At 66.3% G+C, this 111939-nt stretch carries 110 protein-coding genes, 1 tRNA gene and 1 pseudogene (2 of these 112 cut by a window edge); 54 read left to right on the top strand and 58 right to left on the bottom strand.

Features of this window, described 5'->3' with window-relative positions; translation table 11 throughout:
• Positions 1–1028: the 5' portion of a glycosyltransferase gene (locus tag E8M01_RS12545; protein WP_136960429.1), read on the bottom strand. Its footprint begins 196 nt before the window's first position; 1028 of the gene's 1224 nt are visible here — the first part of the coding sequence; its start codon is at positions 1026–1028; its stop codon lies beyond the left edge, outside the window.
• A 62-nt stretch (positions 1029–1090) separates the two neighbouring features.
• Here E8M01_RS12545 and E8M01_RS12540 point away from each other — a divergent pair, with 62 nt between their 5' ends.
• The 5 genes and pseudogenes from E8M01_RS12540 to E8M01_RS12520 all read left to right on the top strand — a co-directional run bounded on the left by E8M01_RS12540 (position 1091) and on the right by E8M01_RS12520 (position 4591).
• Entirely contained in the window at positions 1091–1855 is a 765-nt protein-coding gene (locus tag E8M01_RS12540) for an alpha/beta hydrolase (RefSeq protein ID WP_136960428.1), read from the top strand.
• Positions 1856–1898: 43 nt separating this feature from the next.
• Complete coding sequence (locus tag E8M01_RS12535; protein ID WP_136960427.1) at positions 1899–2474, top strand: helix-turn-helix domain-containing protein; 576 nt, start codon at positions 1899–1901, stop codon at positions 2472–2474.
• Positions 2471–2899 (top strand): annotated as a pseudogene (locus E8M01_RS12530) (N-acetyltransferase family protein); the annotation flags it as partial. The gene E8M01_RS12535 and the pseudogene E8M01_RS12530, both read left to right, overlap by 4 nt.
• A gap of 114 nt (positions 2900–3013) precedes the next feature.
• Positions 3014–3502 (top strand): GNAT family N-acetyltransferase, encoded by a 489-nt coding sequence (locus E8M01_RS12525; protein ID WP_136964593.1) that lies wholly within the window; start codon positions 3014–3016, stop codon positions 3500–3502.
• Positions 3503–3625: 123 nt separating this feature from the next.
• Positions 3626–4591, top strand: coding sequence for an IS481 family transposase (locus E8M01_RS12520; RefSeq protein WP_136959355.1), 966 nt, complete (start codon positions 3626–3628; stop codon positions 4589–4591).
• On the opposite strand, the gene E8M01_RS12515 is transcribed toward E8M01_RS12520, so the two are convergent.
• From E8M01_RS12515 to E8M01_RS12495, 5 genes are all read right to left on the bottom strand, one after another.
• Positions 4588–5325: a M48 family metallopeptidase gene (locus E8M01_RS12515; RefSeq protein WP_136960426.1), complete on the bottom strand. Its 738-nt coding sequence runs from the start codon at positions 5323–5325 to the stop codon at positions 4588–4590. The two genes, E8M01_RS12520 and E8M01_RS12515, sit on opposite strands and share 4 nt — an antisense overlap.
• 149 nt (positions 5326–5474) lie before the next feature.
• Positions 5475–6830: a polyhydroxyalkanoate depolymerase gene (locus E8M01_RS12510; protein WP_136960425.1), complete on the bottom strand. Its 1356-nt coding sequence runs from the start codon at positions 6828–6830 to the stop codon at positions 5475–5477.
• 242 nt (positions 6831–7072) lie between these two features.
• Positions 7073–7870: an ABC transporter permease gene (locus tag E8M01_RS12505; protein ID WP_136960424.1), complete on the bottom strand. Its 798-nt coding sequence runs from the start codon at positions 7868–7870 to the stop codon at positions 7073–7075.
• A complete protein-coding gene (locus E8M01_RS12500; protein WP_136960423.1) occupies positions 7867–8544 on the bottom strand; it encodes a phosphoribosylanthranilate isomerase in 678 nt (225 codons plus the stop codon). Before E8M01_RS12500 ends, E8M01_RS12505 begins: the two co-directional genes overlap by 4 nt.
• Positions 8541–9284, bottom strand: coding sequence for an ABC transporter ATP-binding protein (locus E8M01_RS12495; protein WP_246088703.1), 744 nt, complete (start codon positions 9282–9284; stop codon positions 8541–8543). Before E8M01_RS12495 ends, E8M01_RS12500 begins: the two co-directional genes overlap by 4 nt.
• Before the next feature lie 82 nt (positions 9285–9366).
• Between E8M01_RS12495 and E8M01_RS12490 the strand changes: the two genes are divergently transcribed.
• Both E8M01_RS12490 and E8M01_RS12485 read left to right on the top strand, forming a co-directional pair.
• On the top strand, positions 9367–10395 hold the full coding sequence (locus tag E8M01_RS12490) for a ribokinase (RefSeq protein WP_246088702.1): 1029 nt from the start codon (positions 9367–9369) through the stop codon (positions 10393–10395).
• Positions 10396–11178, top strand: a complete 783-nt coding sequence (locus tag E8M01_RS12485; protein ID WP_136960421.1) for an HpcH/HpaI aldolase family protein — start codon at positions 10396–10398, stop codon at positions 11176–11178.
• On the opposite strand, the gene E8M01_RS12480 is transcribed toward E8M01_RS12485, so the two are convergent.
• Complete coding sequence (locus E8M01_RS12480) at positions 11179–11754, bottom strand: gluconokinase (protein ID WP_342778705.1); 576 nt, start codon at positions 11752–11754, stop codon at positions 11179–11181. It lies immediately after the preceding gene.
• A complete protein-coding gene (gene gnd / locus E8M01_RS12475; protein WP_136960420.1) occupies positions 11751–12734 on the bottom strand; it encodes a phosphogluconate dehydrogenase (NAD(+)-dependent, decarboxylating) in 984 nt (327 codons plus the stop codon). The genes E8M01_RS12480 and gnd overlap by 4 nt, the downstream gene beginning before the upstream one ends.
• A gap of 166 nt (positions 12735–12900) precedes the next feature.
• Between gnd and E8M01_RS12470 the strand changes: the two genes are divergently transcribed.
• Complete coding sequence (locus E8M01_RS12470; protein ID WP_136960419.1) at positions 12901–13902, top strand: adenosine kinase; 1002 nt, start codon at positions 12901–12903, stop codon at positions 13900–13902.
• Positions 13903–13919: 17 nt separating this feature from the next.
• On the opposite strand, the gene E8M01_RS12465 is transcribed toward E8M01_RS12470, so the two are convergent.
• The 6 genes from E8M01_RS12465 to hisB are packed head-to-tail and all read right to left on the bottom strand — an operon-like array spanning position 13920 to position 17836.
• Positions 13920–14543: a LysE family translocator gene (locus E8M01_RS12465; RefSeq protein ID WP_136960418.1), complete on the bottom strand. Its 624-nt coding sequence runs from the start codon at positions 14541–14543 to the stop codon at positions 13920–13922.
• Between the two features lie 27 nt (positions 14544–14570).
• A complete protein-coding gene (gene hisF, locus E8M01_RS12460; RefSeq protein WP_136960417.1) occupies positions 14571–15359 on the bottom strand; it encodes an imidazole glycerol phosphate synthase subunit HisF in 789 nt (262 codons plus the stop codon).
• Entirely contained in the window at positions 15356–16102 is a 747-nt protein-coding gene (hisA, locus tag E8M01_RS12455; RefSeq protein WP_211596716.1) for a 1-(5-phosphoribosyl)-5-[(5-phosphoribosylamino)methylideneamino]imidazole-4-carboxamide isomerase, read from the bottom strand. The genes hisF and hisA overlap by 4 nt, the downstream gene beginning before the upstream one ends.
• Complete coding sequence (gene hisH / locus E8M01_RS12450) at positions 16090–16740, bottom strand: imidazole glycerol phosphate synthase subunit HisH (RefSeq protein ID WP_136960415.1); 651 nt, start codon at positions 16738–16740, stop codon at positions 16090–16092. The genes hisA and hisH overlap by 13 nt, the downstream gene beginning before the upstream one ends.
• Positions 16737–17249: a DUF2628 domain-containing protein gene (locus E8M01_RS12445; RefSeq protein WP_136960414.1), complete on the bottom strand. Its 513-nt coding sequence runs from the start codon at positions 17247–17249 to the stop codon at positions 16737–16739. The genes hisH and E8M01_RS12445 overlap by 4 nt, the downstream gene beginning before the upstream one ends.
• Positions 17249–17836 carry an imidazoleglycerol-phosphate dehydratase HisB gene (gene hisB / locus E8M01_RS12440; RefSeq protein WP_136960413.1) on the bottom strand — a complete coding sequence of 196 codons (588 nt, stop codon included), beginning with the start codon at positions 17834–17836 and terminating at the stop codon, positions 17249–17251. The genes E8M01_RS12445 and hisB overlap by 1 nt, the downstream gene beginning before the upstream one ends.
• Positions 17837–18114: 278 nt before the next feature.
• Between hisB and E8M01_RS12435 the strand changes: the two genes are divergently transcribed.
• From E8M01_RS12435 to hslU, 3 genes are read left to right on the top strand one after another with little or no spacing between them, the layout of a single operon-like run.
• Complete coding sequence (locus tag E8M01_RS12435) at positions 18115–18459, top strand: MmcQ/YjbR family DNA-binding protein (RefSeq protein ID WP_136960412.1); 345 nt, start codon at positions 18115–18117, stop codon at positions 18457–18459.
• A gap of 59 nt (positions 18460–18518) precedes the next feature.
• Positions 18519–19073, top strand: coding sequence for an ATP-dependent protease subunit HslV (gene hslV, locus E8M01_RS12430; protein ID WP_136960411.1), 555 nt, complete (start codon positions 18519–18521; stop codon positions 19071–19073).
• Positions 19070–20380, top strand: coding sequence for an ATP-dependent protease ATPase subunit HslU (gene hslU, locus E8M01_RS12425; protein WP_136960410.1), 1311 nt, complete (start codon positions 19070–19072; stop codon positions 20378–20380). Before hslV ends, hslU begins: the two co-directional genes overlap by 4 nt.
• Positions 20381–20485: 105 nt before the next feature.
• Here hslU and E8M01_RS12420 read toward each other — a convergent pair whose 3' ends face one another.
• The 3 genes from E8M01_RS12420 to E8M01_RS12410 form a co-directional block, all read right to left on the bottom strand.
• On the bottom strand, positions 20486–21265 hold the full coding sequence (locus E8M01_RS12420; RefSeq protein ID WP_246088701.1) for a M15 family metallopeptidase: 780 nt from the start codon (positions 21263–21265) through the stop codon (positions 20486–20488).
• 7 nt (positions 21266–21272) lie between these two features.
• Complete coding sequence (locus tag E8M01_RS12415) at positions 21273–21563, bottom strand: YARHG domain-containing protein (protein ID WP_136960409.1); 291 nt, start codon at positions 21561–21563, stop codon at positions 21273–21275.
• A 129-nt stretch (positions 21564–21692) separates the two neighbouring features.
• Positions 21693–22355 carry a response regulator transcription factor gene (locus tag E8M01_RS12410; RefSeq protein ID WP_136960408.1) on the bottom strand — a complete coding sequence of 221 codons (663 nt, stop codon included), beginning with the start codon at positions 22353–22355 and terminating at the stop codon, positions 21693–21695.
• Between the two features lie 184 nt (positions 22356–22539).
• Between E8M01_RS12410 and E8M01_RS12405 the strand changes: the two genes are divergently transcribed.
• Positions 22540–23967, top strand: a complete 1428-nt coding sequence (locus E8M01_RS12405) for a helix-turn-helix domain-containing protein (protein WP_136960407.1) — start codon at positions 22540–22542, stop codon at positions 23965–23967.
• 32 nt (positions 23968–23999) lie between these two features.
• Here E8M01_RS12405 and glpK read toward each other — a convergent pair whose 3' ends face one another.
• Entirely contained in the window at positions 24000–25496 is a 1497-nt protein-coding gene (gene glpK / locus E8M01_RS12400) for a glycerol kinase GlpK (RefSeq protein WP_136960406.1), read from the bottom strand.
• A 148-nt stretch (positions 25497–25644) separates the two neighbouring features.
• Between glpK and E8M01_RS12395 the strand changes: the two genes are divergently transcribed.
• Positions 25645–26889, top strand: a complete 1245-nt coding sequence (locus E8M01_RS12395) for a BaiN/RdsA family NAD(P)/FAD-dependent oxidoreductase (RefSeq protein ID WP_136960405.1) — start codon at positions 25645–25647, stop codon at positions 26887–26889.
• Here the strand turns inward: E8M01_RS12395 and E8M01_RS12390 are convergent, their stop codons facing one another.
• From E8M01_RS12390 to E8M01_RS12380, 3 genes are all read right to left on the bottom strand, one after another.
• The gene (locus tag E8M01_RS12390; protein WP_170181880.1) at positions 26890–27534 is read right to left on the bottom strand and encodes a TadE/TadG family type IV pilus assembly protein; all 645 of its coding nucleotides are present in this window, start codon (positions 27532–27534) and stop codon (positions 26890–26892) included. It abuts the gene before it with no gap.
• Positions 27535–27601: 67 nt separating this feature from the next.
• Positions 27602–28162, bottom strand: a complete 561-nt coding sequence (locus E8M01_RS12385) for a TadE/TadG family type IV pilus assembly protein (RefSeq protein WP_170181879.1) — start codon at positions 28160–28162, stop codon at positions 27602–27604.
• A gap of 144 nt (positions 28163–28306) precedes the next feature.
• Positions 28307–28870, bottom strand: coding sequence for a pilus assembly protein N-terminal domain-containing protein (locus E8M01_RS12380; protein ID WP_136960402.1), 564 nt, complete (start codon positions 28868–28870; stop codon positions 28307–28309).
• A gap of 392 nt (positions 28871–29262) precedes the next feature.
• On the opposite strand from E8M01_RS12380, the gene E8M01_RS12375 reads away from it, so the two are divergent.
• The 11 genes from E8M01_RS12375 to E8M01_RS12330 all read left to right on the top strand — a co-directional run bounded on the left by E8M01_RS12375 (position 29263) and on the right by E8M01_RS12330 (position 38219).
• Positions 29263–29430, top strand: coding sequence for a Flp family type IVb pilin (locus E8M01_RS12375; protein WP_136960401.1), 168 nt, complete (start codon positions 29263–29265; stop codon positions 29428–29430).
• A gap of 76 nt (positions 29431–29506) precedes the next feature.
• Positions 29507–29674 carry a Flp family type IVb pilin gene (locus E8M01_RS12370; protein ID WP_136960400.1) on the top strand — a complete coding sequence of 56 codons (168 nt, stop codon included), beginning with the start codon at positions 29507–29509 and terminating at the stop codon, positions 29672–29674.
• Between the two features lie 60 nt (positions 29675–29734).
• Positions 29735–29911 (top strand): hypothetical protein, encoded by a 177-nt coding sequence (locus tag E8M01_RS35045; protein ID WP_170181878.1) that lies wholly within the window; start codon positions 29735–29737, stop codon positions 29909–29911.
• 46 nt (positions 29912–29957) lie between these two features.
• On the top strand, positions 29958–30467 hold the full coding sequence (locus E8M01_RS12365) for an A24 family peptidase (protein ID WP_342778704.1): 510 nt from the start codon (positions 29958–29960) through the stop codon (positions 30465–30467).
• Positions 30468–30609: 142 nt separating this feature from the next.
• Positions 30610–31467, top strand: coding sequence for a Flp pilus assembly protein CpaB (gene cpaB / locus E8M01_RS12360; RefSeq protein ID WP_246088700.1), 858 nt, complete (start codon positions 30610–30612; stop codon positions 31465–31467).
• A 44-nt stretch (positions 31468–31511) separates the two neighbouring features.
• Complete coding sequence (locus E8M01_RS12355; protein WP_170181877.1) at positions 31512–32975, top strand: type II and III secretion system protein family protein; 1464 nt, start codon at positions 31512–31514, stop codon at positions 32973–32975.
• Positions 32976–32994: 19 nt separating this feature from the next.
• On the top strand, positions 32995–33459 hold the full coding sequence (locus E8M01_RS12350; protein ID WP_170181876.1) for a CpaD family pilus assembly lipoprotein: 465 nt from the start codon (positions 32995–32997) through the stop codon (positions 33457–33459).
• A complete protein-coding gene (locus E8M01_RS12345) occupies positions 33456–34730 on the top strand; it encodes a CpaE/TadZ family protein (RefSeq protein WP_136960397.1) in 1275 nt (424 codons plus the stop codon). The genes E8M01_RS12350 and E8M01_RS12345 overlap by 4 nt, the downstream gene beginning before the upstream one ends.
• A 21-nt stretch (positions 34731–34751) precedes the next feature.
• Positions 34752–36248, top strand: coding sequence for a TadA family conjugal transfer-associated ATPase (locus tag E8M01_RS12340; RefSeq protein ID WP_136960396.1), 1497 nt, complete (start codon positions 34752–34754; stop codon positions 36246–36248).
• Positions 36249–36251: 3 nt separating this feature from the next.
• On the top strand, positions 36252–37229 hold the full coding sequence (locus E8M01_RS12335) for a type II secretion system F family protein (RefSeq protein WP_136960395.1): 978 nt from the start codon (positions 36252–36254) through the stop codon (positions 37227–37229).
• 15 nt (positions 37230–37244) lie between these two features.
• Positions 37245–38219: a type II secretion system F family protein gene (locus E8M01_RS12330; RefSeq protein ID WP_136960394.1), complete on the top strand. Its 975-nt coding sequence runs from the start codon at positions 37245–37247 to the stop codon at positions 38217–38219.
• On the opposite strand, the gene E8M01_RS12325 is transcribed toward E8M01_RS12330, so the two are convergent.
• From E8M01_RS12325 to E8M01_RS12315, 3 genes are all read right to left on the bottom strand, one after another.
• Entirely contained in the window at positions 38179–38775 is a 597-nt protein-coding gene (locus E8M01_RS12325) for a hypothetical protein (protein WP_136960393.1), read from the bottom strand. The genes E8M01_RS12330 and E8M01_RS12325 overlap by 41 nt on opposite strands.
• 93 nt (positions 38776–38868) lie before the next feature.
• Entirely contained in the window at positions 38869–40047 is a 1179-nt protein-coding gene (locus E8M01_RS12320) for an MFS transporter (protein ID WP_136964587.1), read from the bottom strand.
• A 203-nt stretch (positions 40048–40250) separates the two neighbouring features.
• Positions 40251–41336, bottom strand: a complete 1086-nt coding sequence (locus tag E8M01_RS12315; RefSeq protein ID WP_136960392.1) for a citrate synthase/methylcitrate synthase — start codon at positions 41334–41336, stop codon at positions 40251–40253.
• A 100-nt stretch (positions 41337–41436) separates the two neighbouring features.
• Between E8M01_RS12315 and E8M01_RS12310 the strand changes: the two genes are divergently transcribed.
• Complete coding sequence (locus E8M01_RS12310) at positions 41437–42609, top strand: citrate synthase (protein WP_136960391.1); 1173 nt, start codon at positions 41437–41439, stop codon at positions 42607–42609.
• 16 nt (positions 42610–42625) lie between these two features.
• Here the strand turns inward: E8M01_RS12310 and E8M01_RS12305 are convergent, their stop codons facing one another.
• On the bottom strand, positions 42626–43000 hold the full coding sequence (locus E8M01_RS12305; protein WP_136960390.1) for a DUF423 domain-containing protein: 375 nt from the start codon (positions 42998–43000) through the stop codon (positions 42626–42628).
• Between the two features lie 145 nt (positions 43001–43145).
• Here E8M01_RS12305 and E8M01_RS12300 point away from each other — a divergent pair, with 145 nt between their 5' ends.
• Together E8M01_RS12300 and pdeM are read left to right on the top strand one after the other, a co-directional pair.
• Complete coding sequence (locus E8M01_RS12300) at positions 43146–45674, top strand: ligase-associated DNA damage response DEXH box helicase (RefSeq protein ID WP_136960389.1); 2529 nt, start codon at positions 43146–43148, stop codon at positions 45672–45674.
• A 4-nt stretch (positions 45675–45678) separates the two neighbouring features.
• Positions 45679–46383, top strand: coding sequence for a ligase-associated DNA damage response endonuclease PdeM (gene pdeM, locus E8M01_RS12295; protein WP_136960388.1), 705 nt, complete (start codon positions 45679–45681; stop codon positions 46381–46383).
• A 114-nt stretch (positions 46384–46497) separates the two neighbouring features.
• On the opposite strand, the gene E8M01_RS12290 is transcribed toward pdeM, so the two are convergent.
• The 6 genes from E8M01_RS12290 to E8M01_RS12265 form a co-directional block, all read right to left on the bottom strand.
• Positions 46498–47115, bottom strand: coding sequence for a class I SAM-dependent methyltransferase (locus E8M01_RS12290; RefSeq protein WP_136960387.1), 618 nt, complete (start codon positions 47113–47115; stop codon positions 46498–46500).
• 101 nt (positions 47116–47216) lie between these two features.
• Complete coding sequence (dnaQ, locus tag E8M01_RS12285; RefSeq protein ID WP_136960386.1) at positions 47217–47924, bottom strand: DNA polymerase III subunit epsilon; 708 nt, start codon at positions 47922–47924, stop codon at positions 47217–47219.
• A complete protein-coding gene (gene coaE, locus E8M01_RS12280) occupies positions 47924–48520 on the bottom strand; it encodes a dephospho-CoA kinase (RefSeq protein ID WP_136960385.1) in 597 nt (198 codons plus the stop codon). The genes dnaQ and coaE overlap by 1 nt, the downstream gene beginning before the upstream one ends.
• Before the next feature lies 1 nt (position 48521).
• On the bottom strand, positions 48522–49352 hold the full coding sequence (locus tag E8M01_RS12275; protein WP_136960384.1) for a shikimate dehydrogenase: 831 nt from the start codon (positions 49350–49352) through the stop codon (positions 48522–48524).
• The gene (locus E8M01_RS12270; RefSeq protein ID WP_136964586.1) at positions 49349–49939 is read right to left on the bottom strand and encodes a Maf family protein; all 591 of its coding nucleotides are present in this window, start codon (positions 49937–49939) and stop codon (positions 49349–49351) included. The genes E8M01_RS12275 and E8M01_RS12270 overlap by 4 nt, the downstream gene beginning before the upstream one ends.
• 2 nt (positions 49940–49941) lie before the next feature.
• Positions 49942–50793: a pyruvate, water dikinase regulatory protein gene (locus tag E8M01_RS12265; protein WP_136960383.1), complete on the bottom strand. Its 852-nt coding sequence runs from the start codon at positions 50791–50793 to the stop codon at positions 49942–49944.
• A 388-nt stretch (positions 50794–51181) separates the two neighbouring features.
• On the opposite strand from E8M01_RS12265, the gene hemE reads away from it, so the two are divergent.
• The 8 genes from hemE to E8M01_RS12225 all read left to right on the top strand — a co-directional run bounded on the left by hemE (position 51182) and on the right by E8M01_RS12225 (position 60245).
• Positions 51182–52213 carry a uroporphyrinogen decarboxylase gene (gene hemE, locus E8M01_RS12260; RefSeq protein ID WP_136960382.1) on the top strand — a complete coding sequence of 344 codons (1032 nt, stop codon included), beginning with the start codon at positions 51182–51184 and terminating at the stop codon, positions 52211–52213.
• Positions 52213–52743 (top strand): protoporphyrinogen oxidase HemJ, encoded by a 531-nt coding sequence (gene hemJ, locus E8M01_RS12255; protein WP_136960381.1) that lies wholly within the window; start codon positions 52213–52215, stop codon positions 52741–52743. Before hemE ends, hemJ begins: the two co-directional genes overlap by 1 nt.
• A gap of 270 nt (positions 52744–53013) precedes the next feature.
• Positions 53014–54279: a transcription termination factor Rho gene (rho, locus tag E8M01_RS12250; protein WP_136960380.1), complete on the top strand. Its 1266-nt coding sequence runs from the start codon at positions 53014–53016 to the stop codon at positions 54277–54279.
• Between the two features lie 117 nt (positions 54280–54396).
• Positions 54397–55737 carry a tRNA uridine-5-carboxymethylaminomethyl(34) synthesis GTPase MnmE gene (mnmE, locus tag E8M01_RS12245; protein WP_136960379.1) on the top strand — a complete coding sequence of 447 codons (1341 nt, stop codon included), beginning with the start codon at positions 54397–54399 and terminating at the stop codon, positions 55735–55737.
• 176 nt (positions 55738–55913) lie between these two features.
• The gene (gene mnmG / locus E8M01_RS12240; protein WP_136960378.1) at positions 55914–57788 is read left to right on the top strand and encodes a tRNA uridine-5-carboxymethylaminomethyl(34) synthesis enzyme MnmG; all 1875 of its coding nucleotides are present in this window, start codon (positions 55914–55916) and stop codon (positions 57786–57788) included.
• A 9-nt stretch (positions 57789–57797) separates the two neighbouring features.
• Entirely contained in the window at positions 57798–58454 is a 657-nt protein-coding gene (gene rsmG, locus E8M01_RS12235; RefSeq protein ID WP_136960377.1) for a 16S rRNA (guanine(527)-N(7))-methyltransferase RsmG, read from the top strand.
• Between the two features lie 32 nt (positions 58455–58486).
• On the top strand, positions 58487–59293 hold the full coding sequence (locus E8M01_RS12230) for a ParA family protein (RefSeq protein ID WP_170182215.1): 807 nt from the start codon (positions 58487–58489) through the stop codon (positions 59291–59293).
• Between the two features lie 76 nt (positions 59294–59369).
• A complete protein-coding gene (locus tag E8M01_RS12225) occupies positions 59370–60245 on the top strand; it encodes a ParB/RepB/Spo0J family partition protein (RefSeq protein WP_136960375.1) in 876 nt (291 codons plus the stop codon).
• Between the two features lie 16 nt (positions 60246–60261).
• On the opposite strand, the gene holA is transcribed toward E8M01_RS12225, so the two are convergent.
• The 3 genes from holA to leuS are packed head-to-tail and all read right to left on the bottom strand — an operon-like array spanning position 60262 to position 64481.
• Entirely contained in the window at positions 60262–61293 is a 1032-nt protein-coding gene (gene holA, locus E8M01_RS12220; RefSeq protein WP_170181875.1) for a DNA polymerase III subunit delta, read from the bottom strand.
• A 4-nt stretch (positions 61294–61297) separates the two neighbouring features.
• Positions 61298–61840, bottom strand: coding sequence for a hypothetical protein (locus E8M01_RS12215; protein ID WP_136960373.1), 543 nt, complete (start codon positions 61838–61840; stop codon positions 61298–61300).
• A complete protein-coding gene (leuS, locus tag E8M01_RS12210; protein WP_136960372.1) occupies positions 61827–64481 on the bottom strand; it encodes a leucine--tRNA ligase in 2655 nt (884 codons plus the stop codon). The genes E8M01_RS12215 and leuS overlap by 14 nt, the downstream gene beginning before the upstream one ends.
• A 119-nt stretch (positions 64482–64600) precedes the next feature.
• Here leuS and E8M01_RS12205 point away from each other — a divergent pair, with 119 nt between their 5' ends.
• Positions 64601–65272, top strand: a complete 672-nt coding sequence (locus tag E8M01_RS12205; RefSeq protein WP_136960371.1) for a YggS family pyridoxal phosphate-dependent enzyme — start codon at positions 64601–64603, stop codon at positions 65270–65272.
• 79 nt (positions 65273–65351) lie between these two features.
• On the opposite strand, the gene E8M01_RS12200 is transcribed toward E8M01_RS12205, so the two are convergent.
• From E8M01_RS12200 to hemC, 5 genes are all read right to left on the bottom strand, one after another.
• A tRNA-Arg gene (locus E8M01_RS12200) sits at positions 65352–65428 on the bottom strand.
• Between the two features lie 82 nt (positions 65429–65510).
• Positions 65511–67160 (bottom strand): heme biosynthesis protein HemY, encoded by a 1650-nt coding sequence (locus E8M01_RS12195; RefSeq protein WP_136960370.1) that lies wholly within the window; start codon positions 67158–67160, stop codon positions 65511–65513.
• 10 nt (positions 67161–67170) lie between these two features.
• Positions 67171–68721 carry a COG4223 family protein gene (locus E8M01_RS12190; RefSeq protein WP_136960369.1) on the bottom strand — a complete coding sequence of 517 codons (1551 nt, stop codon included), beginning with the start codon at positions 68719–68721 and terminating at the stop codon, positions 67171–67173.
• 66 nt (positions 68722–68787) lie between these two features.
• Positions 68788–69507 (bottom strand): uroporphyrinogen-III synthase, encoded by a 720-nt coding sequence (locus E8M01_RS12185; RefSeq protein WP_136960368.1) that lies wholly within the window; start codon positions 69505–69507, stop codon positions 68788–68790.
• Positions 69507–70433, bottom strand: coding sequence for a hydroxymethylbilane synthase (gene hemC / locus E8M01_RS12180; protein ID WP_136964585.1), 927 nt, complete (start codon positions 70431–70433; stop codon positions 69507–69509). The genes E8M01_RS12185 and hemC overlap by 1 nt, the downstream gene beginning before the upstream one ends.
• 98 nt (positions 70434–70531) lie before the next feature.
• On the opposite strand from hemC, the gene tsaD reads away from it, so the two are divergent.
• From tsaD to E8M01_RS12160, 4 genes are read left to right on the top strand one after another with little or no spacing between them, the layout of a single operon-like run.
• Complete coding sequence (gene tsaD, locus E8M01_RS12175; protein WP_136960367.1) at positions 70532–71632, top strand: tRNA (adenosine(37)-N6)-threonylcarbamoyltransferase complex transferase subunit TsaD; 1101 nt, start codon at positions 70532–70534, stop codon at positions 71630–71632.
• Positions 71629–72627, top strand: coding sequence for an NAD(P)H-dependent glycerol-3-phosphate dehydrogenase (locus E8M01_RS12170; protein ID WP_136960366.1), 999 nt, complete (start codon positions 71629–71631; stop codon positions 72625–72627). Before tsaD ends, E8M01_RS12170 begins: the two co-directional genes overlap by 4 nt.
• A gap of 3 nt (positions 72628–72630) precedes the next feature.
• A complete protein-coding gene (locus tag E8M01_RS12165; protein WP_136960365.1) occupies positions 72631–72918 on the top strand; it encodes a hypothetical protein in 288 nt (95 codons plus the stop codon).
• A gap of 1 nt (position 72919) precedes the next feature.
• On the top strand, positions 72920–73363 hold the full coding sequence (locus E8M01_RS12160; protein WP_136960364.1) for an EVE domain-containing protein: 444 nt from the start codon (positions 72920–72922) through the stop codon (positions 73361–73363).
• A gap of 16 nt (positions 73364–73379) precedes the next feature.
• On the opposite strand, the gene E8M01_RS12155 is transcribed toward E8M01_RS12160, so the two are convergent.
• Positions 73380–74546 (bottom strand): serine hydrolase domain-containing protein, encoded by a 1167-nt coding sequence (locus tag E8M01_RS12155; protein ID WP_136960363.1) that lies wholly within the window; start codon positions 74544–74546, stop codon positions 73380–73382.
• Positions 74547–74676: 130 nt separating this feature from the next.
• A complete protein-coding gene (locus E8M01_RS12150) occupies positions 74677–75843 on the bottom strand; it encodes a serine hydrolase domain-containing protein (protein WP_136960362.1) in 1167 nt (388 codons plus the stop codon).
• A 288-nt stretch (positions 75844–76131) separates the two neighbouring features.
• On the opposite strand from E8M01_RS12150, the gene acs reads away from it, so the two are divergent.
• From acs to E8M01_RS12130, 4 genes are all read left to right on the top strand, one after another.
• The gene (gene acs / locus E8M01_RS12145) at positions 76132–78084 is read left to right on the top strand and encodes an acetate--CoA ligase (RefSeq protein WP_136960361.1); all 1953 of its coding nucleotides are present in this window, start codon (positions 76132–76134) and stop codon (positions 78082–78084) included.
• Between the two features lie 5 nt (positions 78085–78089).
• Entirely contained in the window at positions 78090–78824 is a 735-nt protein-coding gene (locus tag E8M01_RS12140; protein ID WP_136960360.1) for a hypothetical protein, read from the top strand.
• A 69-nt stretch (positions 78825–78893) separates the two neighbouring features.
• Positions 78894–80297, top strand: coding sequence for a M48 family metalloprotease (locus tag E8M01_RS12135; RefSeq protein WP_246088697.1), 1404 nt, complete (start codon positions 78894–78896; stop codon positions 80295–80297).
• Between the two features lie 101 nt (positions 80298–80398).
• Complete coding sequence (locus tag E8M01_RS12130; protein WP_136960358.1) at positions 80399–81166, top strand: glucose 1-dehydrogenase; 768 nt, start codon at positions 80399–80401, stop codon at positions 81164–81166.
• Between the two features lie 6 nt (positions 81167–81172).
• Here the strand turns inward: E8M01_RS12130 and E8M01_RS12125 are convergent, their stop codons facing one another.
• Positions 81173–81703: a L,D-transpeptidase family protein gene (locus E8M01_RS12125; RefSeq protein WP_136960357.1), complete on the bottom strand. Its 531-nt coding sequence runs from the start codon at positions 81701–81703 to the stop codon at positions 81173–81175.
• Between the two features lie 134 nt (positions 81704–81837).
• Here E8M01_RS12125 and E8M01_RS12120 point away from each other — a divergent pair, with 134 nt between their 5' ends.
• The 3 genes from E8M01_RS12120 (at position 81838) to E8M01_RS12110 (ending at position 85460) form a co-directional block, all read left to right on the top strand.
• Positions 81838–82524 (top strand): response regulator transcription factor, encoded by a 687-nt coding sequence (locus tag E8M01_RS12120; RefSeq protein ID WP_136960356.1) that lies wholly within the window; start codon positions 81838–81840, stop codon positions 82522–82524.
• A gap of 18 nt (positions 82525–82542) precedes the next feature.
• Positions 82543–83001, top strand: coding sequence for a cyclic nucleotide-binding domain-containing protein (locus E8M01_RS12115; protein WP_136960355.1), 459 nt, complete (start codon positions 82543–82545; stop codon positions 82999–83001).
• Between the two features lie 158 nt (positions 83002–83159).
• On the top strand, positions 83160–85460 hold the full coding sequence (locus E8M01_RS12110; RefSeq protein WP_136960354.1) for a hybrid sensor histidine kinase/response regulator: 2301 nt from the start codon (positions 83160–83162) through the stop codon (positions 85458–85460).
• Between the two features lie 3 nt (positions 85461–85463).
• Here E8M01_RS12110 and E8M01_RS12105 read toward each other — a convergent pair whose 3' ends face one another.
• On the bottom strand, positions 85464–85895 hold the full coding sequence (locus E8M01_RS12105; RefSeq protein ID WP_136960353.1) for a globin domain-containing protein: 432 nt from the start codon (positions 85893–85895) through the stop codon (positions 85464–85466).
• A gap of 276 nt (positions 85896–86171) precedes the next feature.
• On the bottom strand, positions 86172–86894 hold the full coding sequence (locus E8M01_RS12100; RefSeq protein WP_136960352.1) for a response regulator transcription factor: 723 nt from the start codon (positions 86892–86894) through the stop codon (positions 86172–86174).
• 110 nt (positions 86895–87004) lie between these two features.
• Between E8M01_RS12100 and E8M01_RS12095 the strand changes: the two genes are divergently transcribed.
• The 7 genes from E8M01_RS12095 (at position 87005) to E8M01_RS12065 (ending at position 96387) form a co-directional block, all read left to right on the top strand.
• The gene (locus tag E8M01_RS12095) at positions 87005–87730 is read left to right on the top strand and encodes a response regulator (RefSeq protein ID WP_136960351.1); all 726 of its coding nucleotides are present in this window, start codon (positions 87005–87007) and stop codon (positions 87728–87730) included.
• 2 nt (positions 87731–87732) lie between these two features.
• The gene (locus E8M01_RS12090; RefSeq protein WP_136960350.1) at positions 87733–89715 is read left to right on the top strand and encodes a hybrid sensor histidine kinase/response regulator; all 1983 of its coding nucleotides are present in this window, start codon (positions 87733–87735) and stop codon (positions 89713–89715) included.
• Positions 89716–90116: 401 nt separating this feature from the next.
• Positions 90117–93566 carry a helicase-related protein gene (locus tag E8M01_RS12085; protein WP_136960349.1) on the top strand — a complete coding sequence of 1150 codons (3450 nt, stop codon included), beginning with the start codon at positions 90117–90119 and terminating at the stop codon, positions 93564–93566.
• Between the two features lie 15 nt (positions 93567–93581).
• On the top strand, positions 93582–93965 hold the full coding sequence (locus tag E8M01_RS12080; protein WP_136960348.1) for an RNA-binding S4 domain-containing protein: 384 nt from the start codon (positions 93582–93584) through the stop codon (positions 93963–93965).
• Between the two features lie 132 nt (positions 93966–94097).
• On the top strand, positions 94098–95255 hold the full coding sequence (gene metX, locus E8M01_RS12075) for a homoserine O-acetyltransferase MetX (protein ID WP_246088696.1): 1158 nt from the start codon (positions 94098–94100) through the stop codon (positions 95253–95255).
• Between the two features lie 17 nt (positions 95256–95272).
• On the top strand, positions 95273–95896 hold the full coding sequence (metW, locus tag E8M01_RS12070; RefSeq protein WP_246088695.1) for a methionine biosynthesis protein MetW: 624 nt from the start codon (positions 95273–95275) through the stop codon (positions 95894–95896).
• Positions 95897–96021: 125 nt separating this feature from the next.
• Positions 96022–96387 (top strand): DUF1304 domain-containing protein, encoded by a 366-nt coding sequence (locus E8M01_RS12065; protein ID WP_215908925.1) that lies wholly within the window; start codon positions 96022–96024, stop codon positions 96385–96387.
• 4 nt (positions 96388–96391) lie between these two features.
• Here E8M01_RS12065 and E8M01_RS12060 read toward each other — a convergent pair whose 3' ends face one another.
• The 14 genes from E8M01_RS12060 to hutH form a co-directional block, all read right to left on the bottom strand.
• A complete protein-coding gene (locus E8M01_RS12060) occupies positions 96392–97567 on the bottom strand; it encodes an aminotransferase class V-fold PLP-dependent enzyme (protein WP_136964584.1) in 1176 nt (391 codons plus the stop codon).
• Positions 97568–97592: 25 nt separating this feature from the next.
• Positions 97593–98372, bottom strand: a complete 780-nt coding sequence (locus tag E8M01_RS12055) for an SDR family oxidoreductase (RefSeq protein ID WP_136960344.1) — start codon at positions 98370–98372, stop codon at positions 97593–97595.
• A gap of 52 nt (positions 98373–98424) precedes the next feature.
• Entirely contained in the window at positions 98425–101115 is a 2691-nt protein-coding gene (locus tag E8M01_RS12050; protein ID WP_136960343.1) for a nitrate reductase, read from the bottom strand.
• A 1-nt stretch (position 101116) separates the two neighbouring features.
• Positions 101117–102325, bottom strand: a complete 1209-nt coding sequence (locus tag E8M01_RS12045) for an NAD(P)/FAD-dependent oxidoreductase (protein ID WP_136960342.1) — start codon at positions 102323–102325, stop codon at positions 101117–101119.
• Between the two features lie 10 nt (positions 102326–102335).
• Positions 102336–103139, bottom strand: coding sequence for an ABC transporter ATP-binding protein (locus E8M01_RS12040; protein WP_136960341.1), 804 nt, complete (start codon positions 103137–103139; stop codon positions 102336–102338).
• Between the two features lie 11 nt (positions 103140–103150).
• Positions 103151–104059: a nitrate ABC transporter permease gene (ntrB, locus tag E8M01_RS12035; protein WP_246088694.1), complete on the bottom strand. Its 909-nt coding sequence runs from the start codon at positions 104057–104059 to the stop codon at positions 103151–103153.
• Positions 104060–104172: 113 nt separating this feature from the next.
• Positions 104173–105495 carry a CmpA/NrtA family ABC transporter substrate-binding protein gene (locus E8M01_RS12030; protein WP_136960340.1) on the bottom strand — a complete coding sequence of 441 codons (1323 nt, stop codon included), beginning with the start codon at positions 105493–105495 and terminating at the stop codon, positions 104173–104175.
• Positions 105496–105890: 395 nt separating this feature from the next.
• Positions 105891–107048 carry a CmpA/NrtA family ABC transporter substrate-binding protein gene (locus E8M01_RS12025; protein ID WP_136960339.1) on the bottom strand — a complete coding sequence of 386 codons (1158 nt, stop codon included), beginning with the start codon at positions 107046–107048 and terminating at the stop codon, positions 105891–105893.
• Entirely contained in the window at positions 107045–107650 is a 606-nt protein-coding gene (locus E8M01_RS12020) for an ANTAR domain-containing response regulator (protein ID WP_136960338.1), read from the bottom strand. Before E8M01_RS12020 ends, E8M01_RS12025 begins: the two co-directional genes overlap by 4 nt.
• A gap of 78 nt (positions 107651–107728) precedes the next feature.
• The gene (locus E8M01_RS12015; protein ID WP_136960337.1) at positions 107729–108496 is read right to left on the bottom strand and encodes an SDR family NAD(P)-dependent oxidoreductase; all 768 of its coding nucleotides are present in this window, start codon (positions 108494–108496) and stop codon (positions 107729–107731) included.
• Between the two features lie 67 nt (positions 108497–108563).
• The gene (gene tam / locus E8M01_RS12010; protein WP_136960336.1) at positions 108564–109337 is read right to left on the bottom strand and encodes a trans-aconitate 2-methyltransferase; all 774 of its coding nucleotides are present in this window, start codon (positions 109335–109337) and stop codon (positions 108564–108566) included.
• A 100-nt stretch (positions 109338–109437) separates the two neighbouring features.
• Positions 109438–111111 (bottom strand): urocanate hydratase, encoded by a 1674-nt coding sequence (gene hutU / locus E8M01_RS12005; protein WP_136960335.1) that lies wholly within the window; start codon positions 111109–111111, stop codon positions 109438–109440.
• 2 nt (positions 111112–111113) lie between these two features.
• Entirely contained in the window at positions 111114–111914 is an 801-nt protein-coding gene (gene hutG / locus E8M01_RS12000; protein ID WP_136960334.1) for an N-formylglutamate deformylase, read from the bottom strand.
• A protein-coding gene (gene hutH, locus E8M01_RS11995; protein ID WP_136960333.1) for a histidine ammonia-lyase crosses the window boundary here: on the bottom strand, positions 111911–111939 show its 3' end. It continues 1510 nt past the right edge of the window; 29 of the gene's 1539 nt are visible here — the last part of the coding sequence; its start codon lies off the right edge, out of view — the gene reads right to left on this strand; it ends in the stop codon at positions 111911–111913. The genes hutG and hutH overlap by 4 nt, the downstream gene beginning before the upstream one ends.

Below are 111939 nucleotides of genomic sequence, written 5' to 3'. Positions count from 1 at the left end.
GACGAAACCCGGAAACCGACACGTTCGCTTTCGCTCGCCGCCGGCGGCGCCGGCACCACCTCGGGCAGCGCGCCATCGTCCGAGACGATCGCCGGCAGCCCCATGGCAATGGCCTCGATGGCATTGCGGCCGATCGATTCCGGTTGGATCGAAGCGACCACGGCAAGATGCGCCGAGACCAACGCACCTGGGCCGCAATCCTCCGGCCCGACCAGGCGGACGATGTCGTCGAGACCCTGGGCCTGGATGCGCCGCGCCAGCTGGGCCCGGTAGCCGGCCCGCTCCGGTCCTTCGCAGGCGATCACGAAGACCGTGTCGGTGAGCCCGCCATTGACCAGGAGACGCACCGCATCGACCAGCACCATCTGGCCCTTGGCCGGATCGAGCCGCGCCTGATGCAGCACCATGCGGCCGGCGCCGGTCAGCCCCGCGGCCAGCCGGAAACTGACATTCGCCTCGCGCGGCACCCGCGCCGGATCGAAACCGGCGAGGTCGAGGCCCGGCGAGACGACGGCCAGGCGAGCCCGCTCGACGCCGTGGATCGCGCCGACCCTGGCGGCCAGATAGGCGGAGGGCACCAGCACGGCATCGCCGCGGCCAAGGGCCCAGCGGGCAAGCGTCGGCAGGCGTGGCGAGGCGTCGGGCGAGGCGTGGAAACTGGTGATCAAGGGCCGGCGCGCCAGGCGCGCGGCGGAATGGGCGCTCCAGGCCGGACCGCTGGCATGGACATGGATGAGGTCGACTGCCTCGCGCCCGATCAACCCGGACAGCGTCGCGGCATTGCGCATCAGACCGACCGGATTGCGGGTCCTGGCGTCGAGCGGGATCCATTCACCGCCGGCCGCCTGCAACTCGCCGATCAGCGGGCCCTTTTCCGCGGCGACCAGGGCCCGCGCGCCGGCCCGCGTCAGCGCCGCGGCGATCGCCAGCACCAGCCGCGGTTCGCGGCCACCGTCGAGCGCCGGCAGGACCTGCAGGACGGTTCGGCCTTCGAGGCCCGGCTCTCGCGGCAGACTGGCGTCGCGCATCGCTCTTTCCCAGCACGGCCCGGACAGGTAGGACCAAAAGCGAATCGTAGAGGACGAGTGTGATGCCGAGCTTACCTGATCCGCAATTCCTGACTGTCGGCCAGGGCTCGTCGACCCGCGAGATCGCCTATCGGCGGATCGACGGCAGCCGGCCGACCATCGTCTGGCTCGGCGGCTTCAAGTCCGACATGAAGGGCACCAAGGCCCAGGCCCTGGCCGATCACGCCGCGGCGACCGGCCGCGCCTATCTGCGCTTCGACTATTCCGGCCATGGCGAATCGCCGGGCCGGTTCGAACAGGGCACGATCACGCGCTGGGCCGAGGAAGCCACCGCGGTGATCGCGCTGGCCGGCCCGGCGCCGATCCTGGTCGGCTCGTCCATGGGCGGCTGGATCGCGCTCCTGGTGGCCCGGCGCCTGGCCCGGCCGGCCGGCGGCATGGTGCTGATCGCGCCGGCCGCGGATTTCACCGAGGCGCTGATGTGGAAGGCCTTTCCGGATGCGGTGAAGCGGCAGATCGAGGTGGAGGGGCGCTGGGTCAGGCCGTCGGCCTATGAAACGGACGGCTATCCGATCACCCGCGAACTGATCGAGGACGGCCGCAACAATCTGGTGCTCGGCGGCCTGATCGAGACCGGCTGCCCGGTGCATGTGCTGCAGGGCATGCAGGACCCCGACGTGCCGTGGCAACATGCCATGGACATGGTGGCGCGAATCGCCCGGGATGATGTGGTGGTGACGCTGATCAAGGACGGTGACCATCGCCTGTCGCGGCCGGAAGACCTGACCCGGCTGACCGATGCGGTGACCGCCATGGCAGGTGGTTGAGCTACCCCTTGATTCCATGATCTGAGAATCGTATTCTCTTATCATGGAGCAAGTCAGCGACCTTGACCAAGTCGTCGCCCAGCGCGTTCGCGAGCTGCGCGCCGCCAAGGGCTTTACTCTGGACCAGCTCGCCACCATATCCGGTGTGTCGCGCGCCATGATCTCCAGGATCGAGCGCGCCGAGGCCAGCGCCACGGCGGTGCTGCTGGTCAAGTTGGGCGCAGCGCTCGGTGTGACGCTGGCCGCTTTGTTCGAACAGGACGAGCCTCGACGGGAGACGGTGCGCCGCGCCGCCGACAGTCCGGTGCGCGTCGACCCGGAAACGGGCTATACCCGGCGCAACGTCGCGCCGCGAGGCGCGTCCGGCACCGATGTCGTCGAGGTGATGCTGCCGGCCGGCGCTCGTGTTGCATATGACAATCTGGTCACCGTCCCGGCCGAGCAATTCGTCTGGGTGTTCGACGGCGTGCTGACGCTCACGACCGATGGATTGACCACCGAACTTGCGTCGGGTGACTGCCGCGTCATGCGGCTCGACCATCCGCTCGTCTTTGAAAACCGCGGCGACCGGCCCGTGCGTTACGCCGTGGTGCTGGTTCCCGATGGAGGCCGCCGATGATCCGTATCGAAGTTCTCGACGCCGACGCCGCCCGCAGGCATGTCCCGGGCCTGGCCGCGGTTCTGGTCGATTGCGTCGCCCATGGCGCATCGATCAGCTTCATGAAGCCTTATGGCCAGGCTGAAGCCGAGGGCTTTTTCAACGGCATCGCCGACAAGGTTGCGACGGGCGAGACGATCCTGGTCGCCGCTTTCCTCGACGAGCGCATTGTCGGCACGGCGCAGCTCGGCCTCGACATGCCGCCGAACCAGCCGCATCGCGCGGAGGTGAGGAAAATGATCGTCCATAGCGCGGGGCGCCGCCAGGGCATTGCCGGCACCATGCTGAAGCGCCTGGAGGACGAGGCCTTGGCGCGTGGGCGGACCTTGCTGCTGCTCGATTCGGCCAATGGCGAGGCGATCCGCGTCTATGAGCGCGCCGGCTGGCAGCGCTGCGGCTTCGTCGCCGACTATGCGCTGTTCCCGGACGGCGGCTATTGCGACACGACGTTCCTGGCCAAGGTGCTGACCCCGGACCGGCCGCCGCGGCCATCGAACGTCGTGGTCCGCGACGCGCGCGAAGAGGATCTGCCGGCCATTCTGGCCATTCTCAACGACGCCATCGTCAATACCACGGCGGTCTGGAGCGATGCTCCGGTCGACCTTGAAAGCCGGCATGTCTGGTGGCGCGAACGGGTCGGCAACGGCTATCCGGTGCTGGTCGCGGTCGATAACGGCAAGGTCGTCGGCTTCGGCTCCTATGTCCAGTTCCGCGCCTGGGACGGCTATCGCGATGCCGTCGAGCACTCCGTCTATGTCAGCCCGGACCGGCGTGGCGGCGGCGTCGGGGTCGCCGTCGTCGATGCGCTGATCGCGCGCGCCAAGGCCCAGGGCAAACATGTCATCATTGGCGGCATCGAAGGCTCGAACAGCGCCTCGCTGAAGCTGCACCGGCGGGCCGGCTTCACCGAGGTTGGCCGCATGTATGAAGTCGGCACCAAATTCGGCCGCCGCCTCGACCTGGTTTTTGTGCAGAAGCGGCTGTCGTGAGCCCAAGACCGGCATGAACGAAAGACCGGCATGAACAAAAAGCCGCCGTGCACGCGAGGATGCTAGCTGTTTGATCCCGGGCTTTGATGGTGCAATCTCGATGCAGGAATCGAGGGACGCGCTATGGGCCAGGTTCTCCACGGGAGCGCCACGACGACTGAGGCGGTCCGTCGAGCGATACAACATAGTCAAGAGAGCCTGAGGGCTCTGTCTAAGCGCTACGGGATTAACCAGAAGACGGTCGCGAAGTGGAAGAAGCGGACCTCGGTGACCGATGTGCCGACCGGGCCGAAGAACCCGACTTCGACAGTGCTGACGATTGAGGAAGAGGCCGTGATCGTCGCCTTCCGGAAGCATACTTTGCTGCCGCTCGACGACTGCCTCTATGCGCTACAGCCGACGATCCCGACGCTGACGCGGTCATCCCTGCACCGCTGCCTGCAGCGTCACGGGATCAGCCGCCTGCCCGAGGTCGAAGGCGAGAAGCCGGCGAAGACGAAGTTCAAATCCTATCCGATCGGCTTCTTCCACATCGATATCGCCGAGGTGCAGACCGCTGAGGGCAAGCTGTACCTCTATGTCGCCATCGATCGCACGAGCAAATTCGCCGTCGTACAGATCGTCAGGAAGACGGGGCGGACCTCCGCGTCAGCCTTCCTCTCGGCCTTGATCGAGGCCGTCCCCTACAAGATCCATACCGTTCTCACCGACAACGGCATCCAGTTCACCTTCCCGCCACGGTATGCCGATGGTCCGACGGCGCGCTACGTGACGCACATGTTCGGCATGCGCTGCCAGGAGAACGGCATCGAGCACCGCCTCACCAAGGTGAAGCACCCTTGGACGAACGGCCAGGTCGAGCGCATGAACCGCACCATCAAAGAAGCCACCGTCAAGCGTTACCACTACGACAGCCACCGGCAGTTCGAAGCGCATCTCGCCGACTTCGTCAGCGCCTACAATTTCGGGCGGAGGCTGAAGACCCTCAAGGGCCTCACACCCTACGAATTCATCTGCAAACTCTGGACAACAGAGCCTCAACGATTCAGGCTCGATCCACTCCATCAAATGCCGGGACTAAACAGCTAGCCGGTGCCGTAGCGGTGCAGATGGGCGCCATTGGCGCGCAGCCAGGCCTTGGCCGCCTCCAGCCCCGGGCAGAGATTCCTGACGATGCGCCAGAACCGCGCCGAATGGTTCATCTCGCGCAAATGCGCGACCTCGTGGGCCGCCAGGTAGTCCAGCACGAAGGGCGGCGCCAGGATCAGCCGCCAGGAATAATTGATGGCGCCGTTCGACGAACATGAACCCCAGCGGCTCGACTGGTCGCGCATGGTGATGCGCGTCACCTTGACCCCGAGCGCTTCGGCATAGCGGCGGGTTGCCGCCTCCAGGTCCTTTTTCGCCTCGCGCTTGAGATAATCCTGGACGCGACGCGCGACAAAGGCCTGGTCGCCGGCGACATGGATCTCGCCATTCTCGATCCAGACCGTGCCGCGCCGGTCGGCGCGATGGACCACGTCATGGGCAACGCCCCTGAGCGGCACGACGGCTCCAGGGGCAAAATCGAGCGCGTCGGGAATGCGGTTGAGGCGGGCGGCGATCCAGCCGCCATGGCGCTCGGCGAAGGCTGTGGCATCGGAAAACCGCGCGCGCGGCGGCATGGTCAGCACCGCGTCGCGGCTCGCCGCGCGCACCCGGAGCGTGAAGCGGCGCGCCTGCGCCATGCGCCTGACCGCGACCGCATAGGCGACACCCTCGTGATGGACGGTGATCGTCTCTGGATCGGGCTCGCGCTGGAACAGGCGACGAATGATCGACATGGGCGCGAGATTAACTGAGTCGGTGGGGCGAACGCCACATGGTGAAGCGGCAGCGCAGCGCCCTGACGTGCCGCCCGACGCCGCCGATGCCTCGGATTAGCCTCAGGACCAGGCGTCCGCCGGATCCGGCAATTCCGACCGATCCTCGATCAATCTTTCTTGGCCGCATGCAGCGCGCCGGCGGCCGCCCGGCCACCACGGATCATCTTGAGCGCCGCGGGTTTTGCCACCACCGGCTTGGCACTCGGCTGGGTTTGCCCGGCCTTGGCCTTGCGCCAGGCATGGGTCCGCATGAAATCCATCACCCGCGGCGCGATCTCGGCGCGGAAGCGCGAACCGTTGAACACGCCATAGTGGCCGACCGCCGGCTGGAGATAGTGCACACGCATGTCTTCGGACAGCGAGGTGGCGAGCCCGTGGGCCGCGAGCGTCTGGCCGCCGCCGGTAATATCGTCGTTCTCGCCCTCGACGGTCATCAGCGCGACCCGCTTGATCGCCTTCGGGTCGACCGGCTGGCCGCGGTGTTTCATGATGCCGAGCGGCAGGTGATGCTCGACGAACACCCGCTCGATCGTCTGCATGTAGAACTCGGCGGTCAGGTCCATGACCGAGAGATATTCGTCATAGAACTCGCGGTGCTTCTGCGCGCCGTCGCCGTCGCCCTTGACCAGGTTGCGGAACAGGTCGCGATGAGCATCGACATGGCGGTCGAGATTCATTGTCATGAAGCCGGTGAGCTGCAGGAAGCCCGGATAGACCGGCCGCATCATGCCGACATGCGGGAACGGCACGGTGGTGATGACGTTGCGCCGGAACCAGTCGGTGCCGCGCTCATGGGCGAGCTTGTTGACGGCGGTTGGACTGGCGCGCGTGTCGATCGGCCCGCCCATCAGGGTGAGCGTGGTCGGCACATAAGGATCCTCTTCGGCCTCCATGCGCGCAACCGCCATGAACACCGGTACCGCCGGCTGGCAGACCCCCATGACATGGGTGTCGGGGCCCAGCACATGCAGCATCGAGATGATGTAGTCGACATAGTCGTCGAGATCGAACGGGCCATCGCTCATCGGCACCATGCGGGCGTCGACCCAGTCGGTGATGAACACCTCATGGCTCGGCAGGAACGCCTCGACCGTGCCGCGCAGCAGCGTGGCGTAATGGCCCGACATCGGCGCGACGATCAGCACTTTCGGATCGGGCCGGTGGTTGTGCGGGATCGCCCGCTGGAAATGGATGAGGTTGCAGAACGGCCTGGACCAGACGACCTTCTCGGTCACCGCCACGCGTTCGCCGCCGACCAGCGCGGTCGGCAGGTTGAAGGCCGGCTTGCCATAACGGCGGGTGGTGCGCTCGAACACCTCGCAGGCCGCCGCCATCTGCTTGCCGAACGGCGTGTGCGACCACGGGTTGACGGGATTTGACAAGGCCAGTTTGGTTGCATCGGCCATGGCGCGATAAGGCGACAACATGGCATGCGTTGCTTCATACCAATGATAAAGCGGCACTCGGGCGGCCTCCGAAAAGACGGGGCTGGGTCGCGGCCGGGCTCAGGATTGAACCGGCCGGCGCGGTGCCACGGGTCGCGGCCTGACGCGGAATCACCCAGCCTGCGTTTGCTGCGCTGCGGTAATTTGTAATCTCTTTGACACAATCCAGGCAATCAGAGCGCGGCTAACAAACTGTGAACTTTCGTCGGTCGGGGTTTCTACGGATGATCCGTGCTGCCGATGCCGACGCCGGAGAAATCTCATTCTCCGCTGGACAGAAGCGCGCCTGCGGCACGGGCCTTGTTCAACAGGAAGACGAAGCCCCAGGACGCGACGGCAAACCAGATCATGTTGAGGATCGCGGCGGCGGCCAGATAATCGAGCCTGAGGACGCCTTCGGCGAGCACCGTGCGCATGCCCTCGAAGACATAGGTCGGCGGCAGGGCGAGCGCGATCGGCTTCAGCCACCAGGGCAGCACGGCGAGCGGATAATAGACGCAGCAGAGCGGCCAGAACACGAACAGGATGGTCCAGGCGAGGCTTTCGGCGCCCAGGCCGTGGCGCAGGATGAGGCCGGCGACCAGCAGCGCCACCGCCCAGCCGGTGATGATCAGAAGCGCGAAGAAGGCGACAAGGCCAATGCCGAGGCGCGCCAGATCAAAACCAAAAAAGGCGATCGCCAGGACCACCGTCGGCAACAGCCCGACCATCAGCCGGAGCAGGCTCATGACCATCAGGGCCGCGACGAACTCGATCGGCCTGAGCGGGCTCATCAAGAGGTTGCCGAGATTGCGCGACCAGATCTCCTCCAGGAACGAGATCGAAAAGCCGAGCTGGCCGCGAAACAGCACCTCCCAGAGCAGCAGCCCCGAGACCAGCGCCCCGGCGGCGAACAGCGCGCTGTTGGAGGTGTTCATCGCATAGGTCTGAAGGAAGCCCCAGGTCATCAGGTTGAGGATCGGCCAATAGACCAGCTCGAGCAGCCGCGGCCAGGACGAGGAGAGGAGATAGAGGTAGCGCAGGCAGAGCGCGCCGACCCGGGCGAAGGAAAAGGTCATGCCGTGCTCCTGACGGCCTGCATGAAGGCGGTGAGCTTGGCCTGGTCGAGATGACCATTGGTGCGCACGCCCGAGCACAGGTCCAGCCCGAACGGCTTGACGCGGGCGATCGCCTCGATGGCATTGCCGGCGTTCAGGCCGCCGGCGAGGAACACCGGCCGGGAGGTTCTGGCGACGAATTCGCGGCTGACCGCCCAGTCATGGGTTCGTCCGGTGCCGCCCAGTTCACGCATGGTACCGCCCGGCTTGCCGGAATCGAGCAGGAAGGCATGGACATAGGGTTCATAGGTCGGGATCAGGTCGAGCGCCTGCGGTCCTTCGACATGAATGACCTGGACGCGCCGCACCATGGGCAACGCGACGGCGATGACGGCCAATTCGGCGGGATCGATGTGGTCGACGATCTGCACGGTATTGGTGCCGCAGGCGCGGATATGATCGGCAATGTCCAGCCCGCGGACCCGCGCGGTCAAAAGGAAGCTGGCGATCGGCGGCGGCAGTTCGGTGGTCACCGAGCGGATCGTCGCGTCATCGACGATGCCCGGCCCCGACGGCATGGCCGCCACGAAACCCAACGCATCGGCACCGGCGGCAATTGCCATCCGGGCCTCGGCGACCGATGAGATGCAGCAGATCTTGACGCGCGTGCGGATGGTCGTGGTAGCGCCGGTCATTCAGCCGCCTCCTTGCGTCCGCGGGCGACATCGAGGAACACCTCTTCGAGATTGGAGCGCCCGTAGCGCGCGATCAGCTCGGCCGGCGAGCCGTCGTCCTCGATGCGTCCCTTTTTCAGCATGATGACGCGATCGCAGAGCCGCTCGACCTCGCCCATATTGTGCGACGCCAGCAGAATGGTGGCGCCGCGCCGCAGCCGGTATTGCTCCAGGTGGCTGCGGATCCAGTCGGCGGTGTCAGGGTCGAGCGAGGCGGTCGGTTCGTCGAGCAGCATGACCTCGGGGTCGTTGATCAGCGCCTTGGCCAGCGCCACACGCGTCTTCTGGCCAGCCGAGAGCTTGCCGGTCGCGCGATCCAGGAAGTCGCCGAGATCGAGATCGGCGGCGAGCGCCGCGATCCGCTCCTTCAACGCCTTGACGCCATAGAGCTTGCCGAAAACCGTCAGGTTCTGGCGCACCGTCAGCCGGTGCGGCATGTCGACATAGGGGCTCTCGAAATTCATCCGGTGCAGCACGTCGTGCCGGCGCCGTGCCATGTCGGTGCCGAGCACCCGGACCTCGCCCGATGTCGGCAGCGTCAGCCCCATGATCATGGCGATGGTGGTGGTCTTGCCGGCACCATTACCGCCGAGCAAGGCGGTGGTCGAACCGGGCTGAAGCGCAAAGGACAGGCCGTCGACGGCACGCACCGTGCCGTAATCCTTGACCAGAGCCTCGGCCTCAATCGCTGGCTGTCCCATGTCCCAGTGCATCGCGCGTCGCGATCCCCAGGGCAAATCAAAATCCGTAATCGGCCGAATTCGAGCGCGACGAGGCCCAGGATTGCATTGCCGCCCTGTCGCCACCGCCTTGACCGCGAGCTACCGGGCAAGCCAGCTTGCAGGCTCCATGATCGTCGTCTTCGGCTCCCTCAATGTCGACCTCGTCGCGCGCGTGCCGGTGCTGCCGTCGGCGGGCGAAACCGTGCTCGGACCGGATTATGTCACGGTGCCCGGTGGCAAGGGCGCCAATCAGGCGCTCGCCGCCCGCCGCGCCGGCGCCGAGGTCGTGATGGTCGGCGCGGTCGGCCGCGATGGTTTCGCCGAAGCCGCGCTCGCTGCGCTCGCCGCGGCCGGCGTCGATATTTCCAGGGTGGCACGGGTCGAGGCGCCAACCGGGGCCGCCTTCATCGCGGTCGATCCGGCCGGCCGCAACCAGATCGTCGTCGCGGCCGGCGCCAATGCCCGGGCCTCGGCCGCCGCGCTCGACGACCTTGAGGCCGGCAAGGGCGACATCCTGATGCTGCAATGGGAAGTGCCGGGGGCGGAAATCCTCGCTGCCGCCCAGTGGGCCAAGGCACGCGAACTCACCGTCGTGCTCAATCGCGCCCCGGCCGGTCCGGTGCCGGCGGAACTGATGGCGCTGGTCGACGTGGTCATCGTCAACGAGCACGAAATCCTGGCTTTGGCCGAAGGCCTCGGCATGGCGGCCGTGGATGCCGAGGCAATCGCCTGCGAGATCGATCGGCGCCTCGGGGTGACCGCCATCGTGACGCTTGGCGCCGCCGGTGCGCTGGCCTGGGGCGGCGGCGTGCGCTGCCCGGTGCCGGCGCTGAAAGTCGATGTCGTCGACACCACGGCGGCGGGCGATGCCTTCTGCGGCGCCTTCGCCGCCGCCCTGGCGCAAGGACGTGGCCTGACCAGCGCGGTCGAACATGGTTCGGCGGCCGGATCGCTCGCCTGCACCGGTTTCGGGGCTCAGCCGAGCCTGCCGGCGCGCGGCGCCATCGAACAGGGCGCCGCGCAGCTCGCCACCCGCGATATTCCGCTGATTCCCAAAGTAGCGCCCGAACCGGGCCCCAAGGAGACTTGAATGATCCGCAACCGCCTGAAGCGCCGCGCTGTCGCCGGCGAGAAGCTCATTGGCGCCTGGGTGTTTTCCGGTGCTCCGGCCGTGTGCGAGCTCTATGCGCTGGCCGGATATGACATCGTGCTGATCGACACCGAACACACGCCGATCGACATCGCCGACGTCTTGACCTGCGTGCGCGCGGTCGAGGCCGGCGGCGGCGAGGCCATGGTGCGGGTGCCGGGGCAGGATTCCAGCCATTTCAAGCGCATGCTCGATGCCGGCATCCATTCCCTGATGGTGCCGATGGTCGATACGGTCGATCAGGCAAAGGCGGTGATCGACGCCTGCCTCTATCCGCCGCGCGGCCGGCGCGGTTATGCCGCTTCGGTTTCCCGCTCCGGCCTCTATGGCTTCGACGAGACCTATGCCGACACGGCACATGAAGAGACTTTCCTGGCGCTGCAGGTGGAAAGTGCGGCCTGTGCCGCGATCGCCGGCGACATCGCCGCGCTCGCCGGCGCCGATTGCCTGTTCATCGGCGCCAACGACCTGGCCGGCTCGCTCGGCAAGCTTGGCCAGCTGACCGCGCCGGATGTGCTCGCGAGCATCGACCAGGCGGCCAATGCGACCAAGACGGCCGGCAAGGTGCTCGGCACCATTCCGATCCCCGGCCGCGACGCATCCCATCTGGCGGCGCAAGGTTATGGCATCGTCATTGGCGAATGCGACATGTGGGCGGTGAGGACCGGCGCGCTCGCCGACCTCGCCCAGCACCGCAAGGCGTTTCCCGGCCGCAAGCGCTGATCAGCTGAGCTGATCGCGGATCGCCCGGACGATCGCGTCGGGCGCCATGTCGATCGGCACGGTGATCGCCCGCTCGTCGGGACCAGGCGGTTCCAGGGTCGCGAACTGGCTCTCGAGCAGGCTCGGCGGCATGAAATGATCGACGCGCGCCGCCATGCGGGCGTCGATCAGCGCGAAACTGCCGGCAAGATAGACGAAGCGCAGCCGCGAGCCCGGCGCCCGCAGCCGGTCGCGATAGGCCCGCTTCAGGGCCGAACAGGCGATGACCACGTGACCGCCGGATCCTTCGAGCGTTGCGACGTGGCCAGCGATGGCGTCGAGCCAGGGCCAGCGATCGGCATCGGTCAGCGGCGCGCCGGAACGCATCTTCTCGACATTGGCCGGCGGATGGAACGCATCGCCATCCCTGAAATCCCAGCCGAGCATGCGGGCGAGTTGGGCGCCGACCGTCGATTTGCCACTGCCGGAAACGCCCATGACAATGATCGCCGTTGGCGGGCCGGCCTGTTGCCTGGCGCCACCGGTCGCGCCCGCCTCGGCGCCCTGCCTGGTCTCTCGGCCGGTTCTTGGGCTCATGCCGGCTTCTTCGGTTCCTGGTGGCCGCCGAACCCCTTGCGCATGGCGGACAGGACCTTTTCCGCGAATGTGTGGTCCTGGCGCGAGCGGAAGCGGGTATAGAGCGCCGAGGTCAGCACCTCGGCCGGCGTCGCCTGCTCGATGGCCGCTTCGACCGTCCAGCGGCCTTCGCCGGAATCATCGACATGGCCGGAGAAGCCCGACAAGGCACCGTCCTCGGCCAGGGCTTCCGCGGTGAGATCCAGCAGCCACGACGTCACCACGCTGCCGCGACGCCAGACCTCGGCAATCTCGGCAAGGTCGAGATCGAAGCGCTGCTCGGCCGGCAATCGCGCCGAACCGGCATTGTTCAGGATGTCGAAGCCTTCGGCGAAGGCCTGCATCATGCCGTATTCGATGCCGTTATGGATCATCTTGACATAGTGCCCGGCGCCGCTCGGCCCGCAATGGAGATAGCCTTGCTCGGCCGTGCCGGCGCGATCGTCGCGGTGCCGGGTCGCCGGGATGTCGCCGCGGCCGGGCGCCAGCGCCGAAAAGATCGGATCGAGCCGGGTCACTGCCGCCCGGTCGCCGCCGATCATCAGGCAATAGCCGCGCTCCAGGCCCCAGACGCCGCCTGACGTGCCGACATCGAGATAGCTGAGACCTCTTTCGGCCAGGACCCCGGCCCGGCGGATATCGTCCTTCCAGAAGCTGTTGCCGCCGTCGATGATGATATCGCCGGGCGACAGCAGGTCCGCCAGTTCGGCGATCATCGCTTCTGTCACGGCGCCGGCCGGCAGCATTACCCAGACGGCGCGCGGCGCGGCCAGCGCCTCGACCAGCCCGGCGAGGCTTTCGGCATTCCGGGCGCCTTCGGCGGCCAGAGCCTTGCCCGGCGCTGCATTGGCGTCGTGGACGACACAAGAATGTCCTGCCCGGATCAGCCGGCGGACGATATTCGCCCCCATCCGGCCGAGCCCCACCATGCCGAGCTGCATCGCCTCGTCCTCCCGCCTGCCGAACCTTGTCGGGGCCAAGCAACCAGACTGGCCGATGATGTCAACCACGCCGAGCCGGCGACATTGCCGGAACCGCCGTCAAAGTGTAGAGGGCGCGCAACCGTTCCAAGAGACGTTCCAAGAGATTTCGCGGAGAAGCCGTTTCATGTCCCAGGCCCGCTACGACGTTGCCGGTATCGGCAACGCCATTGTCGATGTGCTCGCCCGCATCCAGGATGACCTGCTCGCCAGGCTCGAGGTGCCGAAGGGCGCGATGATGCTGATCGACGAGCCGCGCGCCGAGGCGATCTATGCATCAATGGCGCAGACGGTGGAGATCTCCGGCGGTTCGGCCGCCAATACCATTGTCGGCTGCGGCATGCTGGGCCTGAAGCCGGGTTTCATCGGCAAGGTGAAGAACGATCCGCTCGGCCGCACCTTCAGCCACGGCATCCGCGCCGCCGGCGTGCATTTCCCGACCAAGCTCGCCGAAGACGGGCCGGCAACCGCGCGCTGCTTCATCCTGGTGACGCCGGACGGCGAGCGCACCATGAACACCTATCTCGGCGCCGCCCAGCTGCTGTCGCCCGACGATGTCGACGAAGACACCATCGCCAATGCCGGCGTGACCTATCTCGAAGGTTATCTGTGGGATCCGCCGGCGGCCAAGCAGGCCTTTCTGAAGGCTGCCAAGATCGCCCATGGCGCCAATCGCCAGGTGGCGCTGACGCTGTCGGATTCATTCTGCGTCGACCGCTATCGCGACGAGTTCCTGCAGCTCCTGCGCGACAAGGTGGTGGATATCGTCTTCGCCAATGAGAGCGAGCTGAAATCGCTCTACCAGACCTCCGATTTCGCCACGGCGCTCGATGCGCTACGCGCCGACGCCAGGCTCGCCGTGGTCACCCGCGGCGACGAGGGCGCGTTGGCCGCGGAAGGTGCGAACCTCGTTTCCGTGCCGGCCTATCCGGTCGCCCGGGTGGTCGACACGACCGGCGCCGGCGACCTGTTCGCCGCAGGCTTCCTGGCAGGCTTCGCCCGCGGCATCGGCCACGAAGCCTCGCTCGGGCTCGGCGCGCTCTGTGCCGCCGAGATCATCAGCCATATGGGCGCCCGGCCGGAGGCCGACCTGAAGTCGCTGGCCGCCGAGAACGGCTTCATTTTCTGAAGCTGACGGGGAGCGCTTCAGCGCTCCCAGATCATCTTGCCGCCATAAGCGATCATGACAAAGCCCGCGCCGGCACCAACGGCGCGGCCCATGCGGCTCGGGCCGCGCGCCATCGGCAATTTGCGCAGGACCAGGGCGAACAGGAGATAATAGGTCGCCGACATCGAGACCATGATGGCGACGCCGAGAAGCCCAATGGCGAGCGGCTGCTCGGCGAGATGGGTCACCGCGAACAGCGACGAGACGAAGACCAGCGATTTCGGATTGCCGAGCGCCGTGACCAGACCGGTGACGAAGGCTTTGCGGGTATCGAGCGTGGGCGCTCGCATGCGCCCGGCCTCGGGCGGCGGCGCCAGGTTGCGCCAGATCAGCCGCAGGCCCATCCAGGCGAGATAGGCGCCGCCGAGCAGCTTCACGGCAAGGGCGGCAGCGGGAAACAGTTCGAACAGCCAGAACAGGCCGAAAAGGCCGGCCAGACCCCAGCAGAATGTGCCGAGGATAACTGCCGCCACGACCGCCAGCACGGAGCGGGTCGGCGAGGACAAGCCGACGGCGACAAAAAGCAAGGTGTTCGGGCCGGGCGTGATGACCGCGATCAGCCAGAGGCCGGCCAGAACCAAGAGCGTGTCGACCGGAATCATGTCCCCATCCCTGTTTGTGTCCGGACCCTAGTCCTTGATGCCATCCATCCGCACGGGCAGGCCGGCGGCCTTCATGTGCCGCTTGACCTGCGGCACCGTGAAGGTGCCGAAGTGGAACACCGATGCGGCCAGCACACCGGTGGCGCCCCCCTTCGATACGCCTTCGACAAAATGGTCGAGCGCGCCGACGCCGCCCGAGGCGATCACCGGCACCGGCACCGCGTCCGACACCGCCCGGGTCAGCGCAAGGTCGAAGCCGGCCTTGGTGCCGTCGCGATCCATCGAGGTCAGCAGAATCTCGCCGGCGCCGAGCGCCACCACCTCGCGGGCATAGTCGATCGCATCGATGCCGGTGGGCTTGCGTCCGCCATGGGTGAAGATTTCCCAGCGGTCGGCCTCGCCGGCGCCCGACACTTTCTTGGCATCGATCGCCACGACAATGCACTGATTGCCGAACTTGTCGGCGGCCCGGCCGACAAAGGCGCGGTCAGTGACAGCGGCAGTGTTGATCGACACCTTGTCGGCGCCGGAGACCAGGAGCGCGCGGATGTCCTCGACCGCTCGAACACCACCGCCAACGGTGAGCGGCATGAAACAGGCCTCGGCCGTGCGCCGGACCACGTCGAACATGGTGGCGCGGTTGTCGGAACTGGCGGTGATGTCGAGAAAGGTCAATTCGTCGGCGCCTGCCGCGTCATAAGCCTTGGCCGCCTCGACCGGATCGCCGGCATCGATCAGATCGACGAATTGAACGCCCTTGACGACGCGGCCATCCTTGACGTCGAGGCAGGGAATGATGCGCACCTTGAAGCTCATGGACGCCTCGCAGCCTTGATCGCGGCCAGCGCTTGCCGCGGGTCGAGCCGGCCGTCGTAGAGCGCCTTGCCGGTAATCGCGCCTTCGAGCTTTTCGGCGCGGGGCGAGATCAGTTCGCGCACATCGTCCATCGAGGCAAGGCCGCCGGAGGCGACCACCGGAATGGCGACCTGGTCGGCCAGCGCGATGGTGCCGTCCCAATCGATGCCGGAGAGCATGCCGTCGCGCGCGATATTGGTATAGACGATGGCGGCGACGCCGGCGTCCTCGAAGCGCTTGGCAAGCTCATGGGCATGCAGGGTCGAGGTCTCGGCCCAGCCCTCGACAGCCACCCAACCGTCGCGGGCGTCGATGCCGACGGCGACCCGGCCGGGAAAGGCTTTCGCCGCCGTCTTGACGAATTCGGGATCGCGCACCGCCGCCGTGCCGATGATGACGCGGGTGACACCCTTCAAAAGCCAGCCTTCGACCGTCTTCATGTCGCGAATGCCGCCGCCGAGCTGAACCGGAAAACGGGTCGCGGCGCGGATCGCTTCGACGGCCGCGGCATTGACCGGCTTGCCGGCAAAGGCGCCGTCGAGATCGACGACATGCAAATAATCGAAACCGAGGGCCTCGAAGTCGCGCGCCTGGGCAGCGGGATCGTCGGAATAGACGGTCGCCTGCGCCATATCACCCTGCTTCAGGCGAACGCAGCGGCCATCTTTGAGGTCAATCGCGGGAAACAGTCTCACGGCCGCCACTCGAGGAAATTGCCGATCAGAGTCAGGCCGAGCTGCTGACTCTTTTCCGGATGGAACTGGGTGCCGACCATGGTGTCGCGCGCGATCATGGCGGTCACCGGCCCGCCATAATCGGCCTCCGCCAGCACCACGTCGGCGGCGGTTGCGGTCAGGTGGTAGGAATGGACGAAATAGGCGTGCAATCCGTCGGGGCCGGTCGGGATGCCCGAGAGCACCGGGTGGTCACGTTTCACGTCGAGAGTATTCCAGCCCATGTGCGGGATCTTCAGATTGGCGCCGGTCGGGCGGATCAGGTCGATGTCGCCGGGCACCCAGCCGAGGCCGGCGGTGACGTCCTTTTCCAGGCCCCGGCCGGCCATCAGCTGCATGCCGACGCAAATACCGAGAAATGGCCGGCCACGGCCGCGCACCACCTCGGTCAAGGCCTCGACCATGCCGGGGACCCCGACAAGGCCCTTGCGGCAATCGGCAAAGGCGCCGACGCCGGGCAGCACGACGCGATCGGCCTTGCGGACCAGATCCGGGTCGGCAGTGACCAGCACCGGCGCGTTCAGGCCGCGCTCGCGCGCCATTCGCTCGAAAGCCTTCTGCGCCGAGTGCAGATTGCCCGAGCCGTAATCGACAATGGCAACGCTCATCTGGTGCCTCGCGGGCGGCTCTCGGCCTCCGGGAACAGCCCGATCACATGGTCTCCGGCCGGGGCGCTCGGCGCCGCGAAGACCGAAGGCGGACCGCCGAGCGTGGCTGGCGGCGGGGCGAGCGCCGAGGCGCGCTCGGAAAAATAGCGGCGCTCGGCCTCGTCGCGCGTCGACGCAACCACGACGCCTTCGTCGCGAAAGCCGCGACGGCCAAGCGTCCAGCGCCGGAGATTGGTTGCTTCGAGCCCGATCAGCAGGTTGAAGACGAAGGCGATGCCGACCCGCACCGGCATGGCAAAGCCGGCGAACAACAGCGCCGCGATCAGGATGGCGACCGCCACGACATAAGCCAGCGTGACCAGCCACATGCGGTGCCACAGGAAATAGGCCCAGGGCGCGACGAAGGCGACGACCGAAAAGCTGTCCGGCACGAAGCGCAGCGCCCCGTCGGGGTCGCGCCCGGCCTGTTCGGGCGCCGAATGGATGGTGAAGCTCTTCAGGGCGGCCATCACAACACGCCCTTGGTCGAGGGGACCTCGTGGGCGCGGCGTGGATCGATGGCGAAAGCGGTGCGCAGCGCGCGGGCCAGCCCCTTGAAGCAGCTTTCGGCAATATGATGGGCATTGTCGCCATAAAGCGTCTCGACATGCAGCGTGATGCCGGAATTCATGGCGAAGGCCTGGAAGAACTCGCGGACCAGTTCGGTGTCGAAGGTGCCGATCTTGTCGCGTGGAAAGGCCGTGCGGAACACCAGGAAGGGACGGCCCGACACGTCGAGGGCGACGCGCGTCAAGGTCTCGTCCATCGCCAGGTGGACATCGGCATAACGGGTGATGCCTTTCATGTCGCCGAGCGCCTTGCGGACGGCCTGGCCGAGCGCGATGCCGACATCTTCCACCGTGTGATGGTCATCGATATGCAGGTCGCCCTTGGCCTCGACGGTGAGGTCGATCATGCCGTGGCGGGCAATCTGGTCCAGCATGTGATCGAAAAAGCCGACGCCGGTCGCGACGGCGGCGGTTCCGGCGCCGTCCAGATCGACCGAGACGGAAATATCCGTCTCCTTGGTGGTGCGGGTCACCGAGGCCTTGCGCATAGCGATCTCCAAGCGGATTGCCGGGTCTTCTACCAGCGGGCGGCCCGTGTGAAAACCCAAACGCTCCCGGATGGTTGTCGGACGCGCCAGTCCGCGTTTCCGACCCGGCCATGGCTGTTGCGCGATGACCGGCGCGAGGAGACTGGCGAAAGGCGCGGTGTCTGGACGGTCGAGCCAAGTCGACGCCGTGGATGGCCGCGGCAATGCAACCTTGTCAGGCCGTAGCGCACCGCGAAATTCGGGCTAGGGTGGGTGTCCCCGTGTCGGAGCAGCGTGCCATGACCCGTGACGAAGTGCTCGTTGTCGCCCTGAGCCTGCCGGAGACCGAATCCGCGCCGCATTTCGAGCGCACCGCCGTGAAGGTCGCCAAGGGCAAGATCTTCGCGACGCTGGCGCCCGATGGTTCGAGTTTCAACGTCAAGCTGACGCCCGACCAGCAACCTGTTTATGTCGAGAGCGCGCCGGAGATCTTTTCACCGATCCCCAATGCCTGGGGCCGGCAGGGCTGGACCACGGTCAGCCTGGTCGCCGCCGATCGTGACGCCGTCCTGGCCGCGCTGACCGCCGCCTGGCGCAATGCCGCGCCAAAAAAACTCTTGGCTTTGCATACCAAGCCCGACTAGCGGCCGCGCTTGCGTCGCGGCACATTCGGCCTAAATGACGGGCTTGCCTCGGAGTTCCCATGACGACCAATGACAATGCTTTTCCCGGCTGGCACGCCACCACCATCTGTTCGGTCCGCAAGGGCGGCCGGGTGGTGATCGGTGGCGATGGCCAGGTGAGCCTCGGCCAGACCGTGATCAAGGCCAATGCGAAGAAGGTGCGCCGGCTCGCCAAGGGCGACGTCATCGCCGGTTTTGCCGGCGCGACGGCGGATGCCTTCACGCTGTTCGAGCGTCTGGAGGCCAAGCTCGAGCAATATCCGGGACAGCTGACGCGGGCCGCCGTGGAGCTCGCCAAGGACTGGCGCACCGACCGGTATCTGCGCCGCCTGGAAGCGATGATGATCGTTGCCGACAAGGACGTGTCGCTGATCCTCACCGGTACCGGCGACGTGCTGGAACCGGAAGGCGGCATCATGGCCATCGGCTCCGGCGGCAATTATGCCTTGTCGGCGGCGCGCGCGCTCGCCGATACCGACCTGGACGCGGAAGCGATCGTGCGCAAAGCGATGAAGATCGCCGCCGAGATCTGCGTCTATACCAACGACAATGTGGTGATCGAGACCATTGGATGACCGATTTTTCCCCCCGCGAGATTGTTTCCGAGCTCGATCGCCACATCATCGGCCAGAATGACGCCAAGCGCGCGGTGGCGATCGCCGTGCGCAATCGCTGGCGCCGGCTGCAGCTCGACGAGACGCTGCGCGAAGAGGTTCTGCCGAAAAACATCCTGATGATCGGACCGACCGGCGTCGGCAAGACCGAGATCTCGCGCCGGCTCGCCAGGCTCGCCAACGCGCCTTTCCTCAAGGTGGAAGCGACCAAGTTCACCGAGGTCGGTTATGTCGGCCGCGACGTCGAGCAGATCATCCGCGACCTGCTCGAAGTCGGCATCTCCATCGTCCGGGAAACCAAGCGGCGGGACGTCCAGGCCAAGGCGCATGTCGCGGCCGAAGAGCGGGTGCTCGACGCGCTGGTCGGCGCGACCGCCTCGCCGGCCACCCGCGACAGCTTCCGCAAGAAGCTGCGCAACGGCGAGATGGACGACAAGGAGATCGACATCGAGGTGGCGGCGACGCCGTCGAACCTGCCGATGATGGATATTCCCGGCATGCCCGGCGGCCAGATCGGCATTGCCAATCTTTCGGACATGCTGGGCAAGATGATGGGCGGGCGCACCAAACAGCGCCGCGCCACCGTCAAGGAGGCCTATCAGCCGCTGGTGCAGGAAGAGGCCGACAAGCTGGTCGACCAGGACACGCTGGTGCAGGAAGCCATCAAGGTGGTCGAGAACAACGGCATCGTGTTCATCGACGAGATCGACAAGATCTGCGCCCGCGACGGCGCAAGGGTCGGCGGCGACGTGTCGCGCGAGGGCGTGCAGCGCGACCTCTTGCCGCTGATCGAGGGCACGACAGTGTCGACCAAGCACGGGCCGGTCAAATCCGACCACATCCTGTTCATCGCCTCCGGTGCCTTCCATATCGCCAAGCCGTCCGACCTACTGCCGGAATTGCAGGGCCGCCTGCCGATCCGCGTCGAACTCAACGCGCTCACACGCGAGGATTTACGCAGGATCCTGACCGAGACCGAGGCGAGCCTGGTCAAGCAGTCGATCGCCATGATGGCCACGGAAGGCATCGCCCTGGTGCTGACCGACGATGCGATCGACGCCATTGCCGATCTGGCGGTGGCGGTGAATGCCTCGGTCGAGAATATCGGCGCCCGCCGGCTGCAGACGATCATGGAGCGCGTGCTGGACGATATCTCCTTCACCGCCCCCGATCGTGCCGGCGAGACGGTGACCATCGATGGCGCCTATGTGATGAAGACGGTGGGCGATCTCGCGAAAAACGCCGACCTCAGCCGGTTCATCCTGTAGCCAGGGCTGCCGGAGCCGCCAGGCCGGCGCCGCCGCAACGATCGCGGCGGCGGCCTCATCGATGCGCCATGGTTTCGGAGGGATCACCGCCCTCCGAACCGCCCTTCAGCCGAACATTTCCGGGCGGTATTCGAAGTGCATGGTATCGAAATGATACCACTTGCCGCCCCAGATGAAGCCTTCCGCCTCGAAGATCGCGACGATCTCGAAGGGGATCCGGTTGCGGTAGGCGATTTCCCCGCGCCGGCTTGCCCAGGCCCAATAGTCGGATTGGCCGACATGAATGTCGATGGCCGCGCCATAGGCGTGCATGCTGGGCACGCCGGTATCGGCCACCACCCGGCAGTTATAGGTGCCGGCCGAGGGCACAAGGAAGGCCTTCAGCCGGTCCGGCAGCCGGTCGAGCAGATCGATGACCCGTTCCATGCGCGCCGCGACATCGTTGACATTGGTCAGCTGGATCGTCTGCGACGCGGTTTTCGGCATCCAGGCGACCGGCCGCATCAGCCGGGTCACGCCGCCCTTGGCGCAATCTCCGTACATCTTCACGAAAAAGGCGGTGTTGCGCAGGCGGCCGGGGCTTTCATCGCGCGCTGGCCGGTCCTGAGGCGGTCCGGGCTGATAGGTCTGACGCAATTGGTCGGCAATCGTCGCCGAGCGCACCATGTCTTCGAAGGCGCGCGCCGGCCGGTCGGATCCGATGGTCATCCTGGTGCCGTCGCGCCAGACCAGGATGTCGTCGACCACGGCGGCGAGATGATCGGGATAGCTGGCGACCAGCTTCGCCAGCCGGTCGGCCGAGACGGTGGCGGCCGCCGGCGCCGCGCCGGCGAGCGGCATCGCCGCCAGCCCGGTCAGCAGCAGCCTGCGGTCGATCAGCGGCATCGCCGCTTTAGTCCACGCACCCCATATAGCGCTCCGCCCTGGTGACGTCGGCGATGATCCGGCGCTGGGTCTGCGACAGCGGCACATCGGCCTGGCGGTCATAGCTGCACCCGCCATTGCCAAAATAGGAGATCGCCCGCGGCGTCCTGAAGCAATAACCCGCGTCCTTGTAGATCTGATTGCGCTCGACCCACAGATCGCGACACGACCATCCGCGATAGTCCTGCGCCACGACTGGCGCGGCTGAACAGATCAATACCGCCGCTGCGACGATCGCCCGCCTGACCTTCCGCTTCATCCACGCCTCCTTCTGTCGAACCACCGGCGGCCCACGCGCGCCCGGCAGTTCAGCACGTCGCGCCGCATGCCGTCACCGGTTTTAGCGGGACGGCCGCGGCGCTTCGATGACAAAGGCGCCGAAAGCGGCTTAGCGCGCCGCGTGTGTCGCCCGCGACAAATGGGCCGCCACCGGCCCGATGGTGGTGCGGACCATGCCACGGCTCATATCGCCTGTCGTGATGAAGGTTGCGATCGCCTGGGTGCGCCGCTCGACGCCGAGCTTGCGCAGGATCGAGGAGACATGGGATTTCACCGTGCCTTCGGAAATCCCGAGATCATAAGCGATCTGTTTGTTGAGCCGGCCACGGCTCATCAGGTCCAGCACCTTGAACTGCTGGCCGGACAGGGCGTCGAGCCGGCGCGACGCCGGCGCCTGGCCTTCCGGGTCGACATTGGCGACCACCGGCCACCAGTTGCGGCCGGCGAGCACCGCGCCGAGCGCTGCGCGCAGATGATCGGCGGGCAGATCGAGCGGCAAGGCGGCGATCGCGCCGCGGCCGCGCGCATCCTGGACCGGACGACGGTCGGCATGATCGACCAGTACCGCGACGCGCGTGCCGGGGGTCAGCTCCAGGCCGTTGAGCGTTTCCAGCGTCGCGATCACCAGGTCGGCCTTGGCATAATCGACCGCGGTCGCGCCCGGCTGATTGGCGCGCACCAGCGCGTCGAGCGTCTCGGCGACGATCGGAAAGGGATGATGCACAGCGAAGGTGAGCGTGTCGCGAGGCGCGGACTGAGCGAGGTTCGTCATGTGAAATCCCTCGTGTCGGATTGGCGGTGAGCACGTGAGACAAAAGCTAGCACCGCCCCCCACGGCATCAAAATGCGAAAGATCATGCTGCAACATTGCGAAATTTTTGCATTTCTATCCTTCGGCCGATGTGCTTCGATCTAGGCCGAACGGTCAGGCGGTATCACGGTCCAGGAGGCGCGCCATGTCCCGCAAGATTTTTGTTGGTCCCGCGCTCCGCCGTTTGCGCGAGGGCACCCGTCTGACCCAGACCGCCTTCGCCCAGCGCCTCGGTCTTTCCGTGAGCTATCTCAATCAGATCGAGAACAATCAGCGGCCGGTGACCGCCAGCGTTCTGGTCGCGCTCGGGCAGACCTTCGGCGTCGATCTCGCGACATTCGCGGTCGACGACACCGACCGCCTGGTCACCGACCTGCGCGAGGCGGCGGCCGACCCGATGCTCGCGGAAAGCGCGCCGGGTTTGCAGGACCTGAAGCGGGTCGCCTCCGACAGTCCGGCCTTTGCCAGGGCTTTCCTGCGCATGCATCAGACCGCGCGGCGGCTGCGCGAGAGGCTGCAGGCCGCCGGCGATGCGCCGCTCTTGCCGCCAACGGGCGAAGAGGGCGAGGCGGCGCTGCTGCCTTATGAAGAGGTTCGCGACTATTTCCACTATGTCGACAATTATGTCGACGATCTCGACCGGGCTGCCGAAGACCTTGCCGAGCGCCTCGGACTGGCGGCGGCGAGCGATCGGCTGCAGGTGCTGACGGGTTATCTGGCGAGCCGCCATGGCGTCACGGTCGATGCCACCGCCAATCTCGGCGACGACCTGATGGAGCGCTATGAGGCCGGCCCCAAACTGGTGGTGCTCGACGGCGCGCTCGATCCGGCGACCCGCATCTTCCTGCTGGCCAATCGCATCGCCCGACTGGAGCAGGCCGACACGCTGGCGGCCCTTGCCGAAGGCGGCCGGTTCCGGTCGCGCGCCGCCAGCGATATTGCGCGCGTGGCGCTGGCCAATTATTTCGCCGGCGCCCTGATGCTGCCCTATCGGCGTTTCCTGGCGGCAGCCAAGGAGACCCGCCATGATATCGATCTGCTCGGCCGCATTTTCGGGGCGAGCCTGGAACAGGTCTGCCACCGGCTTTCCACCCTGCAGCGGCCGGGCCAGAAGGGCATTCCGTTCTATTTCCTGAAGGTCGACCGGGCCGGCAATGTCATCAAGCGCCATTCGGCGACACGCTTCCAGTTCGCCCGTTTCGGCGGCGCCTGCCCCTTGTGGAACGTCCACGAGGCCTTCGAACAGACCGGCCGGACCTTTGTGCAGGTTGCCGAAATGCCCGATGGCGTGCGTTATCTGTCGCTCGCCCGCGCGGTGACCAAGGGCGCGGCGCATTGGCGCGCGCCGGTCCGGCGTTACGCCTTCGGGCTCGGCTGCGAGCTCTCTTATGCCGGCGACATCATCTATTCCGAAGGCATCGACCTGAAGGCGGAAGCCAATGTCGCCAAGATCGGCGTGTCCTGCCGCATCTGCGAGCGCGGTTCCTGCCACCAGCGCGCCGTGCCGCCGGTGGACCGGGAAATCCGCGTGCCGTCGGACAGCCGCAAGGTCGTGCCCTTCGACCTGAGCTGAAACGGCGCTGGCCCGATTCCTGACCGTTTGGTCTACCCACGCGACAGCGTGCGCGACACCGCATCCCGCCAGCGCACCAGTTTCGCGCCGCGGGTCGTTTCGTCCATGGCCGGCATGAAACGCTGCTCCAGCCGCCAGCCGCGGGCAAATTCCTCAGGCTCCGGATAGACGCCACGGGCAAGGCCGGCGAGATAGGCAGCCCCCAGCGCGGTCGTCTCCAGCACCTTCGGCCGGTCGACCGGCGCATCGAGCAGATCGGCAAGGCGCTGCATGGTCCAGTCGGAGGCGACCATGCCACCGTCGACACGCAGCACCGTGCCGGCGCTGCCGGCGCCGGGCCAATCGGCGCGCATGGCCGACAAGAGATCGGCGGTTTGAAAACACACGCTTTCGAGCGCGGCGCGCGCCATTTCGCGCGGGCCGGTCGCGCGCGTCAGGCCGAAGATCGCGCCGCGGCATTCGGCGTCCCAATAGGGCGCTCCGAGCCCGACAAAGGCGGGCACCAGCACCACGTCCTGCTGCGGATCGGCGGCTTCCGCCAAAGCCCCGGTCTCGCCGGCGGCCTTGATGATGCCGAGACCGTCGCGCAGCCATTGGACCGCAGCGCCGGCGACGAAGATCGACCCTTCGAGAGCGTAGGCGCGCTTGCCGTTGAGCTGATAGGCAATGGTGGTGAGCAGTTTCGAGCGCGAGGCCACTGCCTCGGCGCCGGTGTTCAGCAGCGCGAAACAGCCGGTGCCATAGGTCGATTTCATCATTCCCGGCGAAAAACAGGCTTGCCCGACGGTCGCGGCCTGCTGATCGCCGGCAATGCCGCCGATCGCGATCGGCCCGCCGAACAATCCGGCCTCGGTGACGCCGTAGTCGGCGGCGCAATCCCTTACCTCCGGCATCAGCGGACGCGGCACCCGGATCAGATGCATGAGATCCGGGTTCCAGTCGCCCTGATGGATGTCGAACAGCATGGTGCGCGACGCATTGGTCGCATCGGTCGCGTGGACCTTGCCGCCGGTGAGCCGCCACAGCAGGAAGCTGTCGATGGTTCCGAAGGCCAGTTCGCCACGGGCCGCCCGCTCGCGCGCGCCTTCGACATGGTCGAGGATCCAGGCGATCTTGGTGCCGGAAAAATAAGGGTCGAGCAGCAAGCCCGAGCGGGCCGCGACCAGCGCCTCATGGCCCTCGGCTTTCAGCCGCGCGCATTCGGCAGCGGTGCGCCGATCCTGCCAGACGATCGCCCGGTGGATCGGCTTGCCGGTGGCGCGCTCCCAGATGACCGTGGTCTCGCGCTGGTTGGTGATGCCGAGCCCGGCGACGTCGCCGGCTTCCACGCCAGCCCTGGCCATGGCCGTCCGGGTGGTTTCGACCACGCTCGCCCAGATCTCTTCGAGATCGTGCTCGACCCAGCCGGAGGCAGGATAGTGTTGGGTGAATTCCTGCTGCGCGACGGCGCGGATCGACAGGTCCGGGCCGAACACGATGGCCCGTGACGACGTGGTTCCCTGGTCGATGGCAATGACGACCGGCGCCATGGATCTCTCCTTCCCTGCTCGTCCGCTTGACGCGGTTGTCCGCCATCCTGGCACCGGAACCGCTTGCGGCGGAAGGCGAAAGGCGGCAGACGACGTCAATCTATGGTGCGGCGGTGGGGCCAGGCATGATCGATCGCGGGTTGAAGCCATGAGCCGCCGGTCCTGCCAGGTCGCGATTGTCGGCGCCGGGCCGGCCGGGCTGTTTGCCGCGGAAAAACTTGCCGAGGCCGGGCTCGAGGTCACGATCTTCGAGCGCCTGGCCTCGCCGGCGCGAAAATTTCTGCTGGCCGGACGAGGCGGCCTCAATCTGACCCATTCGGAGCCGCGGGCGGCCTTTCTGGCTCGCTATGGCGCCGCCGGGCCATGGCTCCGGCCCGGGCTGGACGCCTTTCCGCCGGCAGCGCTCAGGGCCTGGGCCGAGGGGCTCGGCCAGAAAACCTTTGTCGGATCGAGCGGCCGGGTGTTTCCCGAAAGCTTCAAGGCGTCGCCGCTGGCGCGCGCCTGGCTGGCCCGGCTCGAGGCCAAGGGCGTCACCCTGGCCACCCGCCGCCGTTTCACCGGTTTCGGCCCGGCCGGCGCCTTGCTGTTCGACGGCCCCGACGGCGGCGAAACCGTCAAGGCCAAGGCGGTCCTGTTGGCGCTTGGCGGAGCCAGTTGGCCGCGCATGGGTTCGGATGGTGCCTGGGTCGGGCTGCTTGCGGCGAGGGGTGTTGCCATCACACCGCTCGAGCCGGCCAATATGGGGATCGAGATCGACTGGTCCCCCGAATTTGCCGCGCGCTTTGCCGGCCAGCCGCTGAAGCGCATTGCGATCACCGTCGGGGACCGGCAAGCCGAGGGCGAGGCCGTCATCACGGCGGCTGGGCTGGAGGGTGGCGTGGTCTATGCCCTCTCCGCGCCGATCCGCGCAGCGCTCGCCGACGGCAAGGCCCGGCTTGCCATCGATCTGAAGCCGGATCTGGCCCAGGGCACGATCGCCGCCCGGATCGCCGGCGCGCGCACCAAGGATTCGCTGTCGAGCAGGCTGAAGAAGCGCTTGGGATTGACGCCCCAGGCCATCGGCGTCCTGCACGAAGCCGTGGCTGGTCCGCTGCCACGCGATCCGGCGCGCCTTGCCGCTCTGATCAAGGCGGCCGTCATCGACATTCAGGCGGTGCGACCGATCGAACGGGCGATTTCCACCGCCGGCGGCGTCAGCCGCGATGCCGTCAGCGCCGAAGGCGAACTCGCCGCCCTGCCCGGCGTCTTCGTCGCCGGTGAAATGCTCGACTGGGAGGCGCCGACCGGCGGCTACCTGCTGCAGGCGACTTTCGCCACCGCCGTCGTCGCGGCCCGCGGCATAGCACGGCGGCTCGGTGTCACGCTGGAAGACGAAAGCCCAATCGTCTGGTGATCAGGCACAGGGGGCGTTCGTGCCGCTGCGGGTGACCGAGGTGCCGATGCGCGGCGTGGCATAGAGCCGATCCGACAGCACGATGCCGCCGGTGAGCTCCCAACCCGCGATGGGAACGTATTTGTGGAAGACCTCGGCCAAGACAAGGAAGCCGGTGGTGCCAAGAGGCGGCATGAGCTGTGGCGGCACGACCATGACGCTACCGACCGCGTGGCGCTGGCCGACGGAATTGCCCGCTGAATCGGTCAGGGCACCGACCTTGTTGCAGACATCGCTCCAGGCGGCAGTTGCCTTGCCCTTGTCGTCGATCTTGATGCCGGTCACGACCGCGGCGGTCTTGCTGGTCGGAAACGGCGCCATGACGCCGGCGGTGGCATTCAGGATATTGGTCATGTCGGCATTGGCGATGACCGAGGTCTGAGACGCCAGATCGGCCAGCGCGCGGGTGGCGACCGATACCTTGCGGTTCGCCTGCAAGGCCTGCGTCGTTTCGAAGGCCATGAAAAGCAGCGGGACCATCAGCGTCACGACAATGGCGAACTCGACCGCAGCCACGCCCCGATTGTCGCGGCGGACGCGCGACAGCAGGTCGCCGCTCCTCGTCGCGATCGAGGCAATGCGGAACCTGAGATCAGTGCACATCATCGAGAGCATCATTTCAGCAAAGCCTTCATGAGGACGTGCACGGCGAGGGCGCCCGCGTCGGGAAGGGTTAGAAGGGTTCGTTGCGGAACACCGCCGTCGCCCTGAGCAGGCGCTTGCCATTCGGCAGATCGCCAAAGCCAAGCCCGAAGGTCGGCATCATGATCGGCCATTCATAGACCACCTTGACGACGACGATGTCGCCGCCATTGCCCTGATTGTAGCCCATGCTGGAATAGTTCACCGCGCCCGAACTCGTCCGCGCCGGACCCGACGTATCGGCATTGCCGAAATTGGCGACGGTCTTCACGTCGACGGCGATACCGGAACAGCTCAACATGACTCTGGCTTTGTCGCAGACCGCCTGCTGGAACGCCGCCTTGTTGAAATTGGCGGCCTGGGCCTGCCCGGTCAGGACCAGGCGCGCCGCATCGGCGGTGGCCGTTTCCAGGATCTGGCTGGCAAAAAAGGCCAGCGCCACCTCGATGATACCAAAAAGCAGCGTAAAGAACGGCAAAGCAACGAGGCCGAACTCGACCGCCGTCACACCATCGGCATCGCGCTTGAAACGGCGGACGATCCGCACCGGCGTCAAGCCGCCGCGCAACGATCGCAAAGACAACCAAGTCATGCAGCCACCCGGACGCAAAACGGACATGCCCTTCGTCTCCTGACCCGGGCACGCATAATCGGCCGGCCGTCAAGGCTGGTTGTCTTAGCGGAAACCCATTGACGAACTCTTGCCCCGAAACCCAAAACTGAGCGGTGCTTGGGGTCAACGCGGCGCGGCCGCGGCGGCGCCGCGATTGGATGCGGCGGCGTCGCGGCTCCGCGACTGACCCAGCGCCGTATCGAAAAACACCTTGGAATCGCCAACCGCCATAGTGCGCTCGCAGGTGGGCGTGCAGGAATAGGTTTCCCGTTCGACGCCGCGATAAACCTGCACGACGGCATCATTTTGCGGACGCACGCGGATCTGCACCGCCATCAGCTGTTCGCCGCGCGCGTCCAATGCGATCAGATTGGTCGAGCCAATGCCTTTGCCGGTCAGCACCATCAGCCCGCCATTCTGCACGGTGGCGTCGGCGATCAATGGATTGCCAATGACCAGCGTCGTCACGCGCGGGGGCAGGCGCACGATGCGCGCCTGATCCATCGTCACCGTCAGGCCATGGGTCGCGAGTTCCGCCTGGTTCTGTGCCGCTTCAACAGCCCGCGACGGCTGTGCGGCAAGCATGACGAGCCCAAGGGTCAGCAGAAATGCAATGAGCGGCGACCGGCGACTAGACGTGACCGCCATGGTGTTCAAAGCTCCGGACAGCGGGCGGATATCATTCATGGCCGCGAGCTAACCAGAAATTGGTGAACGATTTGCCAATTGCCGCCAGCCGGCGCCGCACCGGCAGCGGATCGGCCTCGACCAGGCTCAATTACCATCTGATATTTGCGCAACGACAACGACGTCTGGCCACTTATTCGTGTATTACGGTGACAAGAAATCCGACGTTAAGAATTTTTACTCGGATTTTCGCAAGTCATAAACCAATTATTATTGCGATCAAGGCGAGATTAACCAACTCGAAGACCTTGTCTATTTCGAGGAATTCACACGTTCGATTTAACTAAGCCGCAAGAGGTGGCTGCTAGGTTGTCAATCATTCGAAAGGGTCGGCAAAAGACCTGCCGGATAGCGCCAGATCGGCGCCTCAACGTGGACACTAGGAGTCAGTCATGAAGAGCCTTCTCGCCCGCTTCGCCAAGGACCAGTCCGGCGCCACCGCCATCGAATATGGCCTGATCGCCGCCGGCATCGCCGCTGTCATCATCGTCACCGTCAATTCGATCGGCGGCACCGTTCTCACCAAGTTTACCTTCATCGACACCGAATTGAAGAAGTAAGTGCCAGGTCGATTGGCTCTTCCATGGCTCGCCATCTGGCGGGCCATTTGGACTCTGGAAGCCGCGGGATGCCGTCATGAGAGCCTGTATCGCTCGCTTCCTCAGGGACAACTCCGGAGCAACGGCGATGGAGTATGGCTTGATCATCGCCGCGCTCGCGGCGGCCATAATCGTGGTCATGTTCAGTATAGGTAACAAGATCAAAGACATGTTTGTCTTCATTGAAGGCAATTTGTCTCGCTGAAGCCGGTTCGAAACAAACCGGATCTCCCGCGGTCCTTCATCTTCTTGGCGACGATGCGCGATGACATTCAACTCCGCGAACATGACCAGGGGACACAGGGTCGAGACGCTGGCGTCGATCGACGCGCAGCTTGCCGTCATCCGTGCCGAGGCCGCATCGACACTTTTCCTTGTCGTGGCCGTGCTTGCCACGGGCCTGGTGGCCGGCTCGCTCATCCTCTGGCGTTCACTGGTCTGAAACCGTCGGCATGTCATCGTCGGCCGGGTTGTTGGATCCAAGCATCATGACCGAACTCGCCATTCTCCTGATCTTTCCGGCAATGATGGCCTTCGCTGCCGCCAGCGATCTGTTCACCATGACCATCTCCAACCGGATTTCGCTGGTCCTGGTCGCAGCCTTCATTGCCCTTGCCTTGGTCAGCGGCATGAGTTGGCAGGCGATCGGCATGCACGGCCTGGCCGGCTTGGCGGTACTTGCCATCACCTTCGGCTTTTTCGCCTGCGGCTGGATCGGCGGCGGCGATGCCAAGCTCGCCGCGGTGACGGCGCTCTGGCTCGGCTGGTCGCAACTTCTGGAATATGCACTCTATTCATCGCTGCTCGGCGGTCTGCTGACCATCGGGCTCTTGTCGCTGCGCGGCGCACCGATGCACCCGGCCTTCCTGATGCGGGAGGGCTGGTACGCCAAGATCACTGATGCCAAGACCGGTATCCCCTATGGCATCGCGCTTGCCGCCGCCGGCCTGCTGCTCTACCCGACGAGCATCTGGATGAATGGCGCGCTGCCCAATTGACCGGAACGCTATGAGCTGAGCCGGTTACCTCCTGTTGGGCCAGATTGCTCACGTCTAATTAACCATAAGTTGACCTTTGCCTGATGAAATCCGCCATCGAGACGAGGGCTAACGTTCCTCGCCGAGCGTGAGGGTCCGTCAGATGCGTTTGAAGCCTGCCCAGATCGTCGTCATTGCAGTGGCGCTCGGTGCCGGTGGGCTTGCCGCAATGCTGATGGGCGGCCGCAGGGCTCCGGCCCCGGTGGTTCAGCAGACCGTCGCGCCGGCTCCCGAAATGCGCACCGTCGATGTCCTGGTGGCAAGCGTCGACGTGCCCATGGGCAAGGTCCTGTTGCCCAGCGATATTCAATGGCGCCGCTGGCCCGAAGAGGCCGGATCCGACAACTTTGTCGTCAGGCGCAGCGGCAACAACGGCCAGGCGGCGATGGACGAGGCTATCGGCTCGATCGCGCGCACCTCCTTCGTCCAGGGTGAGCCGATCCGGCCCGCCAAGCTGATCAAGGGTGGCCGAGGCTTCATGTCGGCCATTCTGGCGCCCGGCATGCGCGCCATCGCGGCGCCGATCGACGACCCGTCGCGCGGCGCCGGTGCCTTCATCCTGCCCAATGACCGCGTCGACGTCATTCTCGCCCGCCGCAACGGCACCGCCGCGGCCCAGGCCGAAGGCATGAGCCATACGAGTTCGACCGTGCTGCGCAATGTGCGCGTGCTGGCGGTCGATCAGGTGGTGGAAGAACGCAATGGCGAGAAAACCATTGTCGGCCGCACCGCCACCCTGGAACTGACCCCGGTCCAGGCCGAAACGCTGGCGCTTGCCCGCGAGCTCGGCACCCTGTCGCTGGCGCTGCGCAGCCTCGCCGATTCCGCCTCGTCCAACCTTGCCGGCGAAGCCGGCGACGACGGCGACCCGATGTTCTCGTCGCGCCACGGCAACCGGATGACCATCGTGCGCCATGGCACCGTGCAATCGGTGCCAACCAGCACGCAAGGGACCGAATGATGCGCCGCGCAATCCTGCACGCCATGTCCGCGAAAGAGCTTCCAATGCGCGCCGTAGCCCGGACGATGACTTTGATCGGCCGCCACGTGCCCGTGGTCGTGATCGGCGCTCTGATGGCTGCGACGAGCTTCTCCTCCGTGCTGGCACAGTCGAGTTCGGTGCCGCGTCAGCGGGTTGAAACATTGGGCAACAGGCCGGTTGCGCTCGGCGTCGGCAAATCATTGGCGATCGACCTGCCGCGCGATGCCCGCGATGTCATCGTCGCCAACCCGGCGATCGCCAACGCGGTCGTGCGATCGGCGCGGCGGGTCTTTCTGATCGGCGTCGCGGTTGGCCAGACCAATGTCTTCTTCCTGGATGCCGAGGGCCGGCAGATTGCCGGCTATGACATCGAGGTCGGCCGCGATCTCGGCGGGCTGCGGCTCGCGCTGCGCAGCCTGCTGCCGGGCTCCAACCTCGATGTCCGCTCGGTCAACGATGCCGTGGTGCTCTCCGGCCAGGTCGCGACGCCGCTCGAGGCGCAGCAGGCCGTCGATGTCGCGATCCGGCTGGTCGGCGACGAGAAGAAGGTGGTCAACGCGATCTCGATCCGCGGCCGCGACCAGGTGCATCTGAAGGTGACGGTCGCCGAGATCCAGCGGACCGCGATCAAGCAATTGGGCGTAAACCTACAGGCTTTCGACCCCTTTACCACCCCGGCGGTCCCCGGCGCCTCGGGCAACCTCGCCAATTCCGGCGGCTTCGTCTACGGCCTGCTGACCCAGGGCCGGTTCAACGTCAACAATATCGATCCGACGCCCAATGCCGGCACCATCGGCACCCGCGTCGGCAACACCATCGTCGCCGGCACGGTGCGCGCGTTCGAAGAAAGCGGGCTGGCGCGGACACTCGCCGAACCGACGTTGACCGCCATCTCCGGCGAACAGGCGCGCTTCCTGGCGGGCGGCGAATTTCCAATTCCGTCAGGACGAGACCAACAGGGCAATATCTCGCTCGAGTTCAAGCCGTTCGGCGTCGGCCTCGCGTTCACGCCGATCGTGCTGTCCGAGGGCCGGATCAGCCTGCGCGTCGGCGTCGAGGTCAGCGAGCTCTCCAATGAATTCTCATTGCGCCTGCAGTCGCTCAACGTCCCGGGTCTGCGGACCCGCCGCGCCGACACCACCGTGGAACTGCCGTCGGGCGGATCGATCGTCATGGCCGGCCTCCTGCAGGAGCAGACCCGGCAGGCGATCAGCGGTCTGCCCGGCATGATCAACCTGCCGATCATCGGTGCGCTGTTCCGTTCGCGCGACTATCAGCGCGGCGAAACCGAACTGGTGGTCATCGTGACGCCCTACATCGTCCGGCCGGTTCCGGCCAACCAGCTCGCCCGTCCCGACGACAACTACCGCGACGCCTCCGATCCGGCGGGCATCCTGATCGGCCGGCTCAATCGCATCTACGGCACGACCGGCGCAGCGCCGCCGAATGGCCGTTTCAACGGACCGGTCGGCTTCATCCGTGACTGATCTTCGAGAGGGATTGCACATGTTCCGCGCGCTTCGCCGCATCCCGGCAATCCGCCTTGCGCTGTTTGGAATAGCCGCCATTGGCATCGGCGGCTGCCAGCACAACCGTGTCACGGCAATCGATCAGGGCGTGCCGGTGGACTACCGGCAGCGTCATCCGATCATGGTGTCGCCGCAGGGCGCCTATGTCGCGAGCCAATGCGGCCAGTGGCCGCATGACCTCGGTCCGAGCGACGGAGCGATGAGCAATCTCAACAAGACCTATTGGAACTTCGGCTGCGCCACGCAACAGAACCTCGCGGCCATGGTCGCGCAGCCGAGCGATCTCCTGCATCCGCGCGCGCAAGGTGAACTCGATTCGACGCGCCGCCAGACCGCTCTGGCCCGCTATCGACGCGGCGAGTCGCCGGGGCCGCACACGATCCATCAGCCGATTCAGCCGCTCACCGACGTCAAGGCCGGCGTCAGGGGCGGAGGAGGATAACCAACGTGCAGGACACGCCGCATCAAGATCAGGATCTCAGCGAGCAGATCGCTCCTGTCCCGCGCATTTCGCTGCAGGCCTTCTGCGAAACCGCCGATCTGGCGGAGGTGATCGCCGAGGCCGCCGAAGACCGGCGCATGGACAAGGCCCATCTGCGCGTTCAAATGGGTGGAGCTCCGGCTGCGGCGGAAGCCTATCGCTCGTCGCCGACGCCAAATGTGGTCATTCTCGAGACGGTCGGCCGTCGCAACGAGATCCTCGACCATCTCGACGAGCTGGCCGAGGTGTGTGACGCCACCACCAAGGTGATCGTCATTGGCCAGGTCAATGACATCGTGCTCTATCGCGAGCTGGTGGCGCGCGGCGTGAGCGATTACCTCATCGGTCCGATCGGCGTGCTCGATGTGGTCAGAACCGTATCGTCGCTTTATGCCGCGCCCGGGACCAAGCCGGTCGGCCGGGTGATCGCGGTGATCGGCGCCAAGGGCGGCGTCGGCGCCTCGACGATTGCGCATAATCTCGGCTGGGCGATTTCCCGCGATATCGGCGTCGACACCTGCATTGCCGACATGGATCTGCCGTTCGGCACGGGCGGCCTCGATTTCAACCAGGATCCGCCGCAGGGAATCGCCGACGCGGTGTTCTCGCCGGATCGCGTCGATACCGCCTTCATCGACCGGCTGCTGTCACGCTGCTCGGACAATCTCTCGCTGCTCGCGGCACCTGCAACGCTCGAGCGTGTCTATGATATCGGACCGGACGCTTTCGACCCGCTGATCGATATTCTGCGCGCCACCATTCCCGCGATCATCCTCGATCTGCCGCATGGCTGGACGGCCTGGTCGAAGCGCGCTCTGACCAATGCCGACGAGATCCTGGTCGTCGCCGCGCCGGATCTCGCCAATCTGCGCAATGCCAAGAACATGATGGACCTGTTGCGGGCCTCGCGACCGAACGATTCGGCGCCGCGCTATCTGCTGAACCAGATCGGCGTTGCCAAACGCCCGGAGATCAAGCCGGTCGATTTCGCCAAGGCGCTGGAGGCCGATCCGGTTTCGGTCATCGCATTCGAGCCGCAACTGTTCGGCACGGCGGCCAATAACGGCCAGATGATCGCCGAGATGGAACCTGGCCATAAGGTCTCGGGCCAGTTCACCGAGCTTGCCCTGGCCATGACCGGCCGCCACGACACGCGCAAGACACGCCAGGGGCTGCTCGCTCCGCTCACGCCATTGCTCGAAAAACTGACGCAGCGACGCAAGAAGGCCTGACGGCCGGGGATCTGACGCACCATGTTCGGAAAGCGCGGCACAACGGGATCGGGAAGCGGACGCCCCCCCTCGCAGGGTGTGGGCACGCTCGAACGCCCGTCATCGACCAGCGCCTCGCGTGCGCCGGATCCGGCGGCACGGTTCTCGCCGAGTGTCGCCTCGCCGCCGCTTGCGCCGATGGCCCCGGCCGCGCCGGCCGCGCCGCCGCCGTCGGACGAACGGCAGCGCTCCGCGAGCTTTTACGAGACCAAGGGCCAGGTCTTCGGTGCGCTGATCGAAGCGATCGACCTGTCGCAGCTCGCCAAGCTCGACGGCCAGTCGGCGCGCGAGGAAATCCGCGACATCGTCAACGAGATCATCACCATCAAGAACGTGGTGATGTCGATCGCCGAACAGGAGGACCTGCTCGAGGACATCTGCAACGACGTTCTCGGCTACGGGCCGCTCGAGCCGCTGCTGGCCCGCGACGACATCTCGGACGTCATGGTCAATGGCCCGAACACGGTCTATATCGAGGTCGCCGGCAAGATTCAGCGGACCGGTATCCGGTTCCGCGACGCCTCGCAGTTGATGAACATCTGCCAGCGTATCGTCAGCCAGGTCGGCCGGCGCGTCGATGAATCGTCGCCCATCTGCGATGCCCGCCTGCCCGACGGCTCACGCGTCAACGTCATCGCTCCGCCGCTTGCCATTGACGGTGCTGCGCTGACCATCCGCAAATTCAAGAAGGACAAGCTGACGCTCGAGCAGCTGGTCAAGTTCGGTTCGATTTCGCCCGAGGGCGCCGAGGTTCTCAAGATCATCGGCCGGGTACGCTGCAATATCGTCGTCTCGGGCGGCACCGGCTCGGGCAAGACGACACTGCTCAATTGCCTGACCCGCTATATCGATAGCGACGAGCGGATCATCACCTGCGAGGACGCTGCCGAGCTGCAATTGCAGCAGCCGCATGTCGTACGCCTGGAAACCCGGCCGCCCAATCTCGAAGGCGAAGGCCAGGTGACCATGCGCGAACTGGTCAGAAACTGCCTGCGCATGCGCCCCGAACGGATCATCGTCGGCGAGGTCCGCGGTCCCGAAGTGTTCGACCTTCTGCAAGCGATGAACACCGGTCACGACGGCTCGATGGGCACGATCCACGCCAATAGCCCGCGCGAATGTCTCAGCCGCATGGAATCGATGATCGCCATGGGCGGCTATACGCTGCCGGCCAAGACGGTGCGCGAGATCATCGTCGGCTCGGTCGATATCATCGTGCAGGCCTCTCGCCTGCGCGACGGCTCGCGCCGGATCACCCACATCACCGAGGTGATGGGGCTCGAAGGCGATACGCCGATTACCCAGGATCTGTTCGTCTACGAAATGCTGGGTGAGGACGAGCATGGCAAGATCAATGGCCGCCACCGTTCGACCGGCATCGGCCGTCCGCGTTTCTGGGATCGCGCTCGCTATTATGGCGAGGACAAGAGGTTGGCCGCGGCGCTCGACGCGGCCGATGTCGACGAGCCGATGAGGTAGGCGATGTTCGAGATCGACACCCTGGCGATTATCGGGCTGGCGGTCCTCTGCGCCGGTGGGCTCGCCTATGCCCTGATCTATCCATCCCTCTCCGGCGAAGTGAAGGCCGACGAGCGGCGCGAGGCCGTTGCCGGCACGACGGCTCGCGCGGTTCGCAAGGCGGACGAGCCAGCAGTGAAACGGCCGAGCGTCGAGGAGACGCTGAAGGAAATCGACCGGCGTCAGAACAATGCGAGCCGGCCACCGCTGTCGGTGCGCATCGCCCAGGCCGGGCTGACCTGGTCGAAGAACCGTTTCCTTATGTTCTCGGGTGTTCTCGCGGTGCTCGGCTTCCTGGGGGCCGTGGTCTTCGGTGTTGGGCCCCTCTGGGCGCTGGCCGCCGGACTGGCGCTGGGCGTCGGTTTGCCGCAGTGGCTCCTGAGCTTCCTGAAGAAACGCCGGCTGGTCGCTTTCCTGAACGAGCTCGCCAATGCCGTCGACGTCATCGTGCGCGGCGTCAAGGCAGGCCTGCCGCTGGGTGATTGCCTGCGCATTGTCGCAACCGAGGCGCAAGAGCCGGTGAAAGCCGAATTCCGCCACATCATCGAACAGACGACGATGGGCATTCCCTTGCACGAGGCCGTGCTGAAGCTCTACGAGCGCATGCCGGTCGCGGAAGCCAATTTCTTCTGCATCGTCGTATCGATCCAGCAAAAGGCCGGCGGCAATCTGGCGGAGAGCCTCGGCAACCTGTCCAAGGTGCTGCGCGACCGCAAGAAGATGAAGGCGAAGATCGTCTCGATGTCGCAGGAAGCCAAGGCCTCGGCCGGGATCATCGCCTGCTTGCCGCCAGGCGTGATGATCTTCGTCTACTTGTCGACGCCGCAATATATTTCGCTTCTGTGGACGACCGACATGGGCCGCATGATGCTTGCCGGCTGCCTGTTGTGGATGTTCACCGGCGTCTTGGTCATGCGCAAAATGATCAACTTCGATTTCTGATGCGGAAGAGCTGACATGCTGGGCCTCCTCATCGAGAAGCTTCACGACCGGGATTTCATGATCCAGCTGCTCATCGCCATCGCGGTGGGCGCGACCGTCCTGACCTTCACCATGCCGCTGCTTGCCGGCGACAATCTCGGCCGGCGCATGAAAGCGGTCTCGGTCGAGCGCAGCCGCATTCGCGAACGTGAGCGCGCGCGGCTCGCCAGCGGCGAGCGGATCAATGTCCGGCCGACACCGAAGGCCTGGATGCTGTCGATCGTCGAGACGCTGAAGCTGACCAAACACCTCGCCCAGGACGAGGCGCGTGACAAGCTCATGCAGGCCGGCCACCGCGGCCAGGGTCCCTATGTCGCCTTCCTGCTCTTCCGCTTGGTGGTGCCGGTCATCACCTTCATGGTGGCGCTGTTTTATCTCTTTGTTATCAACGATCTTCAGCAACCGGCGATCGTCCGGCTGCTGCTTGCCCTGTTTGCCGCCTATATTGGCCTGCAGCTGCCGATGCTGTTCCTGAAAAACCAGATCGCGCGCCGGCAGACCTCGATCCGGCGGGCCTTTCCCGACGCCCTGGATCTGATGCTGATCTGCGTCGAGAGCGGCATGTCGATCGAAGTCGCATTCAGGCGCGTCAGCGGCGAGATCGGCACCCAATCGGTGCCGCTGGCCGAGGAACTGACGCTGACGACGGCCGAGCTCAGCTACCTGCAGGATCGCCGGCTCGCCTATGAAAACCTCGCCAAGCGCACCGATCTCGACGGGGTGCGGGCAGTCTGCATGGCGCTCATCCAGTCCGAGCGCTACGGCACGCCGCTGGCCAATACGCTGCGCGTCATGGCCCAGGAAAATCGCGACATGCGCATGTCCGAAGCGGAAAAAAAGGCCGCGGGACTGCCGCCCAAGCTGACCGTGCCGATGATCCTGTTCTTCCTGCCCTGCCTGTTCATCGTCATCATGGGGCCGGCCGCCATCCGTCTGATGGGCTCGAACTGAGCGGCGGCGCGGGCGCGAGCCGCGGCCCGCCGGCCGGCACCACCTCGGCCGCCGCCAGCCTGCGATAAAGGTTGCGCGACCGGCGCACCGGCCACCAGTCGTAGAGCAGGATCTCGGCGGGCCGCCAGTTGGCGACCCAGCCGAACACCGAAAGCCCGTCGCGCAGGCCCTCGCGCCAGCCGTCACGGATCGGCGCAGCGTCGACCACCTGGGCCAGTGCCGTGCAGGCGGCGAGCACGCACAATCCGATCATCAGCGAAATCACCCCGCGCCGCAGCAGCCGGCGCAAATTCTGGTGCTCGGTGGTGGCAAGGCGTCCAAAATGCACGTCGACCACCTTCTCCAGCTTGCTGGTGGTCGCCCGTGCGGCCGGCTGGCCATTTTCGGAGAGGTCGATGATGAAACCGTCGCCGCGCGGCGCGTCCCAGGCCTGGGAGACGATATATTGGCCGATCGGCCGGTTCAGGTTGTGCTCATGGAACGGCGATGGATCGAAGGTGGTGAAAAGCTGCTCGACATGGGGAACGTCGATGCCGATCCGGGTGATGCCTTTCATGTCTGCCTCCCGCCTGGGGGCCAGCGGCCCTTGGAACCGCGCGGCAAGATTGGCCACATCGCGGCAGCGCCGTCGAGAATGCCAGGCCGCCGCTCAGGCCCGTCGGGTGATCCGCTCGCGCCGGAACAAGAGCCAGCCGACAATCGCCACGTTGAGCAGGTTCCACAGGATGCCGTTGACGAAGGCGGCCTGGTAGGACTGGGTCAGGTCGTAGATGACGCCCGACATCCAACCGCCGAGAGCCATGCCCAGAAGGGTCGCCATCAACACGACGCCCACCCGCACCCCGGCCTCGCCCGCCGGGAAATATTCCCGCACGATAATGGCATAGCTCGGCACGATGCCGCCCTGGAACAGGCCGAACAGGATCGAGAAGATATAGAGCGGCGTTAAAGCGTCCGAGGTCAGGAACAGCAACAGCGCCACCCCCTGGAGAACCGCGCTGAGAAGCAATGTCGCAAGCCCGCCGATCCGGTCGGCGATAAAGCCCGAGGCGACCCGGCTGACGACACCGAAGGCCAACATCAAGGACAGCATTTCCGCGCCACGCGCGACGCCGTAACCGAGATCGGCGCAATAGGCGACGATATGGACCTGCGGCATGGCCATGGCAACACAGCAGGCAACACCGGCAACGGCGAGGAGCCACATCAAGCTGTTCGGTTGCAGCCCGAGGCCCGCGGTCTTGCGGATATGGGGCGAGGCGCTGGTCGTGACCGGCTCCGGCGGCGGGGCCCGACGCAACAGCAGCGCAAGTGGCGCCATCGTCACCGCGACGAAAATGCCGATCGCGATATGGGTCATGCGCCAGCCGACCGATTCGAGCGCGAAACGAACCACCTGCGGCCAGACTGCGCCTGCGATGTAGTTGCCGCAGGCGCAGAGCGCGACGGCGATCCCGCGCCGCTTGTGGAACCACAGCGAGACATGCGCCATCAGCGGCCCGAATACGGCGGCCGCACCGAACATTCCGATGAGCAGGCCGTGGGCCGCCGCGAACACCCAGACATTGGGCGCCAGTCCGGCGATCACATAACCGAGGCCCATGACCAGGCCGCCGCCCATCACCGGGAACATGATGCCGAAACGATCGGTCAGCCGGCCCATCAGCACGCCACCGAGGGCGAAGCCGATCATCGTGAATGTATAGGGCAGGGAGGCGTCGCCGCGCGCGATGCCAAAATCCGCCTGCACTGCGGGCAGCACGACGACCACCGACCACATGCCGACACCGCCGATGGTGCCGAGCGCCAGCGCCACCAGAAGACGCATCCAGGCGGCCGGGCCGTCGATTTCGGACGACGAAGCCCGGTTGGGTGCAGGTGATGTCTTTTGCAGCAAGTCGGCACCATCAAGGGCAGGGCCGGAGAGGTTAACATTCTCCACCTGCACAAAACAGCAGCAGTCCCGCGCGACGGCCTTGCATCTCCCGACGGGCTTGCTGGCGCGGTGACCGGTCACCGCGCCATGGCGGCTCAGGCCGCGTGCAGCTGTCCGGGCATCGGGCCGGTATAATGCGACTGCGGACGGATGATCCGGCCACTCTGCTCCTGCTCGAGGACATGGGCGGTCCAGCCGGCGACGCGACCGGTCGCGAAGACATTGGTGAAACTGTCGCGCGGCAGCTCCAGGGCTTCGAGAACCAGGGCGGTATAGAACTCGACATTGGTGTCGAGCGACCGCCCGGCCTTGTGCTCGCGCAGCAGCTCGAGGGCGCCGGCTTCCACCTCCTCGGCGAAACGGATCCGGTTGTTGCCGAGGCTGAGATCGGCGGCGACGCCCTTCAGCACATCGGCGCGCGGGTCGCGCACCCGGTAGATCCGGTGGCCGAAACCCATCAGGCGCGCGCCATCGGCAAGCGCCGAAGCAAGCCATGGCCGGATATTGGCCGGAGTGCCAATGGCATCGAGCATATCGAGAACCGGGCCGGGTGCCCCGCCGTGCAGCGGCCCCTTCAGCGCGCAAAGCGCGCCAACCACGGCCGACAGCAAGCCGGCGCGCGTCGAGGCGATGACCCGCGCGGCGAAGGTCGAGGCATTGAGCCCGTGATCGGCGACGGTGACGAGATAGGCCTCGAGCGCCCGGGCATGGGCTGCCGGAACGGCCTGTCCGCGCATCATTCGCAGGCAGTCCTCGGCCTGGCCGAGGCTCTCGTCGGGTGCGACCGGAGCGAGGCCGCGCTTGCGGCGGGCGATCGCGGCGGCAAAGACCGGAACGGCGGCAACCGCCAGGACATGGTGAGGCGTCGGCTCGGCATCCGGCAGGGCTGCGAGCAGCAGCCGGAGCGATTCGACCGCGGACAGCCCGTCGGTCGCGGCGATCAGCCTGCCGACGGTCGCATAAGCGGCGACACGGGCCTTGCCGAGCGCCGCGCGGATCGCCTGTTCATCCATCGATTCGGCCACGAAACCGTCCCAGAGCAAGGCCAGCACCGCTTCGAAGCTTCGCTGCCCGGCGAGCTCGTCCAGATCGAACCCGCGAACGATCAGCCGGCCGGCGGCGCCGTCGACATGGCTCAGAACGGTTTCAGCGGCGATGACGTCATCGAGACCTGAAGACATGGCAATACCTCGTCATTTTCGGATCGCCAGCTTGCGCTTCAAATTCATATCGTCAATATTGATTCAGGTAATCAATATATTATGCCCGGACCTGAAAGCCATGACGCTCGACCGGTTCCTCGACGCCAACACCGCTGCCGCCATGCTCGGCATTGCCCGGGCCAGCCTTTATGCCTATGTCAGCCGCGGCCTGATCCAGGCGCGTCCGGACGTCGACGATCCGCGGCGAAGCGTCTACCGGGCCGCCGACATCGCGCGGCTGGCCAAAACCAAGGCGCGCGGCCGCAAACCCGAGCAGATTGCCGGGGCAAGCCTCGACTGGGGGCCACCGGCGCTGTCGTCGGGCATCACCTTGATCGAGGACAACCGCCTGTTCTATCGCGGCCGGGATGCGGTCGAGCTCGCCAAGGCCGCAACGGTCGAGGACGCCGCGCGCCTGCTCTGGCAATGCGAACCGAACGACCCGTTCGCCGATACGTCCGACCTGCCGGCGCCGGCCATGGCGGCTGGCGCGCATCCGATCGATCGCTGCCTTGCGCTGTTGGCCGAGCGCGGTGTCAACACGCGCATGATCTGGCAGCGCGATATACGCCGGCTGTGGCCCGAGGCGGCCACGTTGCTGCGCCTGATGGCGGCTGGCGTCACCGGTACCGCGACAGGTCCGCAGCCGATCCACCTTCAGATGGCCCATGCCTGGGGCGTCGGACCCGCGGATGCGGAGATCATCCGCGCCGCCATGGTGCTGCTGGCCGACCATGAATCGAACGCCTCGGCTTTCGCGGTCCGGGTCGTCGCCTCCACCGGGGCCTCGCTGACGGCCTGTCTCCTCGGCGGCCTTGGAGCGCTGTCCGGGCCGCTGCACGGCGGTACGACCAGCCTGGTCGAGATCCTGTTCGACGAAGCCGAACGTATCGGCGACGCCACCCGGGTGGTGGAAGAACGGCTGAGACGCGGCGACCGGCTGCCGGGCTTCGGCCATCCGCTCTATCCGGGTGGCGACCCGCGGGCGCGGGCCTTGCTTGCGCTGCTGCCGGCCGACCCGACGCGCGCGGCGCTGATCGCGGCGATGGACGAAATCGGCCGGCGCGATCCCAATATCGATTTCGCGCTGGTTTCGGCCTGCCGGGCGCTGCGGCTCGCCGCGGGCTCGGCTCTGGCCCTGTTTGCCGTCGGCCGCACGGTTGGCTGGATCGCCCATGCGCTGGAACAGCAGCAGGACGGCACGCTGATCCGCCCGCGCGCCCGCTATGTCGGGCCGCAGCCGGTCGAATGATGCGATCCGGCCCGGCTCAGGCGCGGCGCGCCTGGCCGATGAGACCGGACAAGGCAGCGATCAGCCAGCCGGCGATCAGCACGACACCGCCTGACGGCGCCGCCATCGGAAACGCCGCCGCGCCGGAATAGGCGCGCCAGCCGAGATCGCCGGAAAAGAGCAAGACACCGACGATCAGGCCCCAGGCGGCGACCACCGACGTGGGAGCGTGCAACACACCCGCCCTGCCGCCGATCGCAAGCGCGAGAATGGCCGGGGCGTGCAGCGACAGCATGCTCGCGGCCACGTTCAGGCTGGTGCCGGCATAGGCATGGGTTGAGAGGGCAGCGAGCACAACGCCTGCCGCGCCGATCAGGGCGGCGAGGCAGGTGATCAGGCGGGTGGCAATCATGGCAGGCTCCGGCAATGGCGCGCTGACGCGACCTGCCGCCCTCAGAGCATCAGAAGCAGCCGCGCGCAAATCAATCCTGGCATGAATGGCGCGCTTGGACGGCGCCTCTCGACCTCCGCGCTGTTCGCGTTTAGTTCTTGGGGTCATGTCCGCGCGCTCGACCGAGACCCTGAAGGACGCGACCGTGCTGCCGGAGCGCTTCGGCGGCTGGTTCGCCAGCCGTGGCTGGACGCCCCGAGCGCATCAACTGCAGCTTCTGGCGCTCGGCCGGACCGGACGATCGGTGCTGCTGGTGGCACCGACCGGAGCCGGCAAGACGCTGGCCGGCTTCCTGCCGAGCCTTGTCGAGTTGAGCGCGGCCAGGCCACGCGAGCGCTCCGGCCTGCACACCCTCTATATCTCGCCGCTGAAGGCGCTGGCCGTCGACGTTGCGCGCAATCTGTACAAGCCGGTTGCCGAGATGGGCCTTGCCATGCGCATCGAGACGCGGACCGGCGATACGCCGGCGGCCAAGCGGCTGCGCCAACGTGCGGATCCGCCGCAGATCCTGCTGACGACACCCGAGCAGCTGGCCCTGTTGATCGCCAGCGCCGACGCGCCCCTTCTGTTCGCTGGCCTGAAGCGCGTCGTGCTCGATGAATTGCACGCGCTGGTCACGTCGAAGCGCGGTGACCTCCTGTCGCTTGGCCTGGCGCGCCTGTTCGAGCTGGCCCCCGATCTCCAGGCCGTCGGCCTGTCGGCAACCGTTGCCGATCCCGCCGATCTCGCGCGGTTCCTGGTGCCACAGCATCGAAGCCGGCCACTTGCCGAAATCGTCGTCGCGGAAGGCGGCGCGCGCGCCGATGTCTCCATGCTGGAGACACGTGCGCACCTGCCCTGGTCTGGCCATTCGGCGAAACATGCGCTTCACGAAATCTACGAGGCGATCAAGGTCCATCGCACCACGCTGGTTTTCGTCAACACCCGCTCACAGGCGGAAATGCTGTTCCAGTCGTTGTGGGGCATCAATGACGACGGCCTGGCGATCGCCCTGCATCACGGCTCCCTGGATGTCGCCCAGCGCCGGCGGGTCGAGGACGCCATGGCGGCAGGCCGGCTGAAGGCGGTCGTCTGCACCTCGTCGCTGGATCTCGGCGTCGACTGGGGTGATGTCGACCTCGTGCTGAATGTCGGCGCGCCAAAGGGGGCGAGCCGGCTGATGCAGCGGATCGGCCGGGCCAATCATCGGCTCGACGAAGCCTCACAAGCGGTGCTGGTGCCGGCCAATCGCTTCGAAGTGCTGGAATGCCGTGCGGCCCTCGAGGCCGTGCGCGACGGCGCGCAGGATACGCCACCGCTGCGCACCGGCGCATTCGACGTGCTGGCGCAGCATATTCTGGGCACCGCCTGTGCAGGACCCTTTGCCGCGGCGGCGCTTTATGGGGAGGTGCGAAGTGCCGCGCCCTATGCCGACCTCGCCCGAGCCGATTTCGACGATGTCCTGGCCTTCGTCGCCACCGGCGGTTATGCGCTGAAGAGTTACGAACGCTTCGCCAAGATCCGGCTCGGCAAGAACGGCCTCTGGGCCCTGTCCCACCCGAAGCTCGCCACCCAATACCGGATGAATATCGGCACCATCGTCGAATCGACCATGTTGAAGGTCAGGCTCGTCCGCTCGGCGCGCCAGCCGAAACACGGCTATGCCGGGCCGATCGCCCGCGGCGGCCGGGTTCTCGGCGAGATCGAGGAATATTTCATCGAGGGCCTGGTGCCCGGCGACACCTTCCTGTTCGCCGGCGAGATCCTGCAATATGACGCTCTGGTCGAAGACGAGGTCTACGCATCGCGCTCGTCGTCGAAAGAACCGAGAATTCCGGCCTATTCCGGCGGCAAGTTTCCGCTCTCGACCTTCCTGGCCGACAGCGTCAGGCGCATGCTGTCGGATCGGGCCGCCTGGAAGGAGCTGCCGCGTCCCGTCGCCGACTGGCTGGAGCTGCAGCGCCGGGTCTCGGTGATCCCCGGCCGGGACGAATTGCTGGTCGAGACATTTCCCCGTGCCGCCAAATTTTATCTCGTGGCTTATCCCTTCGAAGGCCGCCTGGCGCACCAGACGCTTGGGATGCTCTTGACCCGCCGGCTCGAGCGCGCCGGCATGAAGCCAATGGGTTTCGTCGCGACCGACTATTCGCTGTCGGTCTGGTGCCTGGCCGATATCGGCCAGGCCATCGCCAGTGGTCGGCTGTCAATGGCGGCGCTGTTCGACCAGGACATGCTGGGCGACGACCTGGAAGCCTGGCTCGCCGAAAGCCAGTTGATGAAGCGCATGTTCCGCGCCTGCGCGGTCATCTCGGGCCTGATCGAGCGGCGCCATCCAGGCAAGGAAAAGACCGGCCGGCAGGTCACCCTGTCGACCGATCTGGTCTATGACGTGCTGCGCCGCCACGAACCGGGCCATATCCTGCTACGAGCGGCGCGCGCCGATGCGGCAACCGGGCTTCTCGATATCGCCCGCCTTGGCCAGATGCTCTCGCGCATCAAGGGGCGAATCGTGCACAAACGGCTTGAACGAATATCCCCGCTCGCCGTGCCGGTCATGCTGGAAATCGGCCGCGAGCCGGTGCATGGCGAAGCCGCCGACGCGATCCTCGCCGAAGCCGAGGCCGATCTTCTGGCCGAGGCTGGCCTCGGAGCATGACCTGATGACCGCCGCACCGGCCCGGAAACTCGCCGAAACCATCATACCGGTCGCCGACCAGGCCTTTGTGGTCGACTGTTCCGGCGCGCTCTGGTGGGACGACAGGCAAACTCTCGTCGTCTCCGACCTGCACCTGGAAAAGGGCTCGAGCTTTGCCGCGCGCGGCGTCCTGTTGCCGCCTTATGATACGGCCGCGACGCTTGCCATGCTGGCCCTGGCGCTTGACCGGTTTCGCCCGCGCCGGGTCATTGCGCTCGGCGACAGCTTTCACGACGGCGGGGCGCTCGACCGGATTGCCGACAGCGACCGCACAGCCCTCGGCGACCTGCAGCGCGGCCTGTCCTGGATCTGGATCGAGGGCAATCACGACGAGGCCTTGAGCGGCATCTTGCCGGGCGAGCACGCCACAACAATCGACGAGCAGGGGCTGGTCTTCGTTCACCAGCCCTCCTCCAGGCCGGCCCGCGGCGAAATCGCCGGGCATTTTCATCCCTGCGCCAAGGTGCGCGGCCGCGGCCGCGGCATCAGGCGACGCGCCTTCGCCAGCGACGGGCAAAGGCTCGTCATGCCGGCCTTCGGCGCCTATACCGGTGGCTTGAACGTGCGCAGCGGCGCCATTGAAGCGCTGTTCCCGCGGGGGTTTTCCGCTTTCATGCTGGGCGACGAACGGATCTACACGTTCCCGCAGGCGCATTGCCTGCCGGACTAGGCCTTAAGCCGTGACCGTCTCGAACTGGATCAGGCGGGCGCCAGTCTGCGGTCCCGACCGAGACGAAACACGCCCGGACGGGGCCGGCTTCGAAGGTGTTTCACGTGAATCATTTCATGAGCCGCGCCGATAGACCCAGACACGCGCCGGCGGAATATTGCGCCAGACCCGGTCCGACGGCTCGGCCGCAAAGTCGGCGCCCTTCAACGGCACCGGCGACACCACCGCATAGGTGAACTGGATGAAAGGCGCGCCCGGCTTCATCAGGCCGAAGGCGTCATGCAGCAGCTTCAGGCGTACCGGCTCCGGCCGGGTGACCAGCGGCAGGCCGGACACAACCGCGTCGGCAGGACCCGAGAGCTTGCCGGCAAGCGTCCGGCCAAGCGCATAGGCATCGCCATGGACAACGGTTGCCTGGGGAAAACGTTCGCGCAACAGACGGCAGAACTCCGGGGAATATTCCACCAGCACCAGGCGTGCGGGATTGACCCCGCGTTCGACCAGCGCAGCGGTGACCGGCCCGGTGCCCGGCCCAAGCTCGATCACCGGCCCGGTTCCGGCCGGGTCGACATAACCAGCCATCCGGCGCGCGAGAACCGGGCCGGACGGCGTCACTGCACCCATCCGGAGCGGATTCTTGAGCCAGTTTCGAAGAAAACGAGCTTCGTCATCGTGCCGCTGATCGGAGCGGTTGCGCACGATGGCCCGGCTCGTGGGCGTGCGATCGACCATTGAAAGGTCCGACAAAAAAGGGCCCGTTGCGGACCCTGTCATGGTTCGGTCATTCGTATCGGGATGTCCGCGGGGGGTCAAGAACCGCCGATCAATCTCGGTCAGCCTGGTTCAGGCTTGGGTAAGATGTCGTACCAGATCGCCTTTTCGCCCATTTCGGCGATGAAAGCCGCATGAGCGACCATGGCTTCGACCGACAGGCGGGGAGCGAGCGGCTGCTCCCTTGGACTGGCAACCCCCGATCCGGTGGTCGCGCGGGTTGCCGAGCGCCGCGAATCAGCCAGCACGAGCGACGTCTGCCGGCCGCCGATCAGCTCGATATAGACATCGGCCAGCAATTCGGCGTCGAGCAGCGCGCCGTGCTTGGTGCGTTTCGAATTGTCGATGCCGAAACGCGAGCAGAGCGCATCAAGACTGTTCGAGCCGCCGGGAAACTTGCGGCGCGCCATGGTCAGCGTGTCGAGCACGCGGTCCATGCCAATCGGTTCGCGACCCGCCCGCTTCAGCTCGGCATTGATGAACCCCATGTCGAAAGAGGCATTGTGGATGACCAGCTTTGCGCCGTCGGCAAAGCTGATGAAGTCGTCGACCACGGCGGCGAAGACCGGCTTGTCCCGGAGAAACTCCGCCGACAGGCCGTGGACGCGGAAAGCCTCCTCCGGCATGTCGCGTTCCGGATTGATATAGACGTGGAAGGTCCGGCCGGTCGGGAACTGGTTGACCAGCTCGATGCCGCCGATCTCGACCAGCCGGTCGCCACGCAGGGGGTCGAGCCCGGTCGTTTCCGTGTCGAGAATGATCTCGCGCATCAAATTCTCCCGCGGCTGCCGGCGAAGGCCCTGACGACCGCCTGCACCTGGCGGCGGGCGGCGTCGAAACCAAGGCCGGTATCAACAATGATGTGGGCGCGCCGGCGCTTTTCGGAATCAGGCACCTGCCGCGCCAGAATGGCATCGAGCTTGTCCGCCGTCATCCCCGGCCGGGCCAGCACGCGGGCGCGCTGGACCTCGGCCGGCGCGGAGGCGACGACCACCGCGTCGACATTCGCATCGCCGCCGGTCTCGAGCAGCAGCGGCACGTCGAGCACCACCAGAGAACGGCCTTCGGCCCGGCATCTCGCCAGAAATCTCTGCTTGGCCTGCTGCACCAAGGGATGGACGATCGTCTCCAGCTTTTTCAGCGCATCGGGTTTGCCGAGCACGGCGGCGCCAAGCTTGACGCGGTCGACGACGCCGTCCGCCGTAACGCCCGGGAAGGCGCTTTCGATCAGCGCCACCGCCTCGCCCGAATAAAGCCGGTGGACGACGGCGTCGGCATCGTGCACCGGGATGCCGGCGTCACGAAAGAAACCCGAGGTCGTCGACTTTCCCATACCGATCGAGCCGGTCAGTCCCAACACAAGCATTTCAAGATCCTCTGACGTCGGCCGCGACCAGGTCATACAGGTCCCTGGTGACGACAGGCGTCACGCCGAACCAGCGGATGAAGCCCGGTATCGCCTGATACAGCAGCATGCCGAGGCCGCCGACCGTGCGATGCCCGCGTGCCGCCGCCTGGACGATCAGTTCGGTTTCCAGCGGCACATAAACGATGTCGGTGACGATCGCGGTGGCCTTCAGACCGTCGAGCGCCAAGTCGAGCGGTGGCTGTCCGGCCATGCCAAGCGCCGTCGTGTTGACCAGGAGGTCGGCCGTCGGCAAAGCCCTGGCAACCTCGTTCAACCCGATGGCGCGAACCCGCGGACCAAATTCGGCGGCAATCGCCTCGGCCTTGCCGAGCGATCGATTCGCCACCGTAATCGTCTCGACACGACGCGACAGCAGGCCGTGGACAATGCCGCGCGCAGCACCGCCCGCGCCCAGAACCAGGCCATGGCCGGTGAGGTCCGGCCAGCCGGGGACCTCGGCATCAAGGCTCGAAAGAAAACCGGAAACGTCGCTGTTGGTGCCGTGCAAACGGCCATCGGCAAGCCAGATCGTATTGGCGGCGCCGAGCGCCGCCGCTGACGGATCGACCTCGTCGAGCAACCCGAAGGCTGCCTCCTTGTGTGGCAGGGTGACGTTGCAGCCGACATAACCGCGATCGGCCAGGCCGCGCAGGAACCGGGCGAAATCGGCCGGCTCGACGCTTTCCTGGACATAGTCCCCGGCAATCTTGTGTTCGGCCAGCCAATAGCGGTGGATCATCGGCGATCGGCTGTGTTTGACCGGCCAACCGACGATGCAGGCGCGTTTCATGATGGAACAAGATCCTGTTTTCGCAGCGCCGCCAGCAGCGGCAGCAACGGCATGCCGAGAATGGTGAAATAGTCGCCCTCGACCCGATCGAACAGCTGAATGCCGAGCCCCTCGAACTGATAGCAGCCGACCGACTTCAGCACCTCGTCACCCATGTCGGCGAGATAGGCTTCGAGGAAGCCATCGGAGAATTTCCGTACATGCATGGTGGCCGAGGTGACGGTCGCGAAGGTCAATTCACCATCCCGCGCCAGCGCCACCGCCGAGTGCAGGTGGTGGATTCGCCCGCGAAACGATAGAAGCTGAGCGCGCGCCGCAGCGACCGTGGCCGGCTTCGAAAAGCGCTGGGTGCCGAGCGCCAGGGTCTGATCGGCACCGATCACGATCCGGCCGGGCATCTGCAGGCTCACCGTCTTGGCTTTCGTCTCGGCCAGGAGACGGGCGACCTCGGCCGGGCCGAAGCCCGCGGCGCTCCAGGTCTCGTCCAGGGCGCGCTCGTCAATATCGGCGGCAACCAGTTCGGTCCTGATGCCGGCACCGGCCAGCATGGCGGCGCGCGCCTTCGATTTCGAGGCCAGGACGAACATGGTCACGAACCATCCCGGTCGGCGAGGGCCCGCCGGTGATCTTTGAGATAGGTAATGATGGCCGCCGCGGTCTCCTCGATCGACCGGCGGGTGACGTCGATCATCGGCCAGCTCTTCGCCGCGAACAGGCGGCGCGACAGCGTGATCTCCTCGGCCACCGCTGCCCGATCGACATAGCTCGATTTGTCCTGGGTGGCGTTGAGACTGAGAATCCGGTTTTCCCGGATCTGCACGATCCGCTCGGGGCTGGCGAACAGGCCAACCACCAGCGGTTTTTTCAAAGCCTCGATATTCGGCGGCAAGGGGATGCCGGGCACCATCGGGATATTGGCTGTCTTGACGCCGCGATTGGCCAGATAGATCGAGGTCGGCGTCTTCGAGGTCCTGGACACGCCAACCAGCAGCACGTCGGCCTCTTCCCAATTCTCCGGCAATTGGCCGTCATCATGCATCATCGTGTAGTTCAGGGCGTCGATGCGCAGGAAATATTCGGCATTCAGCACATGCTGCGCGCCAACCCGTGGGGTCGAGGCGGCCCCCAGATAGTTCTGGAACATCGACAGGACCGGCGCCAGAACCGACATGCAGGGACAGCCGAATTCGCGGCATTTGCCTTCCAGGCGATCGGACAGCTCATGATCGACCAGGGTATAGAGCACGATACCCGGATTGTTCTCGATTTCCGAGATCACACGGTCGAGCTGTTTCTGCGATCGGACCAGTGGATAGACATGCTCGATCGCCGAAACCGTCGCATATTGCACGGCCGCGGCACGCCCGACGGTCATCAGCGTTTCGCCGGTCGCGTCTGAAACGAGGTGCAGGTGAAAATAGCTTTCGTGTCGCTGGGTCATCAGCCTCGCCCGGGGACCCGCGTTGTATGCGGCTGTGGATGATTGCGGACAAGGCCATGCCAAACCGAGGACGGCAAGACCTTTCGCGTGAAACGTCCCGCCGCCATCCCCAGCTTGTCACGACGGGATATCGAATCCATGCCTGTCCGGGATTGCCGCCGAGCATGGTCGAACGCGGCTCGGGATGTCGCTGGAAAGCAGAACGAAACCAAAGGGTTGTCAAACCGGGCGCAATTGGCTCAACGCATTTGGCACGCACCGGCGATGGCCGAATAGCCTTTGGATAGCTTGTGGACGAATTTGGCTTCCCCTAATCCAAGGCCAAGGAATCATAAAAGACTCTCTTTAAGAATAGTCTTGAGGGGAGTGAAGGAAGACAGGCACCCTGGTGACAAAGTCCCTCCTCTCCGTCCTGAAGGGCGACCGGCAACCGACCCCGCCGATCTGGATGATGCGCCAGGCCGGACGTTATCTGCCGGAATATCGCGCCCTGCGCGCCGAGGCGGGATCGTTCCTGAACCTGTGCTTCAATCCGGAAAAGGCGGCCGAGGTCACCCTGCAGCCGATCCGGCGTTTCGGTTTCGACGGGGCGATCCTGTTTTCCGACATCCTGGTCGTGCCCCATGCGCTTGGTCAGCGGGTAACCTTCGAAGCCGGCGAGGGCCCAAGGCTCGATCCGGTCGCCGACCGCGAGGCTCTGAAGAGGCTTTCCGATGATCTCGATGGGACGATCGTGGAGCCGGTCTATGAGACCGTTCGTCAGGTCAAGGCGGGCTTGCCCCAGGATGTGACCTTGCTCGGCTTCTGCGGGGCGCCCTGGACGGTGGCGACCTATATGATCGCCGGCCGAGGTGGCGAGGATCAGATGGCTGCCCGGCTTTTCGCTTATCGCGATCCGGCCGGCTTCGCCCTGCTGATCGACCGGCTGGTCGAGGCTTCGATCAGCTATCTCGTCGGGCAGATCAGGGCCGGCGCCGACGCGGTGCAGATCTTCGACACCTGGGCGGGGATTCTGCCGGCGTCGGAATTTGCACGCTGGTCGGTTGAACCAACCGCGCGCATCGTCGCCGGGGTCAAGCGGGCCGTGCCTGGCGTGCCGGTCATCGTTTTCCCGAAGGGTGCGAGCTTCCGGCTCAAGCTGACGGTCGACGGCACGCAGGCCGATGCGGTCGGTCTCGATTGGACTGCGGATGCCGACTTCGTCAGGCGCGAGATCCAGCCGAAGGTTGCGGTTCAGGGCAATATCGATCCTCTGGTGCTGCTCGCCGGCGGTGATGCGCTGGAGCAAGCTGTCGATCAGGCGCTTTCCGATTATGCCGGCGGCCGCTACGTCTTCAATCTCGGCCACGGCATTCTGCCACCGACACCGATCGCTCATGTCGAGCAGATGATTGCGCGGGTTCGCGCCTGGAGGTCGTGATGGCCGGGCCTCGAATGACCGGCGCCGATCGGGCCAGGCGGGCGCTGACGGCGCTGGCTATCACCACGGCCTCGGCCTTTGGGCTTGCCTGGCTCGCGCCGGCAAGCGCAGTGCTCTGGATCAAGGCCTTCCATGTGATCGCGGTGATCTCGTGGATGGCCGGCATGCTCTATCTGCCACGGCTTTTTGTTTATCACTGCGCTGCCGCGCCTGGCTCGGAGGCTTCCGAGACGTTCAAGACGATGGAAGCCAGGTTGCTCGAATATATCATCAACCCGGCGATGATCATGACCTGGGTCCTGGGGCTCTGGCTCGCCTGGTCGAGCTTCGGCTTCCGGGGCGGATGGCTGCATGCCAAGCTGGCGCTGGTCTTCGCCCTGTCCGGGGTTCACGGCTATTTCGCCGGCGCTGTGCGGGCTTTTGCCGAGGATCGCAATAGGAGAAGCGCCAGGCACTGGCGTGTCATGAACGAGGTGCCGACGATGATCATGATCGCGGTGGTGATTCTGGTGGTCGTCAAGCCGTTTTGAGCCGGCCACCGGCCGGTCCGGGGCGCCGGCAAACTCGGCGCCGGCAGGGCTTGCAATTGCCAAGCGCAACGCTTATTCCATGGGCGCCTCCCAAACGCAGACAGGGTCATCTGCAGTAGCACCGTTGCGTGCCGCTCCTTGATCCGGATAGAGGCCTCCCCGGCCCCGCATTCCCTCGCGATCTGCGACTTTCATTCCCTCCTCCTTACGGTGCGGTTCCGGTTCATTTTTGTTCCGCGCCCTCGGCCGTCCCACCCCTTTGCGGTTCCGATGCAGCAGATCAAACTCCAAGACATCAAGACCAAATCGCCCACCGAGCTCCTGGCTTTCGCCGAAGAGCTGCAGGTTGAGAATGCCTCGACGCTGCGCAAGCAGGAGATGATGTTCGCCTGCCTGAAACAGCTGGCGGCACAAGACATTGAAATCATCGGCGAAGGTGTCGTCGAGGTGCTGCAGGACGGTTTCGGCTTCCTGCGCTCGCCGGACGCCAATTATCTCGCCGGCCCGGACGATATCTACGTCTCGCCCTCTCAAATCCGCCGGTTTGGTCTTCGCACCGGCGATACGATCGAGGGCCAGATCCGTTCGCCGAAAGAAGGCGAGCGCTATTTCGCGCTGCTGAAGGTCAATCTGATCAATTTCGAGGAGCCGGAAAAGGCCCGTCACAAGGTCAATTTCGACAATCTGACGCCGCTTTACCCGAACCAGCGGATCAAGCTCGAAAACGAGGATCTGACCAAGAAGGATTTCTCGGCGCGCGTGATGGATGTGGTCGTGCCGATCGGCAAAGGCCAGCGCGCGCTGATCGTCGCGCCGCCGCGGACCGGCAAGACCGTGCTGCTGCAGAACATCGCGCAGTCGATCACCCGCAATCATCCGGAATGTTATCTGATCGTGCTGCTGATCGACGAGCGGCCCGAAGAAGTCACCGACATGCAGCGCTCGGTGAATGGCGAGGTGATTTCCTCGACCTTCGACGAGCCTGCGACACGTCACGTTCAGGTCGCCGAAATGGTGATCGAGAAGGCGAAGCGCCTGGTCGAGCATGGACGGGACGTCGTCATCTTGCTTGATTCGATCACCCGGCTCGGCCGCGCCTACAACACCGTCGTGCCGTCCTCCGGCAAGGTGCTGACCGGTGGTGTCGACGCCAACGCCCTGCAGCGCCCGAAGCGCTTCTTTGGCGCCGCCCGCAATATCGAGGAAGGTGGCTCGCTGACGATCATTGCGACCGCCCTGATCGATACCGGCAGCCGCATGGACGAAGTGATCTTCGAAGAGTTCAAGGGCACCGGTAACTCGGAAATCATCCTGGACCGCAAGGTTGCCGACAAGCGCACTTTCCCGTCGATCGACATCACCCGATCCGGCACCCGCAAGGAAGAGCTGCTGGTCGCGCCCGACATTCTGAAGAAGATGTATGTGCTGCGCCGCATCCTCAATCCGATGGGCACGGTCGACGCGATCGAGTTCCTGCTCGACAAGTTGCGCCAGACCAAGACCAATGGCGATTTCTTCGATTCGATGAACACGTAGGGCCTTACCGATTCGCAGGCGAAACAACCTGTGCGAGTCCTGGCGGCCCATATGACCACCGATTCGTATGCGGAACGATGCTCACGGCGACAACGCCGTGGGTGAATGCCACGAGAGATGGCGCCGGTGAAGACAATCGCGGCTATTTCCACCGCGCCCGGTATGGCCGGGGTGGCCATTCTGCGGATTTCCGGGCCGGCCGCAGGCCATGTCCTGCGCGCGCTCACCCGGCGCCTGCCTCGACCTCGTGTCGCGACCTATTCAACTCTCTACGATCCAGTTGGCGGTACACCGATCGATTCGGCTCTGGTGCTGTGGTTTCCAGCACCTCGCAGCTTTACCGGCGAAGACGTCGCCGAACTGCAGGTCCATGGCGGACGCGCCGTTACGGCGGCAACGCTCCGTGCCGTGCTGACGGTCGACGGCGTCCGGCCGGCCGAGCCGGGCGAATTCACCCGTCGCGCCTTTGAGAACGGCAAGCTCGACCTTGCAGCGGTCGAGGGCCTGGCCGATCTGCTCGCGGCGGAGACCGAGGCCCAGCGCCGACAAGCCTATGCGCAATATGGCGGCCGGATTGCCAATGTCGGCGAGGCCTTGCGGGTCAATCTGGTCAACGCCCTGGCGCTGGTCGAGGCGACGATAGACTTTCCCGATGAGGACGATGTCGGGACGTCGGCACTTGGCGATGCGCGCCGGCGGATCGAGGAACTCGACCGGCAGGTGCTGGCGCTGCTGGCGGACAGTGACCGCGGCGAGCGCATCCGGGATGGCTTGCGGGTTGCCATTGCCGGCCCGCCCAATGCCGGAAAGTCGACCTTGCTGAACACATTGGCTGGGCGCGACGTCGCCATCGTCTCTCCGATCGCCGGCACGACCCGTGATGCCCTGGAGGTTCACCTTGATCTCGATGGTGTCGCCTTCGTGCTGACCGACACCGCCGGCCTGCGCGCCGGCGCTGACCCGATCGAGCTTGAAGGTATCCGGCGCGCGCGCTCGCGCATCCGCTCCGCAGATCTGGTCCTGTTCCTGCAATCGGCTGACGCCGAGGCGGTGATCGACCCGGACTGGGATGCCGGCCAGGAGGTCAAGATCTGGCATGTCCAGACCCAGATCGATCGATTCGGTCCCGATATGGCCGCCGATCATTTCTTTCGGCACCGCATTTCCGCCGTGGAGGGGATCGGTATCCGGGAACTTCTGGCCGACCTGGCCACGTTCGGCCGCGATCACGCAGGCGGCGAACCGGCGGTGCTGGTCCGCGAACGGCACAGGGCGGTCTTCGCGGATCTGCACCGGGCGTTGGCGGACGGTCTATTGATTCGCGATTGGTCTCAGGAAACTGAGCTTGTCGCCGAAAATCTCCGGGCCGGTCTCTCCGCCTTAGGCCGCGCAACCGGACGGGTCGATGTCGAGGCTGTGCTCGATGTGGTCTTCTCATCCTTCTGCATCGGTAAATGAAATGACTCCGCAGTGTTTCACGTGAAACCGACGGTGGCGCAAACCGAGTCGATTCGGCTCCGGTTCGATCCGTTCAACGCCCCGGCAGGAGAGGACCGCCTCATTCGGCCTTTTGGCTTTTGACCTGACTGACCCGGCCGGCTAGGAAGACATTTGAATCCGATGGCGCGTGCAAGATGACGGACCGAGAATTGGCATTTGACGTCGTGGTGATCGGCGGCGGGCATGCTGGCTGCGAGGCAGCGGCGGCCGCTGCGCGCATGGGCGCCCGGACCGCCCTTGTCACGCACCGTTTTGAGACGGTCGGCGCGATGTCCTGCAATCCGGCCATTGGCGGGCTTGGCAAGGGCCACCTGGTTCGCGAGGTGGATGCCCTTGACGGACTGATGGGCAAGGTCGCGGATGCCGGCGGCATCCAGTTCCGTGTGTTGAACCGGCGCAAGGGGCCAGCCGTCCGTGGGCCTCGGACACAGGCCGATCGCGGGCTCTATGCGGCGGCGATGCAGGAGGCGATCCGCAATCAGCCAGGCCTGACGGTGGTCGAGGCCGAAGCGCGCGCGATCGACGTGATGGCGGGACGGGTTGTCGGCCTGGAGCTGCAGGACGGTCGTTCCCTGTCCTGTGCTGCCTTGGTGATCACCACGGGTACGTTCCTGCGCGGCATGATCCATATTGGTGAGAAGCAGGTCCCGGCGGGTCGCGCCGGCGAGGCGCCGAGCCTCGGCCTTGCCGCGAGCCTGATGAGCCATGGCTTCGCGCTGGGCAGGCTCAAGACGGGCACGCCGGCGCGGCTCGATGGGCGGACCATTGATTGGGCGAGTTTGGAAAGCCAGCAGGCCGATTCGGATCCGGAACCTTTTTCAGCCCTGACCGATCGGATCGTCAATCGCCAGATCGCCTGCGGTATTACCCGGACGACAGCCGCGACGCACCAGCTGATCCGCGACAACCTGTCCCGCTCGGCCATGTATGGCGGTCGGATCGAAGGAGTAGGGCCGCGCTATTGCCCCTCCATCGAGGACAAGGTGGTGCGATTTGGCGACCGCGACGGTCACCAGATTTTCCTGGAGCCGGAAGGGCTCGAGGACCCGACCGTCTATCCGAATGGGCTGTCGACCTCCTTGCCCGAGGATGTCCAGGAGGCTTTCCTGCGCACCATTCCGGGCCTGGAACGGGTCACCATCACGCGCTTTGGTTATGCCATCGAATATGATCATGTCGATCCGCGCGAGCTCCGGGCGACACTCGAGGCGCGTCGGCTGAGCGGACTTTTCCTTGCCGGCCAGATCAATGGCACGACGGGTTACGAGGAGGCGGCGGGCCAGGGACTGGTCGCCGGCTTGAATGCAGCCCGGCGTGCCGGAGGCGGCGAGGGTATCAGCTTCGGCCGCGACGAGTCCTATCTCGGCGTGATGATCGACGACCTGACCACGCGTGGCGTCAGCGAGCCCTATCGCATGTTCACGTCACGGGCGGAATATCGCCTGACATTGCGCGCCGACAATGCCGATCAGAGATTGACCGGCAAGGGCCTGGCGATCGGCTGTGTCGGGGCGGAACGATCGATTCGGTTCCGGACCAAAGTTGAGGCCCTGGACAACCTGCGCAACCAGGTGCGCGCGCTGAGCCTGACACCGAATGAAGCGGCCAAGCATGGGATGGCGTTGAATCACGACGGGATCAGGCGCAGCGGCTTCGAGCTTCTGTCGCGACCTGATATTGCCTGGGCCGACCTCGCCAAGGTCTGGCCGGCTTTGAACGGTGTCGATGCGCGCTTGAGCGAGCAGGTCGAGACGGATGCGCGTTATGCCGTCTATCTCGGCCGGCAAGCCGCAGAGGCGGAAGCCTATCGGCGCGACGAGGACGTGACGCTGCCCGAGGATTGGGATGTCGAGGCCATACCGGGCTTGTCGAACGAGATCCGAGCCAAACTGACCTTGACCAAGCCCAGGACCCTGGGCCAGGCCGGCCGGATGGACGGCATGACGCCTGCGGCGCTGACCTTGATTGCGGTCTGGGCGCGCCGTGCCCGCGCACTCGACGCAGCTTGAGAGGCGGCAATGGCGGATCAGCGCGAGATCGGCGAGGCGCAGCGTGCCGCGGCGACAGCCGGCGTGGCGGTTTCACGTGAAACGCTGGAGCGCCTGGTGCTCTATGTCGACCTGCTGCGCCGGTGGAACCCGACCAAAAATCTGGTGGCGCCGGCGACGCTGGCCGCCGTGTGGACCCGTCACATCGCCGACTGCCTGCAATTGGTCAAATTCGTGCCGGCGGGCCGGATCTGGGTTGACCTCGGCTCAGGCGCAGGCCTGCCGGGCCTGGTCATCGCGGCGGCCCTCGCGGATCAGCCCGGCGCCCGGATCCATTGCGTCGAAAGCAAGCTCGGCAAGGCGGCGTTCCTGCGCGAAGCGGCGCGGATCATGAAGGTTCCGGCCACCATCCATGCCGCGCGTATCGAAGATGTCGTGGCAAACTGGCATGGACCGGTTGACGTGGTGACCGCCCGGGCGCTCGCGCCGCTCACCGAATTGATCACACTCAGCCATGATCTGTTGAAAACTGGAGCGATAGGACTCTTCCTCAAGGGACAAGATGTAGCGCGTGAATTGACGGAAGCCGCTAAATATTGGACACTCGATCCCGTATTGACGCCCAGCGCGACGGACTCTCAGGCGCGTATCGTCACGCTCAGAAACGCGGCTCCAGTTCCTTCCTGATCACATCCAACGTCGGACGGTTCGTCATGGCGATGCTCTCTTCGTCTCTTCCGTTGACCGGTCCCAGGGTTCTCGCGCTCGCCAATCAGAAGGGCGGGGTGGGCAAGACGACCACCGCGATCAATCTGGGGACCGCGCTCGCCGCCATTGGCGAACGTGTGCTGATCGTCGACCTCGATCCACAAGGCAATGCCTCGACCGGACTGGGGATCGATCGGCGCGCGCGCAACCGCTCGACCTATCATGTCCTGGTCGGTGACCTCACGCTGTCCGAAGCGGTGCAGGAAACGTCGGTGCCGCGGCTTTCGATTGCGCCCTCGACCATGGACCTGTCCGGTGTCGAAATCGAGATCTCCACGGAGAAGGACCGGGCCTATCGGCTCAGGCAGGCGATCCGCGGTCTCGGTGGCGATTATTCCTATGTGCTGATCGACTGCCCGCCGTCGCTCAACCTGCTCACCATCAACGCCATGGCGGCGGCCAATGCCATTCTGGTGCCGCTGCAGTGCGAATTCTTCGCGCTGGAGGGCCTGTCCCAGCTGATCAAGACTGTCGAGCAGGTCAAGACCAACTTCAACCCCGGGCTGACCATCCACGGCATCGTCCTGACCATGTATGATGCGCGGAACAATCTGTCCGCCCAGGTGGTTGACGATGTGCGCCAATTCATGGGCGACAAGGTCTATCAGACCATCATCCCGCGCAATGTGCGGGTGTCGGAGGCGCCGAGCTACGGCAAGCCGGTCCTGCTCTACGATCTGAAATGCGTTGGAAGCCAAGCCTATCTCAGGCTCGCTTCCGAGATCATCCAGCGTGAAAAGCATTTGCGCGCGGCCTGATCCGATATCGATTCGGACCCGCATCGATTCATATGTGGCGCTTCGTTTCGAAGCCGAGTTGAAGGAGAGTTGAATCATGGCGGAAGAGGCGACGAGATCGCGTCTGGGCCGGGGCCTGGCTGCCCTGATCGGCGATGTTGGCGAAGAATCCGCCGCCATCGACCGGGTTCGCTCCACCCGCAGGGTTCCCATCGAATTCATTCGGGCCAATCCGCGCAATCCCAGGCGGATATTCAAGGACGAAGAGCTGCAGGAGCTCGCCGATTCGATTCGTGAACGCGGCATCATCCAGCCGATTGTCGTTCGGGCGGTCGCTGGCGCCGTCGATGCCTTCGAGATTGTTGCCGGCGAACGGCGTTGGCGGGCAGCCCAGCAGGCCGGCCAGCATGAGGTGCCGATCCACCTGGTCGAGGTGGGCGACCGTGAGGCGCTGGAACTGGCGATCATCGAGAACGTCCAGCGTGCCGATCTCAATCCGCTCGAAGAAGCGCTGGGTTATAACGAGCTGATCGAACAGTTCGGCTATAGCCAGGTCGACATGGCCAAGGTGATCGGCAAGAGCCGCAGCCATGTCGCCAATACCCTGCGCCTGCTGAAACTCTCCGATCGTGTGCAGAATTACCTGCGCGACGGACAATTGACCGCCGGCCATGCCCGCGCCTTGCTCGCCCATGACGATCCGGAGCGGATTGCCGCCGACATTGTCGAGCGCGGGTTGAATGTCCGGCAGGTCGAGGCGCTGGCCCAAGAACAGGCCGAACGTTCGGGCCGGGCGCCACGGCAGCGCGAGCGGGTCGAGAAGGACACCGATACCAAGGCACTGGAAAAAGCCCTGTCGGATGCGCTCGGCATGATCGTGACCGTTGATCACCGCGGTTCGGGCGGCGAACTCAAGATCCGCTACAAGTCATTGGAACAGCTCGACGATATCTGCCGTCGCCTGCAGCGCTAAGCGCGGGTTCGCCGGCTCAGTTCCGGCCGGCGCGCGCGATCATGGCAATGGCCATCAGCGTCCGGCTGACGATAGCTTCGGCGAGCACCGCCTTGATGCGGGTTTCGAAAGTGGCTTCGGCGACACGCGCCATGACGCGCTCCAGGCGGCCGGTGTTCCACAGGCCGAGCTGACGCTCGACGACCGGCCTGCGCCGGAAAAACACCGGCGGCTCGAAACGGTCGGCCGCGGCGCTGATCGACGCGCCCTTTTCGATCGCGACGCGCGCCTTGTGCAGCGCCGACAAATGCCGGCCCATGGCGATCATGATCTGCGGCACTGCGACGCCGGAGGCTGCGGCCCGCAACAGCAGGCGATCGAGTGCCGTCGGGTCGCCCGAGGCCGCGGCGTCGACGATCTCATCGACGCCGAGCGCCAGGCTGTCACCGGCCACCGCTTCGATGTCGGCAAGCGTGATATGGCCCTGGCCATGGGCGTAGAGGCAGATCTTCTGGATTTCCGCGCGCGAGGCGGCGCGATCGCCGCCGAGGAAGGTCAGCAGGGCGGCAATCGCCGGCGGTTCCATGGTCAGGCCGGCGGCGGCGGTCTCTTCGGCGATCAGCCGTTTCAGGTCGGCCTCGCCATCGGAATAGCAGGGAATGACGGCGGCTTTCGCCGAGCGCTCGGTCTCGACCCTGAGCGCTGCATTCTTCTTCAGATCACCGGCCTCTATCAGTACGAAGGCGCCGGTTGGCGGGTCGGCGAGAAGCGGCGTGACCGCCGCGGCGATCGGCTTTTCGCCGGCGCGCACCCAGATCAGCCGCCTGGCGCCGAACAGCGCCATGGTATTGGCCTCGTCGGCAAGACGCACCGGGTCGGCGGCGAGCACGTCGCCATCGAGCCGGATCACCGAGAAGGGGTCGTCGAGATCCGGCACCGTGGCTTTTGCGATGGCGCGCGCACGTTCCGAGACCAGTCCGGAATCCGGCCCGTAGACCAGCGCAATGGCGCGGCCGGAATCCGGATTCTTCAGGAACCGGTCGATCTCGGCACTCTTCAGCACGGTCACGGCGTCACCGTGGACGCGTGACGTACCATCCCGCCACCTGCGTGACGATCGTTTCGGCCAGCGACTTGGCGGCACGTTCCTGTGCCTCGATCACCGCGCGGTCGGAGGCAAGCCGCTGGGCGGTCCGATCGAACGAGGCGCTGGCGACGGCCTGGCCGCGATGCAGCACTTCTTGGCTGCCGACCGGCGTGATGAAATAATTGCCGATCAGCGATATTGATTGCGCCGAGGGACGCCCGGCGGCCGTGTTGAGCAGCAGCGGTACGCTGTCGACGCCGAGGCTGACCCGGAGCACATGGGTCGGCGCCTGAGCCCGGCCGCCGCCGCCCTGGGTCAGGTAGATCAGCTCGTTGCGCAGCACCACGCCGGACCGGCCGCCGATCTCGGGGATCTCGAGGTTCTGCAGATGCGCCTGGGCATTGCGGGCTCCAGGCACCACATTGGGGTCGCCATAGAGCGGCGTGAAGCAGCCGGCGAGCGCGCCTGCGCCGGCGGTGACGGCAAGGGCGCGAATGATCGCGCGCCGGGAGATGTTAGCCGACGACATTCACGATCCTCTGCGGCACAACGATGATCTTTTTCACCGGCCGGCCCTCCAGCGCCTTGGTGACCGGCTCGAGCGCGAGCACGGCGGCCTCGATATCTTTCTGAGCCGCGTCGCGCGCGATCGTCAAGTCCGCTCGCTTCTTGCCATTGACCTGCACCGGCAATGTGACGGTGTCCTCGACCAGAACGGCACGATCGATCGCCGGCCAGGCCATTTCCGCAACCAGGCCTGGATGGCCGAGCGCGGTCCAGCATTCTTCAGCCAAGTGCGGCATCATCGGGGCGACAAGTTGCACCAGGATATCGGCCGCCTCGCGCAGCGCCGACGAAAGATCGGCCGCCGGCCGCTCGTCGCCCTTGATACCGTCGAGGGCGCGGCTAAGCGCATTGGCGAGCGTGTAGATATGCGCGACGCAGCGGTTGAAGGCCAGGCGCTCGACATCGGTCTCGACCGACGACAAGGCCGTGTGGGCGGCACGCCGCACGGCTGTCGCGGCCTCGCCGATGGCGCCGTCGCCGGCTTTGCCTGACGTGGCCGGGACGGCGGTCCTGATTGTGTCGGTTCTGGCGACGATATCGCCGACCAGGCGCCAGACCCGCTGGACGAAACGGCTGGCGCCCTCGACGCCGGCCTCGGTCCAGATCACGTCGCGCTCGGGCGGCGAGTCCGACAGCATGAACCAGCGCGCGGTATCCGCGCCATAAGTGTCGATGATGTCGTCGGGATCGACGACATTCTTCTTCGATTTCGACATTTTCTCGATCGAGCCGATCTCGATCGGACTGTTGGTTCCGGTCAGAACCGCCCGCCGCTGGTCGCCCTCGCCCGAAATCGTCACCTCGGCCGGCGTGACATAGGCGCCATCCGGTCCACGATAGGTCTCGTGCACCACCATGCCCTGGGTGAACAGGCCGCGGAACGGCTCGTCGAGACCGGCATGGCCGGTCGCCTTCATGGCGCGGGTGAAGAAGCGGCTGTAGAGCAGGTGCAGGATCGCATGTTCGATGCCGCCGATATATTGATCGACCGGCAACCAGTCATTGACCACCGCGGGGTCGGTCGGCGTATCGGTGCGCCAGGGATCGGTGAAGCGGGCGAAATACCAGGAACTGTCGACAAAGGTGTCCATGGTGTCGGTTTCGCGCCGCGCCGGCTTGCCGCAGTTCGGACAGGCGACATGTTTCCAGGTCGGATGCCGGTCGAGCGGATTGCCGGGCTTGGAGAAGTCGGCATCGTCGGGCAGACGCACCGGCAGGTCCTGGGCCGGCACGGCGACTGGCCCGCAGGCATCGCAGTGGATCACCGGGATCGGGCAGCCCCAATAGCGCTGCCGCGAAATCAGCCAGTCGCGCAGGCGGAAATTGACCTTGCGGGCAGCAACCGGCCGATTGCCGAGCGTCGTGCTTTCCAGTCGCGAGGCGACCTCCTGGAAAGCGGCCTGGCTCGGCAGGCCGTCGAGAAAGCGTGAATTGATCATCACGCCGTCGCCGTCGAACGACGTATCGGTCACTTCGAAATCGCCGGCCGCATCGGCCGGGCGCACCACGGTGACGACCGGGAGATCGTATTTGCGCGCGAAGTCGAGATCGCGCTGGTCGCCCGACGGGCAGCCGAAAATGGCGCCGGTGCCGTAGTCCATCAGGACGAAATTGGCGACGTAGACAGGCACTTCCCAGCTGGGGTCGAAGGGATGCAGCGCCTTGATGCCAGTATCGAAACCGAGCTTCTCGGCGGTCTCGAGGGCTGCCACCGAAGTGCCCATGCGACGGCATTCGTCGCTGAAGGCGGCGAGCCCAGGATTGGTCGCGGCGGCTGCCTTGGCCAAGGGGTGATCGGGCGCGATCGCCATGAAGCTTGCGCCGAACAGCGTATCCGGGCGGGTGGTATAGACCTCGAGCTCGGTCGAGCCGGCCGGCGCCGTGCCGTCCTTCAGGGCCCAGCGCACCATCAGGCCCTCGGAACGGCCGATCCAGTTCTTCTGCATCAGCCGGACTTTGTCCGGCCAGCGCTCCAGGCCGTCGAGGGCGTCGAGCAGATCCTGGTTATAGGCGGTGATCTTGAGGAACCACTGGGTCAGCTCGCGCTGCTCGACCAGTTCGCCGGAGCGCCAGCCGCGGCCATCGATGACCTGCTCATTGGCCAGCACGGTCTGATCGACCGGATCCCAGTTGACCCGGGCCGAGCGGCGTTCGACCAGGCCGGCGGCCATGAAATCGGTGAACAGCTTCTGCTGGTGGCGGTAATAGCTCGGATCGCAGGTCGCCAGCTCGCGCGACCAGTCGAGCGACAGGCCCATGTTCTTCAACTGGGCCTTCATGGTCTCGATGTTCTTGTAGGTCCATTCCTTGGGGTGAACCTTGGAGGCCATGGCGGCGTTTTCGGCCGGCAGGCCGAAGGCGTCCCAGCCCATCGGATGCAGCACGTTGAAACCCTTGGCGCGCTTGTAGCGGGCCACCACGTCGCCCATCGTATAATTGCGCACGTGGCCCATATGGATGCGCCCGGACGGATAGGGGAACATCTCGAGCACGTAATATTTCGGCCGCGGATCCGCGTTCTTCGTTTCGAAGATCTTGTTCTGGTCCCAGACCCCGCGCCATTTTGGCTCTGCGGTGCGGGCATTGTAGCGTTCGGTGGACATGATCAGCGGTTCGGCAGTCGAAAAAATGAGCGAATAAGCGAGGCGGGACAACACACGAAAGGTCTGGACCGGTCAACCGTTTACAGGTTAGCGCAAGGCCAACCTGCGGAGTGCCTTCCATGTCGGACGTCGTCGATCACCTGGCCCAAGTGAACAGCGCCATTGCCGAAGCCGCGGTCGCCGCCAAGCGGCCGGCCGGCGCGGTCACCCTCGTCGCGGTCTCCAAAACCTTTCCGGCCGAGGCGATCGAGCCGGCGCTGGCGGCCGGCCAGCGGGTGTTCGGCGAGAACTACGTGCAGGAGACCCGGGAGAAGTGGCCGGCGTTGCGCAGCCGCTATCCCGATGTCGAACTGCATATGATCGGGCCATTGCAGTCGAACAAGGCCAAGGACGCGGTCCAGCTGTTCGACGTGATCGAAAGCCTGGACCGATCCTCGCTCGCCAAGGAACTGGCCAAGGAAATGACCCGGCAGCAGCGCCGGCCGAAGCTGCTGGTCCAGGTCAATACCGGTGCCGAGCCGCAAAAGGGCGGCGTTCTGCCGGAAATGGTCGACGCCTTCCTTGCCGAATGCCGCGACCTGCATGGCCTCGCCATTGCCGGGCTGATGGCGATCCCGCCGGCCGACGAACCGCCGGCGCCGCATTTCGCGCTGCTCACCACCATTGCCCGGCGCAACAACCTGGCCGTCGTCTCCATGGGCATGAGCGCGGATTTTGCGACCGCCATCGCGATGGGCGCCACCCATGTGCGGGTCGGCAGTGCCATTTTTGGCACGCGCAGCAAGGCCTGAAACTTACGCCGCGGCGGCCGCCAGCAGCGCCGGGACGGTCTCGAGGAATTAACGTAAGCTCTTGATCCAAAAGGCCTTTTGGCGGTCCCGAAGGGATTCGAACCCCTGACCTCCGGTTTAGGAAACCGCTGCTCTATCCTGCTGAGCTACGGGACCGACGCGCCCTCTATCTCACAGCCGGGTTAGGCCCGGCAAGTCACCGGTGCGGGCAAGACGGCGAATATATCGGCGGCGGATCTCAGTTGCCGAAGAACGACATGCGCTTCTTCGGCTCGGCATTGCCGTCCGGGCCCGGATCATCCGGCGCGCGTGCGATCGGGAAGACCGTCTCGCCGCGCGCGGGGCGTGGTTTCGCGCCATTCTCCGAGGCGGGTTCGGGAACCGCGACAGCCGGCGAGACGACGGGGGGCTCCGGCGCGGTCTCGACCACGGCCGGCAGTTCGATCGGGCGGGGTGCCACGGGTTCGGATTTGATTTCTGGTTTTGAGTCCGGCTCGGGCCCGGCTTGCGGCGCGTCCGCGACGATCTCGACAACCGGGCCGGCCGGGACCGCCGGTTCGGAGGCATCGGCGAGCACGTCGTCGACATGCAGCATCGGGCCGCCCAGTTCGGCGACCGGAACCTTCCACTGGAAGACGTCGAGCTTGCCGGTCACCGGCGAGGCCGGCAGCCAGACGTCGCTTGCCTGGCCGTCGGCGGTCCAGGCCGGATCGCGCGGCGCGCGCAGCGCCCGGGCCATCCATTCCCGGGCCCGGCCCTGGTCATTGCTCTCCTTGGCGCTCAGTTCGGCCATCAGCAGGCACAGGCGCTGGGTCGGCGCGCTGGCCGCCAGTTCGTCCAGGGCACGATGCGCGGCGGCAAAGTCGCTGGCATCGATCGCCGCCCGGCCAATGGCCAGCAGGCCTTCGGGATGCGAGGGGGTCAGCCGGGCGAGCGTTTCGACCCGTTTCAACTGGTCGCCGCGCGAATCGCCGTGGCGTGCATGGGCATAGGCCTCGGCGAGATCGGGGTGGGGCGCGATCTTCCAGGCCGCTTCGATCACCCGCGAGGCCTTCTTGATGTCGCCGTCGGCGGCAGCCAGGCGGCCGGCGATCGCCGCGGCGGGAACCAGTTCCGGGGCCAGTCCGACCGCCTCGACGGCCAGCGCCTTGGCAGCCGGAGGATCGCGCTCCTCCAGCGCCGCCGCCTTGGCGGTCAAAAGAACCGCCCGCAGGCGTTTGGCTGCGTCCTTGTCGATGACACGCGCGGCATATTGCCGCTCGATGCTCGCCAGCGCGCCGTCCCAGTCGCCGGCGCTGCCCTGCTGTTCGAGCACGGCCTGGGCGGCCCAGGTCGCCGAGGGCGAGGCCTTGACCGCCTCTTCGGCAATGGCGCGGGCCGCCACCACGTCGGTGCGCCGCTGCGCCTCGACATAGAGCCCGCGCAGGCCCAGCACCTTGGTGTCGGGGCGGTCGACCATGGTGCGGAAGGCCTGCTCGGCACCGGCGCGATCGCCGGCGAGCTGGGCGGCCTGGGCTTTCAGAAGCAGGGTCAGTGGCGCATTGGGGGCGAGCCGGTCAGCGTCATAGGCGTGCTTTTCGGCGGCCCGTCGGTCGCCGGCGCCGATCGCGACGATGCCGCGGGTGATCGCCTCCTGGCCTTTTTCGATCTTGCGGCGGTGCATCACCCGGGCGGCGATGCGGGGGCTGGCGACCAGCCATTTGATCAGCGCGATCAAGGCCATGATAACGGCGGCGGCGACCAGAACCGCGATCAGGCCGGTCAGCACGTCGAATTCAATGTGGCGGCCGAGCCAGACCACGGTGACAGTGCCGGGCTGGTCCGCCACCCAGGCGGCGCCGGTGGCGAGCACCGCCAGAAGGACGAGGAAGAGGATGACGCCGACCATGATGTTCTCCTCAGCGCGTCGCGAGTGCGCCGATGGCCTCGTCCGCCATCTGCTTCAGCGCCGCTTCGCCGGCAAGGCGTGCGCGCGCGTCCCGTTCCCAGTCCCTGGCGACGGCCTTGGTCGCCTCGGGAAGCCGGTCGAAATCGGCGAGCGCGCCGGCAAGATCGGCGCGGCCGAGCTTGGCCTCGATGCGCGCGACCACCACCGGCGCGTCGTCGCCGGCGGCCTCGCCAACCGGCCGGATGCGGATCAGCGACTGGGCATTGGCGGCCAGCCGGTCGAACAGGCTGCCGTCACTCGGACGCGGCGCTGCCTTGGCGAGCGTCGCCGCCATGGCGGCGAAGCGCCGGGCCAGCAGCGGCGCGGGCGCGAGGCCGCGCTCCGACGTGGCCTCGAGCGGCTGAAGCGCGGCGGCATTGGCGCCGAGCGCCTTCAAGGCCCTGAGCTCCGCCGCATAGGGACTGCCGCGATCGACCGCCGAGCGGAGCATTTCGATGCCGACCAGCAGGGCGGCGCGTTGTCCGGCGCCGCTTGTCTGGGCGCGGGCCGTGTCGAGGGCGGTGACCCGGGCGGCCAGCGCCTGGGCCGCCTCGGCACCGGCTTTGACGTCGACGCCAAGGCTCTGAACGCGGGTTTCGACGCCGTCGATCCGCTGCGTCTGCGGCGCGAGCAGGCTCTGAACCCGGGTCTCGATCGTGACGAGGTCCGGGCCGGGGATCGCGGTCGCAGCCGGTCCACCGGCGCGGCTTTGCGCTTCGGTGACGGCGGCAAGGGCGGTCTTCAGCGCCTCGATTTCCCGGCTGAGCGGGGTCAGCTCGACCGGTGCCGCCGGGACGGCTGACGGTGTCGATGGATCGGCCGGGCGGCGTTCGAGCGCCGCGAGCCGGGTCTCCAGGGCGGCGCGGGCCGCGTCGACGGCCTCGACGCGACGGATCAGCGGCGAAAAGTCGGGTGCCTGCGGCGGCCGCGCGGCGGTCTCGCGTACGGCACGGTCGAGATCGGCCACGCGGCGCTCGAGACTGGCGACATCGGCCTGTTTGGCGCCGGGCAGCAGGCCGGCCAGCGATCCGGCATAACCCAGGCCACCGGTCAGCAGCGCGCCGATCAGGCCAGCGGCGGCCAACCGGCCGAAGCCGGGCTGGCGCGATGGCGTGACCTGCGGTGCCGGCGGGACCTGGGGCACGGGCGCGACCTGGGGGGCGCCGGACGGCGCCGAAACGGCCTCGGCCGGGATCGGCCGATCCGGTTCGGCTGCGGCTGTGGCCGCGGGCTGCTGGTGGCTTTCGGTCACCGGCGCGACAACCGGCTCTGCCGCCCGGTCGGCTGCCGGGCCGGCCCCGGCCGGATTTTCCGACACTGCCGGCTGGTCCGGTGTCGATTCGCTGGGGGCCGATGCACCGAAGGTTGATTCGTTTGACGTCGATTCGTTTGGCGTCGGTTCGCCTGATGTCGACTTGGCGGCTTCCGGCGGAGTGACCTCGGTCGCCTCCAGCGTGATCACCGGCGTCTTGGCGCGGCGCTTCGGTTTGGCGTCGTTGTCCGGGCGCTCGTCATTCGCCATGCGTCGCGTCTCCGTTGCACCGCTCCCGTCAAGGTCTATCCCCAGGGCCATTGGCCCGCAACAGCGTCAGCCGCCGATGAGGTCGAGCAAGGCTGCTTCATCCGGTCGCGTCGCGATCCTGATGCCGGAATAGCCGCGCTGGCGAAGCGGTTCGGCGACCGCCGCCGACAGGCAGAGATGGACCAGGCGGCCGGGCCCAGGCCCGGATCTGGCCTCGAGCCCGGCGGCGGCGACCAGATCGACAAAAGTTGCGGCTGAACGTGGTGAATAATGCAGCGCCGCCGCCGGGCCCGCGGCGCCGAGGGCATCGGCCAGCGCGGGCGGCAGTTGCGCCACCGGGACCATGCGATAGAGGATGCAGGCCGAGACGATCAGGCCGGCGGGCGCGACCAGGGCAGCGAGGTCGCCGGCCCGTTCCTCGCCGCCAATGCTCAGGACATGGGCGCCGCGCGCGAGACCAGCCGCGGCCAACAGCCGGCCGAGTGCCGCGACATCGCCGGCCGCCGATCGAACATCGCGGAAGCCCGCCTCGACCATGGCCGCGGCGGTGCGGTCGCCGACCGAAAAGACCGGAACAGCGGCGAGCCTGGCGACGGTCTCCCGGTCGATCAGCGAGGCGGTCCGGGGGCTGGTGACGGCAAGCGCGGTTATCGCCCCGGTCGGCAGGTCGGCAGCCAGGGGCTCGGTGACCAGCAGTGGCGCCACGACCGGCTGGTGGCCGAGCGCCGCCAGCTGGACGGCGGTGCGGCTAGCCTCCGGTTCCGGCCGTGTCACCAGCACGCGCATCAACGGCTCTCGAAGAAACCGGCCGGCGCGCGCGCCTTCAATTCCTCGCCGGCATCCCGGCCAAGCGTCTCGGCTTCGGCAATACTGCCGGTCCGGCTCGCCTTGAAGCTCTCGCTGCCGTCGGGGCGAAGGATCTCGCCGTCGAAGCCGAGCCGGCCGTCACGGACCAGGGCGAGGCCGGCGATCGGCGTCCGGCAGGAGCCGTCGAGCACCCTCAGGAAGGCCCGCTCGGCGCGCAAGGCGATTTCGGTCGCGGCGTCATTGAGCGGCGCGATCAGCTGACGGGTCCTGGTATCGTCGAGCCGGGTCTCGATGGCGATGGCGCCCTGGCCGACGGCGGGAAGGAAACGCTCGGTGCCGATGATCTCGGTGGCTTCGGCGGCGAGGCCCAGGCGCTTCAGCCCGGCCAGCGCCAGGAGCGTGCCGGCGACCTCGCCGCGGCGCACCTTGTCGAGCCGGGTCGGGACATTGCCGCGGAACAGCACGGTCGACAGGTCGGGCCGCTCGCGCCTGATCTGAGCCTGGCGGCGGAGCGAGGCCGAACCGACCACCGCACCCTGCGGCAAATCGACCAGGTTTTTCACGGCGTGGCCAATGAAGGCATCGCGCACGTCCTCGCGCGCCAGGAAGGCGGTCAGCCCGAGGCCGTCGGGCAGGACGGTCGGCATGTCCTTGGAGGAATGCACCGCGAGGTCGATGCGGCCCGAGATCAGGGCCTCCTCGATCTCCTTGGTGAACAGGCCCTTGCCGCCGGCTTCCGACAGTGGCCGGTCCTGGATCATGTCACCGCTGGTCTTGATGATCTCGACATCGATCGCCGTCTCGGGGACGTCATGGGCACGTGCCAGCAAGGTCCTGACCTCGTGGGCCTGGGCGAGCGCCAGCGCCGAGCCGCGCGTACCGATGCGAAGGAAGGGCGATTGCACCATATCGAGGTCCGATGTTAGGCGGAGGGCCGGGCACGGATCATAACGACCGATCCGCTCTTCGGAAAACTCCGTAGCCGCAAAGCGAAGACGAACCAATGCTTGTTCTCGGCATCGAAACGACCTGCGACGAAACGGCAGCGGCCGTCGTGCGCGTCGACGCGGCCGGCAAGGGCGAAATCCTGTCGAATGTGGTGCGCTCGCAGATCGCAGAGCACGCGCCCTATGGCGGCGTGGTGCCGGAGATCGCGGCGCGTGCCCATGTGGATATTGTCGACCTGGTGATCGAGCAGGCGCTGCGGCAGGCCGATATCGGCGTCAACGACCTCGATGCGGTGGCCGCCGCCGGCGGCCCCGGCCTGGTCGGCGGCGTCCTGATCGGGCTGACCACCGCCAAGGCCATTGCGCTCATTGCCGGCAAGCCGCTGATCGCGGTCAATCACCTGGAAGCGCATGCGCTGACGGCGCGGCTGACCGATCAGGTGGCCTTTCCCTATCTGCTGTTCCTGGCCTCCGGCGGCCATACCCAGCTGCTCGCGGTGACCGGGGTCGGTTCCTATACCAAGCTCGGCACGACCATTGACGACGCCATTGGCGAGGCCTTCGACAAGGTGGCCAAGCTCCTGGACCTGCCCTATCCGGGCGGGCCGGAGGTGGAACAGCGCGCGAAAGACGGCGATGCCAAACGCTTCGCTTTCCCGCGACCGCTGGCCGGCCGGCCGGATCCCGATTTCTCGCTGTCCGGGCTGAAGACGGCGGTGCGCCAGGAAGCCGAGCGTGTTCTGGCCGAGCGCGTTTTGGCCGGCCGCGAGGCCGGATTGTCCGACAAGGATGTCGCCGACCTCTGCGCCTCGTTCCAGATGGCGGTCGCCGACATGGTGGCCGACCGCTGCCGGGTGGCGATCAAGCTGTTCCGGATCCGTTTCGGCGAGCCCTCGGCGCTGGTCGTGGCTGGCGGGGTCGGCGCCAACCAGACCTTGAAGCGGGTGCTGCAGGCCACTGCCGATGCCACCGGCCTCCGGCTGGTGGTGCCACCGCCGAAGCTTTGCACCGACAATGGCGCGATGATCGCTTGGGCGGGCGCCGAACGGCTGGCGCTCGGCCTGACCGACCCGCTCGACATCGCGCCGCGCGCCCGCTGGCCCCTCGACGCCGAGGCGGCTACGGTCGGCTCGGGCCGTTTGGGAGCCAAGGCATGACATCAAACGACACTCCGTCCGTCGCCGTGCTCGGCGCGGGCGCCTGGGGGACCGCGCTCGCCAATGCCGCGGCCAGGGCCGGCCGGGCGACGGTGATCTGGGCGCGCGAACCGGCGGTTGCCGCCGAGATCAATGCCAGGCGCACCAATGAAAGCCGCCTGCCGGGCGCGCGCATCCAGGATCGGGTGACCGCGACCGCCTCGCTCGCCGAAGCCGCGCGCGCCGACCTGGTGCTGGCCGTGGTGCCGGCGCAGGCCTTGCGCGCGGTCTGCGAAGTGGTCGAGACGGTGATCCGTCAGGGCACGCCGCTGATCGTCTGCTCCAAGGGTATCGAACGTGGCACCGGGCGGTTCATGACCGAGGTGGTCGGGGAAGCGGTGCCGAAAGCGGTGCCGGCGATCCTGTCTGGCCCGAGCTTCGCCGCCGACGTGGAAAAGGGCCTGCCGACGGCGGTGACCGTGGCGGCCAAGGACGAGGCGCTGGCCAAACACATCGCCGACACGCTCGGATCGTCGTCGTTCCGGCTCTATCACACCACCGATATCAGGGGCGCCGAGATTGGCGGGGCAGCGAAAAACGTGCTGGCCATTGCCGCCGGCATCGTCGCGGGGCGCAAGCTCGGCGCCAGTGCGGCTGCGGCGATCACCGCGCGCGGTTTTGCCGAACTGAGCCGCTTCGGCCGGGCTTTCGGCGCCCGGCCCGAGACCTTGATGGGGCTTTCGGGCCTCGGCGACCTGATCCTGACCTGCTCGGGGCCGCAATCGCGCAATTTTGCCCTCGGCTACGCGCTTGGCGAGGGCAAGGGGCTCGATTTGCTGAGCGGCCGAGGCGCGCTTGCCGAAGGCGCCCTGACCGCCGAAATATTAGTCGAGACGGCGCGGGCGCACAGCATCGACATGCCGATCGCGGAAGCGATCGATGCGGTGCTGGGCGGCCTGATCGACGTGAACCAGGCGATCGCCCAGTTGATGGCCAGACCCCAAAAGGCGGAGTGAGGCATGACGAACTTCTTCGATAAAATCGCACGAGGCGTCGAGGCGGCCCAGAAGGCCATGGGCGCCGATCTGGTCGCCGAAACCCATCCCTTCGACCTGACCCATTCGGTGGTGTTCCCGGTCGCCAAGCTGATGAAACGGCGCAGCAATGGCGAGCCGATCGTGGTGATCGAGCTGTCCGATGGCAAGACCACCATGACGTTGGCCGAATTCGACCGTTTCGTCACCGAACTGGACACGTTTCGCAAGCTGATCCCGGTCGCGGGACAAAAGAGCCAGGGCGAGGGCTGACGTGGCGCATTGGCTGTACAAATCCGAACCGTTCAAATGGTCCTGGGACGCCCAGGTCGCGGCCGGCCCCAAGGGCACGTTCTGGGACGGCGTGCGCAATCATGCCGCCAAGCTGAACCTGATCCGGATGAAGGCCGGCGATCGCGGCTTCTTCTACCATTCGAACGAGGGCAAGGAGATCGTCGGCATCGTCGAGGTGATCCGCGAATCCTATCCCGATCCGGGCGTCGGAGCGGATGAACCCTGGGTGGTCGTCGACATCAAGGCGGTGATGCCGCTGAAGACGCCGGTGTCGCTCGCCACCATCAAGGGCGAGCCGCGGCTCTCCGAGATGGCGCTGATGAAATATTCCAGGCTGTCGGTCCAGCCGGTTACCGATGCCGAGTGGGACCTCGTCTGCGCGATGGGCGGGATCGACCCGAAAAAGGCCGGCGGCAAGTCCTGAGCGCCGGTCCCGCGCGTCACAGTTCGCGATAGACCGCCGCCTCGAAGGCCTTGAACAGCGCAATGGCGCGCGGATCGAAGAACGGCACGACCTGGCTCAGCAGGATGCCGGAAATGCCGTTCTTCCGGTCGATCCAGTAGAGCGTATTGGCAAAACCGCCCCAGGCGAGCGAGCCGGCCGGCCGGCCCTCGGGCGAGGTTTCACGGTTGATCAGGAAGCCGAGGCTCCAGCCCTGGCTCATGCCGGGATAAAAATTGGTGTCGCGCAGGCCGGTCGGCGAATTGAGCTTCATCTCCGGCATCGCCATGTGCGGGATCTGGTCCACCGCCATGGCCGCGATGGTTTCGGCTTTCAGGATGCGCTGGCCGTTGCCGAGGCCGTCATTGAGGATCATCCGGACGAAGGCGAGATAGTCGGCGGCGGTCGAATAGAGCCCGCCGCCGCCGGAGAAGAATTCCGGGTCCTGCTGCACGACCATCTCGGTCGGCACGAAGGCGGCATCCTCCTTGATCGCATGGACGGTCGCCCGGCGTGCATGCTGGTCCTGCCCGAGCACGAACATGGTGTCGGCCATGCCGAGCGGCCTGAAGATGTGTTCGGCGAAATAGGCGTCGAGATCCTGCCCGCTCACCGCCTCGACGATCCGGCCGGCCCAATCCGTGCTGATGCCGTATTGGAACGCCTCGCCCGGATCGAACAGCAGCGGGATCGACAATGATGCCGTCTGTCCGGAGGCGGACGACGGCGTGCCGGTCGCCTTCATATATTGCCGGATCGCGCCGCTGGCGAAATCATAACCGTAACCGGCTGTATGGGTGAGCAACCGGCGCATGGTGACGGCGCTTTTCGGCGCGCGCAGCCGCGGCGCGCCGGCTTCGTCGAAGCCTTCGAGCACCCTGGCCTCGCCAAGCGCGGGTGCATAGCGGCTGACCGGCTGGTCGAGATCGATCCGGCCCTGCTCGACCAGCTGCATCACCGCCACCGTGGTGATCGCCTTGGTCATCGAGGCGATCCAGAACACCGTGTCCGCGGTCATCGGGGCGGGCTTGCCGATATCGCGCCGGCCGAAGGCACCTTGATAAAGCACGCCCTCACGCGAGCCGACGGTGGCGACGACCCCCGGCAGGTCGCCGCGCCCGATCGATTCGCTGAAAATGCGGTCCAGGCTAGCCAATCTGCTCAAGGAACCCCCCCATGCGGCTGCACTTGGCCTGCCGGCCCGGAACCATGGCCTCGGCGTTTCGGCGGGTCAATCGGCGGCAGGATCCGTCTCTCGACGGGGTCCCGCCGGGCGGGGCGACCCGACAGGTCAGCTATGCGGTCGCCCGATAAACGCCGGTTTCGAACGCCCGGAACAGCTTGATCGCCTCGACGTCGAAGAAAGGCAGGATCTGGGTCAGCAAGATGCCGGTGATCCGTGTCTTGGGGTCGATCCAGAAGAAGGTATTGGCAAGCCCCGCCCAGGCGAGCGAACCGGCCGGCCGGCCCTCTGGCGAGCGGTCACGGTTGATCAGGAAGCTCAGGCCCCAGCCCTGGCTGACCCCGGGGAAAAAATTGGCGTCGTTGGTAGCCGGCGGGATGGCGCTGACCAGCGTGCCGATCTTGATGCCCGGGATCTGATCCCTGGACATTTCGGCGACGGTTTCAGCCTTGAGCACACGGTTGCCGTTCCCCGCGCCGCCATTGAGGATCATCGTGGCAAAGGCGAGATAATCGCGGGCGGTGGAATAGAGGCCGCCGCCGCCCATGAAGAATTCCGGTTCCTGCGGGATCATCATGTCGGTCGCCACCAGGCCGTCGGGCGTGCGGGCGTGGATCGGTGCGTGCCGGGCGAGCTGGTCGGCGCCCATCTTGAACATGGTGTCCTTCATGCCGAGCGGCGCGAACAGATGGTCGGCGAAATAGCTCTCCAGCCGCTGGCCCGACACGGCCTCGACCATCTTGCCCGCCCAGTCGATGGAGATGCCGTATTCGAAGACCTCGCCCGGGTCGGCGACCAGCGGCGTGGTGAGCGCGGCGTTCTGGCAGCCGGTGACGCCGGGCGTGCCAGTCGCCGCCATGTAGCGGCCGATGTCCGGATTCCACATATCGTAACTGTAGCCGGCGGTATGGGTGAGCAGATCGCGCAACGTAATCGCCCGTTTCGGCGCCCGCAGCTGCGGCTTGCCATCGGCATCGAAGCCATCGAGCACCCGAGCATGGCCGATCTCGGCGACAACACGAGCGGCGGGCGCATCGAGGTCGATCCTGCCTTGTTCGACCAGCTGCATGGCGGCGGCACCGGTCACGGCCTTGGTCATCGAGGCGATCCAGACCACCGTGTCCATGGTCATCGCCTGCGGCTTGCCGATGTCGCGCTTGCCGAAGGCGCCCTCGTAGAGCGTCTCACCGGGCGCGCCAACCAGGCCGATCACGCCTGGAACCTCGCCGCGCGCGGCGGCGCCGCCCAGAATCTCGTCCAACGCAGCAAATGTCGTCATCGTCATCTCCCCTTGGCGAATGCTTTGTTGTTTGGGCGAAGCTTAGGGCCCGGGCGGCTTTGGTCAATGCGGCGGCTTCGCATGGCTTGGCCTCGCTCGTCTGAGTCGAAAGGCGAACGACCAAAGTGTGACGCATCGCTCTCTTGAGCCGTCACCCGCCGCCGACGTATTGTCCGCGCGAAACGGAGAGGCGATCGGCATGCCAAGATCGCTCGCTGAGGAAACCATCGTGCCGCACCAGCGTATCCACGGACGCGCCTGCGGTTGCCATCGAGGAAGGGGTATCTGATGTCGGCGGAAAAGCTCTATCCGGTCAGCGCTGAGTGGGCCGCGCGCGCCTATATCGACGATGCCAAATACAAGGCGATGTACGAAGCCTCGGTCAAGGCGCCGGAGGCCTTCTGGGGCGAGCACGGCAAGCGGATCGAATGGTTCAAACCTTATAGCAGGGTCCAGAACAGCTCGTTTTCGCCCGACAACGTCTCGATCAAATGGTTCGAGGACGGCACCACCAACGTCGCCTACAACTGCGTCGACCGCCATCTGGCGACCCGCGGCGACCAGGTCGCGATCATCTGGGAAGGCGACGATCCCAAGGAAGACGCCCGGATCACCTATCGCGAGCTGCACCGCCACGTGATGAAATGGGCGAACGTGCTGAAATCGCAGGGCGTGAAGAAAGGCGACCGGGTTACGCTCTACCTGCCGATGATCCCGGAAGCGGCCTATGCGATGTTGGCCTGCACCCGCGTCGGCGCGGTGCATTCCATCGTTTTCGGCGGGTTTTCGCCCGATAGCCTGGCCGGTCGTATCGAGGATGCGGCCACCGGCGTGGTCATTACCGCCGACGAGGGCCTGCGCGGCGGCCGCAAGGTGCCGCTCAAGATCAATGTCGATGCCGCCTGCGACAAGGCGCCGGGCATCGTCAAAAGCGTCATCGTGGTGAAGCGCACCGGCGGCGCGGTGGCGATGACCGAAGGCCGCGACCACTATTTCGACGATCTCGCCGCCAAGGTGCCGGACGAATGCCTGGCCGAGGAGATGAACGCGGAGGATCCGCTGTTCATCCTCTATACGTCCGGCTCGACCGGCAAGCCCAAGGGGGTCCTGCACACCACCGGCGGCTATCTCGTCTATGCGTCGATGACCCACCAATATGTCTTCGACTACAAGGACGGCGACATCTATTGGTGCACCGCGGATGTCGGCTGGGTCACCGGCCACAGCTATATCGTCTATGGTCCGCTGGCGAATGGCGCGACCACGCTGATGTTCGAGGGCATCCCGACCTATCCGTCGATCTCCAGGTTCTGGGACGTCGTCGACAAGCACAAGGTCAACACCTTCTACACCGCGCCGACCGCTATCCGGTCGCTGATGGGCGCCGGCGAGGAGCCGGTGAAGCGGACTTCGCGCGCGTCGCTCAGGCTGCTCGGCTCGGTCGGTGAGCCGATCAATCCGGAAGCCTGGGAATGGTATCACCGGGTGGTCGGCGAAAGCCGCTGTCCGATCGTCGATACCTGGTGGCAGACCGAAACCGGCGGCATCCTGATCACGCCGCTGCCCGGCGCGACCAATCTGAAGCCCGGTTCGGCGACCCGGCCGTTCTTCGGCGTCAAGCCGGAGATCGTCGATGCCGACGGCAAGGTTCTCGACGGCGCCGCCGAGGGCAATCTGGTGATCGCCGATTCGTGGCCGGGCCAGATGCGCACGGTGTTCGGCGACCACGAGCGCTTCGTGCAGACCTATTTCTCGACCTATAAGAACAAATATTTCACCGGCGACGGCTGCCGGCGCGATGCCGACGGCTATTATTGGATCACCGGCCGTGTCGACGACGTCATCAACGTGTCGGGCCACCGCATGGGCACGGCAGAGGTCGAGAGCGCGCTGGTCGCCCACGCCAAGGTGTCGGAGGCGGCCGTGGTCGGCTATCCCCACGACATCAAGGGCCAGGGCATCTATGCCTATGTCACCCTGATGACCGGCGAACAGCCGAGCGAGGACCTGCGCAAGGAGCTGGTCTCCTGGGTGCGCAAGGAGATCGGGCCGATCGCCTCGCCGGATCTGATCCAGTTCGCGCCGGGCCTGCCGAAGACCCGCTCGGGCAAGATCATGCGCCGGATCCTGCGCAAGATCGCCGAGGACGAGTTCGGCGCGCTCGGCGACACCTCGACGCTCGCCGATCCCGCTGTGGTCGACGACCTCATCAACAACAGGCAGAACCGGAAAGGCGCCTGAGGCACATGGCCCGGCGGCGCATCGCGCTGGCCTTGACGATCAGCCTCGCGGCGGCCGTTCCGGCCGCCGCTTGCGTTTCCGACATGGGTTTCGATGTGCCGGGCCTGCGCGCCGACACGCCGCTGGTCCTGGCCGCGCCCGATGGCCGGCGCTTCCGTCTGGTGGCGCTATCGGGCGAATCAGTGGTGACACCCGATGGTCCGACACGGGTGGTCTCGCTCGGCGTCACCGACCGGCACGGCCGCATCCCCGCACAGGCCTTCGGCGCGGCCGGGCCGATCGAACTGCCGCTCCTGCGCGAAGGCCGGGTCCGCCTGACGCCGACCCGGCTTGTCCCGCGCGATTGCTGGCGCCTGTTCGAGCGGGCCGAAACCGAAGCGATTCGCGCCAGGCGGGGCCTTTGGGCTGGCGACGGGGCGCCGATCGGAGCAACCGACGGCGACGCGCTGGCGCGATCGGAAGGCCGGTTTGCCATTGTCGAAGGCCGCGTGCGCAGCGCCAGAACCCAGGGCCGCATCACCTATATCAACTTCGGGCCACCCAATTCAGGAGCGCTGACGGTAACCATTTCGGATCGCGACATGGCCGCTTTCCGAGAAAATGGGCTTGAACCCGCCGCAATCCGTGGGCACATGCTGCGCGTGCGTGGGATCGTGACGACCCGGCGCGGTCCCTCTATCGCGGCGGCGATACCGGAGGCCATCACCATCGCGGAGCCGCCTTCCGGCGGTGCTAGGTAGCGGCGGACCGTGACTCGGTTCGGACGAGCACAGGAGCATTTGCGCCGGGCGGCTTACCCAGCGACGCTGGTGCTTGCCTTGCTGCTGACCAGCTGCGCGACCACGCCCGACCCGGCCGCCAATGTCCCGACCCCGGTGCCGGCGCCAACCGAGGCGCGGCTGCCGCCGCTGACGACCCGGGATCATTCGCGCATTCTCGCGGCCTTCGGCGGCGAGTATGACGCCGGTGCGATCGAACGGCTGGCGAGCGAAATCCTCGACCGCCTGGGCGCCGCCTCCGACCGGCCCGACCAGCGCTATCGTCTGACCGTGCTCAATTCACCGTCGATCAATGCTTTTGCGCTGCCGTCGGGCCATCTCTATGTCACCCGCGGCATGCTCGGCCTGGTCAATGACGTCAGCGAATTCGCCGCCGTGCTCGGCCACGAAATGGCGCATGTCTCGGCGCGCCACGCCAATCAGCGCGAGGACCAGGTCCGTACCAGCGAGCTGGTGGCGGTGATGCGCGCGCGCCTGCTGAACGATCTCGCCGGCGCCGAACAGCGCCGCGAAGCGGCCCGGATATCGCTGGCGAGTTTCTCGCGCAGCCAGGAGCTCGAGGCCGATGCGATCGGCGTCAGGCTCCTGGCCAAAGCCGGTTTCGATCCTTACGGGGCTTCGCGCTTCCTGCAGTCGATGGAGCGCAATGCGGCGATCCGCAGCCAGGCACAGGCGGCCAGCGGCGGACCGGACTTCCTCGCCTCGCACCCTTCGACGCCGGAACGGATCCGCCAGGCCATCCTGGTGGCGCGGCAATATTCCGGGCCCGGTGGCGTGCCGCGCGACAAGGAACGTTATCTGCGCGCCCTCGACGGGCTGACCTATGGCGAGGATCCACGCCAGGGGTTCGTGCGCGGCCGAAGCTTCATCCACCCGCGTCTCGGCTTCACGGTGACCGCGCCGGAAGGTTTCACGCTGGAAAACTCGCGTTCGGCGGTGACCGGCCTTGGTCCGAACGACATGGCGATCCGGCTCGACGTGGTGCGCGTGCCGGCCAACCAGACCCTGCAGGCCTATCTGGGATCGGGCTGGATCGACGGACTGGCGGAGAGCTCGGTCGAGGCGGTGACGGTCAACGGGTTCCAGGCGGCAACCGCGCTTGCCCGTGGACCGGACTGGTCGTTCCGCATCTTCGTCGTGCGCTTCGGCGCCGAGGTCTATCGCCTGATCTATGCCGCGCGCGACCTGAATGCCGAGGTCGACCAGATGTTCCGCAGCTCGATGGAGAGCTTCCGCCGGCTGACCTCGGCCGAACAGGCGGTGCGCCAGGTGCGCATCCGCATGGTTCGGGCCGGCGAGGGCGATACGGTCGACAGTTTCCTGTCGCGCATGCAGGTTGCCGATCGCGCTGACGAGCGTTTCCGCGTGTTGAACGGGCTTGGACCCGGCGAACAGCCGCGCGGCGGCGAACTGGTCAAGGTCATCCAGGAATAGTCCTGATCATGCGATGCCGGTCGCGCGGCCGCGACGCGGCCGGCGGGCCTTGCGCCGCGCCCTGGCATGGCTTTTCCTCGAAAGCCTGACGGGGGACGACCATGGCTTTGACGAGTTTCGATCTTTCGGGCCGGCGCGCCCTGATCACCGGCTCCAGCACGGGCATCGGGCTGGCTTATGCCCAGGGGCTGGCCGAGGCGGGGGCTGCCATCGTCCTCAACGGACGCGATCGCGACAAGCTGGCGGCGGCCGCCGCCGGGCTCGCGGCCCAGGGTTTCACCGTCAGCAGCCGCGCCTTCGACGTCACCGACCAGCCGGCGGCGGCCGCCGTGGTCGATGCGATCGAGCGCGAGGACGGCCCGATCGACATCTTGGTCAACAATGCCGGCACGACGTTTCGGGCGCCGTTGGACGAATTTCCGGAAGAGGCCTGGCGGCGGGTGATGGCGACCAATCTCGACAGCGCCTTCTACGTGTCGAAGGCGGTCGCCCGCCACATGATCCCGCGCGGCCGGGGCAAGATCATCAATACCTGCTCGGTGACCAGCGAAATCGCCCGGCCGACCATTGCCGCCTATGTCACCTCCAAGGGCGCGCTGAAAATGCTCACCAAGGCCATGGCGGTGGATTGGGCCAAGCACGGCATCCGGGTCAACGGCATCGGGCCGGGCTATTTCAAGACCGAGCTGAACGAGAGCCTGTACCGCGACGAGGTCTTCACGGCCTGGGTGGCGAGCCGCACGCCGCTCGGCCGCTGGGGCGAACTGGAGGAGCTGCAGGGTGCCTGCGTCTTCCTCGCCTCGCGCGCCTCCGACTATGTCACCGGCCATGTCCTTTATGTTGACGGCGGCATGACCGCGTCGGTCTGACAGGCGCTACCGGATCACCATCACCGCGTCGCGGGCGAGCCGTGGCAGGATCTTGGCGAAAACCTCGCGCCGGATCGCCACGCAACCGGCGGTCGCGGTGAAACCATCGCGCGCGCCGTGCCAGAAGATCGCGCTGCCGCGATGGCGGCGCACCGGATGGTCGTTCCAGCCGAGCTCGACAATGACGTCGTAGAGATGATCCGCCCGGGTCAGGCATTCCTCGGCCGATCCCGGCGGACGCTTGATCAGGCGGTTGTAGCGGCGATCCGCCGCGTCGTCGCACCAGGCATCATCGGGGCGGATAGCCCGGGTGGCCTGCCGGCTTGCCGGCTTGACCAGCCGGTCGTGGCGGTAGAACACCCGCCGCAGCGGCAGGCTTGCCCGCGGGGTTGCGCCGTCGCCTTCGCGCTTGGCGCTGCGGATGCCGGCGCGGCCGAGCGCGCAGGGAAAGGCGGCCAGTCCGACATGGACCATGCCGCGCGTCGGACGGCCGGGCAGCGCGTGGACAAAAATGCGACTAATCAGACGCTTCGCCATGATATCGACACTCGGATCGCTAGGAGGCATGTATGGATTTGGTAACGCCCATCGGCGTTTGCGCGTAATGCTGTTCTGTGTCCTAGTCAAAGTGCCGCGACCAAGGCCGCCCCCTTCCTTTTTCGGGTGATTCGATGAGCCAAGTGCGAAAGATTCTGCTCTGTGACGACGATAACGACATGCGCGAAGCGCTTGCCGAACAACTGGCGCTCCATGAGGAGTTCGAGACCATCACGGTCGATTCGGCCGCCAAGGCGATCCAGGCGACCAAGGGGGAACATCTTGATCTCCTGATCATGGATGTCGGGCTGCCGGACATGGACGGCCGCGAGGCGGTCAAGATCATGCGCAAGGGCGGGTTCAAGAGCCCGGTGATCATGCTCACCGGCCACGACACCGATTCGGACACGATCCTGGGGCTCGAGGCCGGCGCCAACGACTATGTCGTCAAGCCGTTCCGCTTCGCCGTGCTGCTGGCCCGCATTCGTGCCCAATTGCGCCAGCACGAGGCGAGCGAGGACGCGGTTTTTCAGATCGGGCTCTATAGCTTCCGCCCGTCGTCCAAGCTCTTGATCACCGAGAAGAACAGCAAGATCCGGCTGACCGAAAAGGAAACCGCGATCCTGCGCTATCTCTATCGGCAGGGACTGAAGCCGGTCTCTCGCGAAGTCCTGCTCTCCGAAGTCTGGGGCTACAATTCGGGCGTCACCACCCATACGCTCGAGACCCATATTTACCGGTTGCGGCAGAAGATCGAGAAGGATCCAGCCAACGCCGCATTGCTGGTCACCGAAGCCGGCGGGTACAAGCTCGTCCCTTGAGGGGCAAAACGGCATTCGATGGCTCTCGACGATGATATCGCCCTGCTCGCGCGCGTTCCGCTCTTCGCTTCCCTTGGCCAGGAGCCCTTGCGGCTACTCGCCTTTTCCGCCGAGACGCGGTTCTTGCGCGGCGGCGACACGCTGTTTCGCGAGGGGCAGGCGGCCGATGCCGGCTTTGTGGTGGTCGAGGGCGAATTTCTGCTGACCAGTTCCAGCGGGATCGCCGAGCGGCTGGCCGGCCCCGGGGCGCTGCTCGGCGAAATCGCATTGATCGTCGAAACGCTGAGGCCGGCAACCGCAACCGCGCGCCAGCCATCGACCGCCATGCGTGTGCCACGCAGCCTGTTTCGCCGGATCCTCACCGAATTCCCCCAGGCTGCGCGGCGGGTCCATGGCGAGTTTCGCCAGAAGATGCGGGCGACCACGGCCGAACTCAACCGTATCGGCGGCATTTTCGCGTCGATCTCGGACGATTGAGCGGGGCGTCCCGGGCGACTGCTTGACGAAGCGTCAGCAGCCGACCAATGTCCCGGCCCGGGGCCCGAATTCAACAGGCAAGAGGCGAATGCTGCCCGGGTCCGAAGCCGCGGCCGTCCTGCAGCGATTGCTGCCAGTGGCGCACCGGAGAATGAGCCATGGTCCAGTCCGGCGGACGGAACAGCACCGCGCGCCAGAGCCGATCTGAATTGTCGCGGCGTTTCGCCGGGCTGCTGATTCTGTGCGGTCTGCCCCTGCTGCTGCTGGTGATCTATCTCGGCTGGTCGACCTATGGCCGGGCCGAGATCACCGCGCAGGCGCGTGAACACCTGGTCGAGCACGTCACGCTGGTCGCCGGCATTGTCGCGACCTTCACTGTGCTGGCCGTGCTGATCTGGCGCCAGTTCGTCGCACCCGCCGTGGCGCTGGCCCGTTATGGCATCGAAGCCACCAAGGGCGGGGTCCTGCCGGCGCCGCCGGTGCCGGCGCCCTGGATGCCGTTGCGCCAGCAGGTCGAAACCGCGGTTGGCGAGCGCACCGCGCAGATCCATCAGCTTCGGGCGATGATCGACGGCATTCCGTTGCGCACCGTCTATGTCGACCACAATCTGGTCTATCGCGATGCCAACCGGGAGTTTCTCGAATTCCTCGGCAAGACCTCGGGCGAGGTCATCGGCCATACGGTCGGCGAGGTCCTGGGGCCGAACGTGGTGGCCCAGTATCAGGCCATGGCCGACCGGGTTCGCGGCGGCGAGACCATGCGCTGGGAAGGCTGGATCGATTTCATCGAGAAGGGCGGCCGTTACCTGCAGGTCTCGCTGATCCCCTATGTCCCGGTCGGCGAAATCGAGGTGGGTTTCCTGACCTTCACCCGCGATCTGACCGAGCTGAAGCTCGGCGAACAGGAACTTGCCAAGAATATCGACGCGCTGGCGCGCAGCGAAGCGCTGAACAAGGCGGTCGTCCAATCGTCGCTCGACGCCATCATCGTCGCCGATGCGGATTGGCGGGTGATCGAATTCAATCCGGCGGCCGAGGCCATGTTCGGCTTCAGCCGCGCCGAGGCGATTGGCCAGCTCTCGTGGGACCTGGTGGTTCCGGCAGCCCAGCGCGAACTGCAGATCGCCACGATGCAGCGCTACAAGGCCAAGACCGATGTCGGCAGTCTGGCCCGGCGCTTCGAGACCGAGGGCCAGCGCAAGGACGGTTCGATCTTTCCGGTCGAATATTCGGTCAACACGGTGCGCTTCGCCGATCACCGGCTGTTCATGGCCCATGTGCGCGACCTGACCGAAGCGCAGCGCATGGCCAATGAGGCGCAGGCGAGCCGCGAACGATTGCATCAGATCGAGAAGCTGTCGGCCATGGGCTCACTGCTGGCCGGTGTCGCGCATGAGCTGAACAACCCGCTGGCGATCGTCATCGCGCAATCGTCGCTGCTCGTCGAGAAGGCCGGCACCGACGAGGTCAGGCGCCGCGGCGAGCGCATTCGGGCGGCTGCCGAGCGGTGCGGCCGGATCGTGAAGAGCTTCCTGGCAATGGCGCGGCAAAAACCGCCGCAGCGCGAGGCCGTCGACATCAATGCGGTCGCCTCGGGCGCGCTCGACATGGTCGCCTACGGCCTGCGAAGCTCTGATATCGCGGTCGAGGCCAGGCTTGATCCCGGCCTGCCGGCGATCATGGGCGATCGGGATCTGCTGTCGCAGGTGATCGCCAATCTGATCATCAATGCCCAGCAGGCGCTAATGGACCGCCCGGCACCACGGCTGATCCGGGTGGAGACCGGCCTGGCCGGCGATCGCGTCACCATCACGGTCTCGGACAATGGCCCGGGCGTGCCGCCGGATCTCATCCGGCGCGTCTTCGACCCCTATTTCACCACCAAGCCGGCCGGGGTCGGAACCGGTATCGGCCTGTCGATCTGCCGCAATGTGGTCGAGGCCCATGGCGGCACGATCGCGCTGACCAATCGCCCCGAGGGCGGCGCCCGTTTCGACATCAGCCTGCCGCGCAGCGACCAGGTCGTGGCGACCGCGACGGCCGCCGGCCCGGCGGCCGAACATGTCGGATTGTCCGTGCTGATCGTCGACGACGAGGCTGACGTTGCGCGCAGCCTGGCGGAAATCATCGAGGGTCTCGGCCATCGTCCGAGCGTCGTCGACCGTTCCGTCCTGGCGCTGGAACGGATCGACCAGACGGTGTTCGACGTGGTCTTCGCCGATCTGCGCATGCCCGGTCTCGACGGCATCGATTTCCGCGATCGCATTCACGACCGGGACCCGAAGCTCGCCGAGCGGACGATCATCGTCACCGGTGACACGGTGGCCGGCCCGGACCGCCTGGCCCGGGCACGCGGCAGCGAGGTCGTGGTGCTGGAAAAGCCGTTCACGCTCGACGACGTACGCCTGGTGCTGGCCAAGGTCGCCACCAATGGATTGGCGGCCCGGCTCAAGGCGTGACGTTCATTCGGCCGCCTCGAGATAGATCTTGTCGGCTGCCGCTTCGATCATGACATCGGCGATCGTGCCGTAGGCCAGCGCCCAGGCCGCCTGCGAGGCATCGTCGAAGGCATCGCCGAGCATTTCGGCAAGTGCTGCCAGCAGCGCTTCGCCGACGGCGTTGTAATGGTCGGGGACGACGCCGTAACCGACATGTTTGAGGCCGAGCGCCCGGACGTCCTCGAGCACGGCGCTGAGATCGTCGAGCGACAGGATCACATGGGCGAGGGCCACGACTAGCTTGGCGCGCTGCGGGCGCATGTCGGCCGGAAACATCGGCCGGAGCGTCGGGTCGGAATGGAACAGCGCCTCGTAGAACGCCGCGGCGAATTCATCCTTGCGGGCGGCAACCGTGCCGAACTGCCTGCGGATGAGGGCGACCTGCTTGGGTGTCATGGAGCTGTCCGGGTTCAAGGGCTCGCTTGCCTGGCCCAACCCTGACCGGGCAGTCCTTCACCCCGATGCCGGACAGGTTCCTCCGCTGTTTCCATTATTTCCGGTGCGGATGGTCTGATGTCGCCGCGCCTGCGTAGCTGAAACATCGTTCGCGCTGGCGCGACATCGTTCGATGCGCCAGGCTGCCGCATACCTGTCGCGCCGACATGACAGGAATGGCCGATGGTGCCCGAGCGCAAAGATGACAACCGAACGGTGCGAGGGGCTTGCTCGCCCTCACAGCGGCTCGTGCGCGTCCGGGGCAACGGCCTGGGCGCCGCCGCCGTGGCTCGGCAGGTCGAACACGTAGCCATGGCCGCGCACGGTGCGGATCGCTTCGGTGTCGAGCTTGCGCCGGAGCCTTGCGATACGGGAGTCGATGGCGCGGTCGAAGGCCTCTTCGTCTTCTGCGGGCGCCCGCTCCATGATTTCCTCGCGCGTCAGCACCTTGCCCGGACTGTCGGCGAAGGCGCGGATCAGCGCGACCTCGCCCGCCGACAGGCGTTCCGTCGAGCCGTCCGCCTTCAGCACGCGGGCCGCCACCAGGTCGACCGAAGCGGTTTCGAACACCACCAGATTGCGCCGCCGCCCCAGGCGCCGTTGCAGGATGCCGGCGACACGCGCCGCCAGCTCGCGCAGTTCGACCGGTTTCTGGACATAATCGTCGGCACCCAGCTCCAGGCCGAGGACGCGGTCGATCGGATCCGGATTGCCGGTCAGCACCAGCACGGCAATGTCGCTCGCCAGATCGGTGCGGATCAGGATGTCGATGCCGCTCTCGCCCGGCAGGCCGAGGTCGAGGATCAGGAGATCCGGCCGCTCGCGCGCGAGATAGGGCTCCAGCTCCCAGGCCGCGCCGAGCCGGTCGACGTCGTAGCCGAGATCGATCAGATATTCATGAACCGCGTCGACCCAATCCGGCTCGTCGTCAAGGATCGCGATGCGTCCGCGTCGCGCCATGTCAGGACCTCTTTGCGTCGATCATCCAGGTTGCATAACCAAACGACAGTTCATCCTAGTGCGGAGCGGTATGCGCTGTCATCATGGCTCAAACAGCAAGGGCATAGCGAATGAAAACGACCGTCGCCATCGTCGACGATGAAGAGCACCTGCGCGAAGCGGTTGCCGAGTATCTCGACCTGCAAGGTTTCGAGGTTTTCAGCTTCCGCAATGCCCAGGCCTTCCGCGAAGACTCGGTTGGCAAAGCCATCGACGTCGCCATTCTCGACATTGCCATGCCTGGCGAAGACGGGTTGTCGCTGGCCCGTTTCATCCGCAAATCCGGCAGTACCGGCATCATCATGGCGACCGCGGCCGGCCGGCCGATCGACCGGATCGTCGGGCTGGAGATCGGCGCCGACGATTACCTGGTCAAGCCCTACGAGCTGCGTGAACTGCTGGCGCGGATCAAAAGCGTGCTGAGACGCGTCAAGGCGGCGCCGGGCGGCGCGGCGGCGACGCCCGCGGCGGTTGCGCCGGAAGGCCGCCACCTGAAATTCGGCGCCCTGACGCTCGATCTCGACGCGCGCCGGCTGGTCGATACGGATGGCGCCGCGATCGACCTGACCGCCATGGAGTTCGACCTGCTACAGGCGCTCGCCACCCGGCCCAACCGGGTGCTGTCGCGCGGCCAGCTGCAGGAATTCGCCCATGGCCGGAGCGCCGAGGAAAGCGATCGTTCGATCGATATCCGGGTGACCCGGCTGCGCAAGAAGATCGAGCCGGATCCGGAACATCCGCGGTTCATCAAGACCGTGCGCGGCGAGGGTTATGTCTTCGTGCCCGGCGGGGCGTGACCATGGTGGAGCCCGCCGATATCAGCCGGACCGGGGACCAGCGACGCGAGATCGGCCGGCTGTTCGATGACGCGGTGATCGCGCCGCATGGCCGGCTCGACCCGTCCGCGCTTGCCCGGCTGTTCGACGCCATGCCGGCGCGGGTGACCGCGATCGATGCCGACAGGCGTTACGTCTATGCCAACAAGGCCGCGCTCGATCTGTTCAATTTCAAGATCGAGGAGATTGCCGGCCAGACCATGCACGACCTGCTGGGCGAGGCTTTCGCCATGCAGGCCGAGCCGCTTTTCGCCGATCTCACGCAAGGACGGGCCCGGAGCTGGAGCGACTGGATCGTCTATGGCGACGGCCAGCGCCGTTATGTCGAACAGACCTATTCGCCCTGCATGGGCGCGGATGGCCAACCGATCGGCTATCTCGCCTTCCTCAGGGACATCACCGACCTGAAGCTGCGCGAAGAAGGGCTGGAAGCCCGCGTCGCTGCCCTCGACGCGCAGGAAACGATCAGCAGCGCCATCATCGCGACCTCGATCGATCCGATCGTGGTGGTCGACGAGGCCGGCCTGGTGCTCGATTTCAATCCGGCGGCGGTCGCCGTCTTCGGCTATGCGCGGGCAACCGCGATCGGCCGGCCCTTTTCGGACCTGATCGTGCCGTCGGCACCAGCTGGAAGCGGCACGACGGGCATGGCGCGCTATACCGAGATCTGGTCGGGCGCGGGCGCCGATCAGCGGGCGCAGGTCGAGGCCGTCACGGCCAAGGGCCGGGTCTTTCCGGTCGAAATGACCGTTTCGGAGATCCGCCTGGCCGAGCGGCGGGTGTTCACCGCCCATATTCGCGACCTCACCCTGACGCGCCAGTCCGAAATGCAGTTCGCCATGCAGCGCGAACGCCTGCACCAGGCCGAAAAACTCTCCGCCATGGGCTCGCTGCTCGCCGGCGTCGCCCATGAATTGAACAATCCGCTGGCGATCCTGGTGGCGCAGTCGACGCTGCTGGTCGAAACCTCGCCGAGCCCGGAGTCGAAGCGCCGGGCCGAGCGGATCCATGCCGCGGCCGAGCGGGCCGGTCGTATCGTCAAGAGCTTCCTGGCAATGGCGCGCCAGCGTCCCGAGAAGCGCGAGCCGGCGAAACTCAATCAACTGACCGAGGCAACGGTCGAAATGCTCGGCTACGGCCTCCGGTCGCACGGCATCGAAGCCATCCCGGCCTTCGACGGCAATCTGCCCGATATCCTCGCCGATCACGATTTCCTCAGTCAGGTGATCGCCAATCTGATCATCAATGCCCAACAGGCGCTGGCCGACCAGGCGGGTCCGCGCCGGATCTTTCTGGCGACCCGCCAGGACGGGGGCCAGGTGCTGCTCGAGGTCGCCGACAACGGCCCGGGTGTACCGCCGGACCTGGCGCAACGGATCTTCGAGCCCTATTTCACCACCAAGCCGGCGGGTGTCGGAACCGGCATCGGCCTGTCGATCTGCAAGACGGTGGTCGAGGCCCACGGCGGCACGATCTCGCTCGGCATGCGCGACGGCGGCGGTGCGCGGTTCACCATTGCGCTGCCGACCGCGGGCGCCGAGGCCTGGGCGGAGGCTCACGCCACGCCGGAGGCGATCGGTGGCTTCTCCATCCTGGTGATCGATGACGAGACCGATGTCCGCGACAGCCTCGCGGAAATGCTCGAGCTGCTCGGGCACAGGGTGCTGCCGGCGAAAACCGCCGCGGAGGCGCTGGACGGCCTGGCGGCGTCGGCCGCCAATCTGGCCTTTGTCGATCTCCGGATGCCCGGCATGGACGGGCTCAGTTTCCGCGATGCCCTGGTTGCGCGCTATCCGGAGCTCGCCCGGCGTGTCGTGATCATGACCGGAGATGCCGTGGAAGGGCCGGGAACCATCCAGCGCCATGCCGGGACCGGCGAGATCCCGATGCTCGAAAAGCCGTTCAGCATTGCCGATGTCCGGCGGGTGCTCGCGACCATGGAATGACGACGGCCGGCGCCTTCGGCAGGCTTTGACGAGTTGAGGGATCACCAGCTTCGGCCGGTCCCTTGCGCAGAGTCTTGCCGGCACCCCGATCGACGCGGGTCCCAGGTCCGCCAAGTGTCGCCAAGCATTCACTCGACGTCATGACTCGCGATCTCCGTATTTCGAATCACTTTTTGACATGATTGATTCATCTGGTAGGCATCAGCACTCCAGCACACCATATCTCGCCGTGAACGAAACATGACTCATCACGAGTCACCGATTCGGACCTGATTCGTTCCAGACTCGTTCTTCTCTCGATCCTGTCCGCAGGCGGTACCGAAATGTCACTCATTTCGCTCGCCCGCGTGCTACAACCAAGCGCCGCCGGGGTCACTCGTGCGGCGTCTTTCGAGCACTGCATGACGTTATCTTTGCCGCCATTGCCCCCTGCCCTGCGCGGGCGCGGGGTCACCGCCGTCCTGGGGCCCACCAACACGGGCAAGACCACGCTCGCCATTGAGCGCATGATCGCCCATCCGTCGGGTCTGATCGGGCTGCCGCTGCGCCTGCTCGCCCGCGAAGTCTATGGCAAGCTCGTGGCGCGCGTCGGCGAGAGCCAGGTCGCGCTCATCACCGGCGAAGAGAAGATCAAGCCGCAAGGCGCGCGCTTCTGGGTCTCGACCGTCGAAGCCATGCCGCTCGACCTCGACGTGTCGTTCCTGGCCATTGACGAGATCCAGATCGCTTCCGATCTCGACCGCGGCCATGTCTTTACCGACCGGTTGCTGAACCGCCGCGGTCGCGACGAGACCATGCTGCTGGGCGCCGCGACCATGCGCGGGCTGATCGAGAAGCTGATCCCGGGCGCCAACATCGTGACCCGGCCGCGCTTCTCCAACCTCACCTTCGCCGGCGAGAAGAAGATCACACGCCTGCCGCGGCGTTCGGCCATCGTCGCCTTCTCGGCCGACGAGGTCTATGCCATCGCCGAACTGATCCGCCGCCAGCGCGGCGGCGCGGCGGTGGTGCTCGGCGCGCTGTCGCCGCGCACCCGCAACGCCCAGGTCGAAATGTACCAGTCGGGCGATGTCGATTACCTCATCGCCACCGACGCCATTGGCATGGGCCTCAACCTGGATGTCGAGCATGTCGCCTTCGCGGCCGACCGCAAATTCGACGGCTACCAGTTCCGCCGGCTGAACCCGGTCGAATTCGCCCAGGTCGCCGGACGCGCCGGGCGATCCAGCCGTGACGGCACGTTCGGGACCACGGGGCGCTGCCCGCCGTTCGAGCCCGAGCTGGTCCAGGCGCTCGAGGCCCATTCCTTCGACGGCGTCAAAGTGCTGCAATGGCGCAACACCGAGCTCAATTTCTCATCGGTCGAGACCTTGCGCGCGAGCCTCGACGTGGTGCCGACGGAGCCGGGATTGACCCGTTCTCCGATCGCCGAGGACCAGCGCGTGCTCGAGTTGGCGCTGCGTGACGACGACGTGCGCGACCGCGCCAAAGGCAGGGCGGCGGTGTCGAAATTGTGGGACGCCTGCCTGATGCCGGACTATCGCAAGATATCGCTGGCGAGCCATGCGGACCTCGTAACCACCATTTTTGGCTTCCTCACGGGCCGATCCGGGCGGATTCCGTCGGATTGGATCGCCGCCCAGGTCGCCTTCGCTGATCGGATCGATGGCGACATCGATACCTTGTCGAATCGCATCGCCCATATCCGCACCTGGACCTTTGCCGCCAACCGCCCGGACTGGGTCGACGACCCCGTTCACTGGGAAGCGGAGACGCGACGGGTGGAAGACAAATTGTCGGATGCACTGCACGAACGCTTGACGCAGCGCTTCGTCGACCGCAGGACGAGCGTGCTCATGCGGCGCCTAAGGGAAAACACAATGCTTGAGGCCGAGATTACCAGGACCGGAGACGTCACTGTCGAAGGTCAACATGTCGGGCGGCTGGACGGTTTCCGCTTCACGCCGGATCCGTCGGCCGGCGACGGCGAGGCCGGCAAGGCATTGCGGGCCGCTGCGTCCAAGGCCTTGGGCGGCGAGATCGACGCGCGTGCCGAGAAGCTCAACGGCTCAGGCGACGAGGCCTTCATCCTGTCGAACGACGGCACCATTCGCTGGCACGGCGAAGCCGTCGCCAAGCTGGTCGGCGGCGACAAGGTCCTGTCGCCGCGCGTCCGCATCCTGGCCGACGAACATCTGACGGGAACGCCGCGCGACCAGGTGCAGGCGCGGCTCGATCTGTGGGTCCACGCGCAGATCGAGAAATTGCTCGGCCCGGTCACCGCGCTCGAGCGCTCCGAAGAATTGCAGGGCCTTGCCCGCGGCGTCGCCTTCCAGCTCGCCGAGGCGCTCGGGGTCATCGAGCGGGCCAAGATCTCGGAAGACGTCAAGCAGCTCGACCAGGAGGCGCGCGCCGCGTTGCGCAAGCTCGGCGTCCGTTTCGGCGCCTATCACATCTATCTGCCGGCAACCTTGAAGCCGGCGCCGCGCGGGCTGGCGCTGCAGCTCTATATGCTGAAGGCGGACAAGCTGGAGGCCAAGGGCCTGACCGAATTGCCGGCGCTGGCCGCGTCCGGCCGGACCTCGATCGCGGTCGATCCGGAGATCGACAAGGATCTCTACCGTTTCGTCGGCTTCCGCGCGCTTGGGCCGCGCGCCGTGCGTGTCGATATCCTGGAGCGCCTGGCCGATCTGATCCGTCCGGCGCTGGCTTGGCGGCCCGGCACGGCGACGCCGGAGCCGGCGGGGCATTTCCCGGGCGGCGGCTTCACTGCGACTGTCGGCATGACCTCGCTGGTCGGTTGCTCGGGGGAAGATTTCGCCTCGATCCTGAAGGGTCTCGGCTACCGGTCGGACAAGCGTCCGGCGCCGACGCCGAAGCTCGAGGTGGTTCCGGCTGCCGCCACGCCGGCGGATACGCCGGTCGCCACGCCGGTCGAAGCTCCGGCCGAGGCCGATCCCGTCGCCACCGAGACTTTCGCATCGGTCGAGACCGCAGGGTCCGAAGCGGCGGATGCGCCGGCCGTCGAGGGTGTGGCCGAGACAGATCCGGTCGCCGCCGAGCCGATCGCGCCGACTGAGCCGGAAGCGGTTGCCGTGCCGGAGCAGGCGGAGCCGCCCGCGGAAGAACCAGCCGTCGAAACCGTGACCGAAATGGCCGCCGAGGCGGTGTCGGGTGCGGCGGAAACCGTCGAGACGGCAACTACCGAGCCGGACGTGGTCACCGAAACCACGACGATCGAGACGGAAGGCTCTGAGGCGACGACCGCGGCGGCTGCCACCGAGACGGCCATGGTCGAACCGGCAGCGGTGGATGCCAAGCCGGCGGAACCGGCCATGGTCGAGGTCTGGCGTCCGGGCGGCCGCATCGACGGCGAGCGGCCGGCACGCCGGGATTTTCGCCGGGGTGGCGAACGCGGCGGCGACAAGCCGGGCGAGCAAGGCCAGCGTCGCGACTTCCGGCCGCGCCAGGGCCAGCAGCGCAACGGCCAGCCACGGGATGGGCAGGCACGGGATGGCCAGGCACCTGGCGGCCAGCCGCGTGATGGTCAGCCCGCCCCGGAGAAGCGTGACGGTGGCCAGAGCCGCCGGCCGTTCCCGCAGCGCGACGGGGCGACCGAGGGTGAGCAGCGCGCCGGCGGCCGTCCGCCGCGGCGCGATTTCTCGAAGTTCAAGGACTTCCGCGGCAAAGGTGGCGATGGTGAGCGTCGTGACCGGCCGCAGCGCGACGACCGGCCGGACCTTCGCGCCTTGCGCGCCGAGCAGGCGCCGCGCAAGGAGCGTGAACCCGATCCGAATTCGCCTTTCGCCAAGCTCCTGGCGTTGAAAGAGGCGATGCAGAAGAAGACCTGATCGAAGGCTCCGCGTTTGAGCGACACGGACAAGCTGCGCATCGACAAATGGTTGTGGTTCGCCCGCGTCGTGAAGACGCGGGCTGCGGCTTCCGCGCTCTGCGAAGACGGTTCGGTGCGGCTGAACGGCGTGCGGGTCGACCAGGCCCACAAGGCGGTCCGGATCGGCGACGTCCTGACCATTGGGCTTCACAGCCAGGTCAAAGTCTTGAAGGTTGTTGCGCTGGCCGAGCGCCGGGGTCCTTACAGCGAGGCGCAGCATATCTACGAAGACCAGTCGCCCGCGCCGCCGCCCAGGGCCGAGTTGCCGTCACCGGTGGCCGAGCGTGACAGCGGTTCCGGCCGGCCGACCAAGGCCGAACGCCGGGCCATGGATCGGCTGAAAGACGGGGATGATTGATCGCGAGATCACTCTGGCCTTCGATGCGGCCTGCCGCTAATGTTCGGAATAACGAACGAAACGACTGACTTTCAAAACGCTCGCTGAAACCATTTCATGGCTCGTGCCGCGCCGCGCCCTCCCGAAGACGACATGGCTCGCCGCCAGGCGGATGAGCCGGCGGGCCTGCGCGCCCGGTTCGGGCCCGACGAGCCCCTGGTGCTCGATGCCGGCGTTGCGCTCAGCCCGTTCCAGATCGCCTACCAGACCTATGGCAGGCTGAATGCCGAAAAATCCAACGCCGTGCTGGTCTGCCACGCCCTGACCGGCGATCAGCACGTGGCGAGCGACAACCCGGTCACCGGCAAGCCCGGCTGGTGGGAGATCATGATCGGTCCCGGCAAGCCGATCGACACCGACCGCTATTTCGTCATTTGCTCGAACGTGCTCGGCGGCTGCATGGGCACCACCGGCCCGGCCTCGGCCGACCCGGCGACCGGCGAGGCCTATGGCCTGACCTTGCCGCTGATCACCATCCCCGACATGGTCCGTGCCCAGGCCATGCTGGTGAAGCGGCTCGGCATCGACACCCTGTTCTGCGTGCTCGGCGGCTCGATGGGCGGCATGCAGGTGCTGCAATGGGCGGCCGAATACAAGGACATGGTGTTCTCGGCCCTGCCGATCGCCACCTCGGCGAAACATTCGGCGCAGAACATCGCGTTTCACGAGGTTGGCCGGCAAGCCATCATGGCCGATCCGCAATGGCGCGGCGGGCGCTATCTGGTCGAGGGCGCCAGGCCTTCGGCGGGTCTGGCTGTGGCCCGCATGGCCGCCCACATCACCTATCTCTCCGACATGGCGCTGCACCGGAAGTTCGGCCGCCGGTTCCAGGACCGGGACGCACCGACCTTCTCCTTCGACGCGGATTTTCAGGTCGAAAGCTATCTGCGCTACCAGGGCGAGGCTTTCGTCGAGCGCTTCGACGCCAACAGCTATCTCTATGTGACCCGGGCGATGGATTATTTCGACATCGCCGCCGACCACGGCGGTTCGCTGGCCAAGGCCTTTGCCGGCACCAAGACGCGCTTCTGCATCGTCTCGTTCACCTCCGACTGGCTGTTCCCGACCGCCGATTCGCGCCAGGTGGTGCATGCCTTGAACGCCGCCGGCGCCTCGGTCTCCTTTGCCGAAATCGCCTCCGACAAGGGCCACGACGCCTTCCTGCTCGACGAGCCGGAACTGTTCGCCATCACGCGCGGCTTTCTCGACGCGGCGGCCCGTGCCCGCGGCCTGGCAGGGCCTGCCGGCTGATGGGTGCGGATCTGACCATGACCGCCAAGGCCGAGGGCATTCGGCCGGACTATCTGCATGTCGCCAGCATGATTGCGCCCGGCTCGAAGGTGCTGGATGTCGGTTGCGGCGATGGCGGACTGCTGAAACTCCTGCGCGATCAGAAGGGTGTCGACGGCCGGGGCATCGAATTGTCGCGCGAGGGCGTCAACGACTGCGTCGCCGCCGGCCTGGCGGTGATTCAGGGCGACGCCGACACCGACCTTGCCTTCTATCCCGACGATTCCTTCGACGTGGTGATCCTGTCGCAGACCATCCAGGCGACGCGGGCGCCGCGGGTGGTGCTGGAACACATGCTGCGCATCGGCAAGCGCGCCATCATCTCGTTCCCGAATTTCGGCCATTGGCGCCTGCGCATGCAGCTGTTGACGCGCGGCCGCATGCCGGCCAGCGAGAACCTGCCCTATCACTGGTACGACACGCCCAACATCCACTTCTGCACGATCCGCGACTTCGTCGATCTGGTGCGCGAAGTGGATGCCGTCACCGAGCGCTCGGCGGCGCTCGATCGGCACGGTCGCGCGGTGAGGGTGCACGCGCCCTGGTGGTTCTGGAACCTGTTCGGCGAGCAGGCGGTGTTCAAGCTCCGGCGCAAGGACTGATTCAGGCCTCCGAGGCCAGGCCAGATTGACTTTGCCCGTGCCAGGCCGGTTATTGGCCGTCAAAGCCTCGGGCTACGGCGCGCGGGGCATCAGCCCAAGAGGTTCGGAGCCGACCGATGCTGCCGCTGATTGCCCGTCTGCTCGTCCTCGTCGTGGCGCTCATCCACGTCTTCTTCCTGGTCCTGGAAATGTTCCTCTGGACCACGCCTTTCGGCCAGCGCACCTTCAACATGACGCCGGACTTTGCTGCGGCCTCGTCGGTGCTTGCCGCCAACCAGGGCCTCTATAACGGCTTCCTGGCCGCCGGCCTGCTCTGGAGCCTGATCGCACCCAAGGCGCTGTCGTTCTCGCTGAAGCTGTTCTTCCTGGGCTGCGTGATCGTCGCCGGCCTCTATGGCGCGGCCACCGCCAAGACCTCGATCCTGTTCATCCAGGCACTGCCGGCCGCCATTGCGCTGGCCTTCGTGTGGCTCGCCCGCGACAAAGACTGAGGCGTCAGGCGGTCAGCCGCTCACAGAGTGCGATCAGCCGGTCGACCTCGGCTTCGGTGTTGTAATAATGCGGCGAGGCGCGCACCAGCGGCGGCAAATGCCGCGCCTCGGCGTCCAGTCGCGTGCTCGACGGGTTCGACGCGCCAATGGTGATGCCGGCCGCCTCGGCGGCCTTCACCACGGCACTGGCGTCATGGCCTTCGACGGTGAAGCTGACGATGGCCGAGGGATTGCGCCCGAGGTCGCGGATGGTGACGCCGCGGACCGCCGCGAGCCCCGCCCGCAGGCGGCCTGACAAGAGCCGGCTGCGCGCTTCGATCCGGTCGAGGCCGAGGGCCAGCGCATAATCGACCGCGACACCGAGCCCCATGCGTGCCGCATAGTTGTTTTCCCAAGTCTCGAACCGGCGCGCGTCGGTGCGCAGCTCGTAGCGGTCGCGCGCCACCCAGACCGCGGCGAAATGGTCGATCATCGGCGGCTCGATGCGTTCGATCATGCTGTTCCGGACATAAAGGAAGCCGGTGCCGCGCGGCCCACGCAGGAATTTCCGGCCGGTCGCGGCCAGCAGGTCGCAGCCGATAGCCTCGACATCAACCGGCATCTGGCCGACCGCCTGGCAGGCATCGAGCAGATAGGGGATGCCATGCGCCCGCGCGACGCGGCCGACCGCCGCCGCCGGATTGGTCAGGCCGCCATTGGTCGGAACCCAGGTGATGGCGATCAGCTTGACCCGGTCGTCGATCATTCGCTCCAGCTGATCGACATCGAGCTCGCCGGTCGCGTCGCTCGGCACGACATCGATGATCGCGCCGGTGCGGCGGGCGACCTGCAGATAGGCGACATAGTTGGCGCCATACTCGGCTTCGGCCGTCAGAATCCGGTCGCCAGGCTGGAAGCGGAGACCATAGAAGGCCATTTGCCAGGCAACCGTGGCATTCTCCGTCAGCGCGATCTCGTCGGGCGCGGCGTTCAGCAGCCGCGCCACCGAGCCGTAGACGGCGTCGAGGCGCCCGGCTTCGCGGTCGGCCGCGGCATAACCGCCGATCTCGGCTTCGAGGTCGAGATGGCGCTTCTGCGCGTCGACCACCGGCACGGGCATGAGCGCCGCGCCGGCATTGTGAAAATAGACCAGGCGCTCGGCGGCCGGCGTGTCGGCACGGATCTGGTCGATATCAAGCAGCGTCATGCTTCGGTCGCCCTCGATGCTAATAGGTGCCGGGATATTGGCCGCCATCGACGAGAATGCTCTGGCCGGTGATGAAACCGGCATGGGCCGAGCAAAGGAAAGCGATGGTGGCGCCGATTTCGGACGCCTCGCCATAGCGGCCGGCGGGGTTCTCGCGGCCACGTTCGGCCCAGATCTCGTCGAAGGAGCGGCCGGTCATTTCGGTCAGCTTGGCGACGTGATGTTTCTGCGCATCGGTGGCGATGATGCCGGGCAGGATATTGTTGATGGTCACGCCCCTGGCGACGGTCTGGCGGGCGAGGCCGGCGACGAAGCCGACCAGGCCGGATCGCGCGCCATTGGACAGGCCCATCTCGGCTTGCGGGATCTTCACCGAGCGCGACACGATATTGACCACCCGGCCGAAGCCGCGCGCCATCATGCCGTCGACGGTTGCCTTGATCAGCTCGATCGGCGCCAGCATCATGGAATCGATCGCGGCGATCCAGTCGGCGCGGGTCCAGTCGCGGAAATCGCCGGGCGCCATGCCGTCGGCATTGTTGATGAGAATGTCCGGTGCCGGACAGGCACGCAAAGCCGCGGCCCGGCCGGCCTCGGTGGTCACGTCGCCGGCCACTGCGACCACGGTCACACCGAATCTGTCGCGGATTTCCGCGGCCGCCGCTTCAAGTGTTCGCGGATTGCGTGCCAGGATGGTCAGCGCCACCCCTTCGGCTGCCAGAAATTCCGCGGCGGCGCGACCCATGCCGCGGCTGCCGCCGCAGACGATCGCCGATCTGCCCTGCAATCCAAGATCCATGGTTGCAAGTCATAAGACGGGCTTCACGAAATGTCTCGCGCGGCGTCGCGGGTCAGGCCAGCGCCGGCGCCGTGACCGGCCGGGTCTCGATGAGCTTCTTGATCTCCGGCCGGCACGACCCGCAATTGGTGCCGGCCTTCAGGGCACGGCCGACCGCGTCGACGTCGCAGGCGCCCTCGGCGATCGCCGCCTTGATGGCGGTCAGGCCAATGGCAAAGCAGGCGCAGATGGTCGGACCGGCGTCGGCCATGCCGTCAGGTGCCCGGCCGGACAACAGGGCCTTGCGCGCCAGGGGCGACAGCTCGGCCGCTCCGAATTGCGCCTCGATCCAGGACCAGGACGGCCGGCCTCCGGCGGCGACAAAGATCACCGCCACCAACCGCGCGCCATCGAAGATCGCCGCGCGATAGACGCCGCGGCCGAGGTCGACCATTTCGCTGACGGCGCCGCCGGGCGGCTTCAGATGGGCAGCGATCACCGCGCCGTCGATGCCACCGGGAGCCGAGAACACGGTGCCGAGGCCGCCCGCGACGGCCGCGCGGGCCCAACGGGTGCCCGCGGGCAAGGCGACGGCGGAACGGGACAGGATGAAACCCTCGATGCCCGGCGCCACGCGGCTGATCGCCGCCGGTGTCGCCTTCATTTCGGGCTGGCCGGAAAACGGATCGGTGGCGGGCTGCACCAAGGCCCCGACCCGGCCATGGCTGGCCGTCTCGGCGGTCCAGTGGATGGGCACGAACAGCGAGCCCGGCGCCTGGCCTTCATCGATCACCACCCGCAAGGTCACCCGACCGTGGGCCGTCGACACCTCGGCGAAATCGCCCGCGGCAAGGCTCGCCGCCGCCGCGTCCCGAGGGTGGATCTCGACGGCCGGCTCGATCGCATGGCGGCCGAGGGTCGGCGCCTTGCCGGTGCGCGTCATCGTATGCCAGTGGTCGCGCATGCGGCCGGTATTGAGGACATAAGGGTGCGCAGCATCCGGCTCGGTTCGCAGGCCCGGTGCCTCGATGGCGATGAAACGGGCCTTGCCGTCCGGGGTGAAGAAGCCGCCATTGGCGAAGAAACGTTTGTCGGCGGTGTCGCTTCGCCTGCGCACCGGCCATTGCACCGGCTCGAGCGCCTCGAACTCCGTTGCCGACAGCTGGCTGAGGCCGCCAATATCGAAATCGCGGCTGCCCTGGTTCTCGAAACTGGAGAGCGCGGCATGTTCGCGGAAGACGCTGGCGACATCAGGCCAGGAAAAGGCCTCGGCAAAACCGAGCCGCTTGGCCACCTCGGCGACGATCCACCAGTCGGGCCTGGCTTCGCCCGGCAATGGCAGGAACCGCCGCTGCCGGGTGATCCGGCGTTCCGAATTGGTGACCGTGCCGTCCTTCTCGCCCCAAGCGGCGGCCGGCAGCAGGATCCGGGCACCGGAATTGATCGTGTCGTTGGACAGCACATTTTCGGAGACGACAAAATGATCGAGGCCGGCCATGGCCCGGCGCACGGCATCGGCGCGCGGCAGGCTGGCGGCCGGATTGGTCGCCATCACCCAGAGCGCCTTGATCGTTCCCTTTTCAATGGCGTCGAACATGGCGACCGCCTTCAGGCCTTCACGTTCCGCCATCCGCGGGGCGCCCCAGAAGCGGCGGACCCGATCGATCTCGACGCTGGAAAAGCCCATATGGGCGGCCAGCATATTGGCGAGGCCGCCGACCTCGCGGCCACCCATGGCGTTCGGCTGGCCGGTCAGCGAGAACGGCCCCATGCCGGCGCGGCCGATCCGCCCGGTGGCGAGATGGCAATTGAGGATGGCGCTGACCTTGTCGGTGCCCTGGGCCGACTGATTGACGCCCTGGCTATAGAGCGTGACCGAGCGCTCGGTGGTGCGAAACCAATGGAACAGCCGCCTGACGTCGCCACCGGCGAGGCCACAGGCCCTGGCGGTGGCCTCGATCGAAGGGCCGAGCTCGCGGGCGCGTTCCAGGGCTTGGTCGAAACCTTCCGTATGGGCGGCGATATAGGCCTGGTCGAGCGTGCCGGTCTCGGCCAGATGAACCAGCAGGCCGGCAAACAAGGTGCCGTCGGTACCCGGCCGGATCGCCAGCATGAGGTCGGCCTCGGCCGATGTTGCGGTCCGGCGCGGGTCGATGACGACGATGCGGGCACCCCGGCTCTGCTTGTTGGCGACCATGCGCTGCCAGAGGACCGGGTGGCACCAGGCCGCATTCGAGCCGACCAGCACCAGGAGATCGGCCTGATCCAGGTCGTCATAGCTTCCAGGCACCGTGTCGGAGCCGAAACCGCGCCGGTGGCCGGCGACCGAAGAGGCCATGCACAGCCGGGAATTGGTGTCGACATTGGCCGTGCCGAGAAAGCCCTTCATCAGCTTGTTGGCGACGTAATAGTCTTCGGTCAGCAACTGACCGGAGAGATAGAAGGCGGTTGCGTCGGGGCCGTGGTTGCGGGCGATGCGGGCAAAGCCCTCGGCGACCGCATCGAGCGCGCTTGCCCAGGACACCCGTTGCAGCACACCGGAGCCCGCACGGATCATCGGGTGCAGCAGCCGGCCGTCCAAAGACAGGGTTTCGCCCAGCGTCGAGCCCTTGACGCAGAGCCGGCCGCGATTGGCCGGGTGGGCGGGGTCGCCGGATATGGTCACGCCGCCATCCGGCCCGGTGCTTGCCAGGACGCCGCAGCCGACGCCGCAATAGGGGCAGGCGGTGGCGACCGGTCGGGGGCTGCCGGCGTGCGCGGTCATCTCAGGCCGCTTCCGCCAAGGCGCGTCCGAAGACCACCGCCTCGCGCAGCCGGCCGAGCGGTTCGCCACGGCGGATCAGGTCGAGATACCAGAGCCCGTCGCCGGTTTCGCCGAACAGCACCGCGCCGACCAGCACGTCGTCCCGCAGCACCAGCTTGCGATAAGTGCCAAGGCCCGGGTCGCGCCAGACGATGATTTCGGTGCCGTCGGCGCCGATGAAATCGCCGGCCGAGAAGACCGGCACGCCAGAAACCTTGAGATTGGTCGAAAGCACCGTGCCGGCATAGGCGGCGGCCTTGCCGGCGAGATGACGGGCAAGCACCTGGCCTTGTTCATAGGCCGGTTCGACCAGCCCGTAACAGATGCCGCGGTGCTCGGCGCATTCGCCAATGGCGTGGATGGCGGGGTCCGACGTGGTCATCTGGTCGTCGACAACAATGCCGCGGCCAAGGGTCAGCCCGGCGGAACGCGCGAGCTCGGCATTCGGCCGGATGCCGACGGCGGAGACCACCATGTCGGCGGCGAGAACGCGGCCATCGGCAAGCCTGACGGCCTCGACGCAGCCGTCGCCCTCGATGGCGGCGGTGTCGGCGCCGAGCAGCACGGTGATGCCGCGCTCCTCCAGAGCCCGCTTCAGAAGGTTGGCGGCCTCCCGGTCGAGCTGGCGTTCCATCAGCCGGTCCATCAGGTGGATCAGCGTGACATGGGTGCCGGTGCGGGCCAGCCCATGGGCCGCCTCGATGCCGAGCAATCCGCCGCCGATGACCACGGCCCGGGTCGCCGGTCCGGTTGCCGCCAGCATGGCGGCGACGTCGTCGTGGTCGCGGAAGGTGAGCACGCCTGGAAGGTCCATGCCGGGTTTCGGCAGGCGGATCGGCAGCGAGCCGGTGGCGAGCACCAGCCTGGCGAAGGGAATGCAGGCGCCGCCCTCGAGCGCGACCGTGCGTGCCGCCGGGTCGATCGTCACGGCGCGCCGGCCGTAGACCAGGGTGACGCCCTGGCTGCGCCACCAGCTTTTCGACTTCAGCTCGATATCGCCGGCCTCGACCTCGCCGGCGAGCAGCGACGAGAGCAGGACGCGGTTATAGGCGAGCGTCGGCTCGGCACCGATGACCAGCACCGAATAGCGCCCGAGCGCCTGCTTGCCGAGTTCCTCGACGAAGCGCGCCGATGCCATGCCATTGCCAATGACGACGAGGGGTTCCGACATGGCCGGCGCCTCAGGCCGCTTCGACGAATTTATGGCGTTCGTAGAGGAACTTGAGCACCGCCTCGCGGGCCTTGATATAGGTCGGGTTGGCGACCAGTTCGAGCCGCTTGCGCGGCCGCGGCAGGGTGACGTCCAGGATTTCGCCGATGGTTGCGGCCGGGCCGTTGGTCATCATGATGATCCGGTCGGACAGGAGCACTGCCTCGTCGACATCATGGGTGATCATGATCATGGTGTTGTTCAAGGTGGCATGGATCTGCATGATCGAGTCCTGCAGATGGGCGCGGGTCAGCGCATCGAGCGCGCCGAAGGGTTCGTCGAGCAGCAGGATCTTCGGTTCCATCGCCAGGGCGCGGGCGATGCCGACGCGCTGTTTCATGCCGCCGGAAATCTCGCCCGGCCGGCGATCCCTGGCGTGGCCCATATGGACGAGGTCGAGCTTGTGCATGGTCCAGTCGTGCCGCTCGGCCTTGGACTTCCGGCCGGCGAAGACCTTGTCGACCGCCATGCGGACATTGTCGTAGACGGTCAGCCAGGGCAGCAGCGAATGGTTCTGGAACACCACGGCGCGGTCGGGCCCGGGTGCATTGACCTCCTTGTTTTCCAAGAGCACGGCGCCCGTGGTGGCCTGGGTCAGGCCGGCCACGATGTTCAGCAGGGTGGATTTTCCGCAGCCGGAATGGCCGATGATCGAGACATATTCGCCCTTGTCGATGGCGAGCGTGATGTCGTGCAGCACATTGTTCGAGGTGCCGCCGCGGCTATAGGTCTTTTCGACGGCCTCGATGAGGAGATAGGGAACTTGCTTGGCCATGGGGCTTGTCCTCAGTTCGCTGCCGTGCCGCGGGTGACGATGGTGGCCAGGCCGGAGATCAGGCGGTCGAGAACGAAGCCGATCAGGCCGATATAGACGAGCGCCACGATGATGTCGGGGAGCTTGGACGAGTTCCAGGCATCCCAGATGAAGAAGCCGATGCCGACGCCGCCGGTGAGCATCTCGGCGGCAACGATGGCGAGCCAGGCCAGGCCCACGCCAATGCGCAGGCCGGTGAAGATATAGGGCGCTGCCGAGGGCAGCATGATCTTCCAGAAGAACTCGAAATGGTTCAGCCGCAGCACCGCGGCGACGTTGCGATAGTCCTGCGGAATGTTGCGGATGCCGACCGAGGTGTTGATCAGGATCGGCCAGATCGCGGTGATGAAGATGACGAAGATGGCGCTCGGATTGGCATCGCGGAAGGCGGCGAGCGAGATCGGCAGCCAGGCCAGCGGCGGCACCGTGCGCAGCACCTGGAAGATCGGATCGAGGCCGCGCATGGCCCAGGTCGACTGGCCGACAAGGGCGCCGACCAGGATGCCGACCACGGCCGACAGGCCGAAGCCGATGGCGACGCGCTGAAGCGAGGTCAGCACGCGCCAGCCGAGCCCGATATCCTGGCTGCCATTGACGAAGAAGGGATCGAGAATGAGGTCGCTTGCCTCCTTCCAGACCTGCGAGGGCGGCGGCAGCGTCGCGCCGCGTCCCGAGCACAAGATCTCCCAGACCAGCATGATCAGCGCCAGCATGATCAGCGGCGGCAGCACCGTCGCGACGAAACCGATGGCCTTCGGCTTCAGCCAGGCGGCGAGGCTCCGGGTCTTGGCCGGCGCAAGCTTGATCACCTCGGCGCCGCCCTGAGGGGCGGCATGGGCGGCTGGCGGCATCTCGACGGCTTTCAAGGCGGCACGCGACATGAGAGGCGATCTCCGGGAGGACGGACCGTCCGGTGAGTTCCGGGCGGTCGATGTATTGGGCGGGGCTCGCAAGAGCCGGCTCCGGACTCGGGCGGGCTTTCGGGCCTGGACGGCTAGACCTGGGCGCGCTTGATCTTCAGCGATTTGAGATAGGCGGCCGGATCGGCCGGATCGAATTTCACGCCGTCGAAGAACGTTTCGACGCCGCGCGAATCCGACGTCGGGACGCCGGCGACGCCAAGCGTCCTGGCGGCCTGAAGCCAGAGATCAGACCGGTTGGTCCGGTCGACCAGGGCCTTGATGTCGGTCGTCGGCTCGAACTTGCCCCAGCGGATGTTCTCGGCGACGAACCAGGTGTCGAGGCTCTTCCAGGGATAAGACGACGCGCCGCCCTCGCCCCAGAACTTCATGCGCAGGTTGGACCCCGCGACGGTGCGGCCATTGCCGTAATTGATGTCGCCGCGCAGCCGGCCGTTGATGTCGTTGACCGGCACGTTGAACCATTGGCGGCGGCCGACGATCTCGGCGAGTTCCTGCTTGTTCTCCATCCTGTCGCACCACATCTGGGCTTCCATCACGGCCATCAGGATGGCCTGGGTTGCCTTGGGATTGGCATCGACCCAGTCAGCGCGCATGCCGAGGATCTTCTCCGGGTGCTTGAACCAGAGCTCGCCGGTGGTCAGCGCGCTGTAGCCGATATTCTGGTTGACCAGCTGTTCGTTCCACGGCTCGCCGACGCAGAAGCAGTCCATGTTGCCGACCTTCATGTTCGCCACCATCTGCGGCGGCGGCACGGTGATCACCTTGATGTCGGTATCGGGGTCGATGCCGCCGGCGGCGAGCCAGTAGCGGATCCACAGATCGTGGGTGCCGCCCGGAAAGGTCATGGCGGCGGTCAGTTCCTTGCCCTGCGCCTTCTTGCGTTCGAAGGCGGCCTTCAAGGGCGAGGCATCCTTCTGGACGTTCAGGTCCTTGTATTCATTGGAGACCGAGATCGCCTGGCCGTCCTCGTTGAGGTTGAGCAGCGTGTACATCGGCAAAGGCTGGTTGTTCTGCATGACCTTGCCGGTCGTGTAGAGATGCGTCTTCGGCCTGAGGATGTGGCCACCGTCGATGCCGTTCGCCTTGGTGCCGAGCGCCATGTTGTCGCGCGTGGCGCCCCAGGAGGCCTGTTTGGCGATGTCCATGTCGGGCACGCCGTGCTTGGCATAGAGGCCTTTTTCCTTGGCGATGATCAGCGCCGCGGCATCGGTCAGCGCGATATAGCCGAGCTTGGTGCCCTTTACCTCCGGCCCGGCGCCTTGAGCAAAGGCACCGCCGGGAAGGGCGGCCCTGGCGGCGGTGAGCAGGGCGGCGGTCGCCGCCGTTCCCTTCAGCAGGCCACGGCGATCGAACCGCAAGGCGTCGATGCGAGATTTCGTCGAGGTTTCGGTCATTCTCTCGTTCCTGGTCCTGCGGCCGTTCGCCAGATGATGCAGTCTCGAATGCGATTCCCTTGCGCACCGCCCTGATGGTTCCGGGCACAAAAAAGCCGCCGACTCGGCTCGACACTTCGCCGACGACGCTTTCGCGTGCGGGCCTCAGGGTGTCGAACGTCTGTCAGCGGCATTGCTGATGGCCCTGCGCTGGGCCTTATCTTCCGGCGACGGGCGTCACCCTCGGACAGATGAAAGAGATACAAAGATCGTGCCAGGCGCTGGCTTCACGCGATCATCAAGCGATATCAATCGCTTGATCGAATTATTCAGATCCGGTCGTGGGTCGCGGGCCGGCCCTGCCAGTGCCGCAGGGTTTCGCAGCGTGCCGCTTCATTGTGCAGTGCACATTCCGGTCAGGTGGTCGAGCGGACCTGTCCGCGGGCGTCGAAGCCGTCGAGATAGGCTTCGATTCCATCGGGGTCGAAGGCCGGCTCAACCCGGCTGCCGACAGGGTCGCCGACGACGTCGTCCGGCATGTCGTGGCTGGTGGCCGCCGCCAGGCCTTGGACCGCCCAGGCCCGAATGCGCGATACCGCGCCAGGACTGAAGCGGGTTTGCCTCCACCGCACCATCTGGGCGTAGAGCCAGAGGAAACGGCCGGCATCGGGCCTGACCGCCCGTGGCACGTCGAAGCGGAGAAAATCGGGGATCGCGACGGGGTTGTCGCCGGGCGCAAAAGTCAGGCGGCCGTCGATGGTCCGGCGGATCAGTTCGGCGGGGACATCGAGGTATTCGGGCGCCGACAACATCAGCGCCAGGGCTTCCGCATTGGCCGGCGCCGCACACCAGGCAGCCCCCTCGACGACGGCCGCGACCAGCGCGACGGCGGCCGGCGCGTTAGCTGACGCATAGGCATCGCCGACCGCCAGGACTTTGCCCGGCATGGCAGAATAGAGCGAGGCGCCGGCCGCGATGATCCGGCCGATGCCCTTGTCCACCGCCACCGAGTTCCACGGCGAACCGACGCAGAAGCCGTCGATCAGCCCTTTTTCCAGCGAGCTGACCATTAGCGAGGGCGGGATCACCACAAGCTGCACGTCGCGGTCGGGATCGATGCCGCCGGCCGCGAGATAGGCGCGCAGCAGGTAGTTGTGGGTCGAGAACGGGAAGACGATGCCGAAGGCCGGCGGGGCGAGGCCGGCGCTCTCGCGCCGTTTCAGCGCCGCGGCGATCAGCCCGACGGCGGCGAAGGGATCGTCGGGGATTTCGCCCATCTCGCCGGCAAAGGCGCTGGAGACGGTGATGGCGTCGCCATTCAGGCCCAATGACAGCGGCGCGCTGAGCGGCACCCGGACATGGCCGATGCCGAGCGCGCTCGCCAACGCCATCGGCGCCAGCATATGGGCCGCGTCGAACAGCCCGACCGACAGCTTGTCGCGAATATTGGCCCAGGAGACCTCGCGCACCAGATCGAGTTCGATGCCGGCTTTGGCCGCGAAACCGCATTCGCGCGCCGCGATCAGGGGCGCGGCATCGGTCAGTGGAATGAAACCGACGGAGACCTGTTTCATCCGAGCATCTCCAGACCGGTCACCACCGCGGCGGCGATTTCGGCGATCTTCTTTTTCTCGTTCATCGCGCGGCGGCGCAGCTGGGCATAGGCCTCCTCCTCGGTGATGCCCTTGTGCTTCATCAAGAGGCCCTTGGCGCGCTCGACGACCTTGCGTTCCTCCAGCGCCGATTTCGCCTGGTCGAGCTCGGCCTGCAGCCGGGCATAGGCGTGGAACCGGGCAATGCACATGTCCAGGATGCCCTTGACGCGCTCCTTCTTCATGCCGTCGACGACATAGGCCGAGACGCCGGCCTCGATCGCCTTGTTGATCATGCCGGTGTCGGACTGGTCGACGAACATGGCGACCGGCCGCTTGACCAGCTTCGACACCTGGAAGAGCTGTTCGAGCACGTCACGCGACGGGTTTTCCAGATCGATGACCACGACGTCCGGATCGATCTGGTAGAGCCTGGCCAGCAGATTGGTCATCTCGTCGATATGAACGATGTGGACATAACCGGCCTCGCGCAGACCATCCTCGATGATCGCCGCGCGCGAGCGGCTTTCATCGACGATCGCGATGGTCAGGCTGAGGTCGGTCAGGGCCGTCTCCGAGGTCATGGCGGCAAGTGTCTCACCGCCGGCTCATCGGGGACAAGCAGCTTTCGGGCCAGTGTGAGCCCGAAGCTCTCACATGGATTAATAGACCGCGCGGCCGCCTGAGATGTCGAACACCGCTCCGGTGGAGAAGGCGCAGTCTTCCGACGACAGCCAGGCGATCATGGCGGCGGCCTCGTCGACCTGCAGGAAGCGGCTCATCGGGATCTTCGACAGCATGAAGTCGATATGTTCCTGTTTCATCTGGTCGAAGATCTCGGTCTTGGCCGCCGCCGGGGTGATGCAATTGACCAGGATGTTGCTGGTCGCCAGTTCCTTGCCGAGCGATTTGGTCAGGCCGATCAGGCCGGCTTTCGACGCCGAATAATGCGAGGCATTGGGATTGCCGTCCTTGCCGGCGATCGAGGCGATGTTGACGATGCGGCCATAACCCTTGGCCAGCATGACCGGCACGATCGCCCGGCAGGTCAGGTAGGGCCCGACCAGATTGACGTCGACGACCCGGCGCCAGACCTCTGGCGCCAGCTCCCAGAGCTTGCCATTGCCGCCGGTAATGCCGGCATTGTTGACCAGGATGTCGATGCCGCCGTGGCGGGCAACGGTCGCCTCGGTCGCGACCTTGACCGCGTCGTCATCGGTCAGCTCGACCACATGGACCGAGACCCGGCCGGCCGGGACATCCGCCTCGGCCGACAAGGCCTCGGCGGCCTCGGTCAGCCTTGCCTGATCGACGTCCCACAGCGCCACGGCGGCGCCGGAGGCCAGCATGCGTGCGGCCGCGGCATAACCGATGCCGCGCGCGCCACCGGTGATTACCGCGGTGCGGCCGGCAAGATCGATGCGATTCATGGGGTTCCTCGTTCGAGACGCCGGCCCGTCTTGCGCGGGCGCGGTCGGGTGCCGGCGGGGCCGGCTTTCAGCGGGTTGCGACAATGAACAGCCGCGGGAAGGGCAGCAGCACCTTGCCATCGGCCGTCAGGGGGTAATGCGGGGCGATCGCCGCGCGATAGGCGGCGAGATAGGCTTGGCGTTCGGCCGGGTCGAGCGCCGTCAGGAACGGCCTGAGGCCCGAGCCCTTGAACCACTCGACAATGGCGTCGACGCCGTCGAGCGGGTGATTGTAGACGGTACGCCAGACGTCGACGCGTGCCACATGCGGCGCCAGGAGATCGTAATAGAAGGCAGGCGAGCCGATGCTGGTGCGCCTGCCCTCGGCGGCCGCGAGTTTGGCGGCCCACGGCCCGGTGCGGGCAACCTCGCGCATGGCGACATGGCTCGGCTCATCGAGATTGTCGGGCATCTGGATGGCCAGGCTGCCGCCCGATGGCAGCAGGCCGGCGAGCCGCGGCAGGATGGTGTCGTGGCCGGCGATCCACTGGAACACGGCATTGGAATAGATGATGTCGGCGGGCGCCGCCGGATTGGGCCGCCAGGTGGTCAGGTCGGCCACCTCGAAGGCGATATTGCGCAGCCGGGCGCGGGCATTGGTGACCATGTCGGGCGAGGAATCGATGCCGACGATCTCGGCCTTCGGAAACCGGTTGAGCAGAAGTTCGGTGGTGTTGCCGGGCCCGCAGCCGAGATCGACCACGCGGCGCGGGTCACGGGTCGGCACCGCTGCGAGCAGGTCGCGCGCCGGCCGCGTGCGCTCATCCTCGAACTTCACATATTGCTTGGCCGACCAGTCCATGAGCGCAGCCTCCGGCTGCCCAGTCGAGCACCCGTCGGCCGGCTTCGCAAGTCCAGGCCGACGCATCGGAGCCGTGGCGAACGGGCGGGCGGCCGGTCCGCTAGACGCCGATGCCGAGCGCGGGCAGCTTCAGACCCTTGTCCTTGGCGCAATCGATGGCGATATCGTAACCGGCATCGGCATGGCGCATGACGCCGGTGGCCGGGTCGTTCCACAACACGCGGCCGAGGCGGGCGGTGGCCTCGGGCGTGCCGTCGGCAAGAATCACCATGCCGGAATGTTGCGAATAGCCCATGCCGACACCGCCGCCGTGGTGCAGCGACACCCAGGTGGCGCCCGATGCGGTGTTGAGCAGGGCATTCAGCAGCGGCCAGTCGGAGACCGCGTCCGAGCCGTCCTTCATCGCTTCGGTTTCGCGGTTGGGCGAGGCGACCGAACCGGAATCGAGATGGTCGCGGCCAATGACGATCGGGCCGATCTCGCCCTTGGCCACCATCTCGTTGAAGGCGACACCCAGCCGATGCCGGTCGCCGAGGCCAACCCAGCAGATGCGCGCCGGCAGGCCCTGGAACTGGATGCGCTCGCGCGCCATGTCGAGCCAGTTGTGCAGGTGCGGATCGTCGGGGATCAGTTGCTTCACCCTGGCGTCGGTCCTGGCGATGTCTTGCGGGTCGCCCGACAGCGCGGCCCAGCGGAACGGTCCGATGCCGCGGCAGAACAGCGGCCGGATATAGGCCGGCACGAAGCCAGGGAAATCAAACGCGTCGGCGACGCCCATATCCTTGGCCATCTGGCGGATATTGTTGCCGTAATCGAGCGTCGGCACGCCCTGGCGGTGGAACGCCAGCATGGCGCGGACATGGGTCGCCATGCTCTCCTTGGCGGCTTTCTCGACCGCCTTCGGGTCGCGGACGCGGCGGTCCTCCCATTCGGTCAGGGTCCAGCCGGCCGGCAGATAGCCGTTGATCGGATCATGCGCCGAGGTCTGGTCGGTGACGACATCCGGCCGGATGCCGCGCTTGACCATATCGGGGAAGACCTCGGCGGCATTGCCGTGAACTCCGACCGAGATCGGCTTGCCGGCCCGGTGCGAGCGCTCGATGATCTCCAGCGCCTCGTCGACGCTGCTGGCCTGGGTGTCGAGATAGCGGGTGCGCAGCCGCATCTCGATCCGGCTCGGCTGGCATTCCACCGCGATCATCGAAGCGCCGGCCATGGTGGCCGCAAGCGGCTGGGCGCCGCCCATGCCGCCGAGGCCGCCGGTCAGGATCCATTTGCCCTCGAGCGAGCCGCCGAAATGCTGGCGCGCCACCTCGGCAAAGGTCTCGTAGGTGCCCTGAACGATGCCCTGGGTGCCAATATAGATCCAGGATCCGGCGGTCATCTGGCCATACATCATCAGGCCGAGGCGATCGAGATGGTGGAAATGGTCCCAGGTCGCCCACCCCGGCACCAGGTTGGAATTGGCGATCAGCACACGCGGCGCGTCGAGATGGGTGCGGAAGATGCCGACCGGCTTGCCGGACTGGACGATCAAGGTTTCGTCGGGTTCGAGCGAGCGGAGCGAGGCGACGATCCGGTCGAAACTCTCCCAGTCGCGCGCGGCCCGGCCGATGCCACCATAAACGACCAGCTCGTTCGGCCGTTCGGCGACCTCCGGATCGAGATTGTTCATCAGCATGCGCAGCGCTGCTTCCGCGCCCCAGGTCTTGCAGGTCATGTCGAGACCATGCGGGCTGCGGATGACGCGGGCGTTGTCGAGGCGAGTGGCCATGATCAGGCTTCCAACTTGGCGGCAGCTTCGAGAATGGCGGAGACGATGCGGTCGAGGATGCGTTCGGTGTTCTCGGCGACCTTGTCGTCATAATTCCAGGGCGGCGCCTCCAGCATATAGGCCGATTGCGCCAGTTCCATCTGGATCGCGTGCACCTTGCGGTCGGGCGCACCGTAGTGCCGGGTGATCCAGCCACCCTTGAAACGGCCATTGGCGACAAAACTCAGGCCCGAGGCCTCGGCCTCGCGCACCGCCGCCGCGGTGATGGCGGGATGGCAGGACCGGTCGTCATTGCTGCCGATATTGAACACCGGCAAGGTGCCCGGGAACAGGTTCGGCACTTCCGACCGGATCGAGTGGCAGTCATAGAGCACGCAATAGCCGTGGCGAATGCGCTTGGCCTCGATCGCCGCGGCCATGGCGGCATGAAACGGCTCGAAATAAAGCCGGCGCCGGCGACCGATCTCGGCCGGGCCCGGTTCCCGGCCTTGCCCGTAGATCGGCTGGGCGTCGAAGGTGACGGTCGGGCAGGGCGTCGTGGTGTTCTGGCCCGGATAGAGCGAAACGCCCGAGGGATCGCGGTTCACGTCAATGACGAAACGCGACAGTTCCTGGCGCACGACGGTCGCCCCGGTGCGCTTGGCGATGGTCTGGTAGAGCTCGCCGATCCACCAGTCGGTATCGGGTACCGAACGGCCGAGATCGTTCAGTTCGACCGAGACCTCGGGTGGGATCATGGTGCCGACATGCGGCTGGCCGAGCACCAGCGGGCCGTCGCCGGGAATGACGGTGACCGGGATCATGGCGCATCTCCAAACAGCGGAGCGA

The organism is Phreatobacter stygius, from assembly GCF_005144885.1.
Lineage (GTDB): Bacteria > Pseudomonadota > Alphaproteobacteria > Rhizobiales > Phreatobacteraceae > Phreatobacter > Phreatobacter stygius.
This window is presented reverse-complemented; position numbering and strand designations above follow the sequence as displayed.

Coding starts and splice junctions, on each gene's coding strand:
- E8M01_RS12540 (WP_136960428.1), top strand. CDS start 1,091: ATGCCGAGCTTACCTGATCCGCAATTCCTGACTGTCGGCCAGGGCTCG.
- E8M01_RS12535 (WP_136960427.1), top strand. CDS start 1,899: ATGGAGCAAGTCAGCGACCTTGACCAAGTCGTCGCCCAGCGCGTTCGC.
- E8M01_RS12520 (WP_136959355.1), top strand. CDS start 3,626: ATGGGCCAGGTTCTCCACGGGAGCGCCACGACGACTGAGGCGGTCCGT.
- E8M01_RS12515 (WP_136960426.1), bottom strand. CDS start 5,325: ATGTCGATCATTCGTCGCCTGTTCCAGCGCGAGCCCGATCCAGAGACG.
- E8M01_RS12505 (WP_136960424.1), bottom strand. CDS start 7,870: ATGACCTTTTCCTTCGCCCGGGTCGGCGCGCTCTGCCTGCGCTACCTC.
- E8M01_RS12500 (WP_136960423.1), bottom strand. CDS start 8,544: ATGACCGGCGCTACCACGACCATCCGCACGCGCGTCAAGATCTGCTGC.
- E8M01_RS12495 (WP_246088703.1), bottom strand. CDS start 9,284: ATGGGACAGCCAGCGATTGAGGCCGAGGCTCTGGTCAAGGATTACGGC.
- E8M01_RS12485 (WP_136960421.1), top strand. CDS start 10,396: ATGATCCGCAACCGCCTGAAGCGCCGCGCTGTCGCCGGCGAGAAGCTC.
- E8M01_RS12480 (WP_342778705.1), bottom strand. CDS start 11,754: ATGAGCCCAAGAACCGGCCGAGAGACCAGGCAGGGCGCCGAGGCGGGC.
- gnd (WP_136960420.1), bottom strand. CDS start 12,734: ATGCAGCTCGGCATGGTGGGGCTCGGCCGGATGGGGGCGAATATCGTC.
- E8M01_RS12470 (WP_136960419.1), top strand. CDS start 12,901: ATGTCCCAGGCCCGCTACGACGTTGCCGGTATCGGCAACGCCATTGTC.
- E8M01_RS12465 (WP_136960418.1), bottom strand. CDS start 14,543: ATGATTCCGGTCGACACGCTCTTGGTTCTGGCCGGCCTCTGGCTGATC.
- hisF (WP_136960417.1), bottom strand. CDS start 15,359: ATGAGCTTCAAGGTGCGCATCATTCCCTGCCTCGACGTCAAGGATGGC.
- hisH (WP_136960415.1), bottom strand. CDS start 16,740: ATGAGCGTTGCCATTGTCGATTACGGCTCGGGCAATCTGCACTCGGCG.
- E8M01_RS12445 (WP_136960414.1), bottom strand. CDS start 17,249: ATGGCCGCCCTGAAGAGCTTCACCATCCATTCGGCGCCCGAACAGGCC.
- hisB (WP_136960413.1), bottom strand. CDS start 17,836: ATGCGCAAGGCCTCGGTGACCCGCACCACCAAGGAGACGGATATTTCC.
- E8M01_RS12435 (WP_136960412.1), top strand. CDS start 18,115: ATGACCCGTGACGAAGTGCTCGTTGTCGCCCTGAGCCTGCCGGAGACC.
- hslV (WP_136960411.1), top strand. CDS start 18,519: ATGACGACCAATGACAATGCTTTTCCCGGCTGGCACGCCACCACCATC.
- hslU (WP_136960410.1), top strand. CDS start 19,070: ATGACCGATTTTTCCCCCCGCGAGATTGTTTCCGAGCTCGATCGCCAC.
- E8M01_RS12420 (WP_246088701.1), bottom strand. CDS start 21,265: ATGCCGCTGATCGACCGCAGGCTGCTGCTGACCGGGCTGGCGGCGATG.
- E8M01_RS12415 (WP_136960409.1), bottom strand. CDS start 21,563: ATGAAGCGGAAGGTCAGGCGGGCGATCGTCGCAGCGGCGGTATTGATC.
- E8M01_RS12410 (WP_136960408.1), bottom strand. CDS start 22,355: ATGACGAACCTCGCTCAGTCCGCGCCTCGCGACACGCTCACCTTCGCT.
- E8M01_RS12405 (WP_136960407.1), top strand. CDS start 22,540: ATGTCCCGCAAGATTTTTGTTGGTCCCGCGCTCCGCCGTTTGCGCGAG.
- glpK (WP_136960406.1), bottom strand. CDS start 25,496: ATGGCGCCGGTCGTCATTGCCATCGACCAGGGAACCACGTCGTCACGG.
- E8M01_RS12395 (WP_136960405.1), top strand. CDS start 25,645: ATGAGCCGCCGGTCCTGCCAGGTCGCGATTGTCGGCGCCGGGCCGGCC.
- E8M01_RS12390 (WP_170181880.1), bottom strand. CDS start 27,534: ATGATGTGCACTGATCTCAGGTTCCGCATTGCCTCGATCGCGACGAGG.
- E8M01_RS12385 (WP_170181879.1), bottom strand. CDS start 28,162: ATGACTTGGTTGTCTTTGCGATCGTTGCGCGGCGGCTTGACGCCGGTG.
- E8M01_RS12380 (WP_136960402.1), bottom strand. CDS start 28,870: ATGAATGATATCCGCCCGCTGTCCGGAGCTTTGAACACCATGGCGGTC.
- E8M01_RS12375 (WP_136960401.1), top strand. CDS start 29,263: ATGAAGAGCCTTCTCGCCCGCTTCGCCAAGGACCAGTCCGGCGCCACC.
- E8M01_RS12370 (WP_136960400.1), top strand. CDS start 29,507: ATGAGAGCCTGTATCGCTCGCTTCCTCAGGGACAACTCCGGAGCAACG.
- E8M01_RS35045 (WP_170181878.1), top strand. CDS start 29,735: ATGACATTCAACTCCGCGAACATGACCAGGGGACACAGGGTCGAGACG.
- E8M01_RS12365 (WP_342778704.1), top strand. CDS start 29,958: ATGACCGAACTCGCCATTCTCCTGATCTTTCCGGCAATGATGGCCTTC.
- cpaB (WP_246088700.1), top strand. CDS start 30,610: ATGCGTTTGAAGCCTGCCCAGATCGTCGTCATTGCAGTGGCGCTCGGT.
- E8M01_RS12355 (WP_170181877.1), top strand. CDS start 31,512: ATGCGCGCCGTAGCCCGGACGATGACTTTGATCGGCCGCCACGTGCCC.
- E8M01_RS12350 (WP_170181876.1), top strand. CDS start 32,995: ATGTTCCGCGCGCTTCGCCGCATCCCGGCAATCCGCCTTGCGCTGTTT.
- E8M01_RS12340 (WP_136960396.1), top strand. CDS start 34,752: ATGTTCGGAAAGCGCGGCACAACGGGATCGGGAAGCGGACGCCCCCCC.
- E8M01_RS12335 (WP_136960395.1), top strand. CDS start 36,252: ATGTTCGAGATCGACACCCTGGCGATTATCGGGCTGGCGGTCCTCTGC.
- E8M01_RS12330 (WP_136960394.1), top strand. CDS start 37,245: ATGCTGGGCCTCCTCATCGAGAAGCTTCACGACCGGGATTTCATGATC.
- E8M01_RS12325 (WP_136960393.1), bottom strand. CDS start 38,775: ATGAAAGGCATCACCCGGATCGGCATCGACGTTCCCCATGTCGAGCAG.
- E8M01_RS12320 (WP_136964587.1), bottom strand. CDS start 40,047: ATGCGTCTTCTGGTGGCGCTGGCGCTCGGCACCATCGGCGGTGTCGGC.
- E8M01_RS12315 (WP_136960392.1), bottom strand. CDS start 41,336: ATGTCTTCAGGTCTCGATGACGTCATCGCCGCTGAAACCGTTCTGAGC.
- E8M01_RS12310 (WP_136960391.1), top strand. CDS start 41,437: ATGACGCTCGACCGGTTCCTCGACGCCAACACCGCTGCCGCCATGCTC.
- E8M01_RS12305 (WP_136960390.1), bottom strand. CDS start 43,000: ATGATTGCCACCCGCCTGATCACCTGCCTCGCCGCCCTGATCGGCGCG.
- E8M01_RS12300 (WP_136960389.1), top strand. CDS start 43,146: ATGTCCGCGCGCTCGACCGAGACCCTGAAGGACGCGACCGTGCTGCCG.
- pdeM (WP_136960388.1), top strand. CDS start 45,679: ATGACCGCCGCACCGGCCCGGAAACTCGCCGAAACCATCATACCGGTC.
- E8M01_RS12290 (WP_136960387.1), bottom strand. CDS start 47,115: ATGGTCGATCGCACGCCCACGAGCCGGGCCATCGTGCGCAACCGCTCC.
- dnaQ (WP_136960386.1), bottom strand. CDS start 47,924: ATGCGCGAGATCATTCTCGACACGGAAACGACCGGGCTCGACCCCCTG.
- coaE (WP_136960385.1), bottom strand. CDS start 48,520: ATGCTTGTGTTGGGACTGACCGGCTCGATCGGTATGGGAAAGTCGACG.
- E8M01_RS12275 (WP_136960384.1), bottom strand. CDS start 49,352: ATGAAACGCGCCTGCATCGTCGGTTGGCCGGTCAAACACAGCCGATCG.
- E8M01_RS12270 (WP_136964586.1), bottom strand. CDS start 49,939: ATGTTCGTCCTGGCCTCGAAATCGAAGGCGCGCGCCGCCATGCTGGCC.
- E8M01_RS12265 (WP_136960383.1), bottom strand. CDS start 50,793: ATGACCCAGCGACACGAAAGCTATTTTCACCTGCACCTCGTTTCAGAC.
- hemJ (WP_136960381.1), top strand. CDS start 52,213: ATGGCCGGGCCTCGAATGACCGGCGCCGATCGGGCCAGGCGGGCGCTG.
- rho (WP_136960380.1), top strand. CDS start 53,014: ATGCAGCAGATCAAACTCCAAGACATCAAGACCAAATCGCCCACCGAG.
- mnmE (WP_136960379.1), top strand. CDS start 54,397: ATGGCGCCGGTGAAGACAATCGCGGCTATTTCCACCGCGCCCGGTATG.
- mnmG (WP_136960378.1), top strand. CDS start 55,914: ATGACGGACCGAGAATTGGCATTTGACGTCGTGGTGATCGGCGGCGGG.
- rsmG (WP_136960377.1), top strand. CDS start 57,798: ATGGCGGATCAGCGCGAGATCGGCGAGGCGCAGCGTGCCGCGGCGACA.
- E8M01_RS12230 (WP_170182215.1), top strand. CDS start 58,487: ATGCTCTCTTCGTCTCTTCCGTTGACCGGTCCCAGGGTTCTCGCGCTC.
- E8M01_RS12225 (WP_136960375.1), top strand. CDS start 59,370: ATGGCGGAAGAGGCGACGAGATCGCGTCTGGGCCGGGGCCTGGCTGCC.
- E8M01_RS12215 (WP_136960373.1), bottom strand. CDS start 61,840: ATGTCGTCGGCTAACATCTCCCGGCGCGCGATCATTCGCGCCCTTGCC.
- leuS (WP_136960372.1), bottom strand. CDS start 64,481: ATGTCCACCGAACGCTACAATGCCCGCACCGCAGAGCCAAAATGGCGC.
- E8M01_RS12205 (WP_136960371.1), top strand. CDS start 64,601: ATGTCGGACGTCGTCGATCACCTGGCCCAAGTGAACAGCGCCATTGCC.
- E8M01_RS12195 (WP_136960370.1), bottom strand. CDS start 67,160: ATGGTCGGCGTCATCCTCTTCCTCGTCCTTCTGGCGGTGCTCGCCACC.
- E8M01_RS12190 (WP_136960369.1), bottom strand. CDS start 68,721: ATGGCGAATGACGAGCGCCCGGACAACGACGCCAAACCGAAGCGCCGC.
- E8M01_RS12185 (WP_136960368.1), bottom strand. CDS start 69,507: ATGCGCGTGCTGGTGACACGGCCGGAACCGGAGGCTAGCCGCACCGCC.
- tsaD (WP_136960367.1), top strand. CDS start 70,532: ATGCTTGTTCTCGGCATCGAAACGACCTGCGACGAAACGGCAGCGGCC.
- E8M01_RS12170 (WP_136960366.1), top strand. CDS start 71,629: ATGACATCAAACGACACTCCGTCCGTCGCCGTGCTCGGCGCGGGCGCC.
- E8M01_RS12165 (WP_136960365.1), top strand. CDS start 72,631: ATGACGAACTTCTTCGATAAAATCGCACGAGGCGTCGAGGCGGCCCAG.
- E8M01_RS12150 (WP_136960362.1), bottom strand. CDS start 75,843: ATGACGACATTTGCTGCGTTGGACGAGATTCTGGGCGGCGCCGCCGCG.
- acs (WP_136960361.1), top strand. CDS start 76,132: ATGTCGGCGGAAAAGCTCTATCCGGTCAGCGCTGAGTGGGCCGCGCGC.
- E8M01_RS12140 (WP_136960360.1), top strand. CDS start 78,090: ATGGCCCGGCGGCGCATCGCGCTGGCCTTGACGATCAGCCTCGCGGCG.
- E8M01_RS12130 (WP_136960358.1), top strand. CDS start 80,399: ATGGCTTTGACGAGTTTCGATCTTTCGGGCCGGCGCGCCCTGATCACC.
- E8M01_RS12125 (WP_136960357.1), bottom strand. CDS start 81,703: ATGGCGAAGCGTCTGATTAGTCGCATTTTTGTCCACGCGCTGCCCGGC.
- E8M01_RS12120 (WP_136960356.1), top strand. CDS start 81,838: ATGAGCCAAGTGCGAAAGATTCTGCTCTGTGACGACGATAACGACATG.
- E8M01_RS12115 (WP_136960355.1), top strand. CDS start 82,543: ATGGCTCTCGACGATGATATCGCCCTGCTCGCGCGCGTTCCGCTCTTC.
- E8M01_RS12110 (WP_136960354.1), top strand. CDS start 83,160: ATGGTCCAGTCCGGCGGACGGAACAGCACCGCGCGCCAGAGCCGATCT.
- E8M01_RS12105 (WP_136960353.1), bottom strand. CDS start 85,895: ATGACACCCAAGCAGGTCGCCCTCATCCGCAGGCAGTTCGGCACGGTT.
- E8M01_RS12100 (WP_136960352.1), bottom strand. CDS start 86,894: ATGGCGCGACGCGGACGCATCGCGATCCTTGACGACGAGCCGGATTGG.
- E8M01_RS12095 (WP_136960351.1), top strand. CDS start 87,005: ATGAAAACGACCGTCGCCATCGTCGACGATGAAGAGCACCTGCGCGAA.
- E8M01_RS12090 (WP_136960350.1), top strand. CDS start 87,733: ATGGTGGAGCCCGCCGATATCAGCCGGACCGGGGACCAGCGACGCGAG.
- E8M01_RS12085 (WP_136960349.1), top strand. CDS start 90,117: ATGACGTTATCTTTGCCGCCATTGCCCCCTGCCCTGCGCGGGCGCGGG.
- metX (WP_246088696.1), top strand. CDS start 94,098: ATGGCTCGCCGCCAGGCGGATGAGCCGGCGGGCCTGCGCGCCCGGTTC.
- metW (WP_246088695.1), top strand. CDS start 95,273: ATGACCGCCAAGGCCGAGGGCATTCGGCCGGACTATCTGCATGTCGCC.
- E8M01_RS12055 (WP_136960344.1), bottom strand. CDS start 98,372: ATGGATCTTGGATTGCAGGGCAGATCGGCGATCGTCTGCGGCGGCAGC.
- E8M01_RS12050 (WP_136960343.1), bottom strand. CDS start 101,115: ATGACCGCGCACGCCGGCAGCCCCCGACCGGTCGCCACCGCCTGCCCC.
- E8M01_RS12045 (WP_136960342.1), bottom strand. CDS start 102,325: ATGTCGGAACCCCTCGTCGTCATTGGCAATGGCATGGCATCGGCGCGC.
- E8M01_RS12040 (WP_136960341.1), bottom strand. CDS start 103,139: ATGGCCAAGCAAGTTCCCTATCTCCTCATCGAGGCCGTCGAAAAGACC.
- ntrB (WP_246088694.1), bottom strand. CDS start 104,059: ATGTCGCGTGCCGCCTTGAAAGCCGTCGAGATGCCGCCAGCCGCCCAT.
- E8M01_RS12030 (WP_136960340.1), bottom strand. CDS start 105,495: ATGACCGAAACCTCGACGAAATCTCGCATCGACGCCTTGCGGTTCGAT.
- E8M01_RS12025 (WP_136960339.1), bottom strand. CDS start 107,048: ATGAAACAGGTCTCCGTCGGTTTCATTCCACTGACCGATGCCGCGCCC.
- E8M01_RS12020 (WP_136960338.1), bottom strand. CDS start 107,650: ATGACCTCGGAGACGGCCCTGACCGACCTCAGCCTGACCATCGCGATC.
- E8M01_RS12015 (WP_136960337.1), bottom strand. CDS start 108,496: ATGAATCGCATCGATCTTGCCGGCCGCACCGCGGTAATCACCGGTGGC.
- tam (WP_136960336.1), bottom strand. CDS start 109,337: ATGGACTGGTCGGCCAAGCAATATGTGAAGTTCGAGGATGAGCGCACG.
- hutU (WP_136960335.1), bottom strand. CDS start 111,111: ATGGCCACTCGCCTCGACAACGCCCGCGTCATCCGCAGCCCGCATGGT.
- hutG (WP_136960334.1), bottom strand. CDS start 111,914: ATGATCCCGGTCACCGTCATTCCCGGCGACGGCCCGCTGGTGCTCGGC.